Raw genomic sequence first — 115,343 nt, 5'->3', positions numbered from 1 at the left:
ATACCGCTAAAAAATGCCATTTTTTAGTTAACCCTTGAGTAATAATGTACATAGGGCCACCCTGTACATCACCATTTTCATCTTTACCACGATACATAATAGCCAAAGTACAAGTAAAAAACTTGGTCGCCATACCAACAATAGCGCTGATCCACATCCAGAAAATAGCTCCCGGACCACCGACCATAATAGCCACAGCAACACTACCAATATTTCCCATTCCCACGGTACCGGCCATAGCACTGGATAACGCCCCAGCATGGCTGATATGCCCTTCGGCGCCATCATCAGGATATTTACCTCTCACGACATTAATAGCGTGACCTATGTACCTAAAAGGCACAAAACGAGAATAAATAAGGAAGAATAAGCCACCGCCAACGAGTAAAATAAGCATGTGAGGACCCCATGCAAGGTCAGCTAGCTGTTTAGTAATATCAGCAAGATTCATTAAAACCTGTTGTTTTATTGTTAAATAGTAATTAAGAAAATACTGATATTACTCGCACAGCGCAATGAAAAATAAGCGTAAAATAGATGAATAAATTTAATAATTCGGAGTCAAGATGGCAAAAGTAGCATTATTAGTAGGCACAACATTAGGCGGTTCAGAATATGTTGCCGATGAAATGGCAGCTCAACTTGATGAGTTAAACCATCAAACAAAGGTATTTATTGAGCCTAATATAGATGAATTAGCAGATTTTTCAGTGTGGATCCTTGTATGTTCTACTCATGGAGCAGGCGATCTTCCCGACAACATAGTGCCATTTCATAAGCAATTAATGATCGAAATGCCCGATCTTAACCATATAAAGTTCGCTTTATGTGCAATTGGTGACTCTAGTTACGATACTTTCTGCCAAGGGCCAGAAAAAATAACCGCACTACTTTTGCAAAATGGATCTAAAGCCATTGTGGATAAGATCCAAATCGATGTGCAACGAGACCCAATACCAGAAGAACCTGCTCTAGCGTGGTTATTGCAATGGCAACATCTTATCTAAGCATATAGATATCCGATCATTGTCTGCATAAATCGTGATCAACTCACAGATTAGATCATACTTATCCACAATATATTACTTATAAGTATAAGTTTGTGGATAAGCTATTATTTTTAGCGATCATAACTCTGTACTATTCACAGTCCGATCTGCTCAATGATCACCCTTGTGGATAACTACCCGATCTATCCCCATGTTATCTTGAGTTTGATCGCGATCAGATCACAGGTTAGTTTTAACTTTACCGTATGATTTTAAACAGAAATAAAAGTTATCAACAGAAAAGTCCGATCCTAATAATAAACATAATAAAAAGATCTATATAAAGATCTTAAGATCTATTAAGCAAACCGCATCTTGATCAATCAATGAAAAATGATCGTTCACGTTCAGACAAGCAAGTGCTAAAATGATCCAATCGAAAAAAGAATAAATTCGAATTTAACTTTCTTAGCTATCAAAGGTCAGATAATGCATTTTCATGAACGGTTTGATGTAATTGTTGTTGGTGGTGGTCATGCCGGAACTGAAGCAGCACTTGCAGCTGCAAGAATGGGCTCAAAAACATTATTGTTGACCCATAACATCGACACACTTGGCCAAATGTCTTGTAATCCTGCTATAGGCGGGATTGGTAAAGGCCACTTGGTAAAAGAAATTGACGCCTTAGGTGGAGCAATGGCAACCGCCACTGACTTTGCAGGTATTCAATTTAGAACATTAAATTCAAGCAAAGGTCCTGCCGTTCGTGCAACACGTGCCCAGGCAGACAGAGCGCTGTATCGTCAAAAAATCCAACATATATTACAAAACCAACCTAATTTACGTATATTCCAACAGGCTGTTGATGACTTAGTTGTTGAAAGCGATAAAGTTGTTGGTGTAGTAACACAAATGGGTTTAGCTTTCGAAGCACCAGCAATTGTGTTAACAACGGGTACATTCTTAAGTGGTAAAATCCATATTGGTATGCAGAATTACAGTGGTGGTCGCGCAGGTGATCCACCGGCAATTGCATTAGCTAATAGATTACGTGAATTAAATATCCGTGTTGGCCGTTTAAAAACTGGGACACCACCACGTATCGATACTAATACCATTGATTTTACACAAATGACTGAGCAAAAAGGTGACACACCACTGCCAGTAATGTCATTTGTTGGTGATGTTAGTCAGCATCCAAGACAAGTTTCATGTTTTATCACTCATACCAATGAGAAAACCCACGATATTATTCGTGGAGGACTTGATCGTAGCCCTATGTATTCAGGTGTTATAGAAGGGATTGGACCGCGTTATTGTCCGTCTATCGAAGACAAGATCCACCGTTTTGCAGATAAATCATCACATCAGATATTTATTGAGCCTGAAGGCCTAAGCACTAATGAAATTTATCCAAACGGTATCTCAACCAGTTTACCATTTGACGTACAGTTAAATTTAGTCCGTTCAATTAAAGGCATGGAAAACGCTGAAATTATGCGTCCTGGCTATGCTATTGAATATGATTACTTTGATCCACGTGATCTTAAAAACTCATTAGAAACTAAAGCCATCGAAGGACTTTATTTCGCTGGTCAAATTAACGGTACTACTGGTTATGAAGAGGCCGGAGCTCAAGGTTTACTTGCTGGAATGAATGCATCACTGCAAGTTCAAGGCAAAGCAGCTTGGTGTCCTCGTCGTGATGAAGCTTATTTAGGTGTTTTAGTTGACGATTTATCAACCTTAGGTACAAAAGAACCATACCGCATGTTTACCAGCCGTGCGGAATATCGTTTATTACTTCGTGAAGATAATGCCGATTTACGTTTGACTGAAAAAGGCCGTGAATTAGGCTTAGTTGATGATAAGCGATGGGAATCATTTATTGCCAAAAGAGAATCGATCGAATTAGAACTTCAGCGCTTGCGCAGCCAATGGGTTCACCCAAATTCAGCTTTATTAGGGGTACTTAATCCACAATTAAACACCCCTATTTCACGTGAAGCATCATTTGAAGACTTGCTACGCCGTCCTGAAATGGATTATGCAAAGCTTATGTCATTAGAGGGTTTTGGTCCTGGACTTGAAGATCAACAAGCAGCTGAACAAGTACAAATTCAAGTTAAGTACTCTGGTTACATTCAGCGTCAGCAAGATGAAATTGATAAAGCTATCCGTCATGAAAACTCATTATTGCCACTTGATCTGGATTATCAAGAAGTGCCAGGTTTATCAAATGAAGTGATCGCAAAACTCAATAATCATAAACCTGACACAGTTGGACAAGCATCACGGATCTCAGGCATTACTCCTGCAGCGATCTCAATTTTGCTAGTACATTTGAAAAAACGAGGTTTATTGCGAAAAATCGCATAAATATAGTTATTTTTTCAACTCAATACCACAAGGGAAGCCATAAGGCTTCCCTTAGTGCTTTTACGGCTTCATAATAACTGCCGTCTTTATCATGCAACCTACGAGGCTTTCTGTGTTATCTGCCCAACTTAAAACCTATTTAGCTGAAATGAATATGTCGGCCACTGAATTACAACAAAAACAATTAATAGGTTTTGTTGAAATGCTTGATAAATGGAATAAGGCTTATAATCTCACCGCCGTTCGTGATCCTGAGCAAATGTTAATCCGTCATGTTATGGACAGTTTAACCGTTTCTCCTTATCTTGAAGGACAACGTTTTATCGATGTGGGAACTGGCCCTGGTTTACCCGGGATCCCATTAGCGATTATGAATCCAGATAAGCAGTTTGTGTTGTTAGACAGTTTAGGTAAACGGATCCGTTTTCAAAAACAGGTTCAATTTGAATTAAAAATTAATAATATTACCTCGGTAGAAAGCCGTGTTGAAGCTTATAACCCAGAGATTAAATTTGATGGTGTGTTAAGTCGAGCATTTGCATCTATTCAAGATATGCTCAGTTGGTGTCATCATTTACCGACAGAGAAAGGCACTTTTTATGCGTTAAAAGGCCAGTTAAATCAGCAAGAATTACAAGATATGCCAACAGGATTTTTGTTGGTAGAAACCATTGTATTGCATGTACCAACGTTAGATGAACAGCGACATTTATTAAAAATTGCTAAGCAATAACTCGCATTTCTTTCGCTAATTAAGCTAACCGGACATCAATAACTTTAAGACAGGATGACATTGTGGGTAAAATCATTGCCGTAGCCAACCAGAAAGGTGGCGTTGGAAAAACAACAACTTGCGTTAATTTAGCCGCATCACTTGCCGCCACAAAGCGTAAAGTGTTGTTGATCGATTTAGATCCTCAAGGTAATGCGACTATGGGCAGTGGTGTCGATAAATATGAAGTCGATAACACCGCTTATGAATTATTAGTCGAAGAAAAACCCTTTGCCGAAATAGTCATTAAAAATACCATAGGTAAATATGATTTGATCGCGGGTAATGGTGATGTCACTGCTGCTGAAATTAAATTAATGGAATTTTATGCGCGTGAGATCCGTTTACGCAACGCATTAGCACCGATCAAAGATGATTATGACTTTATCTTTATTGACTGCCCTCCATCACTCAATATGTTAACTGTAAATGCCATGTCGGCTGCTGATTCTGTACTTGTGCCAATGCAATGCGAATATTATGCCTTAGAAGGCTTAACGGCGTTAATTGACACTATTACCAAGCTAGGCGCCATGGTTAACCCTACATTAAGCATAGAAGGCATTTTGCGGACTATGTATGATCCGCGTAATCGTTTATCTAATGATGTATCTGATCAACTCAAACAGCATTTTGGTGAGAAAGTGTATCGCACTGTCATACCGCGAAATGTTCGTTTAGCTGAAGCACCTAGTTTTGGTGCACCTGCCATGTATTACGACAAATCAAGTGCCGGAGCCAAAGCCTATTTAGCCCTGGCTGGTGAAATAATCCGTCGTGCAGAACAGCAAACTCAACCAAAACAAGCGTAGGATACAAAAATGACCATAAAAAAACGCGGTTTAGGTAAAGGCTTGGATGCCTTATTAAGCCATAGTAATACTGCTAGTCGTAAAAATGATCAAGTAGAAGAGCAGCAATCTGCAACGTTAAATGACTTACTACACCTTGATCTTGATTTATTACAACCAGGTAAATATCAACCACGTAAAGATATGTCGCCAGAAGCACTAGAAGAGCTAGCTGAATCAATTCGTGCTCAAGGTGTTATACAACCTATTATTATTCGTAAAATATCTGCAACTAATTATGAAATTATTGCCGGTGAACGTCGTTGGCGTGCCGCTCAACTAGCCAAACTTGATAAAGTACCGTGTATTGTAAAGCAAGTAGCTGATGATGCTGCGGTCGCTATCGCGCTAATTGAGAATATTCAACGTGAAGATTTAAATGCAATGGAAGAAGCCATTGCCTTGCAACGATTATTAGAAGAATTTGAATTAACTCATCAACAAGTGGCTGATGCAGTTGGTAAATCCCGTGTTAGTGTTTCTAATTTATTGCGTTTAAATAGCCTTAATGAGCCTGTTAAACGTTTGTTGGAAAATGGTGATATCGACATGGGCCACGCGCGGGCTTTATTGGCGGTAGAAGGCGATGAACAGACTAATTTAGCTCGATTAGTGGCCTCAAAAGAAATGACTGTTCGAGAAACTGAACGATTAGTTAATAAAGCCCTAAATCCGGCTAAAGACGCCGAAACACCAGCTAAAGATCATGATGTTAGTCGTTTAGAACAAGAGTTAATTGAAAGACTCGGTGCCAAGGTTGCCATCAATCATGGCAGTAAAGGTAAAGGCAAAATTGTAATAAATTACCAGAATCTAGCTGAATTAGACGGAATTTTAAGTAAAATCCGCTGAAATGTGCAACAAACCAATTTCATTAGTAAGTTTGTGACATAGCTCTAATTTTAGTTTTTGATTATTTAGCGCTGAATCGTGCGTAAAATCGTTGTTTTACTATCATCAAAGTTGCAAACAAAGCGCGAAAAGGTATACTTTGCAGGCTTTTTGAATCTTAAGGCTAGTTTAATATATTAAATTTAACATTAGGACCGCGAAAGGCAATAATGCGGAGATATGAAGTTGGGTAATGTTTTAGCGCGTCGTGGCAGGTTAACAGCCTATAAATTAGTGCTGGTACAAGCGACAGTCGCGTGTATTATTTCAACACTATTTTTCGTTATGTGGGGAGCACAGTATGGCCTATCTGCGCTAGCAGGTGGCGTAATTGCTGTACTTCCTAATTTTGTATTCGCAACCCTAGCTTTCTCACATAGTGGGGCAAGCTCTGCAGCAAAAGTGATTAAAAGCTTTTACTGGGGGGAAGCGGTAAAGATGCTATTAACCATTGCATTATTTTCGTTAGTGTTTATCAATATAAAAGTTGGATTTATGCCGCTTTTTACCTGTTACTCATTAGTGTTAGTTGTACATTGGATAGCACCTTTATATTTCAAGCAAAGTTAAGTGGGATGAATCATGTCTGCAACTGGTGAAGAAATGACACAGCAGAGCTATATCCAACATCACCTTACCAATCTAACAGTTGGTGAAGGATTTTGGACTTGGAACATTGATTCGTTGCTCTTTTCGGTTGGGCTTGGAATGTTGTTCTTATGGCTGTTTTACCGTGCCGGCAAAAAAGCGACCACAGGCGTTCCTGGCAAATTTCAATGTTTTGTCGAGATGATTGTTGAGTTCGTTGATAGCAGTGTGAAAGAAACTTTTCACGGCCGCAATCCTGTTATTGCGCCTTTAGCTCTGACAATTTTCGTCTGGATTTTCATGATGAACTTCATGGATATGATCCCAGTCGATTGGTTACCTTCACTGGCTTTATTAGCTGGTGTTCCATACCTAAAAGTTGTCCCGACTACAGACGTTAACATTACCTTCAGCTTAGCTCTTGGTGTGTTTGTGCTGATTATTTATTACAGCATTAAAGTCAAAGGTGTTTCAGGTTTTGTTAAAGAACTAACATTTCAGCCTTTTAACCATTGGGCAATGATACCCGTCAACTTATTATTAGAAACAGTAACTTTAGTTGCGAAGCCGATTTCATTGGCTCTACGACTATTTGGTAACTTGTACGCTGGTGAGTTGATATTTATCCTTATTGCATTGATGTACGGTTCTAACGTGGCGTTATCTGCTCTAGGTGTAGGATTACAACTAGGTTGGTTAATTTTCCATATTTTAGTTATTACTTTACAAGCATTTATTTTCATGATGTTGACCATTGTTTATTTAAGCATGGCGCATGAAGATCACTAAGGGTAACCGAAAATTTTTTTGACCTAAATCATTAATAACAACGATTTAGAATATTGGAGATAGATATGGAAACTGTATTAGGAATGACGGCAATTGCTGTTGCTCTACTCATTGGTATGGGTGCATTAGGAACAGCTATTGGTTTCGGCCTTTTAGGTGGAAAGTTTTTAGAAGGTGCAGCTCGTCAGCCAGAAATGGCGCCTATGTTACAAGTTAAAATGTTCATCGTAGCGGGTCTTCTAGATGCCGTAACTATGATTGGTGTAGGTATTGCGCTATTTATGCTATTTACTAACCCATTGGGTGCAATGCTTTAACTAACGCTTCTGTCTTTAATCTAACTAGGAGGCTGTTGTGAATTTCAACGCTACCCTATTCGGTCAGACGGTTGCCTTTATTCTCTTCGTGTGGTTTTGCATGAAGTTTGTATGGCCTCCGTTGATGAATGCCATCGAAGAACGCCAGAAGAAAATTGCTGATGGTCTGGCTGATGCCGGCCGTGCAGCAAAAGATCTAGAGTTAGCACAAATTAAAGCTACTGAGCAACTAAAAGAAGCAAAAGTAACTGCCAACGAAATTATTGAGCAAGCTAATAAGCGTAAGGCTCAAATCGTTGAAGAAGCTAAAGTTGAAGCGCAAACTGAGCGAGCTAAAATTATCGCCCAGGGTCAAGCAGAAATTGAAAACGAACGTAATCGCGTGAAAGATGATTTGCGTAAGCAAGTTGCTCTACTAGCTATCGCTGGTGCAGAGAAAATTCTTGAACGCGTGATAGATCCAGAAGCCCACAGTGACATAGTTAATAAACTTGTTGCTGAAATTTGATTAAGGGAGTTGAGTTATGGCTGAATTAAGCACCATCGCTCGCCCTTACGCAAAGGCAGCTTTTGATTTTGCTGTTGAGCATAAAGCAGTAGAAAGTTGGACAGAAATGTTAACTTTCGCTTCATTGGTAAGTGAAAACGAATCAATAAAGCCACTGCTTAATGGTACTCTCGCGAGTACACAACTTGCCTCACTTTTTATAAAAGTATGCGGTGAGCAAGTCAATGAGCAAGGTCAAAACCTGATAAAGGTAATGGCTGAAAACGGTCGTTTAGGGATACTGTCAACAGTATCGCTACTTTTTGCTGAATACCGTAATGAGTGGGCAAAAGAAGTTGAAGCCGATGTGGTTTCTGCTACTGAGCTAAGCTCTGAGCAACAGCAGCAAATTAGTGTTTCTTTAGAGAAACGTCTCGCACGCAAAGTTAAGCTGAATTGCAGCATCGACGCATCGCTTATTGGCGGTGTAATTATTAAATCAGGCGACCTAGTCATTGATGGCTCGGTAAGCGGTAAGTTATCGCGTTTGTCTGAAAAGCTGCAGTCGTAATTGGGAGTTTGAGCATGCAACTGAATTCCACTGAAATCAGCGATCTGATTAAGCAGCGGATCCAGCAGTTCGACGTCGTTAGTGAAGCTCGCAACGAAGGTACAATCGTTGCAGTAAGTGACGGCATCATTCGCATTAACGGCCTAGCCGATGTAATGCAAGGTGAAATGATCGAACTGCCTGGTGGCTGTTTTGCAATCGCGTTGAATTTAGAACGTGATTCTGTCGGCGCCGTAGTAATGGGGCCTTATGCTAATTTAGCAGAAGGCGATAAAGTAAGAACCACTGGTCGTATTCTTGAAGTACCGGTGGGTCGTGGTCTACTTGGCCGCGTTGTTAACACTCTAGGTGAGCCTATTGACGGAAAAGGACCTATCGACAACGATGGTTTCTCTCCTGTTGAAGTGATTGCCCCAGGTGTTATTGAACGTAAGTCAGTATCACAACCAATTCAAACTGGTTATAAAGCCGTTGATGCCATGATCCCTATTGGTCGTGGTCAACGTGAATTGATTATTGGTGACCGTCAGACTGGTAAAACAGCGATGGCAATCGATGCAATTATCAACCAGAAAGAGTCAGGTATTAAGTGTGTCTATGTAGCTATTGGTCAGAAAGCTTCTACCATCGCTAACGTAGTACGCAAGCTTGAAGAACATGGTGCATTAGCTAACACTATTGTTGTTGTTGCCTCAGCTTCTGAAGCTGCCGCACTACAATATTTAGCGCCATATTCTGGTTGTTCTATGGGTGAATACTTCCGTGACCGCGGTGAAGATTCTTTAATCGTATATGATGATTTGTCTAAGCAAGCAGTTGCTTATCGTCAAATTTCACTACTATTAAAGCGTCCACCAGGACGTGAAGCATACCCAGGTGATGTTTTTTATCTACACTCTCGTTTATTAGAGCGTGCTTCACGCGTAAACGTGAATTATGTAGAAAAGTTCACTAAAGGTGCAGTAACAGGTAAAACCGGTTCGTTAACCGCTTTGCCTATTATTGAAACCCAAGCTGGTGATGTATCAGCGTTCGTACCGACTAACGTAATTTCTATTACAGATGGTCAAATCTTCCTTGAGACTGATTTGTTTAACTCTGGACTACGTCCAGCAGTTAACCCAGGTATTTCAGTTTCTCGTGTTGGTGGTGCTGCGCAGACTAAAATCATCAAGAAACTGTCTGGCGGTATTCGTACTGCACTTGCACAGTATCGAGAGCTTGCTGCGTTCTCACAGTTTGCGTCTGATTTAGATGATGCAACTCGTGCTCAACTTGAGCATGGTGAGCGTGTAACCGAATTAATGAAGCAAAAGCAATATGCTCCTATGAGCGTTGCTGCCCAGTCTGTGTCTATTTTCGCAGCTGAAAAAGGCTACCTTAAAGGTGTTGCTTTAAATGAAATCGGTCGCTTCGAGGCCTCTCTGCTTTCATACATGAACAGTCAACATGCTGACCTAATGAACACCATCAATGCTACTGGCGATTATAACGCTGATATCGAAGGTGAGTTAAAGGCAGGCATGGACAAGTTCATTGAAACCCAAACCTGGTAATAATGAACACGGGGTGTCATTAGGCACCTCAGGTCCCAGATTGGAGAGTAGAGATGGCCAGCGCTAAAGAGATTAAAACCAAGATCGCGAGTGTTAAAAATACTCAGAAGATCACTTCCGCTATGGAAATGGTTGCCGCCAGCAAAATGCGCAGAGCGCAGGAACGCATGGCAGCTAGCCGTCCATATGCAGAAAATATGCGTAAGGTGATCGGTCACGTAGCGCAAGGTACTCTCGAGTATAAACACCCCTATTTAGAGGTGAGAGATGCCAAGCGGGTTGGTTACATTGTTGTAGCAACCGACCGTGGCCTTTGTGGTGGTTTGAACGTCAACCTCTTTAAAAAGGTTGTGTCAGACGTTAAAAAATGGAAAGAACAAGGTGCAGACGTTGAGTTTTGCCCAATTGGTGCCCGTTCTGTTCAGTTTTTTAAAAGCTTTGGTGGTGAAGTTTCCGCCCATGCATCAGGTTTAGGCGATGCGCCAAAACTTGTTGATTTGATTGGCACAGTACGTGTCATGTTAAAAGCTTACAACGAAGGTAAATTGGATCGTCTGTACATTGTGTTTAACAAGTTTGTTAATACAATGACCCAGACTCCGGTGATCGAACAGCTGCTACCTTTACCTAAGTCAGATGAAGAAGTAGCTAGTTATCCTTGGGATTATATTTACGAGCCAGATCCAAAAGAAGTTTTGGACTTATTGTTAACTCGTTATGTAGAGTCTCAAGTATATCAAGGTGTTGTTGAGAATATTGCCTCTGAACAAGCTGCCCGTATGGTAGCTATGAAGGCGGCAACAGACAACGCTGGCGAAATGATCGATGATTTGCAACTCGTCTATAACAAGGCCCGTCAGGCTGCGATTACGCAAGAACTGTCGGAAATTGTATCAGGCGCTGCAGCGGTTTAGGTTTAGGTAACGAAATCAAGTTTAGAGGATTAATCATGAGCACAGGTACTGTTGTCCAAGTAATTGGCGCGGTTGTGGACGTAGAGTTTCCACAAGATTCTGTACCTCGAGTATATGACGCTCTGAAGATCACTGGTGAAGGCGCCTGTAATGGTTTGGTGCTGGAAGTTCAGCAGCAACTAGGTGGTGGTGTTGTTCGTACCATCGCTATGGGTTCTTCTGATGGTCTGCGTCGTGGTCTAGAGGTAGCAAACTCAGGTTCACCAATTACTGTTCCGGTAGGGGTTGCAACCCTTGGCCGTATTATGAACGTATTGGGTGAGCCTATCGATGAAGCGGGTCCTATTGGTGAAGAAGAGCGTTATGTTATTCACCGTGCAGCCCCTTCATACGAAGATCAGTCAAATTCAACTGAGCTATTAGAGACGGGTATCAAGGTTATCGACCTTGTTTGTCCTTTCGCTAAAGGTGGTAAAGTCGGTCTGTTCGGTGGTGCTGGTGTTGGTAAAACAGTCAACATGATGGAACTGATTAACAACATCGCTAAAGCTCACTCTGGTCTTTCTGTTTTCGCTGGTGTTGGTGAGCGTACCCGTGAGGGTAACGACTTCTACTACGAGATGGAAGATTCAGGCGTATTAGACAAAGTAGCCATGGTTTATGGTCAGATGAACGAGCCTCCAGGTAACCGTTTACGCGTAGCGTTAACTGGCCTGAGTATCGCTGAAAAGTTCCGTGACGAAGGTCGTGACGTATTGTTGTTCGTGGACAACATTTACCGTTACACCTTAGCGGGTACTGAAGTATCTGCACTACTAGGTCGTATGCCTTCTGCAGTAGGTTATCAGCCAACACTAGCTGAAGAGATGGGTGTTCTTCAAGAACGTATCACTTCAACTAAGTCTGGTTCGATTACTTCTGTACAAGCAGTATATGTACCTGCGGATGACTTAACTGATCCGTCACCAGCAACAACCTTCGCTCACTTAGATGCGACTGTTGTATTGTCTCGTCAAATTGCATCTTTGGGTATTTACCCAGCGGTTGACCCATTGGATTCGACTTCACGTCAGTTAGATCCACAGGTTGTTGGCCAAGAGCATTATGATGTTGCAAACGGTGTACAAACTGTATTACAGCGTTATAAAGAGCTGAAAGACATTATTGCTATCTTGGGTATGGATGAATTGTCAGATGATGACAAAACCATGGTATTCCGAGCACGTAAGATTGAGCGTTTCTTATCTCAACCTTTCTTCGTAGCAGAAGTCTTCACTGGTTCTCCAGGTAAGTACGTTTCTCTTAAAGACACAATTCGTGGCTTCAAGGGTATCTTGGAAGGTGAGTTCGATCACATCCCAGAGCAAGCGTTCTACATGGTTGGCTCAATCGATGAAGCTGTCGAAAAAGCTAACAAAAAGAAATAACTAGGCCGTAAAGCTTAGTTCTTTAAGGAGAACTTGATGGCAGCCAAAACAGTCCAACTTGATATTGTTAGTGCCGAAAACAGCATCTTCCATGGCCAAGTTAGCTTTTTAGAAGTTAATGGTGCTGAAGGTGAGTTAGGTATTATGCCTAACCATGTTGCGTTACTGACAAAAATCAAGCCTGGTATGGCGCGCTTTATCAAGCAAGATGGCAGTGAAGAAGTGTTGTATTTATCAGGTGGTTTACTTGAAGTACAACCTACTGCAATTTCAGTGCTTGCTGATGTAGCATTACGTGCCGATGATATTGATGAGAAAGCTGCTTTAGAAGCCAAAGAACGTGCAGAGCAAGCAATTGCTAATGCCGGCACTGACTTCAATTATGAAGCTGCTGCAATCGAATTAGCCAAATCTATGGCTCAATTACGTGTTGTTGAATGCATCAAGAAAAATATCACCAGATAATCTGATTATTTGACGCTTAAAAGGCGACTCGTAAGAGTCGCCTTTTTTATTGCCTATTACTGGCTAACTTAGCGCCTTTATTTTCACTTTGGTTCGTATTCCGCTAAAATGTCTGCAAATCTCTATCTGTTCATTAAAGGAATGCTCAATGTCGTTAAATGTTGTGATCTTAGCTGCAGGAAAAGGAACTCGGATGCGCTCAGATCTGCCTAAAGTGCTGCATCCCATTGCCCATAAAAGTATGGTGCAACACGTTATTGATACTGCCAATTCTTTAGGGTCATCGGCTATTCAATTAGTGTATGGCTATGGTGCAGATAAATTACAAGCGGCTTTAGGTGAGCAAGCATTAAATTGGGTATTGCAAGCAGAGCAACTGGGAACTGGCCATGCCGTTGCCCAAGCTAATCCAAATATTAACGACGACGACACGGTATTGATTCTTTATGGTGATGTGCCACTAATTCAACAATCGACCTTAGAAGCTTTATTGGCCGTTCGTCCTGCTAATGGTCTTGCTATCTTAACGGTCTATTTACCTAATCCAACAGGTTACGGTCGTATAGTTCGTGAACAGGGTAAAGTAGTCGGAATTATTGAACAAAAAGATGCTAATGCTGAGCAGTTAGCTATTAACGAAGTGAATACCGGCATTATGGCGGTACCCGGTAAACAGTTAAAAGCATGGTTAAATCGTTTATCTAATAATAATGCTCAAGGCGAATACTATTTAACTGACATTATCGCCATGGCTAATGCCGATGGTGTTGAAATTACTACCTCACAACCACAATCAGCTATTGAAGTTGAAGGTGCTAATAACCGCGTACAACTTGCGCAGTTAGAGCGAGCTTACCAAGCTCGAGCTGCTGAAAAAATGATGCTTGAAGGCGCTAATTTACGCGACCCTGCCCGTATTGATATTCGCGGTAACGTGACTGTTGGTATGGATGTGATGATTGATGTTAACGTTATTTTTCAAGGTCAAGTGACCTTAGGTAATAACGTCACAATTGGTGCTGGTGCTATTTTGATTGATTGCGACATTGCCGATAATGCCGAAATTAAACCTTATACTATCGTTGAAGGCGCTAAGCTTGGACAAGCTGCGAGCGCAGGACCTTTTGCTCGCTTACGCCCAGGGGCAGAGCTTAAAGAAGATGCTCATATAGGCAACTTTGTTGAAATTAAAAAGAGTGTATTAGGTAAAGGTTCAAAAGCAGGCCACTTGGCTTATTTAGGCGATGCACAAATTGGCGCAGGCGTTAATATCGGTGCTGGTACGATTACCTGTAACTATGACGGTGCCAATAAGTTTATTACTACTATTGAGGATGGTGTATTCGTCGGTAGTGATACCCAGTTAGTTGCGCCTGTTACCATAGGCAAAAATGCCACGTTAGGTGCCGGCTCAACTATAACCAAAGATGTTGCTGAAAATGAACTGGTGATTACACGCGTTAAACAGCGTCATATTACCGGTTGGCAACGTCCAGTTAAAATAAAAAAATAAGCTTTAATATTCTAAAATCTAAAAGCCTCTGCATATGTCAGAGGCTTTTTTTGTACTTTTATTTCAATTTTTGAGCGATAAGATCTAGATAAAGTTTCATTTGGTGCTAAAATATCTTTCGTTTCGAAACTTATATGAAAGATAGTTAATTTAAATGACTAAACGTAACACCCAGCAACGTCGCCACTCGATTATTAAATTGGTTAATGAACAAGGCGAAGTCAGTGTCGATGAGCTAGCAAATCTATTTGCCACTTCAGAAGTCACTATTCGCAAAGACTTAGCCATGCTTGAAACTCATGGGCTATTGTTACGACGTTATGGTGGTGCGGTGCCTGTACCTCAAGAAATGACTCAAATTACCAATGAAAAACTGTCTTTAAACAAGCAAGCTATAGCAGCTAAAGCCGCTGAGCTTATTCGTGATCATAACCGAATTATTATTGACAGCGGCAGTACGACTTCAGGTCTTGTGCAACAGCTAAATGACAAGCGCGGCTTGGTGGTGATGACTAATTCATTGCAATTGGCAAACGCCATTCATGAACTTGAAAATGAGCCGACATTATTGATGACCGGTGGCACCTGGGACCCTCACTCAGAGTCTTTTCAGGGCCAAGTGGCAGAGCAAGTATTACGTTCATATAACTTCGACCAACTTTTTATCGGTGCCGACGGCATTGATCTCGATCGTGGCACCACCACATTTAACGAACTAACCGGCTTAAGTAAAGTAATGGCTGAAATGTCTCGTGAAGTCGTGGTGTTATTAGAGTCGACTAAAATTGGCCGACGGATCCCTAATCTAGAATTACCTTGGGATGTGGTTAATGTCTTAGTTACCGACGACAACATCACCCAAGAAGCCGTTAACACTATTTCAGCGCATGGCGTCAGAGTCATACTCGCGCCATACACTAAGTAAACAAAATTAAATTGAAACAGTAAAGGAAACAACTAACATGTGTGGAATCGTAGGCGCAGTGGCGCAAAGGGATGTTGCAGAAATTTTAGTAGAGGGCTTACGTCGTCTAGAATACCGTGGTTATGACTCAGCTGGCATTGCTGTTATCCATCAAGGTGAGTTAAGCCGTACTCGCCGCGTTGGTAAAGTACAAGAGTTGTCGTCTGCACTTGATGCCGCACCGTTAAGTGGCGGCACCGGTATTGCCCATACTCGTTGGGCAACTCATGGTGAGCCAAGCGAACGCAATGCACACCCACATTTATCTGAAGGTGATATTGCCGTTGTTCATAACGGTATTATTGAAAACCACGGTAAATTGCGCCAGATGTTAAAAGGTTTAGGTTATGTATTTTCATCAGACACCGACACCGAAGTTATTTGTCACCTTGTTCATCATGAACTAAAGACAGCAGCGACATTATTAGTGGCAGTACAAGCGACAGTAAAACAGCTTGAAGGTGCCTATGGTACAGTTGTTATCGACCGTCGTGATAGCGAACGTATGGTTGTTGCCCGTAGCGGAAGCCCATTAGTGATTGGTTACGGTTTAGGTGAAAACTTTGTTGCCTCTGATCAACTAGCACTGTTACCTGTAACACGTTCATTTGCCTTTTTAGAAGAAGGTGACGTTGCTGAAATTACGCGCCGTGAAGTTAACATTTTTGACGTTAATGGCAACGCCGTTCAGCGCGAAATGAAAGAGTCTGAAGTGACTCATGATGCCGGTGACAAAGGTGAATACCGTCACTACATGCTGAAAGAGATTTACGAGCAACCAACCGCCATTACACATACTCTAGAGGGTCGTATTGCGGGGGGTAAGGTTTTAGATTCAGCTTTTGGTGAAAATGCTGCTGAATTTTTAAAAGACATTAAACACGTGCAAATTATTGCCTGCGGTACCAGTTATCATGCAGGTATGGCCGCGCGTTACTGGTTAGAAGATTGGGCTGGCGTATCGTGTAATGTTGAAATTGCATCTGAGTTCCGCTACCGCAAATCGCACCTGTTCCCAAATAGCTTGTTAGTGACTATTTCACAGTCTGGTGAAACAGCTGATACTTTAGCGGCAATGCGCCTAGCAAAAGAAATGGGCTACAAAGCCACCTTAACTATTTGTAACTCAGCTGGTTCATCGTTAGTACGTGAATCTGACATGGCTTACATGATGAAAGCTGGCGTAGAAATTGGTGTTGCATCAACTAAAGCCTTTACCGTTCAACTAGCTGGCTTGTTAATGTTAACAACGGTTATTGGCCGTCATAATGGCATGTCTAGCGACATGGAAGCGGCTATTACTCAAAGCTTGTTATCAATGCCAGCAAAAGTGGAACAAGCACTTGGCTTAAATGATGCAATTGCAGAATTAGCAGAAGACTTTGCCGACAAACAACATGCATTATTCTTAGGCCGTGGTGATCAATACCCCATCGCTATGGAAGGTGCATTAAAGCTAAAAGAGATTTCATACATTCACGCAGAAGCTTACGCATCTGGTGAGTTAAAGCACGGTCCATTAGCTTTGATTGATGCCGATATGCCAGTTATCGTGGTTGCGCCAAACAATGAATTACTCGAAAAGCTTAAATCGAACGTTGAAGAAGTGCGTGCTCGTGGCGGACTAATGTATGTGTTTGCCGATGTTGATGCTGAGTTTGAATCAGACGACACCATGAAAGTGATCCAGGTACCACATTGTGATCAGTTCATGGCACCGTTAATTTACACTATTCCATTACAGTTATTGTCATATCATGTGGCATTAATTAAAGGTACTGATGTAGACCAACCTCGCAATTTAGCTAAATCAGTTACAGTTGAGTAAGGTTTTGATTTAATTGTTAATTTTAATAAAAACGGTTTCTTAGGAAGCCGTTTTTATTGGGTGAAATAATATTATAGCGTAATGGGATAATTGACCATTAATAGTCTGGTTGTTAAATCTGTCTATTTCGATAGGGGCATTTTATTCCCGACGAAGATTATCGCCGCCCCAGTTTAAAATGGGGTTTAGCTAATTAAAGATACTATTGGAGTCGTTGAAGGCTATTGAGGATTGTTTAAATATGGTTATTAAGCTGTCTTGGCAGCCAGTTAACTAATTCATAAGTAAGGTATTATCAGTTACTATTGTGTGCTGGCTTAAATCGTTCAGCACAACAGAATCGGGGGCGTGGAATGTATCCTATGCCCCCGACAGTAATTAATTGCTTAGTAATTACTTAGGTAGTAGCACTGTGTCAATCACGTGGATGACACCGTTGCTAGCGTTAACATCTGTCATGATAACTTTTGCATTGTTTACCATCACATTACCGTCTTTTACTTCAATGGTAACTGTTTGTCCTTCAACTGTTGTTGCGCTATCTAGCTTAACTACATCAGCAGCTAACACTTTGCCAGCTACAACATGATAAGTTAATACCGCGACAAGCTTATCTTTGTTCTCTGGTTTTAGTAGCATTTCGACAGTGCCTTCAGGCAACTTTGCAAATGCATCATCTGTTGGTGCAAATACCGTAAATGGACCTTCACCTTTCAGCGTTTCAACAAGTCCTGCTGCTTTAACTGCAGCAACGAGAGTGGTAAACGAGCCATTTTCAACCGCTACATCAACAATGTCTTTTTTCATACCATGATGTTCGGCATAAGAAACAGATGAGAACGCTAAACTAGCTACTACAAGAGTCAGTATCGTAGATATTTTCTTTAACATTTTATCTTCCTTTTAGGTGTGTACCATTTTGAGTTCAGCATTAGTTACGCAGTAGTTAATCAACTAGATCAATTTTGTTTCAATGAACTTGTGAGATGACGTTGTGTGCACTTAGGGGGGCAATATCACTAAAATAAGTCTAATTGCATAAAGCTGACAGGAAGATATAACGATGGTGATATTCATCATGGATGTTTTTACGGGTCGGTATTCTGAATATTGTCTTAGCTGTACTTGGTTTAGATACCATTTCAGCGATAGTGAGTCTTGCGCTATTAGTTCCAAGTCTTAGTATTGCAGCTAGAAGGTTACATGACACAGGCCACTCTGGCTGGTGGCAATTAATACTATTAATCCCAATTATTGGTTTAATTGTTCTGATTGTTTTCTTAGCTCAAGACAGCCATGATGTAAATGATTACGGTGTTAACCCTAAGTTGGGTGTTCCAACATAAAACCGATCAAGATATCGTGATGCGGCTAATACTCATGTTGACTTAAACGCGTTTTGATTGTGTGACTGATATTATCGGCATAAGACTTCGTAGAGCTTACAGCGATTTTACCCAACAAAAAGGGAACAGATACTGTTCCCTTTTTGATTTGGTCAAACTTAGCTATTACCAAACACGAGCGACTAGTCCTTTCAGGTAATAACCTTCTGGGAATGCGCTACTAATTGGGTGATCACTTGCTTGGTGCATGCGTTCAATAAATTGCACTTCACGCTTGGCATCAAGTGCGGCATCGGCAACCACTTTTTGGAATAGGTCTGACTGCATTAAGCCTGAACACGAGAACGTCAGTAATATTCCACCTGGATTAAGTAATTGCATCGCAATCATATTGATGTCTTTATAACCGCGACATGCGCCATCGAGTTGCGACTTATTGTCGGCAAACTTAGGCGGGTCTAAAACAATAACATCAAAGGTTTTACCTTCATCTCGGTACTGGCGTAGTAATTTGAATACGTCAGCTTCGTTATAGCTTACATGGTCATCATTAAGGTTATTAATGGCCATATTATCGCGAGCAGTTTGTAGGGCTAAGGTTGATACATCGACGTTTTCAATACTCGCAGCGCCTGCTTTGGCGGCATATAAGCCAAAAGTACCGGTGTAACAGAAACAGTTAAGTACTGACTTACCTTTGACGAAACGAGCCGCCATAGCACGGTTGTCACGCTGATCCAGATAGAAACCTGTTTTATGACCTTTAACAACATCGACGGCAATCTTAATACCGTTTTCTTCGATGATGACGGGCATAGCAGGTAACTCCCCGTGTAGTAATCCTACAACCGGAGTCAGGCCTTCTTTCTTTCTAGAGTCGACATCTGAGCGCTCATAGACAGCGCAGTCCGGATATTGAAGAACCAGTTGCTCAACGATAGTGTCGCGCCATTTTTCAGCACCAGTGCTTAACAGTTGGCAAACCAATACGTTGGCATAACGGTCTATGGTAATACCGGGTAAACCGTCCGATTCAGCGGCGATTAAGCGATAACCCGTTAGACCTTGTTCGCGAATCAAATCATCACGTCCTGCTTGGGCTCTTTTTATGCGTCGGGCGAAGAAGTCGGCATCGATAGTTTCGTCTTTGTCGAAAGTCCATATCCGCACTTGGATTTGAGATTCTGGCGACCAGGCACCGCGTCCGAGCCAATGCCCGTCGTGCGCCACTACTTCAACAGTGTCACCAGCTTGCGGTTTTCCGCCATTGACGTTGTGAATTCCATTGGAAAATATCCAAGGGTGGCGACGCTCTAATGAACGTTCGCGGCCAGGTTTAAGTTTAATTCTGATAGCCATGGTATTGCCTAATGTAAAGTATAAAAGGGGTAAAAAGAGTTATCGCGCATCTAATAACGATGCCATATAAGCCTAATCGAAATTGAATATAGGCTTGGGGTAATGCCTCAATAATTGAGTGCATTAGCCAGGGGGCGACAAAATGGGATCATAGCCTGTTTTGAGCCTAAAAACCTGACAAATAATTAAATGGTTGGCTTAGTGTGGTGCGGTTAATGTCTATTCTGGCGGTTGAGTCGGTAATTATTGCTTATTCCATCCAGCATTAAAGGTATTTTGTTGCGTTATAGCGAGATTAAACGGTGCTGGTGGTTGATGCACAATCAAATATGCCTACAGACTTGTGATGATGTTTTAGATCGAGTGATTAACGTGATGCTTTTGCTAACCGTCAAACACAACGCCACAAGCATTCGGTAGTAATTATGCCAGGCGTTGCTGAATCCCAGTATTTGAACACACTGATTACTCGTATTCGATAATGGCAATAATACTTGATTAGGTGACGATATTACCACGTGAAAAAACCAGAATGTAGCCTTTAAAGGGTAGAGCTAAATAGTCGGTGTGTATTGGTTTAAAATGGCTGCTGATGAAACCGAACTCAGCTAATTTTACACTGAGTTTATTCTTTCTACCTCTACCGGGGTCTACAATGATGACGTCACATTTTTTACTGGCATGGTTTTTAATAAAATAAGCCAATAACTGCACATGCTCATCTTCATAGAGTAAATCGCTGCCAATGATGACGTCAAAAAGTCCCAGCTTACTGGTGTCATTAGCCCAATCTACTCGCTCAAAAGCAATGTTTTTACCATTGTTGAGTTTTGTATTTCGGTTAAGGAACTGCTCTACTTCTGGGTGATAGTCGGTTGCGGTAATATCGGCATGTTTTTCGTTGAGGAGTAAGCTTGATAATGCGATTCCACAGCCTATTTCTAGAATTCTTTTACCTTCGGTTTTGTAATCCAACATATAGTTTGCCAGCACTAAGCTTGATGGCCATACAATGCCAAAAATAGGCCAGCTTGCAGAGGATATTCCGAGTTTTTCAGCAACACCTGTAGGGTCATAAAATTCTTGACTATTACGTAAGGTGCATAGATGAACATCTATGTCACCAAATTCAACGGTTTGGTAGCTTAAGCGAAGAGCTGTCATTGGGCCGTCTCAAAAATTGAGCGCTCAGCCAGCTATCGAGGACAAATAAATGACAAAACGAAGAGGTTTTAGTTAGGTTATAGCAGTTCGTTAGAAAGGCAACGTATTTAACTAACTGTTAGGTTTTGTTAGACTTAGATCTTTGTTAAAAGCATTATAGTATTGTATTTTTACCTACTCGATGGAACTCAGTTGGATTAATGTTCTGTGCAGATATTAGCTCATCTATAACTGATAATGTCGGCGCGAAAAGTTGGTTTTTACTCACTCCGGCACCAGATTAGCACCTCTATTTGTATTTCAATAAAACCCCGTTTCTACCAATTTATAACATCATTCTGGCCCGTCATCAGTGTTAACTCTTTTTATCAATATTTGTATCTGTTGTGACATTTCACTGTTATTTGTGATTGTTAATAATGTGACATGCGTATCACAAACTTAATGATAATGGTTTGCATTAACATGTTCGTTATGTATAATTCACGAAATTTACATTTACATTGTCTAATCGGGATGAGATATGAAAAAAACGTTAATTGCTGCAACACTATTTAGTCTTTTGGCTAGCAATCAAGCTATGGCTTCTGACGAAACGACTGAACTACGTCAGATTATTGAGCAGCAGCAGAAAGTGCTTAAAGATCTTGAAAAGCGTCTTGAGCAAACTGAAAAGCGTGTAGAAACTACTGCAGATGTAGTAGAAGCGAGCGCATCAAGTAAGTCGGCTACCACTATTGGTGGTTATGGTGAATTACACTATAACAATATTAGCAATAACCAAACCGGTACCGACAAAAAAGAATTCGATTTTCACCGTTTTGTATTGTTTGTGGGTCATGAGTTTAACAGCACCACTCGTTTTTTCTCTGAACTAGAAGTTGAGCACTCAATTGCCGGTGAGAGTCAAAATGGCGAAGTTGAGCTAGAGCAAGCTTATATCGAGCACGATTTTAATGAGATGCTTACCGCTAAAGCGGGTCTATTCTTAATGCCAGTAGGTATTATCAACGAAACTCACGAACCAACGGTATTTTACGGTGTTGAGCGTAACCCGGTAGAAAAAGATATTATTCCTGCAACATGGTGGGAAGGTGGTTTAAACCTTAATATTAAAGCCGCTCCAGGTTTAGCTTTTGACACTGCTGTGACTTCGGGTTTGTATTTGGACGAAAGCTCAGGCTATAAAATCCGTAACGGTCGTCAAAAAGTATCTGAAGCGAAAGGCGAAGATTTAGCTTATACCGGCCGCGTAAAATACACTGCAGTACCGGGTTTAGAATTAGCTGCCACGGTTCAGTATCAGTCTGACTTAACTCAGGGGACTGCTGGTGTTGATAGCGCTTCTGCTACATTGTTAACAGCACACGCTATTTACAGCATTGAAAACTTCACTGTTAAGGCATTATTCGCCCAGTGGGATATTGATGGTAAAGAAGCTGAAGCATTAGGTCGCGATAAGCAAAATGGTTTCTATATTGAGCCTTCTTACCGCATTAATGAACAGTTTGGTGTGTTTGCTCGTTATAACGAGTGGGACAACAATGCGGGTGATAGTGCCGATACTAAGAAAAAACAAACCAACGTGGGTGTTAACTACTGGTTACACGAAAACGTAGTGTTTAAAGCTGATTACGAAAACATTGGTGGCGCTGCAGATTCAGACGGTTTCAACCTAGGTGTTGGTTACCAGTTCTAATTGCTGAGCATTCAGTAAAAGCACGCATCGATGAAACAGATTATCGGTAAAATTTTGGGTGCCAACAGTGTATATTGTCGGCACCCTTATTTTTGTTCTTGGCTAAGGATTGATATGCAGGCAATATTACGATCATATTTGATGTTATTTATGATGGGGTTAGCTGTTTATTTTTCGGCATTTAGCGCTGTAGCAACACAGTATCAGTCAAATGACGCCTTTATTAGCCAAGCATTTAATGGCAATGCTGGCGAGTCTAAAGTGTTGTGGTTAGATGATGATCTCAAACAAGCCGTAGAAGCTATTTTAGCCCATCGTTTTAATAAAATGCGTATGCGTTACTGGCTACACAATGATGAAACCGTTTGGATAATGGACGAAATAGGCAAGGAATCGCCGATTACGGTGGCTATTCATATTAAAGACCATCAAATTATGCGGACTAAAGTGCTAATTTATCGTGAAAGTCGCGGTGACGAGGTTCGTCATGATTTTTTTACAGACCAATTTAAGCTGGCCAAGTTAGATGACCAACATCAGCTTGATAAGCATATAGACGGGATTACTGGTGCAACATTATCAGTAAGAGCGTTAACTAAGTTATCGCGCATTGCATTGTTACTTCATGCGCATGTGGTGCAATAAACCACGTTTCAATTCTAGCGGATCATTTCAAGCAGGTTAGTGTGACAAAAACATCTCGACGTAACCGTTTTAGACTTAAGATTTTGCGAGCCCTTCGTCCTTGGCACCGTCGCTTAGGATTAGCGAGTGCGTTATTTATCTTATTGTTAGTGCTGACTGGCGTAGCGATAAATCACAGTGATGATTTTGGTTTAGACCAAGCACCGGTTACCCAGTCGTGGTTGCTTGATTATTATGGTATTGCTCCTCCTTCTCATGTTGCTCAGTTTGGTGTTGCACCTACTGCATTATATATTACCGATAATCTATTGTGGCAAAACCAACATATGATTTTAGAGTCCAATGCGACCTTAATTAGTGCCAGCTATGTCGGTAACATGCTGGTGGCCATAGATGCACAGCAACTGTATTTATTTAATGATCTTGGTCAGTTACAAGAAACTCAAAATGCCAGCACCGGACTTCCGTCTGGTTTGTTAGCGCTAGCGATTGTTGATGGCCGGGTGTGGTTAAATACTGAAAATGGTGTATTTCAAGCAGATGAGCAACTCATCGATTGGCAAGCTATTGCGCCGTTAACAGCACCTGTTTGGCTGAGTGAAAGTAAATTCGTGGATAAAGAGGTTGTTAATCTTGCGCGCAGCGCTAACTTACATTGGCAACGCGTAATGCTAGATCTGCATAGTGGTCGCTTATTTGGATCATTAACGGTTTGGCTGTGGGACTTATTCGCGCTAGCATTACTAATGGTATCTCTCAGCGGCTTTTGGATTTGGTTAAAACAAAAACCACCGAGATAATCTATTCAATTACCATTTTTAGCGTTCAAACTGATCGACTGTGTCGGTTAGCTTATCGGCTAAATTACTCAACTTATTACCTGCCTCGCTAATTTGATGATTCCCCTCAGATACAGATTCACCTAATAGCGTAAAGTCTTGTACTTTAAGCTTAACGGTATGAGCCTGCTGCTGTGATGCTTGTGCTAGCATGGCTGATTCTTGGCTTACTGTGGCAAGAGACAAAATAAGTTGGCGGCTCTGTTCAAGTGTTACTACTAACTGATTTGCTAATGATACGGAGTGTTGTGCTTTTTGTTGGTTGGATGCCATATTGTCGACCGCAGATTGAATTGAATCAACGATATTGGCGAGCATTTTATTTATTTCTACAGTTGAATTATGTGTGCGTAAGGCTAACGTTCTAACCTCATCTGCAACTACCGCAAAACCTCTTCCTGTTTCACCGGCTCTAGCCGCTTCAATAGCTGCGTTCAATGACAATAAATTAGTTTGTGAGGCGATATCGGCAATGGTTTTTACCACGGTAGCCACTTGTTTACCTGAATTTTGCAGTGTGAGTAGCATGCTGGCAGTCGTTTCAATGTCTTGAGCTAATACGCTAATGCTGTCAGCTGTTTGTTTAACTTCTTTTTGCCCTTCAACCATGCTCTGCGCACCCTGTTGAGCAGAATCTGATGCACTTTGTGAATGTTCGACACTTTGCTCCATTTGCTGCTCAAGTTGCGACATCACATCTACTAAACTCACAATAGTGTGTTGAAGCTCATCCACAGAGGCTGATGATTTACCTGTTGTGTTACTTAACTGGGCAACGGTTTGGCTAATACTGGCGATGGCGTCATGTACTTCATTCATTCCTAAACGGAATACGTTAATTAAGCCATTAACACTGGTGGCCACATTACTAATTTCAACAATGCATTCATCAGACAGTTTGGCTTTTAAATTACGATTTTGCGCAATGCGGGTGAGGTCGTTTGACAGTTGCTGTATAGGAGTGGCTATTTGTTTTTGTGCTGCTAAGTAGGCCCCAACTGCAACAACCAACATGAGTCCAACTAATACAAAAATGAGCATAGTATTGTAGCCAAGTTCGCTTTGAATGTTCATTGCATTTTGGTTGGCTTGAGTCGAAATTTCTTCGGCGAGAATGTCTAGACGATCTTTTAGATCGTTAGCACTATCATTTAATGTACCTAAATGATTGCGGGCATTGTCCCAATCTACCGATGATTTACTCATGGTGTTTTCAAGTGCCGATAACGCCGCGTTAAGCGCGTCAATTTGCGGCATTAATTGGGTAGATGTTACGGTATTTAATTGTTGATACTGCTCGTTAAGACTTTTTTCTAGTTGAACTTTATTCTGGTTAAACTCTGTAACGTCGATGGTTGTACCGTATAAAGAATAACCCATTAATACCAGTTCTTTGGCAAGACTTTGTACCCGTGTAATGCTGTTAAGCGCAGGTAATGTGCCATCGACAAACCCGCCAACTTCTTGTTTTACGGTTTGGTTGCTGTTATTGAGTAAAACAGCCGCCACTAGGGTCATTAATAAAATAGCTGCATAGCCTAGTAGAATACGAGCTTTGATAGTATTAAAAGCGTTAAACATGGGTTAATACCTTAATCGGGTCATTTTTTGATCTCAGTGTAACTAAGACCAGAGACAAGAGAAGTTATATTCATTTTTTTCTAATGCTAATCATATCGGCACAGTACTAACATTCTTGATTAGTAAGGCCTAAATTATCATTAATTTAGATTTTTAGGGTAAAAAAAAAGAGCGAACATTTTGTCAATGTTCGCTCCGGTATCGATGTTACCTACTAAGCCGTTTCTATCTCGTCGCCTTTGGCAAATTGAATCGTGTTGCCAAACACAAAGCGGTTTGAGACTAACGCAAAGGTGATGCAGGCGGCTAATGTGACTGGCATTAAGTGAATGTAGTGCCAGCTTGAATAGAATGGGGAAAATTCAAATGTTAGTGAGGCATATAGCATTACTCCAAATATAACCGCACCGATCCCCGCTCTGGCATCTATATTTTTAAACACTAAGCCTACAATAAATATCGACAGAATAGGCATGCTGAGTAAACCATTTAACTGTTGTAATAAGTTGATGATACTTTCGGCTTGTTGATAAATAGGCACTAATGTAAGAGTTAAAATACTGAGTAATAATGTAACCCAACCGCTTAAGCGCACCACGTTAGGGTCTTTTTTAATATAGGCTTCGTGAATGTCACACACATACAGCGCCGTCGCTGAGTTTAGTAAACTGTTGTATGTCGATAATACTGCCGCAGCCATTGCGGCGGCAAATACACCCGTTAACCACGTTGGCATGAGGTCACCTACAATTCGCCCGTATGCAGCGTCACCAATATCACCATACAGTTTGTATGACACAATCCCAGGAATAACCACGATAGCCGGTACGATTAGAATACGAATACCTGCTGCAGCAAATACGCCTTTTTGAGCTTCTTTTAGTGTGGGTGCGGCCATGGCACGTTGAGTAATGGTTTGGTTGGTACCCCAATAGAACATTTGGATGAAAATCATTCCGGTTAGTAGGGTGTGCCAAGGTAAAGGCGAATCATCACCACCAATGAAGGTGAGTCGTTCTACCGGAATATCAGATAAGTCATAATTAATCGCATTTAGGGCTAGATACACCACAAAAATGGCCATGCCCAGTAATAATACTCCAGAGTAGGTGTCTGATACGGCTACCGCGCGTAACCCTCCGAAGAAAGCATAAACTGCGCCTAGCGTCGCAAATGCAACAGCAATATACATAAGTGGAATGTCGACATTAAACATGGTCTGCATAAACAGAGAGCCTGAATAAATCACTGCTGGCATGTAGATAAAAGCATTACCTAAAAAGAATATAGACCCAATAACGGCTCGTATATGCTTGTTATTATATCTTTTTTCCAACAACTCAGTTGTGGTGGTACAGTTATACTTGTAATAAACGGGTAAGAATAATTTAGCCAGAATAATCAGGCCAATCACAGCAGAGAACTCCCACCATGCTAGCAGTGCCATTTGGTTACCGTTCATGCCCACCAGCTGATCAGTACTTAAATTTGTTAGGGTGATAGACCCTGCCACAAACACCCAACTTAAGCCGCCCCCAGCGAGAAAATATTCTTTATTTTGTGTGCTTTGTTGACGGTTGCTGCCACGACATTTTATGTACGTTAATAACCCAATCATTGCCGTTACAATGGTAAATACGGATATTTGAATAATATTTTCAGACATTATTGTTCCCTTTCCCAAGTTTTTATTGGGTATTGTTATGCCGCAGCTGAATTTTTACTGACTTCTAATTTGATGCTTTTTATTGGGTTCAAGCCTGGGGTTTTATTGTGCTTTTTGATCAGCGCATTGAGTTGAAATAATGACATTAGCATGGCTTGTAATGGCGCAAGATAACCTTTCTGGTGTAGCTCAAAGAGTGCTTCTTGGCTGAGGGCTTGTAGTTTGTCTTCATCAATAGTGAATAAACCCGACAAACTAGGTGTTGAGCCATCTTGATGCTGGATTAAAATACTAATTGGGCGTAGCAGGCCAAGTTGGCTAATATGCTGATTAAATGCTTGGGTCTGGAGATCATTGTTAATGTCAGATTCAAGCAAAGCTTTTACTCTAGATAAATGCAGCGATGCTTTGCCGTTGGTTTCAAAAATGGCTTGTCCTGTTGTGGCAGAAAACACCCCATGTTGTTCGTCAATACCAATGGTGTAACGTTGTGGGTCGTCAGGTAACATCATCAAAAAAAATGGAAAGGTTTGCATGTTAGTTGGCGTGTGTAGCGCGGTCCACTTACCTTGTTCGACAAATAGGTTGCTACCTTGCTCGAAGCTAGTAAATGCCGTTAATACCCATTGACCATTGTTACCATCACGGACATAAACAATTGGCATACTGCAAGCCGTTTGGCTGACTTCAGATACCCGCAGGTTCATGATGTTTTGTTGATGAGCAAATTGGATGGCGCTGTCGTTTGCTAATCGTAAGTTTTGGTGCTGTTGAGGCGTTAATTCTGTTAGTTTTTTCATATTTTTATTCTATTGTTGAGAATGAGTTAACCATTGTTCAATGAAGTCTCGATGAGGCGGCAATGTATTGAGCATCTGCTGCGTAAGCTGAACATTACGGTTAAGTATCTGAGTGGCTTGGGCCTGTTGTTGGTATAAGTGTGCATGTTGAGAATAGTCAGGGCTGAAACCCATACCATAAAGTACATATTGATAACTAGCGGCTGGAAATAACTCATTTGGGCCATTGAAGTCTTTGCTGGTGGGGCCTCGATAAGCCCAAATGCTTAAGTCTTCTTGTAAGCTCTGTGGAATAGAGTCGGGATGACAATGTGCTTGCCAATAGGGTTCGGGTCTTTTCGTCAGCATGTAATGTAGTTTTAAAAAATCAACAATACGTCCCCAGCGATATTCCATTTGTTGGTTAAACCGTTTGGCCGTTAATGCCATGATGGTATCGTTAACCGGTAGGTTGTCGGCAATGTAGCGTGCAGATATTTCGACTAGCATAATCGCAGTGGCTTCTAGTGGCTCAACAAATCCTGCTGCCATGCCAACAGCAACACAATTTTTTTGCCAATAGCGTTCACGATGACCACTTTGATAGCTGATTTTTTTTACGCTTAAACCTTCGGCTTGGGGGCCAATATAACGGCGTAAATTGGCTTCAGCCTGTTCGTCGGTCATATAACGACTTGAATACACATGACCGACACCGCGGCGATGTGTTAAGCCAATATCCCAAATCCAACCTGAGTCCTGCGCTGTGGCGATGGTGTGCGATGCAATCGGGCTATGCTGATCTGTATAGGGCACTTGCATTGCAATGGCGCGGTCGTTAAATAGCACATGATCCAGTTTAACAAACGGCACATTAAGTGTTTTACCCAGTAATAAAGATGCAAAACCGCTGCAATCGATAAATAAATCACCGTCAATTGAACCTTGGTCAGCAAGTGAAATATGACTGATGTTACCTTGGCTATCGACATGGGCTTGTTCTACTGTTCCGATGACATGCTCTACTGCTAGCTTGGCTTTACAATGCTGTTTTAATAAGTCGGCAAAGGCGCCAGCATCAAGATGGTAAGCATAATTGCAGCTGCCTTGATATTCGCCTTCTGCCATGCTGCGAGGAGCAAGGCCTGACTCACAAATAGCATGTTGGAAGTTGGTGTGTTCGGCATAGTCTTTGATGTTGTCGATATAAGGTGCTAAGTCGATACGACCATAACCTAATGGAACCGTAAATGGATGGTAGTAAAAGTCGCCATTTCCATGGACCCAGTTAACAAACTTGCCGCCTTGTTTAAACGTGGCGTGACAAGCCTTAAAGACTTCGCTTTCGCTTAAACCTATTTGTTGTAAGGTATTTTTCATGGTTGGCCAAGTGCCTTCACCAACACCGACCGTGGGAATGTCTGATGATTCCACTAAAATAATTGTTAAGTCATTACCTGTCTGGCTTTTATGGTGCGATGCAATGATAGCTGCGGTTAACCAACCCGCTGTACCTCCACCCACAATGATTATTTTTTTGACTGCTTTTGCCATTGGGTTAACATCCTATTTGCAATGAAATGTGCTTAATTACCGTCGTAGTTAAACACTATCACAAGGTGTGTTTTATATATCATAAACAAAAAAGACAGGTGCTAAGCACCTGTCTTTTATTACTTATAATTTAAAACTTGCCTCTAACGCCTAGAGAATAGCGCGATCCGTTATCTTCAACCGAATAAATTTGGTTGGCGAAACGACCTGTTTGAACGAGCTCTTCTTCAGTGATGTTAATGCCTTCAACAAACACCGATACATGTTCAGTGATGTCATAGCTGGCGCTAATATCCCACTGGCCAAACGTTTCGGTATTGATTGGTTCACCATTAAAACCATTGTCTAGCTGACGTAAGAAGCCTTCGCGGTTGTTAAATGCAACACGGGCTTGGAAGTTATCTTGCTCATAGAACACGATTAAGTTTTGTGAATTACCTAAACCTTCAAGTGCGAAACTTTGAGTGCTGTTAGCATCTACTGTCACATTGCTATCAACCACAGTCGCGTTGGCGGTAACACCAAAGCCGTTGTCGAAGATATGAGTTAAGGCAACTTCATAACCAGTAATACGTGCTGATTCACCGTTACGAGGGCGGGTCACAGTGTACTGTTCTGACTGACCATTTAACTCTTCTGTTGTGCCAACAACTGGGTCAGAACATAAGTCTGAGTTAGCCGTGCTACAGTTAAAGTCTGGGCCAGTTCGGTCAGTCATTTGGTAAGTTTCATCACCCGTTAACGTTACGATAAAGTCGTCAACTTCTTTACTGAAAAATGCAAAGCTGAAGATGCTGGCGTCATCGTAATACCACTCGTAAGAGATATCCCAGTTTTCAGAACGGAACGGTTCAAGTGATGGATTACCACCGCTAGCTGTTAAGTTCTGACGACGTGGCTCGTTAAAGTTAGTCGCTGGAGATAGCTGTGACATGGTTGGACGGGTTAACGAGTCATACATGGCAAAACGTAGCACCATGTCGTCTTGTAGGTCTAACTTCACGTTTACGCTTGGCAACAAGTTTGAGTAAGTTGTGCCTTGAGTAATATTTGTCGCTGGACCGTATATGTTTTGGAACAATGTCGCATCACTGGTTGGTACTACGTCAGAAATATAACTCTGTACGGCACTGACTTCTACATCAGTCGTTGAGTAACGAGCCCCTAAATCAACCGTTAATGGCATATCACCTACGTCATACACAAACGTGAAGTTCATGTATAAGCTGCTGACATCTTCATTAATGGTATAGCGATTGTTTTGCAGTGTTGGGGTGATTGGATAACCTTCAGCGGCTAAATAATCGACCATAGCATCACCATCATAGGTGTAGAAGGTGTCGATTAAACCAGAGAAATAGTTATTCGCAGTATAGGGTCTGAAGTTAATGGCTTCATTGGGTGCAGGAGTACCATAACCACAGAATTGACACTGACTACCAAAAATCTGGTAACTGGATTTTTCACGCTCTTGACGGTATAGACCAAATTTCGCTTTCGTGAACACCAATGAATCAGGTGAATATTCGAAATCAGCTTTAAACTCAGTAATTTCATCTTCGTCAGTAAATTGATTACCTTTTTCGTTATAATGTAAACGAGAAAGGCCGGCATCAGGTAAGTTGCCATTTTCAAAACCACCATGGATAACGGTAGGGGTTCCACCCGAGCCATCAAATTCATAGCTGTTGGTCATACCGACAACGTTGAAACGGTCGCGGCCAGCACGATCGTTTTCAGCATTTGAGTTTGAAACATCAAAGTTAGCTTTTAATTGGTCTGTAATATCCCATTTAACATTTAAGCCGACACCGCTGTTTGTCACGTCGCGAGAGTTGCGAGTGTGCGACACAAAGTCAGTTGCTGGGTCGCCACTGCCTTGATGTAAACCAACATCTTGGCTAAAGGTTAATAAGGTGCCTGTTGCAGGGTCGATAGTGGCATTACCAACGCGGTCTGGCTCAAACCATGATGCTAAATCGGTAACTTCAGAATCCACTTCAAATTTTGAAATAAAACCATCCAAGGTAATGCTGACGTCGTCAGACGGAGCATACTGGAATACTAAGCTACCGTTAGTACGAGTTCGGTCCTGTTGATCAACGATTTGGTCCCAGTTACGTGGAATATAAGCATTGGTAAACAACACGCCATCACGTGAATTGGAAATAGTTTGACCGCCACGCCAACCGGCGGTGTTGATTTGGTTAATTTGAACTTGGCGCTCTTGATGGCTTACGGCAAGTAATACACCCATAGTTTCATCATTGAAGGTGTTACTGATCAAACCTGAGACAGAAGGTGAAACTTCTTCTGAAAGACTTTCATACATTCCTTTCACAGAACCGACAAGTTGGAAGCCTGAATAATCAAACGGACGCGCGGTTGTGACGTCGACCGTACCGCCAATGCCACCTTCTTGCATGCTGGCACTGCTGGTTTTATAGACGTTAGCACCCGTAATTTGGTCAGCGGCTAAGATGTCGAAATTAAACTCACGACCAGCGCTATCTGTCGCTAATTGACGGCCGTTAACCAATACTGTATTGAATTGTGGGCCAAAGCCACGAACCGTTACTGCCTGACCTTCACCACCACTTCGGTCAATCGATACACCAGTAATACGTTGTAATGATTCGGCTACGTTTAAATCTGGAAACTTACCTAAATCTTCGGCTGAAATACCATCCGACACAACCGAAGCAGATTTCTTATCGGCCATTGAATTTTTTAAACTGCTGCGTATCCCCTTTACAGCAATAACTTCTATTGTTTGTTCATTAGCTTGAGTTTCTGCTTCTGCTGCAGAGACGCCGTTAACACTTCCTAATGCCCCAGCAATGGCAAGTGCTATCGTTGTCCTCTTACCAAAAGTTGCGATTCCTTTTGTCGACATTTTTCTTCCCCCAGTTGATGTTGTTGCTTTTTTATAAAATCTTTATTTTTAATTAAAGCTTATTTATCTTATAAATATATTAATTGAGCTTAAATATCAACCTTTTCTTAACAAGTATGGTGTAATTTAATGATGAATTTTTAGACTAATCACTGACATCATGGTGATATACATTGCAATAAATAGTACCAAAACCTAAGGTTGTAAATGAATTTAGTCTTTGTAATTTAAAGATATTACTGTCATCGCTCAATGTTTATTCAGACAGTAATCAGACTGTATTTTTTGTGTTTATTACACTTTGGTATAGTTCATTTCTTGTAAAAAAACATTCTGATAACAATCAAAACAATTTCAAAATGGTTATTTATTGCGGTGCGGATTTCATATCCCATGACATGCCTGTGGCATAGCTGTGGGCAAAACCTTTCCAGGCTGTCGTTGGATTGCCTTGTTGATCTTGCTCATTAGACTGAGCGCTTAATTGTAGGTATGAACACTTATCTTGTTGATTTTTAACATGGCAATCCATCATAGCTAATGCAAAGTGTTTATTGATGGTATTAAGCTGTGTCGTATTCCAGGCGGGTTCAAAATAGTGGCCTAAATCTATTTCATTTTGGTAAGCCACTTTAGGTGCTGGATGTGGGGCAATATTATGGCGAGCATTATGATAGGTGAGCATATAGGTATGTTCACCGCCAGTTTGCTGGTATAGCGATTGAATTCCTTTATAACCAGAAATATCATCAAGATCGCCAGCAACATACAGTGTTGGGACGGTTATTTTTGCTAATGCTACTGGGTCAAATAGTTGATGGTTGCCTCCCCAGGGGGCCATAGCAATCATGGCTTTCCATTTAGGATCAACTGTTACAGGGGCTGTTTGGCCACCAGCACAGGTGTTGAGTAAAGTAATGGCACCATTAATAATATTTTGGTCTTTGCTGCCGGTAAAGGTAGCGGCAGTTTGTGGGTTAAATTGATAACAGCCGCCCACAGTGTTTACCGCACCATAGCCGCCCATTGAATAGCCAATCAAGCCTGATCGTTTCGTGTCGATAATGCGACTGACAAAATTGTCACTGCCGGTAAAATAATCAAGGGCAAATTGTTGATCACGCGAACGGTTTAATAATGTGCTAAAAAAACCGCTAACCGGAGCATTAACCATATCGACATCAGCATTAGTCGAGTCGGTGTGATCCAGTGCCGCAACAATATATCCGTGTGACGCTAGATGCTCAGCTAAGTAAAACATAATGGTGCGATAGCCAGTATAACCATGGGATAACACGATGAGTGGAAATGGCTGATCCGTTAATGCGGCCACTTCTGCGTCACGAGTGGCATTGCCTTGCAGTGAAAATGGTAATCCTAAACGGGTTTCATCATTATAAACGGCATTTAATACTGCCGGTTGGTTTTGCTTGGTCGCGGCAGTTTTGTTACTTGGGTACCACACCTCAATGTTGAGTTTTCGGTCTTCAGCTATTTGGGTTTTGGGATTAAATTGATTTTTATGAATCAAGTTAACAGTTTTAACACCGACTTGATAAAGCCCTGTTTGCGCTAGCTCTGGCAACGCTTCCTTTGGCAGTGTGTTGGGGTAAAGCTGTTCGGCGACTAGAATGGTATTTTTTGTGTCACTGTCTGTTGCGTTTGCGGCAATGGCGCTTGAGTGGGTGCCTAAACATAACAACGCGATAGAAATAAGTGATTTGGTCATCATTAATGCTGTCCTTTTCAGTAATGCATGCTCTTCAGCATCGGCTGTAGTACTTGGTCATTTTTATTATGTAATGTGGGCGGGTCCTCAACCCACATCATTTTTTGTTATCGACTCATTTACAGAGTTACTGCTGAAACGTTTCTACGGTTAATCCTTTGCCTGCGGTGCAAACATAAATGTCCGCTTGCAAATTAAACTGCGCAAAATAGTGTTGCTCAACCGCTTGCTGAATAGCGGCTACGTCTTCATTACGGCATAAACACACTATCGCGCCGCCAAATCCACCACCGGTCATGCGTACGGCGCCTCTGTCTGCTAAAGCTTGTTGGCAAATTTGCACTAAACCATCGGTGGCTGGTACGGTCACTTCAAAGTCATGCTTTAACGATTGATGTGATGCGGTCATTAAAATGCGCAGTTGTTCGATGTTATTACTGGCTAAGGCTTGGGTTGCGGCAATGACGCGGGCATTTTCGGTGATCACATGGTGAGCTCGGGAGAATTCATTTGCGCTCATTTGTGGCTTAGTTTGCATTAACAACGCTAAGTCAGCATCGCGCAGGGTGGTTAAGCCCATTTTACTGGCGGCTTGCTCGCAGTCGATACGGCGTTGGTTGTATTCGCTGTCGACTAACTTTCTAGGGTAGTTAGAGTTAACAATAACAATCGATAAGTCTGTTGGAATGGTCACCGATTTTGTGTGTAAATTTTGGCAATCGATTAATAACGCTTGGTCTTGTTGACCTTTAGCTGAAATTAACTGGTCCATTATGCCGCACTGGCAATCCATAAAATCATTCTCGGCTTGTTGACCGAATAAGGCGATTTGCTCTTCGGTTAAATTTAGGCCGCAAACATGATTAAACATCCCTGCAATAGCCACTTCTAGTGCCGCCGAAGATGACAAACCACTGCCTTGTGGCACATTACTTTCAATTAATAAATCAACACCTTGTAGCTGGTGGCCAGCACGGTTAAGCACAAATGCAACCGCACGGATGTAGTTGCCCCATTGTGACTGACCAGCACTAATTGGTTGATTAACGTCAAAACTTTCTTGTTCATTCGGATACATGGTTGATAGTACATTAACCGTGTTGTCATTTCGTATATGGTAAAAAACTTGAGTGCGGAAAGTGAGTGCGCAAGGTAATACGAAACCTTGATTGTAGTCGGTGAATTCACCAATTAAATTAACCCTACCAGGAGCACTAACTACCCCTTGTGGTAATGATGAAAACTGCTGCTGATAGAATGCCTGTAGCGCGTCGTTATTCATTATTGTTTCCTTGAGAGTAATGGATGTCGCTGGCATTTTGTAAAATTTTTGCAGCTGTTTCTGGACTTAAATCGCGTTGACTTTCGGCGAGCATCTCGTAGCCGACCATGTGTTTTTTTACGGTGGCTGAGCGTAATAGTGGTGGATAAAAATGGCCATGTAAGCGCCAGTGACTATTGTCGTCAAGTTTGCTTGGTGCACTGTGCCAACCCATTGAGTACGGGAAGCTACAATTAAACACATTGTCGTATCGGGTGGTGAGTATCTTAATCGCTTGGGCTAAAGCAGTTGATTGCGCATCGGTTAGCTCACCAAAATGGCGTACATCATCTTTGCATACGAGTAAGGTTTCAAAAGGCCATGCAGCCCAAAATGGTACAACCACAAGCCAGTGGTCATTTTGATAAACAACTCGCTCACCGTCGGCAATTTCATGTTTAACATAATCGCCGAGCAAATTGCCGCCATGATGTTGTTGGTAGTTACGCTGGTTGTCTTCTTCTAATTGTATTTCGGTCGATAAATGATTGTGGGCCCATACTTGTCCGTGGGGATGAGGTTGTGAACACCCCATGACTTCACCTTTGTTTTCAAAAATGTGTACACATGCATACTGAGCAGATAATTCGATGTAGTTCAGTTTCCAGGTATTAACTACATCATTGATCTCAGCCACGGATAATTCTGGTAAGGTTTTATTGTGCTTAGGTGAGAAACAAATCACTCGGCATTCACCCGTAGCCTGCTCTATTTCAAATAATGGATTGTCATGATTGAGCGCGGCGGAATGTTCGGTCACTTGTGACGTTAGTGCGCCAAAGTCGTTAGTAAACACAAAGGTTTTATCATAAGCAGGATTGATACTGTCGTTTGCACGATGATTGCCGGGGCATAAAGGGCATGTGTTATCGTACTCTGGTAAATTCGAAGGGGCATTTTTTTCTGTCGCACCTAACCAAGGACGATTATTTCGATGTGGCGACACTAGCACCCAATTACCTGTTAACGGATTTTTTCGTCTGTGGGTAAATTCAAACTGACTCATGGCAATCCCTTTCATCTATATGTGTCTGGAGCAATAACCAGAAAATGCATATTATTATCTCAATTGTACTGTTGATAAATGCTGCAAATTTAATTTATATGATAAATACTACTATTAAGTATTTTATTTAACAAGATGTAATCAATTTCGACAAGATCTTTCTAATTCAGCTTGTCAATTGACCGTCTGTCACTCTATGATGTTGCTAATATATATTATTTATCATATTTATTTTAGTGGTGGGATACGTAAATGGAAGCCGATAGAGAAATTGTTGATGTTGTCGTGATTGGTGGCGGCATAAACGGTGTTGGAATAGCGGCCGATGCAGTGGGGCGTGGTTTACGTGTCTTGCTGTGTGAACAGAATGACTTAGCGTCTGCAACCTCATCAAATAGCAGTAAACTGATCCATGGTGGACTTCGGTATTTAGAACATTATGAGTTCCGTTTGGTTAAAGAAGCATTAGCAGAGCGTGAAGTGTTGCTTAAAAAAGCACCTCATTTGATCACTCCGTTGACATTTAGGCTTCCCCATCAGTCTCATTTACGTCCAGCGTGGATGATCCGTCTTGGGTTATTTTTATATGACAATTTAGCATCACGCGTCACTCTGAATGCGTCTAAAAAAATTAACTTCACACAAGATAGCCCATTAAAACCTGAAATTACTCAAGGGTTTGAATATTCTGATGCTTGGGTCGATGACTCTCGTTTAGTGGTATTAAATGCCCTTGCAGCGAAAGAGCTAGGGGCACAAATTTGTACTCAAACCCGCTGTATTAGTGCCGAACGCGACAATGGTATCTGGAAGCTCACCTTACAACATCAAGGGGACAAGTCATTACGTCAGGTGTATGCAAAAAGTATTGTTAACGCTTCTGGACCTTGGGTGTCGAGCTTATTTTCAAATGTATTAAAGCAGCCTTCACCACAAAAAATTCGTTTAGTAAAAGGTAGCCATATTGTGGTGCCTAAAATCCATCAACAGCCACACGCTTATATTTTGCAAAATGTCGATCAGCGGATTGTGTTTGTGATCCCATTTGAAGATGACTTTTCTCTGATTGGTACCACTGATGTTGATTTTACCGGCGACCCTAAAGATGTGCGTATCGACCAGCAAGAAATTGATTATCTGATTAGCATTACCAATCACTATTTTAAAAGCACCATTAGCGAACAAGATATTGTGCATACGTTCTCAGGGGTGAGACCATTAATGGATGACGAGTCAGATTCGGCGCAGTCGGTGACCCGTGATTACACCTTTATTGTCGACGCCCCTAAAGATAAGGCGCCGCTATTGTCAGTGTTTGGCGGCAAAATTACGACATATCGAAAACTGGCCGAAGCGGCAGTCAATCGATTAAAACCTTTCCATCCTCAAATGGGTAAACCTTGGACAGCAACTCAAACGCTACCTGGTGGTGATTTTACTGATTTAGGTGATCTTAACCGGATTTATCAGCAACAATATCCTTGGATAAATACACGATCTATTAATCGTTTATTACGAACTTACGGAACCCGTACCCAATCCATTTTAAATGATGCTGCGAGCAGCGAGGCATTGGGGATTGATTTTGGTCATGGTTTATATCAAGCGGAAGTCGATTATGTTATTGCCAATGAATGGGCCAGTTGCAGTGCAGATATTTTATGGCGACGGACTAAGCTAGGTTTGCATTTTACTGAGGAACAACAGCAAGTACTGAGTGATTATGTCGCCAGTAAACAGGAAGTTGCACCGGCAGTTGTTTCTGATGTGAGTTAACCTTAACGTGTTAACACTAGCACCCAAAATGATAAAAAGTTTTTGGGTGTGTTTTATCTGCCATTGCTGTGATTTATGCTTGGTTGATATTGATACGACAAGGTGTGTCGACGATCCCAGTAACGTGATGTAACTGATAAATAAACACGTTACCCGATAATGGATAATCAACGAGTTGCTGTTGAGTCAGTTCAATACGTGATGTTGTCACAATTAACCAATCTAAATTTGGGCCTCCAATGGCGACACTAGAGGGTTGTACAGCAGGTAGAATTAACTTTTCGACGATATGACCATCTGGATGATAACGTACCACGCTATGATCGCCCCATTGGGCATTCCACATAAAGCCATGTGCATCAATAGTTGAACCATCAGGAAATACATGATCTTCGGTGGTCGCAAACAAGGCTTTATCCGTTAATGTTTTGTGAGTTGGGTTATAGCGATATTGATGGATGCAATGTTTTTCAGAGTCTGCGTGATACATAATGTTACCGTCAGGGCTCCAACACAAACCATTAGAGATCAAAATATCTTCAATGGTTTTATGGCATTCACCGTGGTTATCTATCCGGTACAAGTTGCCTTGTTGATGTTGATCATGACGGGTTTCAACCATGGTTCCCGCCCAAAAATGTCCACTGCGATCGGTGCGGCCATCATTAAAACGGTTACCTTTCTGTGCAACTTCAGGTTGGCTAAGCCATGTTAATGCATGTGTATCGAGATGATACAGTGCAAAACCTTGCTCAAAGGCGACAATTAACTGAAATGTTTGCTGTTCTGCTAAAAACGCAAAGCTGCCAATACGATAGGGTAAACTGTATTGATCGTGCAGCTGAGTCTCGACACTATATTTGTGAATTTTTCCTTGTATGATATCGATCCAATAAATGGCTTGTTGTTGTGGGTGCCATAAAGCATTTTCACCCAAATCATTTTGTGATGGGATAACCTGTATAAGATCGCCGATGCTCTGGGTTAGTGTATTATTCATCTGTCGAATGATGTGCGTGTTGGTACACAACATTAAATCCTGCCAATGTCGCGTCTGTAACATCCCATAATGTTGTGTTGATATTACAGTGATGTAACACTTCAACAAAACATTGGCTTAAGTGAGGTGGACCAATAATCGCCACTGATTCTAATTCTGTTAATTGCCACTCTTGGGCGCTGATAGCTGCGCGAACATCACTTCCTATCAATAGTCCTGATAAATACGCATGTGCTTGTTTGGTTGAGAAATCCTCAAAAAGCTGTTTACTGCGGACGCTATATAATCCGTGATAAAAATTATCGTTAGTAGATGACAAGATAAAATCAGCACCTTCAATAAATGCGCCAAAATCAAATTCTAAATCTGATACTTTTTCTTGGATCAATACGCTGTTAGATGACAATAGGTCATACAGTTCACCGGTTAGCGCAGTTTTGAATAAAATGACTTTACCTTCTTCAATTAGCACCCATTTAGTATGGGTTCCAGGCAAGCATACAAGATGTCGACCAACTAGATGCTGTGGAGCCATCGCAAGCCAGCCCAGTAAATGAAATTCTTCTCCACGCATCGAGTCATGGAGTTGGTTATAAAGCTGGCAACTTAATCCTGGGAATATGGTGACTTGATGGCCTTGACTGTCAAAGCGCGTCCCGGCAGAGATCACCTCTTGGGGCGAAATAGGACAAGCAAGATATTGGGTTTCTTTCCAGCCAATGCTTGAACCTATTTGACCTATCATCAATATAGGTAGTTTTCCAAAACGATTAGCCCAAGGTGCAATACTGTCCATTAGTGTGGTTTCAAAATCGGTTTGAATTTTCTTCACGCCGACATTATTGGCTTGTTCAAGCACTATTAATGGTTTACCGACTTCGGCTAAACATAGATAAGCACGTAAATGGCTTGTGCCCCAATCGACAGCAATAAAATGTTGATATTTAGCAAGCAAGCTAAGCTCTCCCACCGTCAATATTGATACACTGACCGGTGATCAATTCACTATTGTTTGAGGCTAAAAACAGGGCGAGTTTGGCAACATCTTGAGGGGTGATTCGGCGTTTTAATGCCATCGCATCAGTCCATTTTTGCTCTTCTTGTTCTGTTAGCCAACTGGCCAGCTGCTTTTCGGTGGCGACCCAACCGGGCAAAATGGCATTGACACGAATACCAGATTCTCCAAACTCACGCGACAATGAGCGTGTCATACCAATTAAGCCTGCTTTTGCTGTCACGTAGCCAGTCATTTGTTGTGAGCCTAATAACGCGGTGATTGAACTGAAATTAATAATGCTACCGGAATGCTGCTGCTTCATTAAAATATAAGCCGCTTGAGATGCAAAAAAAGCAGGGTCTAAATTAATTTGCATGCACTTATGCCAATCATGGGCTGAAATCGTTTCGACATCTTGGCGCGCATCATTAGCGACATTATTTATCAGTACGTCAAAACGGCCAAAGTGTTGACCAACATCTCTAATGGCTTGTTGTAATGATTCGGAATCGGTGGCATCGACAGCGCGAAACCAAATTGATGAAGCATCAATTTTGGCCATTTTGCTAAGTAGATTGGCTGCTGTTTTATGATCGATATCAATAAAAGCCACTTTAGCTTGTTGATGTATGAAGGCTTCGACCATAGATGCGCCAATACCGCTGGCGCCGCCAGTAATAAAGATGACTTTGTCTTTCAAGTCTTGATATTGGGTTAACAAACTCACTTATAACGCTCCAAACCTACTTTTTATGATTATGGTTAACTAGCGGTATTTGTTGGATTTAATGATTAATCCGAAAAATAATGATGATTATTAAGTCTATTTCTAACATTAACACCACTGAAAACAAAGTTATATCGTAATTGCGTTTAAATATGATATAACAGATTTATGTACTGAATATTGGACAGTAAAAGCATGAATAATTCTCCACGTCAAAATTTAACACATCAATTAACTCACGATTTGGGCATTGCCATTGTAAAAGGGGTTTACCCTGTTGGCGAAGGTTTACCCTCTGAAGCTGATTTGTGTATTGAATACGATGTTAGCCGTAGCTCAACGCGTGAAGCGGTAAAAATGCTGTCTGCAAAAGGCCTTATTTCATCTCGGCCTAAACAAGGTATTCGCGTGTTGCCTGAAAGCAATTGGAACATGTTTGATACCGACGTATTAAAATGGATTTTAAGCAGTAAACCGTCATTGTCTTTACTGAAAGAGTTTACTCAAGTGAGGGTTGCGCTAGAACCGCAAGCGGCGGCACTTGCAGCAATGAACGCATCTGATGAGCAATTAGCGTCTATCGAGAAGGCACTCGAACGTATGGTTGAAGCTGAACAAGGTTTAGATGACCCGTTAGAAGCGGATATTGCATTTCATACCAGCATCCTAATCGCCAGTGGTAACCGTTTTTTTGTGCAATTAACCGAGTTTATTGGTACCGCACTCAGGGTGAGCATTCGTTACACCAACAAGATAAAAGGCGTGCCGGGTGCGGATGTGAAAAAGCATGCCGAAATTTTTAATGCGATTAAAGCGCGCAATCCTGAATTATCTAAAGCCGCTGTTTCAATGATTTTAGATGAAGCACTTGAGCTGATTGAGTTGAAGTTGTAGTCGGTCGAAACAATCATAAAAAGAGCACCTAAAGGGTGCTCTTTTGCTTAATGGGGATAAATAATGCGCGCTATAAAGAGGCGCGCGATAAAGTATTATTTCACTTCATTTAACTCAAAAATCAACGACGTTTGTGGGAAGGTAATCGGCAACTGCATGCCAAAGGTCATTAATGCTTCACCACTAAAGGTTTGATCGTCTGTCATGGCTAATACAGACGGTGAGTAGAATGAAAATCCGGCCGGCCAAATTAGTGATAGTTGATAATCTCTGTCGGCATCTAATCCTGCAAAATGATATTTTGGCGGATTAGTTCGTTGGGTCTCTTTGACGCTGTTGTAAGCAAACAAAGCTTGGGTTTGGTTTGTACTAACAATACCAAAGTTGATTGAGTCGCCATCGCTGTTTAATCGTACCAACTTGCCACTGTGAATTAACTGACGATGCTGTTTGTGCAGCTTGATTATCTGCTGTAACTGCTCACGTTCATCATGGGTTAACTCTCGAGGATCCATTTCAATCCCCATGTGGCCAAAGAAAGCGACCGCGGCTCGCATGGCAATATTGATGTGTCGCCCGGTAATGTGGCAATCGCGCGGGCCAACATGCGCCCCCATCACTTCTGCTGGGAAAAAGAATGAACAACCACGTTGAATGGTGAGTCGATCTAATGCGTCATTTGAATCTGAAGTCCATACTCGATCAGTGTGTTGTAATACACCGTAATCAACTCGCGCACCACCAGAGGAACAACTTTCAATTTCAATGTGTGGATGACTATCTTTAAGGCGCTTGATTAAAGCATAAGCGGCTTTAGTTTGTTGATGTACTGCCGGCTTACCCAATAAATTACCTGCATGATTGAGATCGCGGTTCATGTCCCATTTGAGGTAGAGAATTTGTGGGTATTCAACCAAGATATCGTTAATCGCATTAAACAGATATTCAGTCACGTCTGGGTTCGTCATGTCTAGCACTAGCTGTTTTCTAAATTGCAGCTGCTCGTTACCTTGGGTTTGTAGCGCCCATTCAGGGTGGTTGCGATATAAATCGCTGTCTGGATTAACCATTTCAGGTTCAAACCATAAACCAAATTCCATGCCCACGTTATTAACATGATCAATCAGTGGTTGCAGTCCGTCTGGGTAAATTTCACGATCAACAGTCCAGTCACCTAAACCGGCAAAGTCACCACGGCGACCTTTAAACCAGCCGTCATCGAGTACAAATCGTTCTGCGCCAATGTCAGCCGCTTGGGTCGCTAATGATTGTAAAACAGCAACATCATGGTCAAAGTAAATTCCTTCCCAAGTGTTGTAGTGCACTGGGCGTGGCTTTAGGCGTACCTTTTCAGTGATAAGTGATTGACGAACATACTGATGGAAGCAATGAGATAAGCCACTAAAACCGTCATTAGAATAGGCTGTATATAATGTTGGGCTGACATAAGACTCGTTAGGCGCGAGTATCATTTCACCAGGCATTAATAATTCACCTAATTGGGCATAACTGCGGCCTTCTGCAAGTAACTCCGCTCGCATTTTATGGTTGCCACTCCAACCTAAATGAAAACCATAACACTCACCGCCTTGTTCATGGGTGAGTTTGTTGTGCATTACCATGCCCGGGAAATTGTCGTGTGAGGTTTTACCTTTACGGTTTTCACGCACAAAACTGCCTAAGAAGGTATCAAAAGACTTGCGTTGGAATTCGTTCGACCAACGGCCTTCAAACGACATTACTTGGTCAATATGCAGAGGCATCGGAATGGTTGGCGCTGCACACCAATTCACATTAACTGAGGTTTGGCCTAAATTGGTTAATTCTGTTGTCGCACTGAGTACGTCACTGCGTGGGTTAAGCTGTAAGTGATGCTTAACGCTTAGCTGACGTAGGGTATCTACTGACTCGAAATACACTTCGTTTTCATTCGGTTGGTTCACTTGTGTTAGTGCACCACCAATTGACCATGCAATGTTGTTATCAAAAATTTCAATGCCAGGTGCACCGGTAAAACCTTCACCCATTAACGGCGATAATGAAATAGGCGCTTCAACAACAACTGAGCATTTAGCTTCTTGTCTGGTGCTTAACCGTTTCATCATGTCAAAGCTGGTCTTTTCAGATAACTTTTTACCAAAATACAAAATGGCAGGAGTCTTGTTTAAGCAATCAACGATCAAGCTAGTATGTTGGCCATTAAGCAAAACGAACTGGGGATGTGACATGATATTGTCCTTGATTGACGTTTTTGTGTTTATACACACTGATTAAGCATACATATTCGAATGTGTTGGATTGAGCCAGCAACATTCTGCAGTGTGTTAATGATGTATTCGGATTATTTTAAAATACTATATATCATATAAATACTAGGTTAGTATATTGATCGTCATTAAAAATTGGTTAAATAACCCCGTAATTTTGCTTATGACAGTAGGGTAGAACCTTAACAATATCCTATGTTCGAGCCAACGGTTTTACGCACTATATATTGGAGATTAACATGTTAGGAGTTTGCTACTACCCTGAGCATTGGCCTGAATCTATGTGGCAACAAGACGCAAAAGAAATGCGTCAGCTTGGATTACAGTATGTGCGTATTGGCGAGTTTGCGTGGTCTAGAATTGAGACTCGTGATGGCGAGTATTCTTTTGAGTGGCTGGATCGTGCCATTGAAACGTTAGCTAACGAAGGGCTGCAAGTGATTATGTGCACGCCAACGGCTACGCCTCCTAAATGGTTAATCGACAAATACCCAGACATTTTACCTGTCGATATTAAAACAGGTACTACCCGTGGCTTTGGTTCGCGCCGTCATTATGATTTTTCAAGTGATAACTACTTTCGTGAAGCAATGCGTATCTCTACCGTTATTGCACAACGCTATGGTCAACATCCTGGCATCTGTGGCTGGCAAACGGACAACGAGATTGCTTGTCACGATACTACTCATAGTGGCTCATTGGTGGCTAAGTCAGCATTTCAACAGTGGTGCAAAGCCTATTATCACAACGATATTGAAAAGCTCAATACTGCCTGGGGTAATGTTTTCTGGTCGATGGAATATCAAGATTTTGAACAAATCGAATTACCTATTCTAGCGGTAACTGAAACCAATCCTGCTCATCAACTGGCTTACCGTCGTTTTAGTTCTGACCAAGTGGTGAAGTTTCATGATGCAATGGTTGAGATCATTCGTGCTCATGCGCCAAATCGTTTTGTAACCCATAACTTTATCCCGTTAGTCGATACTCAAGCCGATAACTTTGCATTAGCCAAAAACCTCGATTTTGTCAGTTACGACAATTACCCGCTCGGTCGTTCAGATATGTTTTTTAAACATATGCCAGCAGAACAATTTAAACCGTACATGCGTACCGGACACCCTGACTTTTCAAGTTACTCGTTTGACCAAAGCCGTGGTGTGAGTAATAAAAACTTTTGGGTAATGGAGCAGCAACCTGGTCCAGTAAATTGGGCGCATCACAACCCTCGTCCTGAAAAAGGCATGGTTAGACTGTGGTCATGGCAGGCGTTTGCCCATGGTGCAGACTGCGTGTGTTATTTCCGTTGGCGCCAAGTGCCATTTGCGCAAGAGCAAATGCATGCAGGCATTAAACGTAACGATAATTCGAAAGCTGCAGCTTGGGCTGAAGTTGAGCAAATGCGTGACGAGTTGGCCAAAGTCGATTTTACCATTAGCGATCCAGTACAAGCGAAAGTGGCTATCGTGACAGGTGCTAACAGTCAGTGGGTGACCGAGATTGAACGCCAAGGTGACAGTTACAATCATCAACGCGTTGAGTTTGCTTATTACTCGGCATTACGTCAGTTAGGGTTAGCTGTAGATTTTGTCTCTGTAGATCATGATTTGACACAGTATGCTTTAGTTGTCGCACCGTGTTTACCGATTGTGCCGCAAGCCTTTGTTGATAAATGTCAGCAAGCCAACGTACATTTGGTTATCGGTCCTCGCTCAGGTAGTAAAACGGATGAATTGTCATTAGTGCCTACGTTAGCACCGGGAGCATTCCAAGTTTTAGTTCCTGTAAGAGTATTATCAACTGAAACCATTCGTCCAGACTGCAGTGAAGTCTTGCATTTTAATGGGGTTGAGTTTGAAAGCCAGTGCTGGCGAGAGGAGCTAGAACTCGGCGATGGTGTTGATGTGGTGGCGACGTATCATGATGGTAGTCCTGCTGTGGCTCGTCATCAAAATACTAGCTATGTAGCGACATTGACCTGTGATGGATTTTTACTCGAGTACTTTAAAATGCTTGCAGTAGAGTTAGGATTAACCACATTAGCGTTACCTAAAGATATGCGTGTGGTTAAGCGTGGTCAGTATGCTTACTTGTTTAACTACGCCGGTTATTCGCAAACTGTACCAAGTGAGTTACAAGGGCAATACGTTTTAGGCAGTGCAAACCTTGCTGCTTACGATGTTGCTATCATTAAACTCGTATAGTGTAGCAACAAGTATATGTTAGTAAGATTATGGCCATCAATCTGGCCATAATCTTAGCTCACAAGCTGAATTGACTCTGTTGTTATCTCAGCTTGTTGCATCTTTTTCAACTCAATGTTTTTCCACACCTTGTCATGAAAGTAGAACACAACTGTATTAACGGCAGGTTCAAGCAGGGCAATGGTACCACCGATAATAATGCTACCGGTTAATAGGTAGGTAATCGTAAAAGCGACACTGAAGTGTAAAATGGCAAAGCTAATAGTCTTTTTCATGATGAATCCCCTGTTTGATTTATTCAAATGATAACAGTTATCATTATCAAGTAAAGAGGGTTAATTCGATTATTGCAAATGAAAATTTCGATTACGTTTATTATTTTTAATCTTGAAACAAATAAAGACCCTAAGTAGGGTCTTTCATATAATTAATCACATGAATAAATGCAGTCTATAACATCAGGTGTTGAGATTAGTAATGCCAAGGAAAACGTGAAAAGTCTTGATCTCGTTTTTCTAAAAAGGCATCGCGACCTTCTTGAGCTTCTTCACTCGCATAGGCTAAGCGTGTTGCTTCACCAGCAAACAGTTGTTGGCCTACTAAACCATCATCAGCCATATTGAAGCCATATTTAAGCATACGCATTGCAGTGGGGGATTTAGAGTTAATCTCTTTGGCCCAAGCTAAGGCTTCAGTTTCTAGTTCGGCATGTGGAATAGCACGATTTACCATGCCCATGTTAAATGCCTCTTCTGCAGAGTAATTAAACCCAAGAAAGAAGATTTCGCGGGCTCGCTTCTGACCAATCATCTTGGCTAAATAAGCACTGCCATATCCGGAGTCAAAGCTACCTACATCAGGGTCGGTTTGCTTAAAAACAGCGTGTTCTTTTGACGCCAATGTTAAATCACAAACCACATGTAAACTATGTCCACCACCCACAGCCCAGCCAGGTACAACCGCAATGACCACTTTAGGCATGAAGCGGATCATTCGCTGCACTTCTAATATATGTAGGCGCCCCATTCGAGCTACATCAGGAGTACCTTCTTCAGCACCTTCATATTTATAGCCATCTTTACCACGAATACGCTGATCGCCACCTGCGCAAAATGAGTATTGACCTTTTGCTGATGGTCCATTTCCTGTAATAAGTACACAACCTACATCGGACCATTGTCTAGCGTGGTCTAGAGCCATATAGAGTTCATCTACTGTTTTAGGACGAAATGAGTTAAGGCAATCAGGCCTGTTTATTGCGATACGCACCGTGCTTTGGGATTTTGCCCGGTGGTAAGTGATGTCTTCAAAATTGAATCCTTCGACAAGATTCCATAACTCAGGGTCAAAGATGTCAGATACTGATTCAGTTTGTGATGGTGTCATAAAAAAACCTAGCCCCTATTGCAGATATTACACAAAGGCTAGGCTTATTTGATACTTAGGTCAATTCGTTAGCATAAAATCGTTAACGAGCACAAGTTATTAGATTTTATCGCAAATAAATTGCAAATTTTCTGTTGAAAAAACAGGGTGGCGAGCACTACTATGGCAGTATTCGATTTTAAACTCACTAATGGCTTCGTTACTGGTAAATACACCATCTAATTCACGAATTTCAATTGTCGATAAACGCTTATAAATTTCCTCTTTAACTTGTGGAATGTGCTTATCGATTTTAATGATTTTTGTACCCGTCATCGAATCAAGCTTTTTATCTGCCTTAGTAAACATCGTTTTAATGTCATTAATTGGCTTATCAAGCTTGTCTGTTTCTGTCGCGAAATAATAAATAATCCCCGCGATTATTGCTAATCCTATCCAGCCTCTCATCTTTTTATCCAATAATGTGTTATTACCTATATAATAAGCTAGTTATCGTTCAATATTAAAGCAGTAAGGCTGTAACATGACGACAGAATCCAACTCCAAGGACTTTTCCAAACAACAACGTATTAAAATCCATCAACCTGATGCTAGTAAAGCAGACAGCTTCAATCCGCGCAACCGTATTTACGTAAGAGCTGTCGATGGTTTATGGACAACCTTACGACGTTATATGGGTTGGATAGCCATGTTATTTTTCTTACTTCTGCCTTGGTTACCTTGGGGAGACCGTCAAGCCGTGTGGTTTAATCTTGCTGAGCAAAAATTTCACGTCTTTGGTTTAACTATTTGGCCACAAGATCTCACCTTGCTTGCCGCACTCTTTATGATAGCCGCATTTGGGCTGTTTTTCGTTACCACTTATCTCGGTCGAGTGTGGTGTGGCTATACTTGCCCACAAACCGTGTGGACCTTCATCTTTATATGGTTTGAAGAAAAGTTTGAAGGCGCGCGTAATAAACGTATCAAGCTTGACCAAATGCCATGGAGTGTCAATAAACTCTGGCGTAAAACAGCAAAACATACTTCTTGGTTATTAATATCACTATTAACAGCCACTACCTTTGTATCCTACTTTGTTCCAAGTCGTGAGCTTTATATTGACTTCTTTACCCTTAATGCAGGTGGCGGGATATATTTTTGGGTGGTTTTCTTCACAATTGCTACTTACGGTAATGCCGGATGGATGCGTGAGATCATGTGTATTCACATGTGTCCCTATGCCCGCTTCCAAGCTGCCATGTTTGATAAGAATACCTATATTGTAGGCTACGACACTCAACGTGGTGAAACCCGTGGTCCTCGTACACGTAAACAAGATCCTAAAGAGATGGGTTTAGGCGACTGTATTGACTGTGACTTGTGTGTACAAGTGTGTCCAACTGGAATCGATATTCGCAATGGTCTGCAATACGAATGTATTAACTGTGGTGCTTGTATCGATGCATGTGATAACACAATGGAACGCATGGGATACGACAAAGGGTTAATCAGTTACACAACAGAAAACAAACTTGATGGTGTGCAAGAAAAGGTATTACGACCTAAGTTAGTGGGTTACGGTGTGGTACTCACGGTGATGATATTAATATTCATATATGCCAGCGCAACGATTGCACCTGTGCGTATGGATGTCATTAGAGATAGAAACTCACTTTATCGAGAAAACAACCAAGGCAATACAGAGAATACCTTTACGATTAAAATTCTCAATAAAACAGAACAGCCGCAAGAATATGAGCTAAGCGTCGAAGGATTGCCTAATGCCAGATGGATTGGCCCACAGCATGTATCGATAGAAGCGGGTGAAGTATTAACCTTACCAATTAGTATTGCTGTTGATCCTATTGAGTTGAAGAGAAGTATCACCAAAATCGATATCAAAATAACTGCGCAAATAGATGGCAGCCCAATAGAAATAAAACAGGAAACTCGATTCTTTGGTGATTAGAACTGAGTGAAATAGCCGAAAAAGGGACGGATAGTCCCTTTTTTGTTCTTTTCGATTGAAAAAGCACCTCTCGGTCATGTTTTTGCAATATTTAGCCTATTTATGCTTGCACAAATAATTAAGCTCCCTATAATGCGCAACCACTGACACGGCATACGTCGCTGGCAGGTTGTAAGGTTCAAATTGAAGTTTACAACGGCGAAAAGAAAGTTTGAAAAAACACTTGACGCCAACCCGGGAAAGCGTAGAATACGCACCCCAAGCCAACGACCTAGCGTCAACGGCCGCTGAATGAAAAATCGAAAGATGTTCATGTTAGCAACGTTCTTTAACAATCTAAACAAGAAATCTGTGTGGACATTCACAGGTATTGAGTTATTCGAAATTGTCTTCTGTTCTTCGGAATGTTGGCAATCAAAAAATTACAACTCAATGCAACGATGAATGTTCATAGTAATATGTACAAACATTTAATTGATTCTTCCGAGTCTTTTAAATGAAATCAGAATTCATTGAGCCGAAAGCGTCGTTCTTATTTATAAGAGTGGGGTTTTCAAAAGAACTTTAATTGAAGAGTTTGATCATGGCTCAGATTGAACGCTGGCGGCAGGCCTAACACATGCAAGTCGAGCGGTAACACAAGGGAGCTTGCTTCTGAGGTGACGAGCGGCGGACGGGTGAGTAATGCCTAGGGATCTGCCCAGTCGAGGGGGATAACAGTTGGAAACGACTGCTAATACCGCATACGCCCTACGGGGGAAAGGAGGGGACCTTCGGGCCTTCCGCGATTGGATGAACCTAGGTGGGATTAGCTAGTTGGTGAGGTAATGGCTCACCAAGGCGACGATCCCTAGCTGTTCTGAGAGGATGATCAGCCACACTGGGACTGAGACACGGCCCAGACTCCTACGGGAGGCAGCAGTGGGGAATATTGCACAATGGGGGAAACCCTGATGCAGCCATGCCGCGTGTGTGAAGAAGGCCTTCGGGTTGTAAAGCACTTTCAGTAGGGAGGAAAGGTAATAGTTTAATAAACTATTACTGTGACGTTACCTACAGAAGAAGGACCGGCTAACTCCGTGCCAGCAGCCGCGGTAATACGGAGGGTCCGAGCGTTAATCGGAATTACTGGGCGTAAAGCGTGCGCAGGCGGTTTGTTAAGCCAGATGTGAAATCCCCGGGCTCAACCTGGGAATTGCATTTGGAACTGGCGAACTAGAGTCTTGTAGAGGGGGGTAGAATTCCAGGTGTAGCGGTGAAATGCGTAGATATCTGGAGGAATACCGGTGGCGAAGGCGGCCCCCTGGACAAAGACTGACGCTCATGCACGAAAGCGTGGGGAGCAAACAGGATTAGATACCCTGGTAGTCCACGCCGTAAACGATGTCTACTCGGAGTTTGGTGACTTAGTCACTGGGCTCCCAAGCTAACGCATTAAGTAGACCGCCTGGGGAGTACGGCCGCAAGGTTAAAACTCAAATGAATTGACGGGGGCCCGCACAAGCGGTGGAGCATGTGGTTTAATTCGATGCAACGCGAAGAACCTTACCTACTCTTGACATCCACAGAAGAGACCAGAGATGGACTTGTGCCTTCGGGAACTGTGAGACAGGTGCTGCATGGCTGTCGTCAGCTCGTGTTGTGAAATGTTGGGTTAAGTCCCGCAACGAGCGCAACCCCTATCCTTATTTGCCAGCACGTAATGGTGGGAACTCTAGGGAGACTGCCGGTGATAAACCGGAGGAAGGTGGGGACGACGTCAAGTCATCATGGCCCTTACGAGTAGGGCTACACACGTGCTACAATGGCGTATACAGAGGGTTGCAAAGCCGCGAGGTGGAGCTAATCTCACAAAGTACGTCGTAGTCCGGATCGGAGTCTGCAACTCGACTCCGTGAAGTCGGAATCGCTAGTAATCGTGGATCAGAATGCCACGGTGAATACGTTCCCGGGCCTTGTACACACCGCCCGTCACACCATGGGAGTGGGCTGCAAAAGAAGTGGGTAGTTTAACCTTCGGGAGAACGCTCACCACTTTGTGGTTCATGACTGGGGTGAAGTCGTAACAAGGTAGCCCTAGGGGAACCTGGGGCTGGATCACCTCCTTACCTATACGACTAACTCAATACCTAAAGTGCAGCGATGCATGTGAGTGTTCACACAGATTACTTGTTAACTTCTTCGGAAGTAGAGTGAAACACACCGCTTGCCGGTTAAGTGTTGTTCTTTAACAATTTGGAAAGCTGATAGTACTAACTAAAGGCGCATGAATGATGATTCGTTGTCGTTTGTGTGATTACGTTAGTGCGAAAAACGTTAATGCGAAAGCATTAACACTTGAGTTCTCAAAACACTGTTTAAGTGTCTTGAATATTCTAAAAACTAAGGCGAGTCCACTTCCTACCCTGGAGGTGAGACAAGTAAAAACCAGCTGGTCATAATACGACCCTGTTTTTCTTACTTTATTTCGATAAGGTAAGCGCAGTTAATCGAAACGGTGTCTAAGCCGTGAAACGAATGAGAAAGGAGTGTAGCAGCGCTACATGACTGACGAATGAGGTTCACAATAACGACAGCGTGATGAGTAACAAGCGAAAAAAGAAAGTGCTGTTGTACGTGAAGCATCAAAGCGTGTGTTCGACATGCGTCCGTTTGATGTTCAATTACTCGGCGGCATGGTTTTAGACAGCAATCGTATTGCTGAAATGCGAACCGGTGAAGGTAAAACTCTAACGGCAACTTTGCCAGCTTACCTTAACGGCATAACGGGCAAAGGTGTTCACATCATTACTGTGAACGATTACTTAGCTACACGTGATGCTGAGAATAACCGTCCATTATTTGAGTTTTAGGTTTAAGTGTCGGAATTAACATTGCTGGCTTAGGTTCATTCGAAAAGAAAGAAGCCTACAATGCAGATATTACCTACGGTACTAATAATGAATTTGGTTTTGACTACCTTCGCGACAACATGGCGTTTTCTCCACAAGAGCGCGTTCAGCGACCATTGCACTATGCCCTTATTGATGAAGTCGATTCAATTCTAATTGATGAAGCCCGTACACCATTGATTATTTTCTGGTGCGGCAGAAGACAGCTCTGAATTAACGCCAAAATTAATTTATTGATCCCAAGTCTCATCGCTCAAGACAAAGAAGACACCGAAGACTATGTTGGTGAAGGTGACTATAGTATTGACGAAAAGGGTAAACAGGTTCATTTAACTGAACGTGGTCAAGAAAAAGTTGAACAGCTATTAATTGAAAAAGGCATGTTAGCCGAAGGTGACTCGCTCTATTCTGCGACGAACATTTCGTTATTGCATCATGTTCATGCGGCACTTCGCGCCCATACCTTGTTTGAAAAAGATATCGACTATATTGTACAAGACGATGAAGTTATTATTGTCGACGAACATACAGGCCGTACTATGCCTGGTCGTAGATGGTCAGAAGGCTTGCATCAAGCTGTCGAAGCCAAAGAAGGCGCTAAAATCCAGAATGAAAACCAAACTCTGGCTTCTATCACTTTCCAAAATTATTTCAGACAGTATGAAAAGCTTGCCGGTATGACAGGTACAGCAGATACCGAAGCATTCGAATTTCAACATATCTATGGTTTAGATACCGTGTTGTTCCTACAAATCGCCCAATGGTTCGTAAAGATATGGCCGACTTGGTCTATCTTACCGCGCCAGAAAATGCAGCGATTATTAAAGATATCGAAGGTTGTCGTGAACGTGGCCAACCAGTATTAGTGGGTACTGTCTCTATTGAACAATCAGAACTACTTAACTCATTATTGAAAAAAGCTAACATTCCGCATAGCGTGCTCAATGCTAAGTTTCATGAAAAAGAAGCAGAGATTGTTGCTCAAGCCGGTAGTTTAGGTGCTGTGACTATTGCAACTAACATGGCTGGCCGTGGTACAGATATCGTATTAGGCGGTAACTGGAACATGGAAATTGAAGCGCTAGATAATCCAACGGCAGAACAGAAAGCTAAGATTAAAGCTGACTGGAAAATACGTCATGATGAAGTGCTTGCTGCAGGTGGTTTGCATATCCTAGGTACAGAACGTCACGAATCTCGTCGTATCGATAATCAGTTACGCGGTCGTGCTGGTCGTCAAGGTGATGCGGGTTCTTCACGTTTTTACTTGTCGATGGAAGATAGCTTAATGCGTATCTTCGCTTCAGATCGAGTATCTGGCATGATGAAAAAGCTCGGTATGGAAGAGGGTGAGGCTATTGAGCATCCTTGGGTATCACGTGCTATTGAAAACGCTCAACGTAAAGTTGAAGCTCGTAACTTTGATATCCGTAAGCAATTGCTCGAATATGATGATGTCGCTAACGATCAACGTCAAGTTGTCTATGCACAGCGTAACGAGCTAATGGATGCTGAAAGTATTCAAGACACTATCCAGAATATCGAACAAGATGTGATAAGTGGAATTGTCGATCAATATATTCCACCGCAATCACTTGAAGAACTTTGGGATGTACCGGGGCTTGAACAACGCCTTGGTAATGAATTTGGCCTAAAGCTAACAATTCAAGAATGGTTAGATCAAGATGATAATCTGCATGAAGAAACGTTACGCGAACGGATTCTAACGTCATGGAGTGAATTATATAAAGCTAAAGAAGAGATGGTCGGTGCACAAGTATTACGTCAATTTGAAAAGCGGTAATGCTGCAAACACTAGATGGACTCTGGAAAGAGCACTTAGCTGCCATGGATCACTTACGCCAAGGTATTCATTTACGCGGTTATGCACAGAAAAATCCAAAGCAAGAATATAGCGTGAATCGTTTGAATTATTCCAACAATTGCTTGAAACACTGAAAATGACGTGATAAGCGTACTGTCTAAAGTACAAGTTCAAGCGCAGTCAGATGTTGATGAAATGGAGCAGCGTCGCCGGGATGAAGATGCAAAGATTAAACTGGCTTATCAACACGCAGCAGCAGAAGCATTAAGTGATACAGCAGAGCAACAAATAGAGCGCCTAAAACAGTCATCCGTGAAGGTGAGAAAATAGGCCGTAACGATCCGTGCCCATGTGGTTCAGGACAAAAGTACAAACAATGTCACGGTAAACTCAGTTAACTCTCTGTTCACTATTGATGTTAGATAAAAAAGGTAGCGATTATTCGCTACCTTTTTGTTTCTGGGATAATAAAACTGACTGATAAATTCACCCTTTGTGGATAACTTTGGGGTAAATAGTGGGTATCATGTAGTTAAGTGCTCAAATGAATAAAAGATCATAAAAAGATCATTTTTTTGCACAAAAGCGCTTGCACTAAATCTTAAGCTGCCTATAATGCGCATCCACTGACACGGCATACAGCGAAAGCGAAAACCAGTTAGCGTTATTAACAACTACTTAGTAGTGTTGGTAACAGGCGAAAAAGTTTGAAAAAACACTTGACGCAATAAAGGGAATGCGTAGAATACGCAGCCCAAGCCAACGACCTAGCGTCTGACGGCGATGTCTGAAAAATCGACATCAAGCTCTTTAACAATTTATCAAGTAATCTGTGTGGACATTCACAGGTATTGAGTTATTCGAAATTGTCTTCTGTTCTTCGGAATGTTGGCAATCAAAAATTTAAACTCAATGCAACGATGAGTGTTCATAGTAATATGTACAAACATTTAATTGATTCTTCCGAGTCTTTTAAATGAAATCAGAATTCATTGAGCCGAAAGCGTCGTTCTTATTTATAAGAGTGGGGTTTTCAAAAGAACTTTAATTGAAGAGTTGATCATGGCTCAGATTGAACGCTGGCGGCAGGCCTAACACATGCAAGTCGAGCGGTAACACAAGGGAGCTTGCTTCTGAGGTGACGAGCGGCGGACGGGTGAGTAATGCCTAGGGATCTGCCCAGTCGAGGGGGATAACAGTTGGAAACGACTGCTAATACCGCATACGCCCTACGGGGGAAAGGAGGGGACCTTCGGGCCTTCCGCGATTGGATGAACCTAGGTGGGATTAGCTAGTTGGTGAGGTAATGGCTCACCAAGGCGACGATCCCTAGCTGTTCTGAGAGGATGATCAGCCACACTGGGACTGAGACACGGCCCAGACTCCTACGGGAGGCAGCAGTGGGGAATATTGCACAATGGGGGAAACCCTGATGCAGCCATGCCGCGTGTGTGAAGAAGGCCTTCGGGTTGTAAAGCACTTTCAGTAGGGAGGAAAGGTAATAGTTTAATAAACTATTACTGTGACGTTACCTACAGAAGAAGGACCGGCTAACTCCGTGCCAGCAGCCGCGGTAATACGGAGGGTCCGAGCGTTAATCGGAATTACTGGGCGTAAAGCGTGCGCAGGCGGTTTGTTAAGCCAGATGTGAAATCCCCGGGCTCAACCTGGGAATTGCATTTGGAACTGGCGAACTAGAGTCTTGTAGAGGGGGTAGAATTCCAGGTGTAGCGGTGAAATGCGTAGATATCTGGAGGAATACCGGTGGCGAAGGCGGCCCCTGGACAAAGACTGACGCTCATGCACGAAAGCGTGGGGAGCAAACAGGATTAGATACCCTGGTAGTCCACGCCGTAAACGATGTCTACTCGGAGTTTGGTGACTTAGTCACTGGGCTCCCAAGCTAACGCATTAAGTAGACCGCCTGGGGAGTACGGCCGCAAGGTTAAAACTCAAATGAATTGACGGGGGCCCCGCACAAGCGGTGGAGCATGTGGTTTAATTCGATGCAACGCGAAGAACCTTACCTACTCTTGACATCCACAGAAGAGACCAGAGATGGACTTGTGCCTTCGGGAACGTGAGACAGGTGCTGCATGGCTGTCGTCAGCTCGTGTTGTGAAATGTTGGGTTAAGTTCCCGCAACGAGCGCAACCCCTATCCTTATTTGCCAGCACGTAATGGTGGGAACTCTAGGGAGACTGCCGGTGATAAACCGGAGGAAGGTGGGGACGACGTCAAGTCATCATGGCCCTTACGAGTAGGGCTACACACGTGCTACAATGGCGTATACAGAGGGTTGCAAAGCCGCGAGGTGGAGCTAATCTCACAAAGTACGTCGTAGTCCGGATCGGAGTCTGCAACTCGACTCCGTGAAGTCGGAATCGCTAGTAATCGTGGATCAGAATGCCACGGTGAATACGTTCCCGGGCCTTGTACACACCGCCCGTCACACCATGGGAGTGGGCTGCAAAAGAAGTGGGTAGTTTAACCTTCGGGAGAACGCTCACCACTTTGTGGTTCATGACTGGGGTGAAGTCGTAACAAGGTAGCCCTAGGGGAACCTGGGGCTGGATCACCTCCTTACCTATACGACTAACTCAATACCTAAAGTGCAGAGATGCATGTGAGTGTTCACACAGATTACTTGATAGAAGAAAGAGAAATTACGTTGGGTCTGTAGCTCAGCTGGTTAGAGCGCACCCCTGATAAGGGTGAGGTCGGTGGTTCAAGTCCACTCTGACCCACCAATCTTTCCTACTCTGCGTTGGATGATAACCGTTTAGTCAACTAAACGTCGCTATCAACCGCCTTGATTAGAAACGATTGGCAAGCCAATTTTTTTGGTAAGACCTTCATTGAAGGTAAACGTAAAATCTCAACTGCATGTAATGGGGCTATAGCTCAGCTGGGAGAGCGCCTGCCTTGCACGCAGGAGGTCTGCGGTTCGATCCCGCATAGCTCCACCATTTACACTTATCATGACGATAAGCATATGCATAGGTTAGAGATGCCAAAGATAACACGAGATTTTATCTTTGGCTTTTTAAGCCCGCTCTTTAACAATTTGGAAAGCTGATAGTACTAACTAAAGGCGCATGAATGACGATTCGTTGTTATTGGTGTGATGATGTTAGTGCGAAAAACGTTAATGCGAAAGCATTAACACTTGAGTTCTCAAAACACTGTTTAAGTGTCTTGAATATTCTAAAAAACTAAGGCGAGTCCACTTCCTGGTCGGAGGTGAGACAAGTAAAAAACCAGCTGGTCATGATATGGCCCAGATGTTCACGCAAGTGAAACTCATTTGGGTTGTATGGTTAAGTGACCAAGCGTATACGGTGGATGCCTTGGCAGTCCAGAGGCGATGAAGGACGTAATAACTGCGAAAGCGTTGGCGAGCTAGTAATAAGCATTTGAGCTAACGATATCCGAATGGGGAAACCCAGCAGCATAAGCTGTTATCACTACATGAATACATAGTGTAGTGAGGCAAACCCGGGAACTGAAACATCTAAGTACCCGGAGGAAAGAAATCAACCGAGATTTCCCCTAGTAGCGGCGAGCGAACGGGGATTAGCCCTTAAGTCTATGGGGTGTTAGTGGAATGTGTTGGAAAGCACAGCGGCACAGGGTGATAGCCCCGTACATGAAAACTAACCATAGATGAAAACGAGTAAGGCGGGACACGTGACATCCTGTTTGAATATGGGGGGACCATCCTCCAAGGCTAAATACTCCTGACTGACCGATAGTGAACCAGTACCGTGAGGGAAAGGCGAAAAGAACCCCTGTGAGGGGAGTGAAATAGAACCTGAAACCGTATACGTACAAGCAGTGGAGCGGTTCTTGAGACCGTGACATGCGTACCTTTTGTATAATGGGTCAGCGACTTACATTTTGTAGCGAGGTTAAGCGAATAGCGGAGCCGTAGGGAAACCGAGTGTTAACTGCGCGTTTAGTTGCAAGGTGTAGACCCGAAACCGAGTGATCTAGCCATGGGCAGGTTGAAGGTTTGAGTAACATCAACTGGAGGACCGAACCGACTTATGTTGAAAAATGAGCGGATGACTTGTGGCTGGGGGTGAAAGGCCAATCAAACTCGGAGATATCTGGTTCTCCTCGAAAGCTATTTAGGGTAGCGCCTCGAGCGAATACCATTGGGGGTAGAGCACTGTTAAGGCTAGGGGGTCATCCCGACTTACCACCCTTTGCAAACTCCGAATACCAATGAGTACTACTCGGGAGACAGACAGCGGGTGCTAACGTCCGTTGTCAAAAGGGAAACAACCCAGGACCGTCAGCTAAGGTCCCAAAGTGTATGTTAAGTGGGAAACGATGTGGGAAGGCTTAGACAGCTAGGATGTTGGCTTAGAAGCAGCCATCATTTAAAGAAAGCGTAATAGCTCACTAGTCGAGTCGGCCTGCGCGGAAGATTTAACGGGGCTAAACATACCACCGAAGCTACGGGTGCATTTCATTAGAGATGCGCGGTAGAGGAGCGTTCTGTAAGCGGTTGAAGGTGAAGGGGTAACCCACACTGGACGTATCAGAAGTGCGAATGCTGACATGAGTAACGATAAAGGGAGTGAAAAACTCCCTCGCCGGAAGACCAAGGGTTCCTGTCCAACGTTAATCGGGGCAGGGTTGAGTCGACCCCTAAGGTGAGGCCGAAAGGCGTAATCGATGGGAAACAGATTAATATTTCTGTACTTCCGCTAACTGCGATGGAGAGACGGAGAAGGCTAGGCTAGCGCGGCGTTGGTAGTCCGCGTTTAAGGTGGTAGGTTGATTTCTAGGCAAATCCGGGAAATCGTACTTTAATGTACAGGCTGAGAGCTGATGACGAGTCACTAAGGTGATGAAGTAGTTGATGCCATGCTTCCAGGAAAATCTTCTAAGCTTCAGGTTAGCGGGAATCGTACCCCAAACCGACACAGGTGGTCGGGTAGAGAATACCAAGGCGCTTGAGAGAACTCGGCTGAAGGAACTAGGCAAAATGGTACCGTAACTTCGGGAGAAGGTACGCTCTTGTTGGTGATGAGACTTGCTCTCTAAGCTGACGGGAGTCGCAGATACCAGGTGGCTGCAACTGTTTATCAAAAACACAGCACTGTGCAAAATCGCAAGATGACGTATACGGTGTGACGCCTGCCCGGTGCCGGAAGGTTAATTGATTGGGTTATCTTCGGAGAAGCTCATGATCGAAGCCCCGGTAAACGGCGGCCGTAACTATAACGGTCCTAAGGTAGCGAAATTCCTTGTCGGGTAAGTTCCGACCTGCACGAATGGCGTAATGATGGCCACGCTGTCTCCAGCCGAGACTCAGTGAAGTTGAAATTGCGGTGAAGATGCCGTATACCCGCGGCTAGACGGAAAGACCCCGTGAACCTTTACTATAGCTTGGCACTGAACATTGAACCTACATGTGTAGGATAGGTGGGAGACTTTGAAGCTTGGACGCTAGTCTGAGTGGAGTCAATCTTGAAATACCACCCTTGTAGTTTTGATGTTCTAACTCTGGCCCCTTATCGGGGTTGAGGACAGTGCCTGGTGGGTAGTTTGACTGGGGCGGTCTCCTCCCAAAGAGTAACGGAGGAGCACGAAGGTTGGCTAAGTACGGTCGGACATCGTACGGTTAGTGCAATGGCATAAGCCAGCTTAACTGCGAGACATACACGTCGAGCAGGTACGAAAGTAGGTCATAGTGATCCGGTGGTTCTGAATGGAAGGGCCATCGCTCAACGGATAAAAGGTACTCCGGGGATAACAGGCTGATACCGCCCAAGAGTTCATATCGACGGCGGTGTTTGGCACCTCGATGTCGGCTCATCACATCCTGGGGCTGAAGTCGGTCCCAAGGGTATGGCTGTTCGCCATTTAAAGTGGTACGCGAGCTGGGTTCAGAACGTCGTGAGACAGTTCGGTCCCTATCTGCCGTGGGCGTTGGATGATTGAAGGGAGCTGCTCCTAGTACGAGAGGACCGGAGTGGACGAACCGCTGGTGTTCGGGTTGTCATGCCAATGGCATTGCCCGGTAGCTACGTTCGGAATCGATAACCGCTGAAAGCATCTAAGCGGGAAGCGAGCCCTAAGATGAGTCATCCCTAGAGCTTTAAGCTCTCTAAAGGGCCGTAGGAGACTACTACGTTGATAGGCAAGGTGTGTAAGCGTTGTGAGGCGTTGAGCTAACTTGTACTAATGACCCGTGAGGCTTAACCATACAACCCAGATGGGTTTTACTGATACGACTTAGTATTAGAATGAGGCGCTTAAACAGTGGTCATAAAATGCTCAATGCGTTTATGACATCAAGTACATTCGTGTACTTGTTGAACTCAAGACTCTTGATAGAGTAAAAGCAATCAGCTTTCCGAATTATTATTTAATGCATCAAGAATAGTGCGTTAGATAAACAAAATTTGTCTGGAAACCATAGAGCTGTGGCACCACCTGATCCCATTCCGAACTCAGAAGTGAAACACAGTATCGCCGATGGTAGTTTGGGGTCTCCCCATGCGAGAGTAGGTCATTTCCAGGCGCCTAATAAGCTTCAAGTAGTAGCTTTTGCTGATATGGCTCAGTTGGTAGAGCGCATCCTTGGTAAGGATGAGGTTCCCCAGTTCGATTCTGGGTATCAGCACCAAGAATAATCTAGTGTTACGTCCTAGAGAAGAGTTTGTCTGGAAACCATAGAGCTGTGGCACCACCTGATTCCATTCCGAACTCAGAAGTGAAACACAGTATCGCCGATGGTAGTTTGGGGTCTCCCCCATGCGAGAGTAGGTCATTTCCAGGCGCCTAATTGACTTGAGAGAGTCGCGAAACAGCCCGCTATTATGTAGCGGGCTTTTTTTCGTCTGCAATTTATAGTGTAGAGTTTGTTATTGGTCAAAACATGGCAGCAGTTTGTCGAATATGCCCATGTGTGAGTAGGTCATTTCCAGGCGCCTAATAAGCTTCAAGTAGTAGCTTTTGCTGATATGGCTCAGTTGGTAGAGCGCATCCTTGGTAAGGATGAGGTCCCCAGTTCGATTCTGGTATCAGCACCAAGAATAATCTAGTGTTACGTCCTAGAGAAGAGTTTGTCTGGAAACCATAGAGCTGTGGCACCACCTGATCCCATTCCGAACTCAGAAGTGAAACACAGTATCGCCGATGGTAGTTTGGGGTCTCCCCATGCGAGAGTAGGTCATTTCCAGGCGCCTAATTGACTCGAAAGAGTAGTGATAAGCCCGTTACTAACGTAACGGGCTTTTTTACGTTATAATTTATAGTATAGAGTTTGTTATTGGCCAAAACATGACAGCAGTTTGTCGAATATGCCCATGCGTCCCCTTCGGGGATAAAAGAGTAGGTCATTTCCAGGCGCCTAATTGGCTGCAATAGTCGCGAAACAGCCCGCTATTATATAGCGGGCTTTTTTGTATCCAAAATTTGTATCGTGCCGGGAGTTAATTCATCAATCTAGTTCATCCTTAAAACATCAACACTGCAGGCCTTTGAATTTGTGCATATACGTCGTTTACAGATTCATTAAGCTACAATAAAAATCATACTTAGGTATCGATTTTTTTGAGGTTTCCTAAGAAGGGTTCCATTACTGCATTGTGCCAGCAGTTATGTCTTTGACTGATACTCTGTCCTATTTGATACTTTCATGGCTTTCATATTGGCTCAAATCAAATGGGGATTTTGTCTTTCACAACAGGCAACTTACCAATGTCTCACATATAAATTTATTACCACAGCTAAATAGGTCCATTTTGTTCTAGGCCAGATACGTTATAAAATCAGACCAGGTTATCGCGCCAACATTACACTCTTGTTGTAACAAACTAGGCGTAACTGTAGGTTCATCATTGGCTATCTTGTAGTGATTTTTTCTCTACTGATTAGTTGGTTACCTCTTAATAATTATCGAACTCCCTTTCTAAGTAACAATAAACGTGAATATTCTCATCGATAATACGGTCTAACTTTCATCCATCAATATCGGCAGATGCGGTTATTAGGTTATTAGGTTATTAGGTTATTAGGTTATTAGGTTATTAGGTTATTAGGTTATTAGGTGCCACTTGCCGTTAATTGATGTCATGACGCAATTCTCTAGGGTTTATGTTGGATTGATAACACCAAAGTGTATCAGTACTCATTATTAGCTCGATTATATGATTGGCCAAACGTGATTTATCTACTTTTGGGCAGCATAGAGCACAAATGCAAAGCTCATCATCAAAATCGATAATATGCTTGCCCATCTGACCAGGGGTAAAATATGAATTTAGTTATCCATGATTGTGGGTAAGTCTGTGGGTAAGGTGTGCCTAAGGTGGTGTTAAGTCGAGTATAAGAATTAATTGATAAATATGCTAAAAAGGCCTTGCGCAAAACCGTGTGGTGCCTATAATGCGCAATCCACTGACACGGCAGACAGCGCAAGCGGTTTACCGAGTCAGGTTGAATTAAGTGCTTCAAACACAGAGTTCAAGGCGAAAAGAAAGTTTGAAAAAACACTTGACGCCAACCCGGGAAAGCGTAGAATACGCACCCCAAGCCAACGACCTAGCGTCAACGGCCGCTGAATGAAAAATCGAAAGATGTTCATGTTAGCAACGTTCTTTAACAATCTAAACAAGAAATCTGTGTGGACATTCACAGGTATTGAGTTATTCGAAATTGTCTTCTGTTCTTCGGAATGTTGGCAATCAAAAAATTACAACTCAATGCAACGATGAATGTTCATAGTAATATGTACAAACATTTAATTGATTCTTCCGAGTCTTTTAAATGAAATCAGAATTCATTGAGCCGAAAGCGTCGTTCTTATTTATAAGAGTGGGGTTTTCAAAAGAACTTTAATTGAAGAGTTTGATCATGGCTCAGATTGAACGCTGGCGGCAGGCCTAACACATGCAAGTCGAGCGGTAACACAAGGGAGCTTGCTTCTGAGGTGACGAGCGGCGGACGGGTGAGTAATGCCTAGGGATCTGCCCAGTCGAGGGGGATAACAGTTGGAAACGACTGCTAATACCGCATACGCCCTACGGGGGAAAGGAGGGGACCTTCGGGCCTTCCGCGATTGGATGAACCTAGGTGGGATTAGCTAGTTGGTGAGGTAATGGCTCACCAAGGCGACGATCCCTAGCTGTTCTGAGAGGATGATCAGCCACACTGGGACTGAGACACGGCCCAGACTCCTACGGGAGGCAGCAGTGGGGAATATTGCACAATGGGGGAAACCCTGATGCAGCCATGCCGCGTGTGTGAAGAAGGCCTTCGGGTTGTAAAGCACTTTCAGTAGGGAGGAAAGGTAATAGTTTAATAAACTATTACTGTGACGTTACCTACAGAAGAAGGACCGGCTAACTCCGTGCCAGCAGCCGCGGTAATACGGAGGGTCCGAGCGTTAATCGGAATTACTGGGCGTAAAGCGTGCGCAGGCGGTTTGTTAAGCCAGATGTGAAATCCCCGGGCTCAACCTGGGAATTGCATTTGGAACTGGCGAACTAGAGTCTTGTAGAGGGGGGTAGAATTCCAGGTGTAGCGGTGAAATGCGTAGATATCTGGAGGAATACCGGTGGCGAAGGCGGCCCCCTGGACAAAGACTGACGCTCATGCACGAAAGCGTGGGGAGCAAACAGGATTAGATACCCTGGTAGTCCACGCCGTAAACGATGTCTACTCGGAGTTTGGTGACTTAGTCACTGGGCTCCCAAGCTAACGCATTAAGTAGACCGCCTGGGGAGTACGGCCGCAAGGTTAAAACTCAAATGAATTGACGGGGGCCCGCACAAGCGGTGGAGCATGTGGTTTAATTCGATGCAACGCGAAGAACCTTACCTACTCTTGACATCCACAGAAGAGACCAGAGATGGACTTGTGCCTTCGGGAACTGTGAGACAGGTGCTGCATGGCTGTCGTCAGCTCGTGTTGTGAAATGTTGGGTTAAGTCCCGCAACGAGCGCAACCCCTATCCTTATTTGCCAGCACGTAATGGTGGGAACTCTAGGGAGACTGCCGGTGATAAACCGGAGGAAGGTGGGGACGACGTCAAGTCATCATGGCCCTTACGAGTAGGGCTACACACGTGCTACAATGGCGTATACAGAGGGTTGCAAAGCCGCGAGGTGGAGCTAATCTCACAAAGTACGTCGTAGTCCGGATCGGAGTCTGCAACTCGACTCCGTGAAGTCGGAATCGCTAGTAATCGTGGATCAGAATGCCACGGTGAATACGTTCCCGGGCCTTGTACACACCGCCCGTCACACCATGGGAGTGGGCTGCAAAAGAAGTGGGTAGTTTAACCTTCGGGAGAACGCTCACCACTTTGTGGTTCATGACTGGGGTGAAGTCGTAACAAGGTAGCCCTAGGGGAACCTGGGGCTGGATCACCTCCTTACCTATACGACTAACTCAATACCTAAAGTGCAGCGATGCATGTGAGTGTTCACACAGATTACTTGTTAACTTCTTCGGAAGTAGAGTGAAACACACCGCTTGCCGGTTAAGTGTTGTTCTTTAACAATTTGGAAAGCTGATAGTACTAACTAAAGGCGCATGAATGATGATTCGTTGTCGTTTGTGTGATTACGTTAGTGCGAAAAACGTTAATGCGAAAGCATTAACACTTGAGTTCTCAAAACACTGTTTAAGTGTCTTGAATATTCTAAAAACTAAGGCGAGTCCACTTCCTACCCTGGAGGTGAGACAAGTAAAAACCAGCTGGTCATAATACGACCCTGTTTTTCTTACTTTATTTCGATAAGGTAAGCGCAGTTAATCGAAACGGTGTCTAAGCCGTGAAACGAATGAGAAAGGAGTGTAGCAGCGCTACATGACTGACGAATGAGGTTCACAATAACGACAGCGTGATGAGTAACAAGCGAAAAAAGAAAGACTCATTTGGGTTGTATGGTTAAGTGACCAAGCGTATACGGTGGATGCCTTGGCAGTCAGAGGCGATGAAGGACGTAATAACTTGCGAAAAGCGTTGGCGAGCTAGTAATAAGCATTTGAGCTAACGATATCCGAATGGGGAAACCCAGCAGCATAAGCTGTTATCACTACATGAATACATAGTGTAGTGAGGCAAACCCGGGGAACTGAAACATCTAAGTACCCGGAGGAAAAGAAATCAACCGAGATTCCCCTAGTAGCGGCGAGCGAACGGGGATTAGCCCTTAAGTCTATGGGGTGTTAGTGGAATGTGTTGGAAAGCACAGCGGCACAGGGTGATAGCCCCGTACATGAAAACTAACCATAGATGAAAACGAGTAAGGCGGGACACGTGACATCCTGTTTGAATATGGGGGGACCATCCTCCAAGGCTAAATACTCCTGACTGACCGATAGTGAACCAGTACCGTGAGGGAAAGGCGAAAAGAACCCCTGTGAGGGGAGTGAAATAGAACCTGAAACCGTATACGTACAAGCAGTGGGAGCGGTTCTTGAGACCGTGACTGCGTACCTTTTGTATAATGGGTCAGCGACTTACATTTTGTAGCGAGGTTAAGCGAATAGCGGAGCCGTAGGGAAACCGAGTGTTAACTGCGCGTTTAGTTGCAAGGTGTAGACCCGAAACCGAGTGATCTAGCCATGGGCAGGTTGAAGGTTGAGTAACATCAACTGGAGGACCGAACCGACTTATGTTGAAAAATGAGCGGATGACTTGTGGCTGGGGGTGAAAGGCCAATCAAACTCGGAGATATCTGGTTCTCCTCGAAAGCTATTTAGGTAGCGCCTCGAGCGAATACCATTGGGGGTAGAGCACTGTTAAGGCTAGGGGGTCATCCCGACTTACCAACCCTTTGCAAACTCCGAATACCAATGAGTACTACTCGGGAGACAGACAGCGGGTGCTAACGTCCGTTGTCAAAAGGGAAACAACCCAGACCGTCAGCTAAGGTCCCAAAGTGTATGTTAAGTGGGAAACGATGTGGGAAGGCTTAGACAGCTAGGATGTTGGCTTAGAAGCAGCCATCATTTAAAGAAAGCGTAATAGCTCACTAGTCGAGTCGGCCTGCGCGGAAGATTTAACGGGGCTAAACATACCACCGAAGCTACGGGTGCATTTCATTAGAGATGCGCGGTAGAGGAGCGTTCTGTAAGCGGTTGAAGGTGAAGGGGTAACCCACACTGGACGTATCAGAAGTGCGAATGCTGACATGAGTAACGATAAAGGGAGTGAAAAACTCCCTCGCCGGAAGACCAAGGGTTCCTGTCCAACGTTAATCGGGGCAGGGTGAGTCGACCCCTAAGGTGAGGCCGAAAGGCGTAATCGATGGGAAACAGATTAATATTTCTGTACTTCCGCTAACTGCGATGGAGAGACGGAGAAGGCTAGGCTAGCGCGGCGTTGGTAGTCCGCGTTTAAGGTGGTAGGTTGATTTCTTAGGCAAATCCGGGAAATCGTACTTTAATGTACAGGCTGAGAGCTGATGACGAGTCACTAAGGTGATGAAGTAGTTGATGCCATGCTTCCAGGAAAATCTTCTAAGCTTCAGGTTAGCGGGAATCGTACCCCAAACCGACACAGGTGGTCGGGTAGAGAATACCAAGGCGCTTGAGAGAACTCGGCTGAAGGAACTAGGCAAAATGGTACCGTAACTTCGGGAGAAGGTACGCTCTTGTTGGTGATGAGACTTGCTCTCTAAGCTGACGGGAGTCGCAGATACCAGGTGGCTGCAACTGTTTATCAAAAACACAGCACTGTGCAAAATCGCAAGATGACGTATACGGTGTGACGCCTGCCCGGTGCCGGAAGGTTAATTGATTGGGTTATCTTCGGAGAAGCTCATGATCGAAGCCCCGGTAAACGGCGGCCGTAACTATAACGGTCCTAAGGTAGCGAAATTCCTTGTCGGGTAAGTTCCGACCTGCACGAATGGCGTAATGATGGCCACGCTGTCTCCAGCCGAGACTCAGTGAAGTTGAAATTGCGGTGAAGATGCCGTATACCCGCGGCTAGACGGAAAGACCCCGTGAACCTTTACTATAGCTTGGCACTGAACATTGAACCTACATGTGTAGGATAGGTGGGAGACTTTGAAGCTTGGACGCTAGTCTGAGTGGAGTCAATCTTGAAATACCACCCTTGTAGTTTTGATGTTCTAACTCTGGCCCTTTATCGGGGTTGAGGACAGTGCCTGGTGGGTAGTTTGACTGGGGCGGTCTCCTCCCAAAGAGTAACGGAGGAGCACGAAGGTTGGCTAAGTACGGTCGGACATCGTACGGTTAGTGCAATGGCATAAGCCAGCTTAACTGCGAGACATACACGTCGAGCAGGTACGAAAGTAGGTCATAGTGATCCGGTGGTTCTGAATGGAAGGGCCATCGCTCAACGGATAAAAGGTACTCCGGGGATAACAGGCTGATACCGCCCAAGAGTTCATATCGACGGCGGTGTTTGGCACCTCGATGTCGGCTCATCACATCCTGGGGCTGAAGTCGGTCCCAAGGGTATGGCTGTTCGCCATTTAAAGTGGTACGCGAGCTGGGTTCAGAACGTCGTGAGACAGTTCGGTCCCTATCTGCCGTGGGCGTTGGATGATTGAAGGGAGCTGCTCCTAGTACGAGAGGACCGGAGTGGACGAACCGCTGGTGTTCGGGTTGTCATGCCAATGGCATTGCCCGGTAGCTACGTTCGGAATCGATAACCGCTGAAAGCATCTAAGCGGGAAGCGAGCCCTAAGATGAGTCATCCCTAGAGCTTTAAGCTCTCTAAAGGGCCGTAGGAGACTACTACGTTGATAGGCAAGGTGTGTAAGCGTTGTGAGGCGTTGAGCTAACTTGTACTAATGACCCGTGAGGCTTAACCATACAACCCAGATGGGTTTTACTGATACGACTTAGTATTAGAATGAGGCGCTTAAACAGTGGTCATAAAATGCTCCATGCATTGATGACATCAAGTACATCCGTGTACTTGTGGAACTCAAGACTCTTGATAAGAGTAAAAGCAATCAGCTTTCCGAATTATTATTTAATGCATCAAGAATAGTGCGTTAGATAAACAAAATTTGTCTGGAAACCATAGAGCTGTGGCACCACCTGATCCCATTCCGAACTCAGAAGTGAAACACAGTATCGCCGATGGTAGTTTGGGGTCTCCCCATGCGAGAGTAGGTCATTTCCAGGCGCCTAATTACTCGAAAGAGTAGCTTCACTATGAAGCGAGTCTCCTAACCATGACACGTTAGCGACTTAAAAAGCATTTAGCATCGTGCGTAAGCAATTTGCTAAAGGAGCGGTAGTTCAGTTGGTTAGAATACCGGCCTGTCACGCCGGGGGTCGCGGGTTCGAGTCCCGTCCGCTCCGCCAATTACATAGAAGCCTCGTCTAACGACGAGGCTTTTTTGTATCTGAAGCTTACCCATTTTTCCCGAACAGATATCAACAGCCACAAGCGCTGCATTAATTTAGTTGGTCCAACAACGTTCCCGGTATTGCTTTGCATTCATCCAATCTATTTGGACGGTTGACTCTCAATCAATAGAAAGTGACCAGTCACGCCGGGGATTTAGGTCCACTCTTATTATCATTGTCTGCTTTGTCATGATATCAAAGTCTCGTCTAACGACGAGGCTTTTTTTGTATCTGAAATTTACGTGTTATACCAATCTCATTAAATATCTGGTCAGTTCAGCGTCTCTCAGGTTTTTCAATTCAAGGCGCATTGATGTAGAAATGGTTGTTGCCTTTTTAATCGATGTAACACAGAAGTGGAATAACTGAGAGACTCCATTCTGGCGGGTTTCAAAGTCCTTTATGCTTTGTTAGATGTTTCAAAATACGACGGCATGGTATATTTTTTTCCATAAAAAATAAGACATCCCCACCATCCATGGCGGTCAGATGCTGGAGGTAGAGTAACGCAGGAGCTTATTACCGAGAATCACTATTCGATTCAATCATCTGCCTTGCCTACAGCACTTTGAACTCCCGCTGAAAGATCACATATTTAATAGGATTGGTATTAACTCCAAATTGATATACATAGCAAAAAGCTGAGTGTTAGTTAAGTTAGATTAAAAGTTTATCGAGATTGTGTACCATTTATTATTGGGTGTGGATTATAGAGATAATAAAATAGCCTTTGTCGTATGGGCCGCTGGTTCATTGTTTATTGCTGTAGTTAGTTTTAGGGAATACTAATTGTTAACTAATTAAGCAGAGGAAAATGGTTGAATATAGACACTTGCTCGGTATTGGTACTGCAGATAACGAATATGATATTAATAGTTATCCGCAGTTATTGCCATGCAGGTTACTTTTATCTGCATGGCATGAGTTTGTTAGTAATCGCTTAGACGTTCTACGATAAAGTCGACAAAACCTGTTCGGTTAATATTAAACAGTACTTTTGCATTGTGCGGTTTACCGGTTAATTGATAGCGATCAACCACTGTCATTCCCTGTGTATATTCACCTTTCGTTTCAACACCCACCCAACAATCAACCGTAGTAAACAGCGATGGATTAAGTAACCATGCGATGGTGCAAGGATCATGTAGTGGTGCGCCGGTGAATCCCCATTTGGGGTCGCGGTGATAAATCATAAAAAAGTCGAGTAATTCCGCAACACATTGCGCGATAGGATTTTTAATGGCTCTAATTCGCTCAATATCCTCATCCATAATCTGGGCTTCGTGAGTCACATCTAGTCCGCACATTACGATTGGCAAGCCAGATTTGAATACCATATCTGCAGCTTCTGGATCGACAAAAATATTAAATTCAGCAGCTGGTGTCCAATTGCCCACACCTGCAGCGCCACCCATCAGAACGATACTATCTATGTTGTGATGTAACTCAGGATGAGCAGCTAGAAACAGCGCAATATTAGTTAACGGTCCAGTTGGAACAAGTGTGACGGGTTGCTTACTGTTACGCACTTTTTCGGCCATCAGTTCAATAGCCGTTTGTTCTACAGGTGCAAAGGCTGGATCGGGCAATTTGGGTCCATCCAGACCACTCTCGCCGTGAACATTATCTGCAATGATCAGATCACGAGCTAATGGCTTAGGGGCGCCACTTGCAACGGGTATATCATGACGACCCAATAGTGTTAGTACACGTAAAGCATTGTTTAAGGTTTTGTCTGGTGTTTGGTTGCCTGCACTGGTGGTGACAGCTAATACATCAAGCTTTGCAGAGCTAAGCGCTAAAATAAGTGAGATGGCATCGTCATGACCGGGATCACAGTCGAGAATTACAGGACGTTTCATGGGTAATTTCCTTATTCTATAAGAGGGTATAATGTACCACTATGACTGTTGTGTGCTTAATGCTTAAGAACTAAAAATGTGATCTAATATACAATGGCATAGTGGTTGAAGAAATGCTCGAGAGTAACTTGCCTTAGCTCGGCGACTATTTCAATTATTCTCGATACCAATAATGTAATTAAACATGTCGTTAAGAGTACATTCTTGTAAAATACAGTGCTTTTTATTTAGTGGGTAAAGTTATGGATTGTCGTTTGGGTTGTGGTGCCTGCTGCATTGCGCCTTCTATCACTAGTGCAATACCAGGCATGCCAATGGGGAAACCTGCTGGGGTGCGTTGTATTCAATTAAATGCCGATAATCTGTGTATGATTTTTGGTCAACCAGAACGTCCAGATGTTTGTGCTGAGTTTAGTGCAAGTATTGATGTGTGCGGCACCACAAATGAACAAGCTTTATGGTTGATCACTGATTTAGAGTCTTCAACATGCTAATCTGCGTTTATTACTTACCTTGGATATTTTAGATCATGCAATTAACCCGATATACAGATTTTGGTATTCGCATTTTGATGTATCTTGCGGTGCAATCTGAACGCGAAAGTTTGTTTCGAATAGCTGAAGTGACTAGTGTGTTTGACCTTTCTTCAAACCATGTAGCCAAGATTATCCATCAATTGGGAAAAAAGGGATATTTGCAGACGGTCAGAGGTAAAAGTGGTGGTTTTAGATTAGCAAAAGCTGCTGATGAGGTGTTAATTGGGCAATTGGTCCGTGATTTAGAGCATTCACTATCACCTATTGATTGTGACTCACCTTATTGCCGATTTACGCCAATATGCCAATTAAAAGGCGTGTTGGGTCAGGCTGTTACAGCTTATCTGGCGGTACTTGATCAATATACCTTAGCTGATATTGTATCCAATAAAACGGAAATTTTATCTACACTACCTGACTTATCTATTTCAGTGTTGCAGTTGGATTAGGCAGACTTGCTGTCGTGACATTCATATCATCAAATAATTGAGATGTTGGTACTAATGTGATGCCATTATCGTTCAAACGAGCTAAATTAGCGTTTAAAAATCGAATGGTCTCTGGGTAAGGATGTGCAATAACAACCAGCTTATCTTGCCGTTTGGATTGCGTAATCATCTGCTGAAACTGACGTTCAAGCGCACGTTCACTAATGTCGTTATCTAAAAATATGTGTCTTCTCAGTGATGGTACTCCAAGCTGCATCGCTTTGTTGCTGGCTTTGGTATATTTAGTGGTAAAACTATCGACAAAAAACAACTGCTGCTGTTTTAAACTCTGCATTACCCATAACATCGGTTCATCCATTTGAGTCAGTAAACTCCCCATATGATTATTAGCCCCTTTAGCAAACGGGATATTAGAGAACGCACTTTGTAACTGTTGTTTAATTTGTGTCTCATTCATATCATTGGTTAGCCCTCCAGGTCCTAAAGCTTTGCCATTTAAGGCTTGCATTGGTAGGTGTAACATTATTTCATGACCTTTATGATAACCATCTTGCGCAAGTTTTTGTCCTAGCGGAGTATGGGGCAACACCGATAAAGTGATCGAAGTGGGTAATGACAATGCTGCTTCGTCAGTTAGGCGATAACCAATATCGTCAATGATAATGGCTAATTTAGTCGCTGTAGCGGGCATGATGCTACATAAGCATAGTAGGAGTAATAGTAGGTTTCGCACGAATTTAGCTTATCTGGTTGTGTGAGTTTTATTGTTCAATGATATCTATATAACGGCGTGATTATAGACACAGTTATGGCCATTGATATAGTGCTAATTGCTAGGGAGGTTTACCGCTTCCTTTTGCAAGGCATCATTCGATATTGAGTAATAAGTTCAATGATTGAATATTAGCAGTACGTGTTTTGCTATTAACGACAATAATAGGCTGGGTCGACAGCCTTACCTTTATTACGGATTTCGAAATATAACCCTGGTTCGCTTTGCCCACCTGAACGGCCAACAAGCGCAATAGACTCGCCAGTTTTCACCATATCTCCAGGTTGTCTTAATAGTGTTTGGGCGTGACCGTATAGGCTCATATAACCCTTACCATGATCAATAACTAACACCATACCAAAACCACGTAACCAGTCGGCATAAATAACTTTTCCTGATGCCACTGCATTGATATTTTGTCCTTCAGGTGCGGCAAGTACAGTCCCTTTCCAAACAATTTGTCCAGAACGGTTGCTACCAAATCGTTTACTCACTCTGCCGTTAGTTGGCCATTTTAATTTGGCTTTTTGACTGACTAATCCATCCATGGTTGGATTGGCTTTTGCGGCAAGCATTGCTTGTTGCACTATACGTTTTAAACTTGCCTCTTCTATTTGCAGTTGCTCTAATTCCGCACCTTTACTGGATAAGGTTCTTTGTAGTTGAGTCAATGTTTGTTGGCGTTGGCCTTGCTCTTTGGTTAATTGCAGCGCTTGTTGCTTTTGATCTATCACTAAAGCATTGAGTTTTTGCTTTGCTGTTACTTGCTGTTGCTTAACTTTATTAAGATCAATGCTAGTTTGCTTGAGTTGTTGAATAGCTTTTATGCGGGCATTGTTGAGAAATTGATAATACGCCAGCATGCGCTCAACTGTGGCCGGATTTTGCTGATTCAGCATCATCTTAGTGTAATCATGATTACCTGCCAAATAAGCGCTAGATAACTGTTTTGATAAGGTGTCTTGCTGACTTTTTTTAAGCTTGGCTAAATCTATCTGCTGTTTATCCAAGTTGCTAAGTTTGGCGTTAACTTCAGTCAACGAATTTTGTGATTGATTGACTTTTTTAGCTGCTTTTGCAATCGCTTGCTCGTCACTTTTTAGTAACGCAATAAGCTTCTCGCGTTGCCTTGAGGTGTCTTTGAGTGAATTTTGTTGTTGGTTTATTTGTGCTTGAATAGACTTCAAAGCCGACTGGCGTGAAGACAAATCAGCACTATTTGCCGTAAATGAAAAGATTAGAAAGCCAGCAACAATGCTGGCTTTAATAAATAAACGAGTTATCACGAGTTAATGTTTACTCTTTAAGGTCAATGATACAGCGTCCACTCATTTCTTTCGGGATGCTTTGGCCCATTAAGGTTAACATAGTTGGCGCAATATCGCTCAAGCGTCCACCATCTTTTATCACGGCATCACGACCGACATAAACGAACGGTACCAAGTTACTGGTGTGAGCTGTAAATGCTTGTCCGTTAGAAGGATCTTTCATTTTTTCGGCATTACCATGATCGGCAGTAATCAAGCATTCGCCATCAACTTTAGCTAACGCTTCGACGACACGACCAATACATGCATCAACCGCTTCACACGCTTTAACTGCGGCATCAAAGTTACCGCTATGGCCGACCATATCACCATTTGGATAGTTACAAATGATGACATCATATTTTGTAGATTCTATCGCGGCGACCAATTTATCGGTTAATTCTGTCGAGCTCATTTCAGGTTGCAGATCATACGTTGCGACCTTAGGTGACTGAATTAAAATACGATCTTCACCTTCGAATGGCTCTTCTTTACCACCATTGAAAAAGAAAGTCACATGAGCATATTTTTCAGTTTCCGAAATACGCAGCTGGGTCTTACCCTGGTTTTGCAGGGTTTCGCCTAAAGTATTGACTAAATCACTCGATGGATAGGCTACCGGAGCATTAATGTCTGCAGCGTAGTCAGTTAACATCACAAAGTTGATTTTTGGTGTTTTATTACGTTTAAACCCGTCAAAATCTGGATTCACGAAAGTGCGGGTGATTTGGCGAGCACGATCTGCACGGAAATTCATAAATATCAGTGAATCATTATCGCTTAATTCGGCAGCTTCGCCTTGCGCATCAACAATGGCAGATGCTGCAACAAACTCATCGTTTTCATCACGAGCATATGCCGCTTCAAGCGCTTCTGGTGCCGAAGCATAAGCGAACTTACCTTTAGCTTCGGTGATTAATTCGTAGGCTTGCGATACGCGATCCCAACGATTATCACGATCCATGGCAAAATATCGACCAATAATTGAGGCTGTACGGCCATGACCTAATTCAGCAAATAGCTCATCAAAATGGACCAAGCTATTTTTTGCGCTACGAGGTGGCGTATCACGGCCATCTAAAAAGGCATGTAAGTACACTTTTGTTGCGCCGCGTTCAACAGCCATACGGCACATAGCTTCAATGTGCTCTTCATGGCTGTGTACACCACCGGCAGACAATAGCCCCATAATGTGCACCGCACCATTTGCGGCAATGGCTTTGTCTACTGCATCGCAAAGTGCTGCGTTTTGTTCAAACTCATGGTCTACAATTGCTTTACTGATGCGGGTGAGTTCTTGATAAACAATTCGGCCAGAACCAATATTGATATGGCCAACTTCAGAGTTACCCATTTGACCATCGGGTAATCCGACGTCAATACCAGAACCTGAAATAAGACTGTGAGGGTATTGTGCATTGAGCTTATCTAAGACAGGAGTGTTTGCATGAAAAACCGCGTTATCTTGCGTGTCTTCACTGTAACCCCAACCATCAAGGATAAGTAATGCGAGTGGACGTTTTTTAGCCATTTGCAAGTACCTTATTAAGTTAAAATAGAAGTGTTATAAAATTTCAATTGTATGAATATTACTACTTATCGATAGTGTGCAAAAGGCATATAGGTTTGAAGATATAACTAAAGCAGCTGATAACGAGGGGCGAGTCACGAATAACTCGGCTTAAACCGTTTATTTTAGGTGTTTCTTTAATGAAAACTGCCGAGCAAAACGATATACTCGAGGCCATCTCATCTTAGTCATCGTCAGAGAAATCAGTAATTATGCAAGAATATATGGAATTTTTTAAAGCGAATCCAATGTTAAGCTTAGCGTGGGTCGGCTTGTTTGTAGCACTTGTTGTTAGTGTCATTAAATCTGGTACATCAAAAGTGAAAAATGTCAGTCATCAAGAGCTAACACTCATGGTGAATAAGCAAGATGCCAAACTCGTTGATGTGCGTGGCAAAGAAGAATTTAAGAAAGGCCATATTGTTGATTCACTCAATGTGACCTTATCAGAAATTAAAAATAATCAAGTCACTAGCCTTGAAAAGTTTAAAACTAGCCCCATTATATTAGTATGTAACTCAGGTATGACATCGTCACAAGCAGCTCAACTTCTTACTAAACAAGGATTTGAAAACGTGTTTAACCTTAAAGGTGGCATGGGCGAATGGCAAGGTGCTAATTTACCAGTAGTGAAAAGCAAGCGTTAATATGGTTGCTTAATGGTATTCAGTGTTAACGAATTTGGGTATGAGTTAACACGGTTTATTATCAAGATCTTGTTCGTTATCATTTATCGAGCTGGATCAACTTTACGGGATAGCACTAATGTTAGATTAATTCTTTATGCATTGAGTGTGAAAGCCCAACACAATTAGCTTCACAGAAAAGCTAAATAACATTGATAGGTAGGAAATTATGGCTGAAGTAGCAAACAACGAAGCACAAGCACCACAGTTCAACATTCAGCGTATTTATACAAAGGATTTGTCTTTTGAAACGCCAAACAGCCCTGCTGTTTTCCAGAAAGAATGGAACCCAGAAGTAAAATTAGATTTAGATACTCGCAGCAACAAATTGTCTGACGACACATACGAAGTGATTTTATCACTGACTGTTACAGCTAAAAATGGCGAAGACACCGCATTTTTATGTGAAGTTCAGCAAGCGGGTATTTTCTCGATTGTGGGTTTAACTGAGCAACAACTTGCCCATTCTTTAGGTGCATATTGCCCTAACGTATTGTTCCCATACGCACGTGAATTAGTTGGCAACTTAGTTGGCCGTGGTACTTTCCCACAACTAAACCTTGCTCCAGTGAATTTTGATGCTCTATTTGCTCAGTACGTTCAACAGCGTCAAGCTGCTGCAACTGAAGAAACAACTGCGTAATTTATGAATAACGCTGCCGAAATTACGGTATTAGGGGCGGGGTCTTATGGCACCGCCCTTGCTATTTCTTTAGCCAGCAATGGCCATAAGACATTGCTTTGGGGTCACGATCCTAAAAGCATGCAAGTATTAGCGGAAAGCCGCAGTAATGAACGTTTTTTGCCTGGCATTCAGTTTCCTGATTGTTTATCCATCGAAGCTGATTTAGGCAAAGCCTTAGCCGCCAGCAAGAATATTTTGGTTGTTGTACCAAGCCATGTATTTGGTGACGTGCTTAAGCAAGCAAAACCATTATTGCGTGACGACGCACGTATTGTGTGGGCGACCAAGGGCTTAGAGCCTGAAACTGGCCGTTTATTACAAGATGTTGCTCGTGAGCAATTAGGTGAACATTATCCACTTGCAGTGTTATCTGGGCCTACCTTTGCCAAAGAATTAGCCGCTGGTTTACCTACCGCTATTTCGGTTGCGGGTACTTGCCCACAGTTTACCCATGACTTAGTCGAATTGCTTCATAGTCCAAAACGCTTGCGTGTATACGCAAATGACGATTTTATCGGCATACAATTAGGCGGAGCGGTTAAAAACGTGATTGCCATTGGTGCAGGTATGTCCGACGGTATTGGCTTTGGTGCAAATGCGCGTACCGCACTCATTACTCGTGGTTTAGTTGAACTGAGCCGTTTAGGTGAAGCTATCGGCGCCGATGCATCAACCTTCATGGGTATGGCGGGTTTAGGTGACTTAGTATTAACTTGTACCGATAATCAGTCTCGTAATCGTCGTTTTGGTTTGGCTTTAGGTCAAGGCAAAGACGTTATCACCGCGCAAGAAGAAATCGGTCAAGTAGTCGAAGGTTATCGAAACACTAAAGAAGTGTTTACCTTAGCCAAGCGCCTAGGGGTAGAAATGCCGATCACCGAGCAAATTTACCAAGTCTTATACCAAGGTAAAGCACCGGTTGAAGCAGCAAAAGAGTTACTTAGTCGAGACAAGAAATCTGAAACGCTGAAAAAATAGTGCAACAGAGCGGCTAAGTTAACCGTGAATAGATACTAAAAAGGATGCTAAAATAGCATCCTTTTTTGCATTTAATATTTATCAATTAAATACAAAACAACCCATTTAAAGTGTGGAGTAAAACGTGAAACATCATGACGTAATTATTATCGGCGCCGGCGCGGCAGGATTAATGTGTGCTGCTACTGCGGGCTATCGAGGTCGTGATGTATTGGTGCTAGACAATGCCAAACAAGCTGGTAAAAAAATTCTTATCAGTGGTGGCGGGCGTTGTAACTTTACCAACCAAAAAGTTGAGCCACATCAGTTTATTTGTGGCAACCCACACTTTGTCAAATCGGCATTAGCTCGCTATCGTTCAAGTGATTTTATTGAGTTGGTTGAGCGTCATGGTATTGAATACCATGAACGTGAGCATGGGCAGTTATTTTGTAATGACTCAGCCAAAGAGATCGTTACCATGTTAATGACTGAATGCGAGTGGGCCGGCGTTAAGGTAAAGCTGCGTACTGAAATGCTATCTGTTACTAAAACGGATACAGGATTTAATTTAACTACCTCAAATGGTGATTTTAGCTGCGAGTCATTAGTGATAGCGACTGGCGGTTTATCCATGCCCAAATTAGGTGCTACGCCTTATGGCTATAAGCTGGCAGAGCAATTTGGTTTAACGGTGTTATCAACCAGTGCTGGTTTAGTTCCATTTACGTGGCATGCCGAACAAAAAGTGCGCTTTGAGCCGTTATCGGGTATTGCCGTGCCAACAACCATTACCGCCCAAGACGGCACTCAATTTAGCGAGGCCTTGTTGTTTACTCATCGTGGTCTATCAGGCCCAGCAGTACTGCAAATTTCTAATTATTGGCAACCAGGTGAAGCTATTTCTATCAATTTATTACCGGGTGAAAACGCGTTAGATAAAATTGAATTTGCACTGAAACATCATCCAAAGCAAAGCCTACGCAACACCTTAAGCCAGTGGTTACCTAAACGCTTGGTTGAAACACTATTTGACGAGTCTCAACTGGATAAAGCATTAAACCAACTCGGCCACGGCGAGCGAGAAAAACTCGCTAACGACTTAAACGACTGGTCTATTACCATGAATGGCACCGAAGGTTACCGCACCGCAGAAGTCACTTTAGGTGGCGTTGACACCATTGAATTGTCATCTAAAACCATGCAAGCGAATAAGGTCTCTGGATTGTACTTTATTGGTGAAGTAATGGACGTAAGTGGTTGGTTAGGCGGGTTTAATTTTCAGTGGGCTTGGAGCTCAGGTGTTGCTGCAGGATTGGCAGTTTAATTGTGTAGAGACAATAAAGTTTGCCCGTAAGCACTAAAGTTTGCCCGTAAGTGCAAATGACCCGTAGTGGCCAACTCATTTTTTAATGATGCTACATGCTGAATTCAGGACGACGTTAAACGAAAAGCTGATTAAAGGGTTTCCTTATGGGTAAACTCTTTTGTCATTATTTCGATCACTAATATTTTTTATTGTTCTGCACAAGATCTACCGCTCAAAAATTACTTAATATCTTATCCTGTAACATACTTTTTCAACTTAATCGTGTAAGTTAATCGTGTAAATTAATTGTGAACTTTTTATTCTTTAGTCAGTAAACTCTCACAATTGTCGTTAGCTTAATAAGGGAATTGTTGAAAATGTTAAAGTTGAACCTTGTTTCTTATTCCGTGCTATTAGCCTTTTTGGCTAGTTACAGTGCAATTGCCAACGAATCAAACTCTCTCGATCTTAGTCTGCAAGAGTTACTGAATGTCGAAGTCACTTCGGTATCAAAACAAAAGCAGCCTTTATCGAATTCACCTGCTGCAATCTATGTCATCACAAGCGAACATATACGTAATTCTGGTGCTACTTCTATCCCGCAAGTACTTCGAGATGTGCCAGGGCTGCATGTAGGGCAGATTGACTCTCAAAAGTGGGCTATCAGCAGCCGTGGTTTTAATGGGCGCTACAACAACAAATTACTGGTATTGATGGATGGCCGAACCCTTTATTCTCCAATATTTTCAGGTGTCTACTGGGAGGTTCAGGATACGCTGATGGCCGATATTGAACGCATAGAAGTTATACGTGGGCCTAGCGCGGCAATGTGGGGCGCCAATGCAGTAAACGGTGTGATTAATATTATTACCAAACACAGTGCAGATACATCTGGTGGTTATGCAGAATTGGGGGCTGGCGATTATGAGCAAGGATTTGCAGGTTTTCGTTATGGTTCCACATTATCAGATAATGCAACATCAAGAGTGTATGTAAAAGGCCATAGCAGAGACTCGCTTGAGTATAATTCGCAAGATCTCGATAGCGGTCTTGCGGAGCAATTAGCCACTGTTGATAAAGACAACGATTGGATGCATCTTCAAGTGGGAGGCCGCGTTGATATGGAGCTTGATACGGGCACAAGCCTTATGTTGAGCAGTGATGTGTACCGCACTGAAATGCAGCAGACCTCTTATTACCCTTCATTAGTTGGTCCGTCATATCGTGATTTTAATAGTAATGACATCAGCAGCGATGGCTTTAATTTATTATCAAAACTCACCAAAGCGTTATCTCCAACCTCTCAATACAGCCTTCAAGCCTACTACGATTATGCAAAAAGAGATGATGATTGGTATGGTTTTAGTAGTGAAACGGTTGATGTTGATTTTCAGCATCAGCTACTTGTTGGACAAAATCATAATATTATCTGGGGACTCGGTTACCGCTTTATTCAAGATGATTTCGACCAAAGCACTATTATTGTAAGTAGCGAGTCAGAATCAACTCGAACCAATTTGTGGAGCGCATTTATTCGTGATGAAATTACGTTAGTTGATGATGAGTTGTGGTTGACGTTAGCATCACGTTTCGAACACTATGACTACACAGGCTTTGAGGTTCAACCGAATGCTCGCCTGATGTGGCAGTTGAATAAAAAAAATAATCTGTGGGCCTCTGTTGCACGCGCAATCAGAACTCCGTCGCGGATAGAAAATAATCTATCGGTGAACTCACAAATCATACCGCCTTCAGTTCAGTCACCATTGGTTAGTATATGGGTGGCTGGTAACGAGGATTATAAATCTGAAGTCATCATTTCGTATGAGGTAGGTTATCGATTTACGCCCGCTAAAAAATGGTCATTTGATTCAACAATTTTTTATAACGATTATGACCAATTGCGCAATGCTCCAGCCGGTGCAACAGATTTCAGCACATTTCCCAATTACATTTCGCAATACTTAACATTCAGTAATGATCTTGATGGATATAACTATGGATTCGAGCTCTCATCTCAGTGGGCTGCAACTGATACTATCCAATTCAAAGTAAATTATAGTTTTACTCAAAATGAATTTGGTGCCAGTCAAAGTCAAAATACTGATGCCCCAGAGCATATGATATCGACAATGATGGATTGGAGCATTAGCGATAATGTTGATTTTAATCTAGTTTGGCGTGTTATTGATGAAGCTTACGTATTGAATATCAATGACCTTAGTACTAAGGAAATTGATAGCTATAGCGGAGTTGATTTAGGACTGCACTGGAAGGTTAAGCCTGATGTCATGTTATCAGCATTCGGGAAAAATTTACTTCATCCTGCAAACCTTGAGTTTGAAGGAGAAAGTTACCAACTCCCTTATCGTGTGGGACCAAGTTATTATATTAAAGCTACTTTGACCTTTTAGGGTAGCAACATTGAAAAACTCAAATTTAAGTCGACAGTTACTGTATTCATTATTGGTCGTGGGAGCTATTTTGCTTCCGCGAGTCTCTATGGCGCAGAACGCATTCGAGTTAAAAGCGGCATTAACCTATAACTTTGCTAAGTTTACTCAGTGGCCTGAAGCGCGTCTTAATACCTCATCTGCATGGAAAATATGTTTTTTCGGAAATCAATATCACGACAGTTTCATGGGACTTTCCGATAAAACGCTGGGAACTCAGTCTGTGATGGCCATTGAGTTATCTGGAATAAGCCAAATCGATCAGTGCGATGTTGTATTTGTAGACACTAACTCTAGGGAGTTAACCCATAGATTGTTAGTGGCTGTCGATAATAAGCCTATTTTAACGGTTTCGGATATCACAGGTTTTGCAATGCAAGGCGGGATGATTGAAATCGTCGAGCAAGATAAGCGATTGTATTTTAAAGTTAATATGCAGGTGGTAGCAAAATCTGGATTAACTATCAGCTCTCAAGTATTGAAATTGGCACTTGAGGTTAAGCGATGAAAGTAATGAATTTGTCATCGAAGTTTATCGTTTAACATAATGCTTAGCGATATTATCGCGAGCAATAGTCTATCAGCAATTATGTTTAATCCTTTCGAGGTAGTCAAAAGAGGTTAACTTGCTAATGATATTACTGGATTGGCCGATAGTCATATTTATGTCATCAAAAATTAACAGAAGATCAAAATTGAGATATTTGACGATTCATTTTTGGTAGGTTGTTGATAAAATGTTAATGGATTTGCCATTGAACATACTTTAAACTTAATCGAATAAGTTGTTTGTGTGATTTAATTTTTTGAAAAATAAATTGGCATTGTTGTCTTTGGCTTGGTGAAGGAATTATTGAAAATGTTAAAGCTGAAAATGACTTTTTATTCTGCATTATTTGTTTTTTCTGCGAGTTCTACAGCTATAGCCGCTGATTCAGACTCTTTAGATCTCAGTCTACAAGAGTTAATGAATGTTGAAGTGACTTCTGTATCAAAACAAAAGCAGCTTTTATCTAATTCACCCGCTGCAATTTATGTCGTCACCAGCGAAAGTATTCGTCGCTCTGGGGCAACCTCAATCCCACAAGCACTTCGCGATGTGCCAGGGCTGCATGTTGCGCAGATTGATTCACAAAAATGGGCCATCGGTAGCCGTGGTTTTAACGGCCGCTACAATAACAAACTATTGGTATTGATGGATGGTAGAACCCTTTATTCTCCAGCTTTCTCCGGTGTTTATTGGGAAGTACAAGACACACTCATGGCAGATATTGAACGTATCGAAGTCATCCGTGGTCCAAGTGCTGCTTTGTGGGGCGCCAATGCGGTTAATGGTGTGATTAACATTATTACCAAACACAGTGCCGACACATTAGGAGGCTATGCAGAGCTAGGTGCCGGAGATTATGAACAAGGTTTTGCTGGTTTTCGTTATGGTTCGACATTGTCTGACAAGGTCACGTCGAGAGTATATTTAAAAGGCCATGAAAGAGATTCGTTTGAGCTTGACCCAAATGATCTTGAGAGTGATTTACTGGTACCATTTGCTGATGCTGGCAAAGATAATAGCTGGCAGCATCTGCAATTAGGTGGGCGCATTGATATTCAGCTTGAGACAGACACAAGCCTCACGTTAAGCAGCGACTTTTATACGTCGAAGATGCAGCAAGCACCTAATATTGCATCAACAGACGCGCCGCTATACCGAGAGTATTATACTGACGAAGTCAAAAGTGATGGCTTTAATCTGTTATCAAAGTACACCAAAGCATTATCGGCAACCTCTGAATATAGCGTACAAACCTATTACGATTATGCAAATAGAGATGAAAATTTATATGGTTTAAGCAGTGAAACATTTGATGTTGATTTTCAACATCAGTTAATTGTTGGACAAAATCATAATGTTGTTTGGGGATTAGGATATCGTTATATACAAGATGATCTCGGCTCCAGCCCTATTCTAGAAAGTAGTGAGGCTTTCTCGACAAATACTGATTTGTGGAGTGCATTCATCAGTGACGATATTATGTTAGTTAAAGACGAGTTGTGGCTTACTCTGGCTTCGCGCTTTGAACGTAATGATTACACTGGTTTTGAAGTTCAACCCAATATTCGTCTTAGATGGCAGTTAGATGCAAAAAACAGTGTATGGACTTCTATTGCTCGAGCAGTGCGAACCCCGTCAAGATTAGAAAATAATATATCTGTAAATGGCCTGAATATACCGCCTTCTGACGAGGCCCCACTGGTTAAGGTATGGGTGTCGGGTAACGACAACTTTGAATCCGAAGAAATTATCTCATACGAGATGGGGTATCGTTTTATTCCGGCAAGCCAATGGTCTTTTGATACTACCGTGTTTTATAACGATTATGACAAACTGCGCAGTACTTCAATAGCTGCAACAGATTTCAGTACATTTCCTAATTACATTTCGCAACATTACCTATTTGGAAATAGCTTGGACGGATATAACTATGGGGCTGAGTTATCTTCGTTATGGGCTGCAACGGATGCGCTTCAGTTTAGAGTCAATTACAGCTTTATCCAAAGCGAATTTGGTGACAGTTTAAATCAGAATACCGACGCACCAGAGCATATGTTGTCGACCATAATTGATTGGAATATTACCGATGATGTTGATGTTAACTTCGTATGGCGTTTTGTCGATAGCACTAACTTAATAAGCCAAAACGGCACAAGTATAAAGACAATTTCTAGCTATCATAGTGTTGATATTGGAGTGAGTTGGGACATCACGCCTGAGGCTACACTATCGGCCTACGGGAAAAATTTACTTCACCCAGCCCACCTTGAATATGAAGGAGAAAGCTTACAATTCCCTTATCGGGTAGGGCCAAGTTACTTTGTTAAAATGACTTTAACTTTTTAAGGTCGCGACAATGAAAAAAGCTAATTTGAGTCGACAGATATTGTATTCATTATTGATTGTATTTGTGCTGCTTCCGCGTTCATCAATAGCCCAGGACTCGTTTGATTTAAAAGCGGCGTTTACCTATAACTTTGCTAAATTTACTCAGTGGCCTGAATCGCGTCTCCATGAAAAATCGGCGTGGAAAATATGTTTTTTTGGTAATCAATATCGTGACAGTTTTATTGAATTGGCTAATAAAAAACTGGCCGGTCAATCCATTGCAGTCATTCAACTTTCAGAAACAAGTGCTATCGCACAATGTGATGTGGTCTTCATTGATACCAACTCAAGAGATTTAACCCGTCGTTTGTTTTTGGCTGTCGATAATAAACCTATTTTAACGGTTTCGGATATCTCGGGGTTTGCAGTGCAAGGAGGCATGATTGAAATCATCGAGCAGGATAAACGATTATATTTCAATATTAATAGTAAGGTGTTAGAGGCATCAGGCTTAAACATCAGTTCACAGGTATTGAAATTAGCACTTGAGGTAAAGCGATGAAAATAATAAATTTTGCATCAATCCGAACAAAGTTGATTTTTTCAATGCTAGCGATCGCTATTATTGTCATTGTTATTATTTCTTCATCATTAATCACTAAACAATATGCCGTGACAAAAGAGAAGGCCGAACAAGGCTTGGCGGTGTTAAGTGATATTGTTGCGAGCAATAGCCTGTCAGCGGTTATTTTTAATGACCCAACATCAGCAGAAAAAACCTTATCTGCACTTATTGCTCAACCAGATATTATGCATGCGGCAATATATAACCCTACTGGGAGTCTATTTGCTACTTATCAGGGCAATAAGGCTTATCAAAGTAGTATTGATCAGCAAACGTTATTAAATATTATTTCTTCCAAGAAAAAACTGACGCAGTTTAATCAAGATGGCGTGCATTCATATACCCCACTAGTATTTGAAGGTGAGGTGGTGGGATTACTGCATATTACCGATAATATGAACGAATTCACCAAGCAACTAGACGACTATTTAGTACTTGTTTTATCCACCAGCATTTTTGCCATTTTTGCCAGCTTGTTGGTGATGTTTTGGTTGCAATCGTTATTCACCAAGCCACTTAATACCCTGTTAGAAGTGATAGAACATATCTCAAATAATAAAGACTATACGCAACGCGTAAACCTCAAGTCTAATGATGAATTCTCTCAGTTGGCGCACAGCTTTAATGTGATGATCGGCGAGGTTGATGCCCGAGGTAGACAATTAGAAACCATTAACCATGAATTAGAAAATCGAGTATCAGAGCGCACGTTTGAATTACAACAAACCCTTGAGATTGCCAAAAAAGCCAGCCAGGCCAAATCTGAGTTTTTAGCGGTAATGAGCCATGAAATTAGAACGCCACTCAATGGCATTGTTGGTTTTTCAGATCTACTGACCTCTTTTAAATTAAATAAAAATGTGTCCAACACGGTTCAAATGATCAACGACTCAGCACAAACATTGCTGGTGCTGTTGAATGAAGTGCTCGATTTCTCGAAAGCAGACGCCAATAAAATGGATTTAGACATTAAAGAATTTAATTTGCCCGATCTTGTCACTTCTGCATGCCATTCTCATAAAGTGTCGGCAGAGAAAAAGGGCCTTAATTTTGACGTGTTCATATCGCCATTGATCCACGAAAACTATTTGGGTGACTCCGTCAGAGTGCGACAAATTATTAATAACTTTGTCTCAAACGCTATAAAGTTTACACACCAAGGCGCTATTTCGGTACAGATAAGCGAGCACATGGAGGCTTCAGATACCTTTATTACGTTTACAGTTAAAGATACCGGTATTGGCATTGCGACAGCTAAACTAGAGAGTATTTTTACCCCCTTTATGCAGGCTGATAACTCTATTACCCGCGAGTTTGGCGGAACCGGCCTTGGTTTAGCCATTTGCCAACAACTCGTCGTATTGATGAATGGCCGTTACGGTGTAGAAAGCACCTTAAATGAAGGCAGCAACTTCTGGTTTAGCATTCCACTTGTACCACAAGACAACTCATTCATCGCTTCTCCTGCAGTAGTTGAACCGGATAAGAGTGTTCAGGCAACGTATCGATCAACAACCGTGCTTGTTGCTGAAGATAATGTGGTCAATCAGCTGGTGGTAAAGAGTCTGCTAGCGTCTTTGGGGCATCAGTGTGAAATTGTTAATAATGGCCAAGAAGCCATTGTCCGAGCGAGCGAGAAAAAGTTTGATTTAATCTTTATGGATTACCATATGCCAATAGCTGATGGAATAGTTGCAACTAAAGCAATCACTGAGTTAGGTCAGAATGGTATTAATAATGAAACCCCTATCATCGCACTTACTGCAGATATCCAACCAAGTGTTAAAAGGCTATTCCGTAATGCTGGCGCTAAAGACACGTTGTTAAAACCTTTTACCCGCCAGAACCTATCTGAATGTATGAATAAATGGGTGTTTGAACCTGCGAGTCTTTCCGAGGTTGTCGAAGATACTCAGGACGAGGCGTCGTTAGTATTTGTTGATGGACCGCTTGATGACATTCAACAAATTTCGCCAGATGACTCGTACGATCTTGTTAACAGCATAGTGGATTTGTACTTACAAAATGCACCTGAGTTAATTAAAAATATTATAGAAGGCGTAGTCGACAATAATGCCGACCAAGTCTTTAAATCTGCACACTCTTTAAAGTCCAGTTCGGCCAATGTCGGGGCGATAAAAATTCAAATGTTAGCGAGCCAAATAGAGTTGTTTGCACGTTGTGGTGACTTGAGCGATGCCAATCATCTCGCAGACACATTATTGCCCGTGTTTGAACAAACGAAAGAGGCAATATTGCTAAAGTTAGCGAGGTTTGTTTAATGTTATTAAATACACTTCAAGATGTGGTGCTAATCGTTGATGATGACCCTGTCATTCGGATTCTGATGCGTCGAGCATTAAACCAGTCAGTGGGTAGTATTATTGAGGCGAGTAGTGGTGAAGAGGCGATACAGCTTTTTTCTGAGCACTCTCCAGATTTAATATTACTCGATGTGTCGATGGATAACATGGATGGTTTTGAATGCTGTTCAATGATCCGTTCATTACCTGAAGGGGATAATGTCGCCATTATTATGGTGACAGCACTAGATCAGCCGCAAGATATTCAAAAGGCCTTTGATGTAGGTGCAACAGACTTCATGACTAAACCGGTTAAGTGGCCGCTGCTGAGTCACCGCATTCACTATGTGCTGAAAGCTAATAAAACAATCAAAGAGTTAACTAAGAGTAAAAACAAACTCGCCAGAGCACAAAGTATTGCGCACTTGGGCTCGTGGGAATGGGACTTCAAATCCAGTAAGTTAGACTGCTCTGATGAGGTGTATCGCATGCTGGGTATGCTACCTCAAGAGATTGATATTACGTTCTCCAAATTGTTAGAAATCATCCACCCAGATGACCGAGAATTCTTAAAGCTAACCGTTAAAACAGCCTTAAAAACCAGGCAGTCGTATGATATTGAATATCGTGTGTTACATGGTAGTGGAGAGGTGATTACCCTGCATGATAGAACCGATATCACTTACGATTTTGGTGAACCACGGATTAATGGCACTTTGCATGATATTTCTAGTCGGAAAAAGTCAGAGCAAGAAATCGCGTATTATGCCTATTACGATACCTTAACGGACCTGCCGAACAGACGTAAGTTTTTGTTGCAGTTGGACTCTGCGATTGCTCTAGCTAAGCGTCACACAACCAAATTAGCATTGTTGTTCATTGATTTAGATCATTTCAAAAGAATAAACGATACGTTGGGGCATAAAGCGGGAGATGAATTGTTATGCGAAGCAGCCACACGTATTAAAAACTCGGTACGCATGTCAGATGAGCTCAGTGTGGGGAGTCGGGGAGATTATGAAAATGAACACCTTGCCCGTTTGGGCGGGGACGAATTCACCCTACTTTTATGTGAACTAGAAGTGTTCGATAATGTAGCGGTTATTGCTCAGCGAGTGCTAGATGCACTCTCTAAGCCCTATATTATTCAGGGACAGCAAACGTTTATTTCGGCCAGCATAGGTATTTCGTTTTATCCTGATGACGGCGCTACCGGCGATATTTTGTTGCAGCATGCAGACACAGCCATGTACGAAGTGAAAAATAACGGCAAAAACGGTTATCAATTGTTTTCTCATGATATGCATAAGTCGTTAATGGATCGGCTTCAAATAGAAGCTGAACTACGTGAAGCGGTAAGATTAGGCAATCAACTTATGTTGTATTATCAGCCACAAGTTGACTCTGTGAATGGCAATATTATTGGGTACGAAGCATTGCTACGTTGGAATCATCCAACAAGAGGCTTGTTAGCGCCGATAGATTTTCTCGCGATTGCTGAAAGTAGCGGCTTGATTATCCCTATTGGAGAATGGGCTTTGCTTGAAGCTTGTAACAAAGCGAAGAAAATACACATTGCAGATGCGAATTTTCAGCGCATGGCTGTTAATCTATCGGCATTGCAATTCAACCATGCAAATATTTTTGACCACGTTAAAAGTGCACTTGTTGAAACCGGTTTACCACCAAGCTTACTCGAGCTTGAAATTACAGAATCAGCCATCATCAGTAACGTCGATGAGGCGATTGCCTTGCTGTTTATGTTAAAAAAACTAGGTGTGAAGTTAGCCATTGATGATTTTGGAACCGGCTACTCTTCATTAAATTACTTAAAGAGCTTTCCCATTGATACATTGAAAATAGATAAATCGTTTGTAGATGGCATTGTGAGTAATCAAAAAGATGCCGCTATTGCTCGCACAATTGTGCAGTTAGCACTTAATTTAGAACTCAGTACGATAGCTGAAGGAGTCGAATTCATAGAGCAGCATGAGTTACTTAAGGCTATGGGGTGTACTAATTTACAAGGTTATTTGTATAGTAAACCCTTACCTTCGGAAATGGTTTGATTGTTATGTAATAGGCTCTCCAAATTGACCATTAACGTAAATTGGTGGCAGCAAAAAGGGCATATTTAAATGAGCGCGCCAAGACGCTTTTAATATCATTAATCCTTTAAGCCGATCAATTCATATTGAGTCGGTTTTTTTGTATCTCTACTTGTATATATAAATAATCATATATACACTTGGTCGTATATTTTTAATTCTTGTTTATCCGTTATGAAAAAGAAAACTGTGTTGTTTCTATGTACTGGCAATTCGGCGCGTTCGCAAATGGCTGAGGCGTTGTTACGCAATAAAGCGGCTGATCAATTTGATGTGTTCAGTGCCGGAACATCGCCAGAACAAGTCGATGTTCGAACTATTGAGGCTATTACTCACTTTGGTATTGATGCGGGTGATTTAGTGTCTAAGCACTTGCAGACTTTTGCTGGCAAAGACTTCGATTATGTTATTACCCTTTGCGAAAAAGCTAATAATGAATGTCGTAGTTACCCTGGTGCAGGTAAACAATTGGCATGGGATTTCCCTGATCCTAAAACCCGTACAGGTAATCATCCATTTTCAAGCACCATGACCGAGCTTAACAATCGTTTGTCGATGTTTTTGCGGGTGGAAAATAAAGTCACTTCCAAGGCCTCGAATGAGATTATCATCGAGACAAAAATCGAAGATCGCAATCAATCTGCCCCAGAACGATTAATCGATTTCGATCCCATTACATTTTATAAATGCCTTACCGATGACATTCGCCTAAAAAGCTTAATGCTGACCCATTACCACGGTGAATTGTGTGTGTGCGAGCTGATGGAAGCGCTGAATGAAGAAAGCCAACCAAAAGTATCGCGCAATTTAGCCTTGTTAAAAAAGGCTGCGATTATTAGCGACAGAAAACACGGTCAGTGGGTGTTTTATCGCATCAATCCTAACTTACCTCAATGGGCTAAATCAGTAATAGCAGAAACCACTGAAAACAACCTTGGGTTGATTATGTCGCCATTAGAGCGGTTAGACATTATGCAAAATAGACCGAACAAGGTGAGTTTTTGTCGTTAATGCTGTGTTGTAAAAAATATTATTAATATTTTTGTGTTGTACCCTCATTGTTTGGAGTCTTGTTATGGGCATGTTTGAACGGTTTTTATCGGTATGGGTTGGTTTAAGTATGTTGGCCGGAGTGTTGTTAGGTTTATGGCAGCCAGATATCTTTCAAGCTATAGCAAACCTTGAAATCGCCCACGTTAACTTGGTTGTTGCGGTATTTATTTGGGTGATGATTTACCCCATGATGGTGCAAATTGACTTTTCGGCAATGAAAGATGTGGGTAAAAATCCCAAAGGATTATTGCTGACCGTGGTTATTAATTGGTTAATTAAACCCTTTACCATGGCGGCATTAGGATGGCTGTTTTTTAAGGTGTTGTTTGCCGATTTGGTCGACCCTGCATCTGCACAAGAGTATATAGCAGGGATGATTTTATTAGGTGTTGCGCCATGTACAGCGATGGTTTTTGTGTGGTCACAACTAACCAAAGGAGATGCGAATTACACCTTGGTGCAAGTGTCGGTTAATGATGTGATTATGATTTTTGCCTTTGCGCCAATTACCGCATTATTACTGGGCGTGAGCGATATTCAGGTGCCATGGGAAACCTTGCTTATTTCGGTACTACTGTATGTGTTGTTACCGCTATTGGCCGGAGTGACAACACGTTACTTGCTTAATCGCCGCCATGGATTAGCCGCAGTTAACTCATTTTTGGCCACCTTAAAACCATGGTCGATTATCGGCTTACTGGCTACTGTGGTGTTGTTATTTGGTTTTCAAGCTGAAGTCATTGTGTCTGATCCGCAAACCATTGGCTTGATAGCTGTGCCTTTGATTATTCAAACTTACGGTATTTTTATTATTGCGTATATAGCAGCTAAATGGCTTAAATTATCCCATAACATTGCCGCTCCAGCTTGTTTAATTGGCACCTCTAACTTTTTTGAACTGGCGGTGGCCGTGGCGATATCGCTATTTGGGCTACATTCTGGAGCCGCGTTGGCTACAGTGGTTGGGGTATTAGTTGAAGTGCCGGTGATGTTATCGCTAGTAGCCATTATTAATCGAACTCAACATTGGTTTAATCACTGATTTAGTCGCCTTGTGAGTTCAGTTTTATGAGCCAATTTGTTGAAAGCGTTTTTTAAGTTACTTTTTGGAGTTAACCATGCAACCTCATCCTTATGATGTTTTAACGTTAGATAATGGCGCCAAACTGATTTTTACTCCGTGCCCTGGTACCAAAGATGAAGCTGTATCTGCGTCAGTTGCTACATTGAAGGCGGCAGGTACAAAAATGCTAGTCACCTTGATGTTCGATGATGAAATCGTACGCAATGCAGCAGAATATTTACCTGCAGAATGTACCAAACAAACCATTACCTGGGTGCAATTGCCCATTGCTGATGATGCCGCGCCAGGGCAAGAGTTTGAAACCCAGTGGTTAGCCCATAAAACCCAGATTATTGAATTGTTAAATAACCAAGGCATTATTGCAGTGCATTGCAAAGGCGGTTCGGGCCGCACTGGATTGGTGATTGGTCTGATATTAGTCAGCTTAGGCTGGCCTAAAGATAAAGTCATTAATGCAGTACAAGCATTGCGGCCCAAGGCGCTAGTTCATCCGGTTCAGCGTGAATATTTTGATGCATTTAATGGTTAGCATGTAGTGATGAACCTTTGAAACGATAACTTAACAATGAGAGCAAGCTCAGGACACCATTATGACGATAAAAATAGGTATTAACGGTTTTGGCCGTATGGGACGTTTATCAATGCGCGCGGCATATGATTGGGACGATGTTGAAATTGTGCATATTAACGATCCTGCTGGTGATGCAGCCACGCTGGCGCACTTAATGACCTTTGATTCAGTCCATGGTCGTTGGCATCATGAGGCGACCCATAATGGTGATGCCATTGTGATTAACGGTAAAGCTATTCCTTGCAGCCATAATGTAGCCACCCCAGACACTGACTGGTCAAAATGCGATGTGGTGATTGAGGCCTCTGGCAAGATAAAAACCAAAGCCTTGCTACAAGCTTACTTAGATCAAGGTGTAAAACGGGTTGTGGTGACTGCGCCAGTAAAAGAAGACGGCGTGCTCAATATTGTGATGGGCGTTAACGATGATTTATACGACAAAGCCATCCATCCCATCGTTACGGCAGCATCGTGTACCACCAACTGTTTAGCGCCAGTGGTAAAAGTGATTCATGAAAAGATAGGTATTAAGCATGGCTCAATGACTACGATCCACGATATTACCAATACTCAAACTATTCTAGATGCCCCCCACAAAGACTTACGTCGTGCCCGTGCGTGTGGCATTAGTTTGATACCCACTACGACGGGTTCGGCTACCGCAATTACTCATATATTCCCAGAGCTAAAAGGTAAGTTAAATGGTCATGCGATACGGGTACCGTTAGCCAATGCGTCACTCACCGATTGCGTATTTGAAGTGACTCGTGGAACAACGGTTGAAGAAGTAAACCAACTATTGAAGCAAGCAGCTGATACTGAACTGCAGGGCATCATGGGTTATGAAGAACGCCCATTAGTGTCGGTAGATTATAAAACCGACCCACGCTCAAGCATTATCGATGCGTTGTCGACCATGGTGGTGAATGATACCCAAGTGAAACTGTATGTGTGGTACGACAACGAGTGGGGATACGCTAATCGTACCGCTGAGCTCGCCCGCAAAGTCGGCTTAGCAGACAAGGAATAAGCTTCATGGGGCTGGATACATTGCGTACCTTATCACCATCGATAAAACAGTACTTATTGATTACCGGTAATTACTGGGCATTTACCTTAACCGATGGCGCTTTGCGTATGCTGGTGGTGTTGTATTTCCACCAATTGGGTTACAGCCCGTTAAATATTGCGATGTTGTTTTTGTTTTATGAGATTTTTGGTGTCGTGACTAATCTTGTTGGTGGTTGGTTAGGCGCACGGCTTGGCCTAAATAACACTATGAATATTGGCTTAGGCCTACAAATAGTGGCACTAGTTATGCTAACTGTACCTGCTGACATGCTAACCGTCATGTACGTTATGGCTGCTCAGGCGCTGTCGGGCATCGCCAAAGATTTGAATAAAATGAGCGCCAAAAGCGCCATTAAAACCTTAGTGCCCGCAGATGCAGAAGGTAAGCTTTACCAATGGGTTGCGTTGTTAACGGGCTCTAAAAATGCCTTAAAAGGAGTGGGATTCTTTTTAGGTGGTGTGTTACTCACAAGCCTAGGGTTTAGAGGCGCCATTATTTTAATGGCCACGTTATTAGGCATTGTATGGTTATGTAGTTTAGTGACCTTAAAAGATGATTTAGGCAAAGCGAAAAACAAACCCAAATTCAAAGACATTTTTTCTAAAAGTCAGGCAATTAATTTATTGTCGGCGGCGCGGATGTTTTTGTTTGGCGCAAGAGATGTATGGTTTGTGGTGGCATTACCGGTATTTTTAGCCACAACTTTTGGCTGGGATCATTGGTGGGTTGGTAGCTTTATGGCTAGCTGGGTGATTGGTTATGGTGTGGTGCAATCCATTGCACCTTATTTCACCGGTAAACGACAGGGAAAAGTGCCGAGCGGCCGAGCTGCTTTTACATGGGCAACTTATTTACTACTCATTCCTGCCGCGATTGCAGTCGCACTACATGCCGATTTTTATGTGCTAGAAAGTGTCGTCATCGGTTTATTAATGTTTGGCGCGGTGTTTGCGATTAACTCATCACTGCATAGCTACTTAATTGTTAGCTATGCTGGCAGTGATGGCGTGTCACTGGATGTGGGCTTTTACTATATGGCCAATGCCATGGGAAGGTTGATTGGAACGATACTGTCAGGTTGGGTCTATCAAGCCTATGGCTTAGAAGTTTGTTTATGGATATCGAGTGGTTTTATAGCTCTTGCTGCCTTAATTTCACTTAAGTTGCCTCATAAAAGGTAAACCATTACTACCACTAAATGCATTTTTGTTTACATATCGATATTTTGTTATCTAACCGTGATAGCCTGAAACTCTTACCGTATCATCGGTAAAAATTGCCTGTTCGCCTATGGCTTCTTCATTATTTTTTTTCTTACCTTAAATTTAAAACGTCTGTAAATCATGGTTTTATAGTTTTTTGTTGAAGTTGGCATGATGCTAGCTTTAACTAATACATAGTCGTGGTGTGAATCGTTAATTTTTACGATAGAGATAAGATATTTGTTTCAATCGTCAGCGTAAATTCAACGCACATCACAATGTAAACCGTACACCAAGGAGGTTTTTATGTTGGGCTGGACATTAATGTTTTTAGTGATAGCCGTTATAGCGGGTCTATTGGGGTTTACTGGTATTGCTGGTGCAGCAGCAGGTATCGCGAAAATTATTTTCTTTATTTTTATTGTGTTGCTAGTGATTTCGTTAGTAGCCAATGCGATTAGAGGCAAAGCTCCCCGAGGATAGTATTAACCCCTTACCTTAATCTAAGTTGAGGCTGCTTAAACAAGTTTATACGATTACAACCATCATCTAGGAGATGAATATGAATTTATTAAAACTACTGACAATGGCAAGTTTAATGGTGTTGTTAACGGCCGGTTTATCAGCATGTTCAGATAACAAAGCTGAAAATGCAGGTGAGAAAGTGGATGAAATGATCCAAGATGCCGGTAATGCAGTTGAAGATACATGTGAAGATGTTAAAGAAGGTATGAAAGCAGAAGATCCAGACTGCTAAGCATTATACCAATCACATTAACTATTTTATTTGTTTAAGTCGTTAAGTTTTACAACTCAAAATGCATTGTTCTAGGTAGAGTAACTCCATTTAAACCAATGTAAGTCGAAGTTGAATGTTTGACTGACAGCGACGTAATGACCAGATAGTTATTAAGATAAGTATTAGCCTAAGCAGCACACATGTGCTGCTTTTTTTACAACAGGAGGACCACAATGCTAACCCGTATTCATATTAAATATTACTATACTGTTGGCGCATTATTGGCTTTGTGCTTATGTGTGGCGCTTCCTTATGTGTTACTTAAGGTTATTTTTGCTTGGATTGCATTATCTTTAGGGCTGGTGAGTTCAGCTTATTGGTTTAATAGCGCAGGCATTTTCCGAAAAAGCCAAGATGGCAGCATTCCTTGGTATATCAGTTGGAGTTTTGTTCCCTTTTTAATGGGGTGCCAGCTGTATAACGCCTGGGCAAGAAAGCACGACAAAGTGCCCGTAATCCAAAAAATAGATAAGCAGTTGTATTTAGCCTGCCGATTGTTTCCCAGTGATATTGACCGACTTAAGCATGAAAAAATTGATGCAATTTTGGATGTTACTGCCGAATTTGACGCATTAGAGTGGACCTTGTTTGATGAAAATATTGGCTATTTAAATATTCCCATATTAGATCACAGCGTACCGACTGTCGCGCAGTTAAATCAAGCCATTAATTGGTTACACACTCAAGTCAGTAATGGTAAAAATGTAGTAGTGCATTGCGCGCTAGGCCGGGGGCGTTCGGTGTTGGTATTAGCGGCTTATTTAGTCTGTCGTGAGAGAAATCGTAATGTTAATGATGTGCTTAAATCCATCAATAGTATCCGCCAAACGGCACGGTTAAATAAATGGCAGTTGGCCGCTATAGAAAAAATGCATAGTCGGCAACAAATTAATATTCACAAACGTGCTTGGTTGATTGTTAACCCAGTGTCTGGTGGTGGTAAATGGCATGATGAAGCAGACCATATTACCCAAACCTTGACGGATTACTTTCAGCTTGAAGTGCTGTATACCGCCAAAGATAAGTCTGCAGTGCAATTAGCCAAACAAGCTAAACAAAAGGGCGCAGATATTATAGTTGCCTGTGGTGGCGATGGTACGGTTAACGAGGTGGCATCAGTGATTGTTGATACCGATATTTTCTTAGGTATTATTCCGATGGGAACCACCAATGCACTAAGTCATACTTTGTTTGGCGCCGCCAGTAAATTGGTGCCGGTATCGCAAGCGCTTGATATTTTGATTCAAGGTTATTCACAACGTGTTGATACTGCTACATGTAATGATGAGTTGATGTTGTTGCTGGTGGGGCTAGGCTTTGAACAAAAAATGATAGCGAAGGCTGACCGTGACCAAAAAGATGCCCTAGGACAATTAGCCTACCTTAATGGTTTGTGGGAGGCGGTAGGCGAAAACCAGCCATTGTCGATAAGAGTGCAGATCGATGGTGGCGATATTAAAGTGATTAACACCACTAGCCTAGTGATAGCCAATGCTGCGCCATTTACTAGCTTGTTAGCGCTAGGTAATGGCGAGCCCAATATTACCGATGGCTTGTTAGATATTACCTGGATTGAATCGAGTGAGACATCGCCACAACAGTTATTGAGTATGACCGAGTTGCTATTTGCAGGCTTAACTGGAGAACGTGAAGATAATCAACAGAGTCAAATTCATCATGAGCAAGCAAAAAAAATCTACTTAAACACAGATTCGTCTTGCCAATATGTGATCGATGGTGAGTTATTTGAATCAGAAGATTTGTGTATTAAAGTCAAACCCAGGTCATTAAATGTGCTTGTGCCAGAAGCGAGCAAACACGTTTAATGAATGGGCGTTTAATGACGCTATGGTTCGTCTGAACCGGTTTGGTCTTCGTATTTACTGAGTTTGTTGTAAAGGGTTTTGACGCTAATACCTAGCTGTTTGGCAGTATCATTTTTATTGCCCAATGAGTTGTCGAGCGCTTGATAAATAGCTACTTTTTCAAGTTCATCTAAGCGCATACCAGCAGGTATTTGTACGTCGTCAGCTAAAGGCTCAGTTGATGGTTCCAGAGGTGTCACCGTGATATGACTCGGTAAAATAGTATCTTCTGCCAAAATATATGCACGTTCTATTGCGTGTTTTAGTTCGCGAACATTTCCGGGCCATTTTTGTTGTTGGATAAGTTTAATCGCATCATCTGAAAAGGTTTTAGTCAGTTTTTCAGCAGTATTTCGGTAGGCTAAAAAATGTTGTGCTAGGCCACTGATGTCATTGCTACGATCGCGTAATGGTGGCACTAGGATAGGGAAATGCGCTAAACGAAAATATAAATCTTCGCGGAAACGCCCAGCATCAATAGCGTCAGCTGGATCGCGATTGGTGGCAGCAACAATGCGAACATTGGCTTTTTTAAGCTGTTGTGAGCCGACAGAGCGATATTCATTGTTTTCGAGTACGCGTAACAATTTTACTTGATGTTCTAGCGGCATTTCGGTGACTTCATCAAGAAATAAGGTACCGCCTTCTGCTTGCTCGAATACACCACGGTGATCACGATGAGCACCGGTAAAAGCGCCTTTTACATGGCCAAACAGCTCACTGTCGACCAGTTCAGGGCTTAATGCACCACAGTTAATGGCGATAAATGGTTGGTTGATTCGGTGACTGGCCAGGTGAATGGTGTTGGCTACAAGCTCTTTACCCGCACCGCTTTCACCGACAATAAGTACGTTGCTTTCGGTTACGGCAACTTTACGAATAGTACGATACAACTTGTGCATTGCCCGCGATGAGCCAACCAACAAACCGTATTGGTCTAGTTCACTAGAAAATGGCTGTTGTTGTTTTGTCGATTGTGACTGCAAGTCTTGGGCAAAGTCTTCTAAGGTGTCGTTGATTGCGTCGGCATCGTAAGGCTGACGAAAATGATAACCAGCGCTTTTTGACATTAAGTAATCTAAGTTAGGATTCGGTTTACCTTCGCTTAAGAAGATGAACTCAATATCAGACATTAACGCACTGTCAGTTAACTCTGCGTATTCTAGTTGGCTTAATTGCGATAATTCAATAATAGCAACGTCTATCGAGTTACTGTGCAGTTGGTCTAACCAGGGCTGGTCAACTGAACTAGCAATCTTATTAAAGTGCTGGCAACTCGGTAAGGCAAGGAGTCGTGCTTCACCTTCTTGACGACGGTGTAGATGATAAAAAAGTGTTGGACGTGGCATGCCGATTCACTCCCTGTGGTATTAAGTCCAATGTTTGCTTTGGGTGCCTTGTGACTACCACAAACAATCATTCAGTGTTGTTAGGCCATTAACGTATAACTAATACTATAATAACACTAATAATCAAATGGTTAATTAAATATTGTCCATGTGTACGACGTGTTTATGTTTAGGCTTTGCTTACATCAGATGTGCTGGGGCTCTATAGGTTATACAACCTATAGAGCAAAGTGTCAGTTAAATTATCCAATGCAGGAGGATTTACGTTGAAATCATTTACTCGAGACGAACAGGTTGAGTCCGATGTATGGCTATTACATGAGGCAATTGATTTATGCCAAGAAGGACAGCAATTTTATACCCAAGCTACATTAGGAGCCGACGATTACAACATCAAACGGATTTTTATCCGCATGGCCGACATTAGAAAATGCATGCTGGATCGTTTAACTCCTTTGTTTAGCGTGGTGCGAACAAGCCAAGCAAGGCCAATAGACAGTCAAACTTACCATCAACAATCCTCACATCGACACTATGCTAAGGCTGAGCAGGTTATACAGCATAAGCCGTTACCCCAAGCGATAGCGGTATTGGTTGAAACCGAACAACAGGTCTTGGCTCATTTAAAGCAAACGGCTAGAAAAACTAAAAACCAGCGTGTTGCTAGCCAACTTGCCGAAGGTATTGCTTGGCTGCAAATGAGCTGTGACACCATGAAAAATCTCTCCGTTGCTCATACCTAGTCATATGCACGCACTAAAAAAGCGCATGATAATCAATATTGTCATGCGCTTTTTTATTGTTCGGGGTGTTGTTAATTATTGGCTAACGCGTGTTTTTCTGACTGGTAACATAATGGTTTTGTATCTATTGAATTAGCCATAGTCTCAATATCTAGAGAGTTTATTGAATGAGAGATCAGGTTGATTTTGGCTAATCTACATTGAGATCCATTAACACCCATTGCGACGATGAAAAATTTACCTAGCGTCGGTAAAAAAGTCCGATATCGTTGTCCATAAAGTTTATTAAAATAAACACTAAAACCAGTTATTGTTAACTTTAACAGTTGGTTATGAAAGTTGGCATGGTTCACGCATTGTATTCCTTGAGATTAACAACGGAGGAAAACTTTATGAACAAGACCACATTATCTGTAGTAATGAGCATTATGTTAGGTTCAATGGCATTCGGTGCAAATGCAGCACAAGATTGGCAAGATGATGCAAAAGATGCGTGGATCGATGGTAAAGCTGAAACCACACTTTTGTTAAATGCAAATCTGAACTCATTTGATATTAATACCGACGTGCATGATGGTAACGTGACCCTAACAGGTAAAGTTAACAGCAGTGTTGATAAGTCACTTGCTGGAGAGTTAATTAGAAGCTTAGATGGCGTGAAAGACGTTAACAATGAGCTTTCGGTGATGAAGCAGTACAGTGATGAAAACAGCAAGGATTTAAGTGACTCACTCACAGATTCGAAAGTTGCTACCGTAGTGAAAACCCGATTATTATTCTCTGCTGACGTGTCAGGTTCCGATATTAACGTCGATGTCGCTAATGGCGTAGTGACATTAAAAGGCACAGTGTCGAGTGATGCAGAACGTGATTTAGCCTTAGCCATCGCTAAAAACACCGATGACGTAAAAGATGTAGTCGATGAGTTACGTGTAACAGGATAATCTATTCGGTTATACTCAAACCAGCCTTTGGGCTGGTTTTTTTATGCCTAAAAAGCATGTGTAGCACTTAATACCAATCTCATTAAATATCTGATCAGTTCAGAGTCTCTCAGGTTTTTTAATTCAAGGCGCATTGATGTAGAAATGGCTGTTCCCTTTTAAATCGATGCAACACAGAAGTGGAATACCTGAGAGACTCCATTCTGGCGGGTTTCAAAGTACTTTATGCTGCGTTAGATGTTTTCAAAATACGACGGCATGGATGCTGGAGGTAGAGTAACGCAGGAGCTTGTTACCGAGAATCACTATTCGCTTCAATCATCTGCCTTGCCTACAGTACTTTGAACTCCCGCTGAAAGATCACATATTTAATAGGATTGGTATAACTTATGGATGCATTTTTCTGTGACAAACCATGTGATAAAACTGCTGTTAAATGTCATGCCGTGGTTGGCTTTGGCTAGTGTTACTGCTATCTGGCTGTGGCAATGTGTTGTGCCAAGCGCAAACCGATAAACAAGTGGATTCCCTCAAGCAATATGAAGCCCAAAAGCGTTGTGAACAGTTGGTAGATAAGCATATGGACAATAGCTATCGTGATGGACGTGATGACAATATGCCGTTATTACAAGAGTCGATAGCCAATAATACCCATAGTGATTAATGCTGTTTCATTCAGAATGGTTCAAGCAATTTCTTACCTATCTATTGACGGTCTTATTCGTTCTACTTTGCGTAGGCTTTTTTCTTATCAGAAACCTGACTGATGTTAATTACCTTTATGTTGAACACCTCTGTGGAGAAAGCTGGGTTTAACGCAGCCGTATTAATAGGTAATTGTTTGTTTCAAGGTCCGCTTACTGAGCTTAAGTTTTGTCGGAAACATGTTTAGGTTGTGTATATAGATGATGGGTTGATACGGAAGTTGATCATTAAATAATTAATTTAGTAGAACAATTTATAGATAAAAGCACATGTTTTTGTTTGTTAACAACTAAAGTTAGCCGACTGGTCTATTCTTAGTTATCCTATCACTAAAAAAGGGAGGCTAAATGAATAAAAGTGCAGCGAGTAGACAGTCAATATGCGTCGTAGGTGAAAAGCTTTTTGCGTTACACGGTTATAGTGCAGTGGGGATTAAATTGATTCTCGACGAAGTGGGTATTCCTAAAGGTTCTTTTTATCATTACTTTGCCAGTAAAGAAGCATTTGCCGCAGCCGTGGCCGAACATTATTTCCAGCAACGTATTCAACCTATCGCTATCGATTCAAGCGTAAACTTTAAAACTAATTTATCTACTGTGCTAAATGGATATCATCAACTCATTGACGAGCTGTTTAGTGGCAGTGAACCACGCGGCTGCTTGATGGGTAACTTGATGGTAGAGGTCAGTAGTCAGTCGCCGCAACTGCATCAAACCTTGAATCAGCTTTATGATCAATGGATCGGCCTATTGAGCGCACTTATTCAACAAGGGCAGCAACAAGGGCATATTCGTGCGGACTTACCGGCATCAACGTTAGCGAGTGTTTTTTGGTCAAATTGGCAAGGAACTATGCTACGCTGCCAAATTAAAATCGATAAAATGGCAGCTAAACGGGCTTTAGTGCAGTGCATACAAATGATGACTCGTTAACGCTAAGCGGTGCAGCGGTTATTTTTATTGTGTATTGCGGCAAAAATATTTATATTTCGGATGATTTTTCGGGGTTTGGAGTGGGTTGAATTGGCTAAAAGATTATTGTTTAGTTGTTTAGTGCTGTTGTTATCTGCATGTGCGTCTTCGCCTGCTGTGGTTATCGCGTCTAAGCCCGTGGTGGTTCCTCCCATGCTTAAGCCAGAACCACCTAAGTGGAGTGAGTCGAACCTACTGAGTTTTCATAATCAATGGAAAGGCACTCCATATCGTTTAGGTGGCCTGAGTAGAAATGGCGTAGATTGTTCAGGGTTTGTGTATTTGGCCTACTTGAATATTGTTGGCGACAAGTTACCTCGTACAGTGAACTCGCAACGTATTTTAGGTAAAGAAATACCGCGTAATCAGTTAAAAACTGGCGATCTCGTTTTTTTCAAAACCACCCGAACCGTTCGTCATGTCGGTATTTACATGGGCAATGACCGTTTTCTACATGCCTCGACTAAAAAAGGGGTAAAAATTTCGAGTTTGAATAATATCTATTGGAAACCTCGTTTTTGGTTTGCAAAACGCTTAAAAAACCCAACTGCTGAGCAAAATATGTCGATCGCTAGTCTTGTTGATCATGTTCAACAGCAAGACGATTTATAATTTGGCAGCAGTTTAACTAGCTGGTGCCGTTTTTCGCTTAAACGCTAGGCCAGTATCTGAAATTCAGATTTGATGTTCTACCGCCTAGCGTCAGTATATTCATGTTATTTATAGCTATTTTAGGCTAACGCCACGACATAAACGGACCCACTATGCCAGACTCCAAGCATTGGACCTTAAAAAGTATTGCCAAAGAATTAGGTGTGTCGAATGCGACGGTATCTAATGCGTTTAATCGTCCAGATCAGTTGTCGGAAAAACGTCGAATAGACATTCTAGCTGCCTGTAACGAGCTCGGATATTTTGGACCGAATAAAGCAGCGCAATCTTTAAGGCGTGGCAAATTTGATACGGTAGCATTAGTGTTGTCGGACAGTATTGAATACATGGTGTCTGATCCCGTGGCCAGTAAGTTTATGAAAGGCGTTGCGGCAGTTTTTGAGCAACATAAAATTAATTTACTGTTGTTTTCCGGCAGTTCTGACAATGTGAATGGCGTAAATGATTTTGTCGATGGTTTTATTTGTTATGGCCGTCCTCGCAACCGTTTATTGGCCGAGCAATTAAAAAAAATCCGTAAAAAAGTAGTCACTGTCGACTTTAATATTCATCGTAGTGCTTCGGTGAGTATCGATAATAAAGCCGGTGCCTATGAAGTGGCTAAATTGGCAATTCAATCTGAGCAAGATCAGGTCGCAATTCTTGGATTACGCTTGCTCGACACTCACTTAACCTGCCGCGTGTATGATATTCATTCTATGGAAATCGACACTTCAGTAGCACATCAGCGTTTGCAAGGCTATTTGGATGCCATTGGTGATACTGGGGTTAAGCTTGGTGATGATCGCATTTGGAATATTCCTGAAAGTAATGCCGACTTTGCTGCTATAGCAGCCAAAGAAGCGCTTAATTGTGTACCGCGTCCGAATGTATTTTTGTGCATGAGTGACCTCATTGCCTTGAGTTTAATGCGCGAGGCAATCCAACAAGGTTTGCGGATCCCTGAAGATATTCGTGTGGTGGGTTTTGATGGTATTGATGAAGGCTCACGAGCTATCCCGCCGCTGACAACCGTGTTCCAGCATTCAGAACAAAAAGGCCGTAAAGCCGCAGAAATGTTTATTGCTGATGCCCATCATGCTGAAGTGTTAGGTTATGAACTTTCTCGTGGTGGTAGTTGTTGATGTAATATTGATGACCGGACGATTCTTGATACAAACAGTTTGATACAAACAGTTCGATACAAATATATCGAGACAATCAGATCTAGACAATCATATCGAGACCAACAAGGCGCCTAATTAGGCGCCTTGTTTACGTTTAAGCTTAAAACACACGTAGATTATTCGCGGTGTTTAGCCAGTAAATCAGTCAGTACAATGTGAGTCGATTGCTGGGCTTCAACGATGTTGATATGGGCTTCTTTGCTGGCAAAATTAACGCTTAACTTGGCTGAACTGTCGCCATGCACCCAACAAAGATCTAACTGATTAGCCTGGTTTGTCATGGTGAACTCACCATTAAAGGCATCGACGTTATTACGTAGAGTAATCAGCTCACATAGCGCTTTAACAACCGGTTTTTGCATGGCAGTTTGAATGTCGCTTACCTGTAGATAAGGGCGGTTAATGTCGCGACCTACTTGAGTTTGATTCAGTAACTCCATGGCATTAGGCACTGCCAGTAAACCGGTGTAATACACCTGCGGAATACCTGGAGCAAAAAATTGCACGCTTCGAGCGATTAAATAATCAATGTCATTTTGGCCAAGTGCATCGTAGTAGGTGCAATTAACTTGGTATAGGTCGACATTGCTGGCTGCCGCGCCCGTTGCTTGTAAGCTTTCACCTTTGCTATTGCTATGGATGCGGTTAACTAAGTTATCAATTTCTGCCGCTGTTAATAAACCTGCTTTATTGCCGACCGGGCCAGCGTCAATAATGCCAATGCCGTCATGAGTATCTAATACCGTGACACAGTTGCGTGGGGCAATGGATAGCCAATGGCTTAATGCACTGGCATCTTGGCTAAATAAACTGTGGAGAATCAATGGCGGCAGCGCAAAGTCGTACACCATGTCTACGCGCTTAGCGATATCGAGCTGGGTCATGTAATGCGAGTGAATTTCGGCAAGGGTGGTCATGCCTAGGCTGTTGGCTTTTTTGGCTAACTCATCGACAAATTCAAATGATTCTTCAATCATAAAACAGCTAGTGCCTGGTTTTTTAATGGCATAACCCGCAGCGTCAAGACGAATAAGATCGACTTTGCTTTCATGAAAACGCGTTAGCACCTTGTTTAAATGTGCCTGACCTGCAGCGGTATGCACATTAATATCAATTTGATTTGAGGTAAAAGTCGTCCAAAACTCGGCTTGTGTACCGTCGGCGAGTTTATAGGTGGTGAAACAACTCCCCGGACGTGGGCGATAAATTTTAGCTTGGTTTTCTGCGCTTAAACCGTCTGGAAATACGCTATCTTTGGTTAAAAATAAATCCCAATAAACAGAGTTTTTGCCGTTGGCAAGCACGTCTTGAAACTCGGTAGATTCTGCTGACATGTGGTTAACGATTAAGTCGGCCATGATGTCGTATTGTTGGCCAATCTGCTTTACGTCATTCCAATCACCAAGACGTTCATCTACTTTTGCATGGTCTATAGGGTCAAAGCCAGCATCGCTGCCGTCAATCGGATAATAAAAAGGTAACAGATGTACGCCACCAAAGAGATCATGCAGTTCTGTGTCGAGAACCTGTTTGAGTCCTTTTAAGTCTGAGTGCGCTATACGATCTACGTAAGTGATCAGCTGAACATTATTTTTCATGTTGGTGACTCTTAAAGTAAGTATTTAAAAAAACTTAATCGATTAAGTTGTATATTTAACCAATATGAAACATTATTCAAGGGCTTTGTTTAAATATTGAATTCGTTTTCTGTGGGAGAAGACGAATGTGTCGCCATAAATAGACTGTGTGACCACAAAGAAAACATATAACAATAAGGTGAAAAGTATGGTTAACCATATGAAGGGTAATGAGAATAGTGGTAACACTAGGATAAGAATACTAACATATTTAATGTTTTTTATGTTCGCGATGACTTCTGATGCGGTGGGAGTGATTATTCCTGAGCTGATTAACACATTTGATTTATCGATGTCTCAAGCGAGTGCATTTCATTACATGCCAATGCTATTTATCGCATTAAGTGGGCTATTTTTGGGTTTTCTGGCGGATAAGTTAGGCCGGAAAATAACAATTTTAATTGGCTTACTGCTGTTTGCGCTAGCCAGTTTTATGTTCGCATTAGGTGAGTCATTTTATTATTTTCTATGTTTATTGGCGTTAGTCGGTATTGCTATTGGGGTGTTCAAAACGGGTGCGCTAGGATTAATTGGTGATATTTCAACTAACTCAAAACAACACTCAAGTACCATGAATACCGTCGAAGGCTTTTTCGGTGTGGGCGCCATGGTCGGCCCGGCGATTGTCAGCTATTTATTGATAACAGGGGTGTCGTGGAAGTATCTGTATTTTGGTGCTGGGGTGTTTTGTTTAATATTATGTTGGTTAGCTTATAAGGCTGAATACCCGCAACTTAAGCGCTCATCTACTCAAGATATTAATCTAGCCAGTACGTTTAGCATGATGAGAAACCCTTATGCATTGGGCTACTCTTTAGCGATTGGGCTTTATGTTGCTACTGAAGTGGCCATTTATGTATGGATGCCGACGCTATTACTCAACTATGAAGGTGAGTTGGCATTAATCGCGACGTATGCATTAACAATCTTTTTCACATTACGGGCACTGGGACGTTTCTTAGGTGGCTGGATCCTCAATCGATACAGTTGGCAGCAAGTGATGTTTTGGTTCAGCCTAGCAATTAGCCTATGTTATTTAGGTGCAATGATGTATGGCATTTCTGCGGCGGTTATTTTATTGCCTTTATCAGGCTTGTTTATGTCAATGATGTATCCGACATTAAACTCCAAAGGGATCAGTTGTTTCCCGGTTGACCAACATGGTTCGGTTGCTGGGGTTATTTTATTCTTTACTGCGCTTTCTGCTGCATTAGGTCCATTGTTGATGGGAGTGGTAGGCGACATATTTGGTCATGTTAAATACGGGTTTTATTTAGCAACTGGCTTTGCATTTATGTTGTGCTTATTAGCAGCCTACAATCTGCTTCGTGATCCGTCAGGACATTTATTGACCGCTGACGCTAAATAATGAACCTCTGCGATTATAAATATTTAATCTAATAAACATCTACTTAGACGATTTTTTAATCCTGTTAACGATAATTGAACATAAATTGTACTTGCAATTTACTGTTTAGTTGCTAACTTGTAACTTAATCGATTAAGTAAAGGCTTGGATTTAATTTTAACCTTAACCTTTTGACTCGCTACTGAGCTAGTTTGGGGGCTTAGTTCGATTGATGAATATATTACTGATGTTGTTATGGGGAGATAAGACAACATCAATACACTCTATGTGGGGACATAAAAATGATAATAAGCACATCTAAAAAACTTGTATTGAGTACGCTAGCGGTGATGGTCAGTTCGAGCTTGTGGGCTGCTGAAGCAGATACTGCGGAAACCAAGAAAGACGCCATTGGCCTTGAGCGCATTGTGGTAACGGGTGTCGCACGTGGTACACGTGTAATGGACTCGAGCGTGTCAGTGAGCAGTGTGTCGCCAGAAGATTTAGCCATTAGCTCACCTCGTTCATCAGCCGAAGCGTTCCGTATTATTCCGGGCATGAAGGTTGAATCGACTGGTGGTGAAGGTAACGCCAACATTGCGGTACGTGGTTTACCTGTTGCCTCAGGTGGAGCTAAATTCTTGCAAATTCAAGAAGATGGCTTACCTATTTTACAGTTTGGTGATATTGCATTTGGTAATGCGGATATTTTCTTACGTATTGATTCTACGACACAAACTATTGAATCAATCCGTGGCGGTTCAGCATCAACAGCTGCCAGTAATGCACCAGGCGGTATTATTAACGTCATCAGTAAAACCGGTACCAGTGATGCTGGCAGTATTTCATCTACTGTGGGTCTAGATTACGATACTTTGCGTACTGATTTTGAATACGGCACCAGCATTAATGACTCGATGCGTTTTCACATCGGTGGCTTTGTGCGCACCGGTGATGGTCCGCGAGACCCTGGTTACACCGCAAACAAGGGTGGCCAAATTAAAGCTAACTTAACCAAAGAGTTTGATTCTGGTTATGTGCGTCTATATGTAAAGCACTTAAATGATAAAAGCATTGGTTATTTGCCAATGCCAATGTATTCCGATGGCAGCTCAATACCCGGATTTGATGCTCAAGCTGATACGGTTCATTCAGCTAACATGTTATCAACCCTGCGCTTAGATGCTGACGGCAATATTAGCCGTGGTGATATGCGTGATGGTATGAATCCGATTGTTAACTCGGTGGGACTAGAAGCCTCATTTGATTTAGGTGACGATTGGTTAGTAGAAAACCGTTTCCGTATCTCGGATGTGAGCGGTAATTTTATGTCGTTAATGCCTGCCGAAGTGGCTAACAGTTCAAGTATTGCTAGCAGTATTGGCGGCGCAGGCTCGACACTTATTTATGCTAACGGTGCTAAAGCAGGCCAAGCCTTTGACAGTGACTTAGCAATGCGGGTGCACAGTTTTGATGTGACCATGAATGACTTTGGTTCTATCGTCAATGACATGAAATTAACCAAGACCTTTGACGATTCTAACGTCACTTTTGGTTTTTATACTGCCACTCAAAATATCAATATGACGTGGATGTGGAACTCTTACTTAATGGAAGTGCAAGGCGATAATGCCGCACTTTTAGATGTGGTTGCCGCAGATAGTACGTCTTACTCTGATAATGGTTTATATGCTTATGGCGTGCCTTATTGGGGCAATTGTTGCCAACGTAATTATGATTCAGACTACACCATTAAAGCACCGTATATTGCTGCGTCATCTAAGTTTGGCGATTTATCGTTAGACGGTAGCGTGCGCTATGACTCTGGCGATGCCAGTGGTTACTATGCGGGTAATGTGCAATCACAAGTGGACATGAACCGTGATGGGGTGATTTCTCAGCCTGAGTTAAGTGTGTCGTCAATTGATAATGCTAACCCACAGTTAGTGAATTATGACTGGGGATACTTATCTTACTCATTAGGTGCTAACTACCAAGTGTCTGAAGATTTGGCTGCATTTGGTCGTATCAGCCATGGTGGCCGTGCTAATGCTGACCGTTTATTGTTTGGTAAGGTGAGTCCTGATGGTTCAGTTTCTGACGAAGACTCAGTGGATGAAGTAGACCAGTACGAAGTGGGTGTGAAGTATCGTTACGATAATATGTCGGTATTTGCGACAGCATTTTACTCTGAAACCGAAGAGCAAAACTTTGAAGCCACGAGCCAAATATTCTTTGACCGTAAATATGAAGCCAAAGGGATTGAGCTAGAAGGTGCTTACTACGTTGGCGATTTCGACTTCCGCGGTAACGTAACCTGGACCGATGCTGAAATTGTTAAAGATGCCCTTAACCCAAGCGTAATTGGCAACACACCACGTCGCCAAGCAGATTTTATTTACTCTCTAATGGGCCGTTATAACTTTGATAAAGGCTCTGTTGGGGTCAATTTGATTGGTACCACTGAGTCTTATGCTCAAGATAACAATGACCTAAGTTTTGATGGTTACACTCAAGTCAATGCGTTTGCGTCGTACCAGCTAACCGATATGTTATCGGTCGCGCTTAACGTCAATAACTTGTTTGATACTGTCGGTATTACCGAAGCTGAAGAAGGTTCGGTACCCGATAACAATATTATTCGTGCCAGAACCATTAACGGCCGTACAACCAGCGCTACTGTTAAGTACGAGTTTTAATCGTTTATTGTCATTGCCTTAGTTGTAATCAGCTAGTTTTAGTCAGCTAGTTGTAGTCATCTTATTTGCAATGGTATTGGTTGCATTAGTTTTTAGAAATCCCTGTTAACAAGCCCATGCAAATGGGCTTTTTTTTGGACATTTTATATGAGTACATTATTGAGTTTTGGTGAAGTATTAATTGATCTATTGCCAGTGGGCCATTCTGGTTTAGTGCACGAGCCGATCCCTGGCGGCGCGCCAGCCAATGTGGCCGTGGGGTACGCAAAATTAGGCGGCAAGAGTTTTTTTGCTGGTGGCATTAGTGCTGACCATTATGGCGTGATGTTGCAAGATGCCTTGGCAGCACAAGGTGTGGATGTCAGTTGTTTAACAGTAGTGCCAGATGCTGCTACTGCCACCGTGTTAGTCAGTTTAGATGCTCAAGGGGAACGGTCGTTTAGCTTTAATCGGCAAAACACTGCCGACATGCTATACCGTGAAGCTGATTTTGATGCTATCGATTGGTCTCAAATTGATATTTTTCATCTTTGTTCAAATACATTTACTGAAAAGGCCATTTTCACTGCGAGTCTCTATGGAGCTAAAAAAGCGCATAAAGAACAAACGTTAGTCAGTTTTGATGTCAATTTGCGCTTGTCACTATGGCAAGACACTCGGTTGCTATCAGCTCGAGTAGAGCAATGTTTTGGTTACACACACCTGTTGAAAATGAGTAAAGAAGAAGCACTCTATTTGGCTCTGGAGCGTGGGGTATCATTTGACGATTATTTAGCATTCTGTATTGCGCAAGAGGTGAGGTTAATTTTGGTCACCAATGGTGCTGAGTCCGTTTTATGCCACAGTGCTGAGTTTTCCTTTGAGTTGCCGGTGCCTAAAATTGTGGCCATAGATACTACTGCCGCCGGAGATAGCTTTGTTGCGGGGTTCTTATTTGAACTCGGCCGTGATGAAGGATATTTTACTCCTGGGCCTTTAGTACAAAAATTGCTTAATCGAGTGAACGTTCAAACTGCTGCCGAGTTTGCAATTAAGTGTGGTGCGATAACGTGTACGACAAAAGGCGCTTTTCCTGCGCTGCCCGTTTTGGCGCAAGTGCAATCGTGAATCAAATTTGTGTAAATGAGTTATTGAGCAATAAAAAAGAGGTCACCTTAGGTGACCTCTTTTTTTGTTATCATTGAATCAATAACGCGGTTAATCGTGTGTTATGGCCGATTCGGCTAACTCGGTTTTATTTTTGCCTCGTTTTGCGAGGGCATAATAAAACAGTGGCGTTAAGATAAGGCCAAAAATAGTCACCCCAATCATGCCTGAGAATACTGCAACACCCATTGCTTGACGCATTTCTGAACCAGGTCCGCTAGAAAACACCATAGGTACCACACCCATAATGAAGGCTATCGAAGTCATTAAAATAGGCCGTAAACGTAAGCGACCGGCTTCAAGTATGGCCTCTAATGGTTCCATGCCATCATCTTGTAACTCTTTAGCAAACTCAACAATTAGAATGGCATTTTTGGTTGCCAGCCCCACCAGTACAATTAACCCAATCTGGGTAAAGATATTGTTATCTCCACCGTAAATTAGTACCCCTGTTAATGCCGATAACAGCGTCATTGGGATAATCAGAATAATGGCTATTGGTAAGCTTAAACTTTCATATTGCGCGGCTAATACCATAAACACTAACAAGATAATTAATGGGTAAATATAGGCGCCCGCATTGCCTGCCAAAATTTGTTGGTAGGTGATCTCAGTCCACTCGTAGGTCATACCGTTAGGTAAGGTTTCAGCTAAAATCTTTTCAATTGCAGCTTGCGCCTCACCGCTACTAAATCCAGGTGCAGCACCACCATTTAATTCCGCAGTGGTAAAACCGTTGTAATGCATGACTCGGTCTGGACCAGATGAATTGGTGACATTAATAAATGATCCAATAGGCACCATTTCACCTTGGTTGTTACGTACTTTTAGTTGGGCGATTTGTTCAGGCGTTTGTCTAAACTGTTCATCTGCCTGTACGTTCACTTGATAAGTACGGCCAAACTGGTTGAAGTCGTTGGCGTAAACCGAACCCATGTATCCCTGCAGGGTGGAGAACAATTCGTCTAACGACACCGATTGTTGTTTGGCTTTAGTGCGATCGATGTTCACTTCAAGTTGTGGCACATTGACTTGATAACTCGAGAATACTCCCGCTAGCTCTGGCGTTGCCCATGCTTTTTGCATCACTTGCATGGTCACTTTATACAACTCTTCGTAACCGTAATTAGCACGATCTTGAATTTGTAATCTAAAGCCACCAATGGTGCCTAAGCCTTGCACTGGCGGTGGCGGGAAAATCGCAATAAATGCGCCATTAATCGAGGCAAATTTTTGATTTAACGCAGCAGCAATAGCACCTGCTGATAATGATGGATCTTTGCGATCGGTAAAGTCATCCAGCGGGGTAAACAAAATGGCGCTGTTAGTACTATTGGTAAAGCCATTAATGCTTAAACCAGGGAAGGCTACAGCATGGGCTACACCCGGTTGATCTAGTGCAATACGTGACATTTCTTTCACGATAGCTTCAGTGCGATCTAATGATGCAGCATCAGGTAGTTGGGCAAAGGCAATAAGATATTGTTTATCTTGCCCAGGCACATAACCTGTTGGGGTATTGGCAAACTGTAAGCCTGTTAAGCCGACTAAACCGATATACAAAATACCAATGACAGCACCAAAACGAATGATTTTCTTCACTAACCAGCCGTAACCGTTAGACATACGCGCAAACATGCGGTTAAACGGATTAAATAACCAGCCTCCGAGCAGCTTATCCATACCACGGGTCAGCATATCTTTTTTCTCGTGATGACCTTTAAGCAATAATGCCGATAATGCAGGGCTAAGGGTTAACGAGTTAATCGCCGAAATAAAGGTGGAGATGGTAATGGTTAACGCGAACTGCTTATAAAATTGTCCGGTTAAGCCTGACATAAATGCCGTTGGAATAAATACCGCCGCCAGTACCAAGGTGGTGGCAATAATCGGACCGGTCACTTCTTTCATTGCCTTTTGAGTGGCAGCAACGGGCGATAATCCGTCTGAGATATTTCGCTCAACGTTTTCAACCACAACAATCGCATCATCGACCACGATACCAATCGCGAGCACTAAGCCAAACAGTGATAAGGCATTCAGCGAAAAGCCCATTAGGTGCATAAAGGCGAATGTACCCACAAGTGATACTGGAACCGCCACTAATGGAATAATGGATGCGCGCCACGTTTGTAAAAACAGCACTACCACTAATACAACCAGCAATAATGCTTCAACCAGTGTTTGTACCACAGCTTTAATTGAGCCACGCACGAACACGGTAGGATCATAGACGATGTCGTAGGTTAAGCCTTCTGGAAATGACTTAGACAACTCAACCATTTTAGAACGAACATCATCAGATATTTGAATCGCGTTAGAGCCCGAGGCCTGGAACACAGGTAATGCAGCCGCGTCTTTATTGTCTAACATTGAGCGTAGGGCGTAAGTCGATGCACCTAATTCAACCCGGGCAACATCTTTTAAACGAGTGATCTGACCTTGATCACCCACTTTAACAATAATGTCTTCGAACTCTTCAACGTTGGATAAACGGCCTTTAACATTAATCAGTAATTGGAAATCACTGTCGCCGCTAGGCTGCGCGCCTAAACTGCCGGCTGCGGCTTGTTGGTTTTGCTCACGAATAGCGGCAACTATATTGCTCGGTGATAATCCGATTGCCGCTACTTTGTTAGGGTCTAGCCACACACGCATGCTGTAATCGCCAGCGCCAAACACACGCACAGCACCCACACCGGTAATACGGGCTAATTCATCTTTTACTTTTAATACCGCATAGTTAGACAGATACAACATGTCATAACGATCGTCGGGCGAGGTTAAATGCACCACCATGGTTAAGCTAGGTGATGACTTTTCTGTGACTATGCCTAAGCGTTGTACTTCTTCTGGTAAACGAGGTTTTGCCCGTTCTACCCGGCTTTGGACTTGGGTTTGAGCTAAATCAACATCAGTACCAATCGCAAAGGTGATGGTTAGCGTCATGCGCCCATCGGACGTGGCTTGCGAAGACATGTACAACATGTTTTCTACGCCGTTAATCTCTTGCTCTAGCGGTGATGCAACGGTTTCAGCAATGATTTTAGGGTTAGCACCTGGGTAGTTTGCCGTCACCACTACCGTTGGCGGTACGACCTCTGGATACTCGGTAATCGGTAATTGCCATACTGCGATCGCGCCTGAAATAAAGAACAGTAGCGACAGCACCGCGGCAAAAATAGGTCTTTTAATAAAGAATTGAGACAACATTATGTGGTTTCCTTAACCCTGACTTGCATCATCAGCAACGCGTGCTGTCAATGGCTGGTTATCGAGGAGGCGTTGCGCTTGATGTAATGCTTCTAATTTGTCGCTATCGGCCATGTCGGTGAGATTTGGCTCAATAGTGACGTTAGGGCGTACTTTCTGCAGACTGTTTACCACGATGGTATCGTTAGGGGATAAACCGGCAGTAATAATACGTAAACCGTGAAGCTTCTCACCTAGGCTAACGCTACGATACTCAAGGGTGTTTTTGTCATTTACTACCAGAACAAACTTGTTATTTAAGTCAGTAAAAATGGCTTTGTCGTCAATTAAAATGCTGTCGTATGACTCGCTACCAGCAATGCTGATGCGGGCAAATAAGCCGGGTAATAATTGATTATCTTGGTTGGCAAAGTTTGCTCGAACGCGGATAGTACCTGTTTGTTGATCAACCGAATTATCGACAAAGTCGATCACACCCTGGTGGTTAAAACTGGTTTCATTTGCCAGAGCCATCACCACAGCATTGTTGCCCAAACGTGGATTTTGACGTTTGTTCTCGAACGATAACGCGGAATATTTTAAATACGTTTGCTCATCGATATCAAAATAAGCGTACATATGCGACGTAGAGACTAAGCTGGTGAGATGTGTTTGTCCGGCGGTGACATAGTTACCTGCCGTTTCATTGGCATACGATACACGACCCGTAATTGGGGCGGTAACATGGGTATATTCAACGTTAAGTTGGGCGCTAGTTAATGCTGCTTTAACTGATGCTACAGCAGCGGCAGTTTGATGCATATTAGAGCGACGAGTATCAATAAGCTCTTCTGAAACCGCTTTTTGATGGAACAGCTTATTGGCTCGTTCATAATCATTTTCAGCAAGTTGGTTAGCTGATATTGCACTGGTTAATTCTGCTTTAAGGCGTTCATATTCAGCAGTAAATACACTCGAGTCGATGGTAAATAACACATCGCCTTTTTGCACTAGCGCGCCTTCTTTAAAGTTAATCGATTCAATATAACCTGACACGCGAGGTACCAAAGTAACCTTTTCTGGTGCTTGTAAGCGTCCAGTAAATTGATCCCACTCGGTAATGCGTTCATAAAGTACGTTAGCAACATCCACCTTAGGCGCTGCGGGTGTATTCGCTTGTTGTGCTGGTTGCTTTCCGCACGCCACTAATAGTAATGCCGTTAGGCTTACTAACAAAGTGATTTTAATTGATTTTAACGTCTTCATGGTGCTGTCCTCTAATCCATAGCATTTACGTTATTTAACAAGCTATTGGGTGCGTTACTTTTGTCTTTGGCTATGTTTTTATACCAATCGGTATAAATTGTTCTGTACCGCACGGTAATATATAGATTAAAATACAACTGTCAATTAGTTTTGTACCGATTGGTATTAAATTATTATAACAAGGTGATT

The 115,343-nt window shown here is 42.5% G+C and carries 81 protein-coding genes, 5 tRNA genes, 9 rRNA genes and 1 pseudogene (1 of these 96 cut by a window edge); 69 read left to right on the top strand and 27 right to left on the bottom strand.

Going from position 1 to position 115,343, the window contains the following annotated elements; translation table 11 throughout:
* Positions 1-397: the 5' portion of a sodium:alanine symporter family protein gene (locus tag GUY17_RS21030; RefSeq protein WP_254439842.1), read on the bottom strand. Its footprint begins 917 nt before the window's first position; the window shows 397 of its 1,314 coding nt (coding positions 1-397); the start codon lies at positions 395-397; its stop codon lies off the left edge, out of view.
* A gap of 169 nt (positions 398-566) precedes the next feature.
* Between GUY17_RS21030 and mioC the strand changes: the two genes are divergently transcribed.
* The 17 genes from mioC (at position 567) to glmS (ending at position 17,301) form a co-directional block, all read left to right on the top strand.
* Positions 567-1,007, top strand: a complete 441-nt coding sequence (gene mioC, locus GUY17_RS21025) for an FMN-binding protein MioC (RefSeq protein WP_162024240.1) — start codon at positions 567-569, stop codon at positions 1,005-1,007.
* A gap of 471 nt (positions 1,008-1,478) precedes the next feature.
* A complete protein-coding gene (mnmG, locus tag GUY17_RS21020; RefSeq protein ID WP_162024239.1) occupies positions 1,479-3,368 on the top strand; it encodes a tRNA uridine-5-carboxymethylaminomethyl(34) synthesis enzyme MnmG in 1,890 nt (629 codons plus the stop codon).
* Between the two features lie 112 nt (positions 3,369-3,480).
* Complete coding sequence (rsmG, locus tag GUY17_RS21015) at positions 3,481-4,101, top strand: 16S rRNA (guanine(527)-N(7))-methyltransferase RsmG (protein WP_101087354.1); 621 nt, start codon at positions 3,481-3,483, stop codon at positions 4,099-4,101.
* Positions 4,102-4,163: 62 nt separating this feature from the next.
* On the top strand, positions 4,164-4,952 hold the full coding sequence (locus GUY17_RS21010) for a ParA family protein (protein ID WP_101087353.1): 789 nt from the start codon (positions 4,164-4,166) through the stop codon (positions 4,950-4,952).
* Positions 4,953-4,961: 9 nt separating this feature from the next.
* Positions 4,962-5,843: a ParB/RepB/Spo0J family partition protein gene (locus GUY17_RS21005; RefSeq protein ID WP_101087352.1), complete on the top strand. Its 882-nt coding sequence runs from the start codon at positions 4,962-4,964 to the stop codon at positions 5,841-5,843.
* Positions 5,844-6,068: 225 nt separating this feature from the next.
* A complete protein-coding gene (locus tag GUY17_RS21000) occupies positions 6,069-6,452 on the top strand; it encodes an ATP synthase subunit I (protein WP_162024436.1) in 384 nt (127 codons plus the stop codon).
* Positions 6,453-6,464: 12 nt separating this feature from the next.
* Positions 6,465-7,259 (top strand): F0F1 ATP synthase subunit A, encoded by a 795-nt coding sequence (gene atpB, locus GUY17_RS20995; RefSeq protein ID WP_101087351.1) that lies wholly within the window; start codon positions 6,465-6,467, stop codon positions 7,257-7,259.
* 65 nt (positions 7,260-7,324) lie between these two features.
* The gene (atpE, locus tag GUY17_RS20990; protein WP_011639455.1) at positions 7,325-7,576 is read left to right on the top strand and encodes a F0F1 ATP synthase subunit C; all 252 of its coding nucleotides are present in this window, start codon (positions 7,325-7,327) and stop codon (positions 7,574-7,576) included.
* Positions 7,577-7,613: 37 nt separating this feature from the next.
* Positions 7,614-8,084 (top strand): F0F1 ATP synthase subunit B, encoded by a 471-nt coding sequence (gene atpF / locus GUY17_RS20985; RefSeq protein ID WP_101087350.1) that lies wholly within the window; start codon positions 7,614-7,616, stop codon positions 8,082-8,084.
* A 16-nt stretch (positions 8,085-8,100) separates the two neighbouring features.
* Positions 8,101-8,634, top strand: coding sequence for a F0F1 ATP synthase subunit delta (gene atpH / locus GUY17_RS20980; protein WP_101087349.1), 534 nt, complete (start codon positions 8,101-8,103; stop codon positions 8,632-8,634).
* Positions 8,635-8,648: 14 nt separating this feature from the next.
* Positions 8,649-10,190 (top strand): F0F1 ATP synthase subunit alpha, encoded by a 1,542-nt coding sequence (atpA, locus tag GUY17_RS20975; protein ID WP_101087348.1) that lies wholly within the window; start codon positions 8,649-8,651, stop codon positions 10,188-10,190.
* A gap of 53 nt (positions 10,191-10,243) precedes the next feature.
* A complete protein-coding gene (atpG, locus tag GUY17_RS20970; RefSeq protein ID WP_101087347.1) occupies positions 10,244-11,104 on the top strand; it encodes a F0F1 ATP synthase subunit gamma in 861 nt (286 codons plus the stop codon).
* A 35-nt stretch (positions 11,105-11,139) separates the two neighbouring features.
* Positions 11,140-12,531, top strand: coding sequence for a F0F1 ATP synthase subunit beta (gene atpD, locus GUY17_RS20965; RefSeq protein ID WP_101087346.1), 1,392 nt, complete (start codon positions 11,140-11,142; stop codon positions 12,529-12,531).
* 36 nt (positions 12,532-12,567) lie between these two features.
* Positions 12,568-12,996 carry a F0F1 ATP synthase subunit epsilon gene (locus tag GUY17_RS20960; RefSeq protein ID WP_101087345.1) on the top strand — a complete coding sequence of 143 codons (429 nt, stop codon included), beginning with the start codon at positions 12,568-12,570 and terminating at the stop codon, positions 12,994-12,996.
* 148 nt (positions 12,997-13,144) lie between these two features.
* Entirely contained in the window at positions 13,145-14,509 is a 1,365-nt protein-coding gene (glmU, locus tag GUY17_RS20955) for a bifunctional UDP-N-acetylglucosamine diphosphorylase/glucosamine-1-phosphate N-acetyltransferase GlmU (RefSeq protein ID WP_162024238.1), read from the top strand.
* Between the two features lie 154 nt (positions 14,510-14,663).
* Entirely contained in the window at positions 14,664-15,434 is a 771-nt protein-coding gene (locus tag GUY17_RS20950) for a DeoR/GlpR family DNA-binding transcription regulator (protein ID WP_101087343.1), read from the top strand.
* 37 nt (positions 15,435-15,471) lie between these two features.
* On the top strand, positions 15,472-17,301 hold the full coding sequence (gene glmS, locus GUY17_RS20945; RefSeq protein WP_162024237.1) for a glutamine--fructose-6-phosphate transaminase (isomerizing): 1,830 nt from the start codon (positions 15,472-15,474) through the stop codon (positions 17,299-17,301).
* Between the two features lie 393 nt (positions 17,302-17,694).
* On the opposite strand, the gene GUY17_RS20940 is transcribed toward glmS, so the two are convergent.
* Positions 17,695-18,192 carry a fasciclin domain-containing protein gene (locus GUY17_RS20940; protein ID WP_162024236.1) on the bottom strand — a complete coding sequence of 166 codons (498 nt, stop codon included), beginning with the start codon at positions 18,190-18,192 and terminating at the stop codon, positions 17,695-17,697.
* Between the two features lie 191 nt (positions 18,193-18,383).
* On the opposite strand from GUY17_RS20940, the gene GUY17_RS20935 reads away from it, so the two are divergent.
* The gene (locus GUY17_RS20935) at positions 18,384-18,647 is read left to right on the top strand and encodes a DUF805 domain-containing protein (RefSeq protein ID WP_162024235.1); all 264 of its coding nucleotides are present in this window, start codon (positions 18,384-18,386) and stop codon (positions 18,645-18,647) included.
* 165 nt (positions 18,648-18,812) lie between these two features.
* Here the strand turns inward: GUY17_RS20935 and GUY17_RS20930 are convergent, their stop codons facing one another.
* A complete protein-coding gene (locus tag GUY17_RS20930; RefSeq protein ID WP_101087339.1) occupies positions 18,813-20,006 on the bottom strand; it encodes a class I SAM-dependent rRNA methyltransferase in 1,194 nt (397 codons plus the stop codon).
* A gap of 498 nt (positions 20,007-20,504) precedes the next feature.
* A complete protein-coding gene (locus GUY17_RS20925) occupies positions 20,505-21,170 on the bottom strand; it encodes a methyltransferase (RefSeq protein WP_162024234.1) in 666 nt (221 codons plus the stop codon).
* A 523-nt stretch (positions 21,171-21,693) separates the two neighbouring features.
* Here GUY17_RS20925 and GUY17_RS20920 point away from each other — a divergent pair.
* The 3 genes from GUY17_RS20920 (at position 21,694) to GUY17_RS20910 (ending at position 24,314) form a co-directional block, all read left to right on the top strand.
* The gene (locus GUY17_RS20920; protein WP_101087337.1) at positions 21,694-22,869 is read left to right on the top strand and encodes a porin; all 1,176 of its coding nucleotides are present in this window, start codon (positions 21,694-21,696) and stop codon (positions 22,867-22,869) included.
* Between the two features lie 114 nt (positions 22,870-22,983).
* Positions 22,984-23,514 carry an FMN-binding protein gene (locus GUY17_RS20915; protein WP_101087336.1) on the top strand — a complete coding sequence of 177 codons (531 nt, stop codon included), beginning with the start codon at positions 22,984-22,986 and terminating at the stop codon, positions 23,512-23,514.
* Complete coding sequence (locus tag GUY17_RS20910) at positions 23,472-24,314, top strand: PepSY-associated TM helix domain-containing protein (RefSeq protein WP_368039264.1); 843 nt, start codon at positions 23,472-23,474, stop codon at positions 24,312-24,314. Before GUY17_RS20915 ends, GUY17_RS20910 begins: the two co-directional genes overlap by 43 nt.
* Positions 24,315-24,332: 18 nt before the next feature.
* Here GUY17_RS20910 and GUY17_RS20905 read toward each other — a convergent pair whose 3' ends face one another.
* The 8 genes from GUY17_RS20905 to GUY17_RS20870 all read right to left on the bottom strand — a co-directional run bounded on the left by GUY17_RS20905 (position 24,333) and on the right by GUY17_RS20870 (position 36,885).
* The gene (locus GUY17_RS20905) at positions 24,333-25,934 is read right to left on the bottom strand and encodes a methyl-accepting chemotaxis protein (RefSeq protein ID WP_162024233.1); all 1,602 of its coding nucleotides are present in this window, start codon (positions 25,932-25,934) and stop codon (positions 24,333-24,335) included.
* A gap of 214 nt (positions 25,935-26,148) precedes the next feature.
* Complete coding sequence (locus GUY17_RS20900; protein WP_162024232.1) at positions 26,149-27,600, bottom strand: SLC5 family protein; 1,452 nt, start codon at positions 27,598-27,600, stop codon at positions 26,149-26,151.
* A gap of 35 nt (positions 27,601-27,635) precedes the next feature.
* A complete protein-coding gene (locus GUY17_RS20895; RefSeq protein ID WP_162024231.1) occupies positions 27,636-28,400 on the bottom strand; it encodes a SapC family protein in 765 nt (254 codons plus the stop codon).
* Between the two features lie 9 nt (positions 28,401-28,409).
* Positions 28,410-29,933, bottom strand: a complete 1,524-nt coding sequence (locus GUY17_RS20890) for a tryptophan halogenase family protein (RefSeq protein ID WP_162024230.1) — start codon at positions 29,931-29,933, stop codon at positions 28,410-28,412.
* A gap of 130 nt (positions 29,934-30,063) precedes the next feature.
* Positions 30,064-32,829, bottom strand: coding sequence for a TonB-dependent receptor (locus GUY17_RS20885; RefSeq protein WP_162024229.1), 2,766 nt, complete (start codon positions 32,827-32,829; stop codon positions 30,064-30,066).
* Between the two features lie 367 nt (positions 32,830-33,196).
* Positions 33,197-34,561, bottom strand: a complete 1,365-nt coding sequence (locus GUY17_RS20880; RefSeq protein WP_162024228.1) for an acetylhydrolase — start codon at positions 34,559-34,561, stop codon at positions 33,197-33,199.
* A 124-nt stretch (positions 34,562-34,685) separates the two neighbouring features.
* On the bottom strand, positions 34,686-35,840 hold the full coding sequence (gene galK / locus GUY17_RS20875) for a galactokinase (protein WP_101087328.1): 1,155 nt from the start codon (positions 35,838-35,840) through the stop codon (positions 34,686-34,688).
* Positions 35,833-36,885 carry a UDP-glucose--hexose-1-phosphate uridylyltransferase gene (locus GUY17_RS20870; RefSeq protein WP_162024227.1) on the bottom strand — a complete coding sequence of 351 codons (1,053 nt, stop codon included), beginning with the start codon at positions 36,883-36,885 and terminating at the stop codon, positions 35,833-35,835. Before GUY17_RS20870 ends, galK begins: the two co-directional genes overlap by 8 nt.
* 252 nt (positions 36,886-37,137) lie before the next feature.
* On the opposite strand from GUY17_RS20870, the gene glpD reads away from it, so the two are divergent.
* On the top strand, positions 37,138-38,661 hold the full coding sequence (glpD, locus tag GUY17_RS20865) for a glycerol-3-phosphate dehydrogenase (protein WP_162024226.1): 1,524 nt from the start codon (positions 37,138-37,140) through the stop codon (positions 38,659-38,661).
* Positions 38,662-38,734: 73 nt separating this feature from the next.
* Here the strand turns inward: glpD and GUY17_RS20860 are convergent, their stop codons facing one another.
* The 3 genes from GUY17_RS20860 to GUY17_RS20850 are packed head-to-tail and all read right to left on the bottom strand — an operon-like array spanning position 38,735 to position 41,385.
* Positions 38,735-39,661: an SMP-30/gluconolactonase/LRE family protein gene (locus GUY17_RS20860; protein ID WP_162024225.1), complete on the bottom strand. Its 927-nt coding sequence runs from the start codon at positions 39,659-39,661 to the stop codon at positions 38,735-38,737.
* Positions 39,654-40,616, bottom strand: coding sequence for a 2-dehydro-3-deoxygalactonokinase (locus GUY17_RS20855; RefSeq protein WP_162024224.1), 963 nt, complete (start codon positions 40,614-40,616; stop codon positions 39,654-39,656). The genes GUY17_RS20860 and GUY17_RS20855 overlap by 8 nt, the downstream gene beginning before the upstream one ends.
* 1 nt (position 40,617) lies before the next feature.
* On the bottom strand, positions 40,618-41,385 hold the full coding sequence (locus GUY17_RS20850) for an SDR family NAD(P)-dependent oxidoreductase (RefSeq protein ID WP_254439841.1): 768 nt from the start codon (positions 41,383-41,385) through the stop codon (positions 40,618-40,620).
* A gap of 195 nt (positions 41,386-41,580) precedes the next feature.
* Here GUY17_RS20850 and GUY17_RS20845 point away from each other — a divergent pair, with 195 nt between their 5' ends.
* The gene (locus tag GUY17_RS20845) at positions 41,581-42,279 is read left to right on the top strand and encodes a FadR/GntR family transcriptional regulator (RefSeq protein ID WP_101087323.1); all 699 of its coding nucleotides are present in this window, start codon (positions 41,581-41,583) and stop codon (positions 42,277-42,279) included.
* A 95-nt stretch (positions 42,280-42,374) separates the two neighbouring features.
* Here the strand turns inward: GUY17_RS20845 and GUY17_RS20840 are convergent, their stop codons facing one another.
* Positions 42,375-44,507 carry an alpha-galactosidase gene (locus GUY17_RS20840; RefSeq protein ID WP_162024223.1) on the bottom strand — a complete coding sequence of 711 codons (2,133 nt, stop codon included), beginning with the start codon at positions 44,505-44,507 and terminating at the stop codon, positions 42,375-42,377.
* Between the two features lie 278 nt (positions 44,508-44,785).
* Between GUY17_RS20840 and GUY17_RS20835 the strand changes: the two genes are divergently transcribed.
* Positions 44,786-46,750, top strand: a complete 1,965-nt coding sequence (locus GUY17_RS20835) for a beta-galactosidase (protein ID WP_162024222.1) — start codon at positions 44,786-44,788, stop codon at positions 46,748-46,750.
* A 53-nt stretch (positions 46,751-46,803) separates the two neighbouring features.
* Here the strand turns inward: GUY17_RS20835 and GUY17_RS20830 are convergent, their stop codons facing one another.
* From GUY17_RS20830 to GUY17_RS20820, 3 genes are all read right to left on the bottom strand, one after another.
* Positions 46,804-47,025, bottom strand: coding sequence for a DUF2061 domain-containing protein (locus GUY17_RS20830; RefSeq protein ID WP_101087320.1), 222 nt, complete (start codon positions 47,023-47,025; stop codon positions 46,804-46,806).
* Between the two features lie 196 nt (positions 47,026-47,221).
* Positions 47,222-48,136, bottom strand: a complete 915-nt coding sequence (locus tag GUY17_RS20825; protein ID WP_162024221.1) for a 1,4-dihydroxy-2-naphthoyl-CoA synthase — start codon at positions 48,134-48,136, stop codon at positions 47,222-47,224.
* A 99-nt stretch (positions 48,137-48,235) separates the two neighbouring features.
* Positions 48,236-48,583, bottom strand: coding sequence for a hypothetical protein (locus GUY17_RS20820; RefSeq protein ID WP_101087318.1), 348 nt, complete (start codon positions 48,581-48,583; stop codon positions 48,236-48,238).
* A gap of 76 nt (positions 48,584-48,659) precedes the next feature.
* On the opposite strand from GUY17_RS20820, the gene ccoG reads away from it, so the two are divergent.
* The 16 genes and pseudogenes from ccoG to GUY17_RS20740 all read left to right on the top strand — a co-directional run bounded on the left by ccoG (position 48,660) and on the right by GUY17_RS20740 (position 69,125).
* Positions 48,660-50,087, top strand: coding sequence for a cytochrome c oxidase accessory protein CcoG (gene ccoG, locus GUY17_RS20815; protein ID WP_162024220.1), 1,428 nt, complete (start codon positions 48,660-48,662; stop codon positions 50,085-50,087).
* Between the two features lie 565 nt (positions 50,088-50,652).
* Positions 50,653-52,195, top strand: a 16S ribosomal RNA gene (locus GUY17_RS20810).
* 498 nt (positions 52,196-52,693) lie between these two features.
* A pseudogene (gene secA, locus GUY17_RS20805) lies at positions 52,694-55,201 on the top strand (preprotein translocase subunit SecA); the annotation flags it as partial.
* 647 nt (positions 55,202-55,848) lie between these two features.
* A 16S ribosomal RNA gene (locus GUY17_RS20800) occupies positions 55,849-57,389 on the top strand.
* Positions 57,390-57,476: 87 nt separating this feature from the next.
* Positions 57,477-57,553 (top strand) — tRNA-Ile (locus GUY17_RS20795).
* Between the two features lie 143 nt (positions 57,554-57,696).
* Positions 57,697-57,772: transfer RNA gene (locus tag GUY17_RS20790), tRNA-Ala, on the top strand.
* A 349-nt stretch (positions 57,773-58,121) separates the two neighbouring features.
* Positions 58,122-61,026 (top strand): 23S ribosomal RNA (locus tag GUY17_RS20785).
* A 202-nt stretch (positions 61,027-61,228) separates the two neighbouring features.
* Positions 61,229-61,344: ribosomal RNA gene (gene rrf / locus GUY17_RS20780) — 5S ribosomal RNA — on the top strand.
* A gap of 28 nt (positions 61,345-61,372) precedes the next feature.
* Positions 61,373-61,449 (top strand) — tRNA-Thr (locus GUY17_RS20775).
* A gap of 36 nt (positions 61,450-61,485) precedes the next feature.
* Positions 61,486-61,602: ribosomal RNA gene (gene rrf / locus GUY17_RS20770) — 5S ribosomal RNA — on the top strand.
* 178 nt (positions 61,603-61,780) lie between these two features.
* Positions 61,781-61,855, top strand: a tRNA-Thr gene (locus GUY17_RS20765).
* Positions 61,856-61,891: 36 nt separating this feature from the next.
* Positions 61,892-62,007, top strand: a 5S ribosomal RNA gene (gene rrf, locus GUY17_RS20760).
* A 1,655-nt stretch (positions 62,008-63,662) separates the two neighbouring features.
* Positions 63,663-65,205 (top strand): 16S ribosomal RNA (locus GUY17_RS20755).
* Positions 65,206-65,719: 514 nt separating this feature from the next.
* Positions 65,720-68,624 (top strand): 23S ribosomal RNA (locus GUY17_RS20750).
* Between the two features lie 203 nt (positions 68,625-68,827).
* Positions 68,828-68,943 (top strand): 5S ribosomal RNA (rrf, locus tag GUY17_RS20745).
* Together the 16S, 23S and 5S rRNA genes with 5 tRNA genes alongside form the textbook arrangement of a ribosomal RNA operon.
* 105 nt (positions 68,944-69,048) lie before the next feature.
* Positions 69,049-69,125 (top strand) — tRNA-Asp (locus tag GUY17_RS20740).
* Between the two features lie 974 nt (positions 69,126-70,099).
* Here the strand turns inward: GUY17_RS20740 and rihA are convergent.
* Entirely contained in the window at positions 70,100-71,032 is a 933-nt protein-coding gene (gene rihA, locus GUY17_RS20735) for a pyrimidine-specific ribonucleoside hydrolase RihA (RefSeq protein WP_162024219.1), read from the bottom strand.
* 242 nt (positions 71,033-71,274) lie between these two features.
* Here rihA and GUY17_RS20730 point away from each other — a divergent pair, with 242 nt between their 5' ends.
* Both GUY17_RS20730 and GUY17_RS20725 read left to right on the top strand, forming a co-directional pair.
* Complete coding sequence (locus GUY17_RS20730; RefSeq protein WP_011639430.1) at positions 71,275-71,526, top strand: YkgJ family cysteine cluster protein; 252 nt, start codon at positions 71,275-71,277, stop codon at positions 71,524-71,526.
* A gap of 35 nt (positions 71,527-71,561) precedes the next feature.
* On the top strand, positions 71,562-72,017 hold the full coding sequence (locus GUY17_RS20725) for an Rrf2 family transcriptional regulator (RefSeq protein ID WP_101088681.1): 456 nt from the start codon (positions 71,562-71,564) through the stop codon (positions 72,015-72,017).
* Here the strand turns inward: GUY17_RS20725 and GUY17_RS20720 are convergent.
* From GUY17_RS20720 to gpmM, 3 genes are all read right to left on the bottom strand, one after another.
* Positions 71,992-72,708, bottom strand: coding sequence for a divergent polysaccharide deacetylase family protein (locus tag GUY17_RS20720; protein ID WP_162024218.1), 717 nt, complete (start codon positions 72,706-72,708; stop codon positions 71,992-71,994). The two genes, GUY17_RS20725 and GUY17_RS20720, sit on opposite strands and share 26 nt — an antisense overlap.
* 233 nt (positions 72,709-72,941) lie before the next feature.
* Entirely contained in the window at positions 72,942-74,075 is a 1,134-nt protein-coding gene (locus GUY17_RS20715; protein WP_101088679.1) for a murein hydrolase activator EnvC, read from the bottom strand.
* A gap of 10 nt (positions 74,076-74,085) precedes the next feature.
* Positions 74,086-75,627 carry a 2,3-bisphosphoglycerate-independent phosphoglycerate mutase gene (gene gpmM / locus GUY17_RS20710; RefSeq protein WP_162024217.1) on the bottom strand — a complete coding sequence of 514 codons (1,542 nt, stop codon included), beginning with the start codon at positions 75,625-75,627 and terminating at the stop codon, positions 74,086-74,088.
* Between the two features lie 251 nt (positions 75,628-75,878).
* Here gpmM and GUY17_RS20705 point away from each other — a divergent pair, with 251 nt between their 5' ends.
* From GUY17_RS20705 to GUY17_RS20620, 18 genes are all read left to right on the top strand, one after another.
* The gene (locus tag GUY17_RS20705; RefSeq protein WP_101088677.1) at positions 75,879-76,313 is read left to right on the top strand and encodes a rhodanese-like domain-containing protein; all 435 of its coding nucleotides are present in this window, start codon (positions 75,879-75,881) and stop codon (positions 76,311-76,313) included.
* Positions 76,314-76,521: 208 nt separating this feature from the next.
* Positions 76,522-76,995, top strand: a complete 474-nt coding sequence (gene secB, locus GUY17_RS20700; RefSeq protein WP_162024216.1) for a protein-export chaperone SecB — start codon at positions 76,522-76,524, stop codon at positions 76,993-76,995.
* A 3-nt stretch (positions 76,996-76,998) separates the two neighbouring features.
* The gene (gpsA, locus tag GUY17_RS20695; RefSeq protein ID WP_162024215.1) at positions 76,999-78,015 is read left to right on the top strand and encodes an NAD(P)H-dependent glycerol-3-phosphate dehydrogenase; all 1,017 of its coding nucleotides are present in this window, start codon (positions 76,999-77,001) and stop codon (positions 78,013-78,015) included.
* A 124-nt stretch (positions 78,016-78,139) separates the two neighbouring features.
* Positions 78,140-79,321 (top strand): NAD(P)/FAD-dependent oxidoreductase, encoded by a 1,182-nt coding sequence (locus GUY17_RS20690; RefSeq protein ID WP_162024214.1) that lies wholly within the window; start codon positions 78,140-78,142, stop codon positions 79,319-79,321.
* Between the two features lie 359 nt (positions 79,322-79,680).
* The gene (locus tag GUY17_RS20685; protein WP_162024213.1) at positions 79,681-81,717 is read left to right on the top strand and encodes a TonB-dependent siderophore receptor; all 2,037 of its coding nucleotides are present in this window, start codon (positions 79,681-79,683) and stop codon (positions 81,715-81,717) included.
* 10 nt (positions 81,718-81,727) lie between these two features.
* A complete protein-coding gene (locus GUY17_RS20680) occupies positions 81,728-82,264 on the top strand; it encodes a YfiR family protein (protein ID WP_102035687.1) in 537 nt (178 codons plus the stop codon).
* A 351-nt stretch (positions 82,265-82,615) separates the two neighbouring features.
* Complete coding sequence (locus GUY17_RS20675; RefSeq protein WP_162024212.1) at positions 82,616-84,652, top strand: TonB-dependent siderophore receptor; 2,037 nt, start codon at positions 82,616-82,618, stop codon at positions 84,650-84,652.
* A gap of 10 nt (positions 84,653-84,662) precedes the next feature.
* Positions 84,663-85,196: a YfiR family protein gene (locus GUY17_RS20670; RefSeq protein WP_101088672.1), complete on the top strand. Its 534-nt coding sequence runs from the start codon at positions 84,663-84,665 to the stop codon at positions 85,194-85,196.
* Positions 85,193-87,541, top strand: a complete 2,349-nt coding sequence (locus GUY17_RS20665) for an ATP-binding protein (protein WP_162024211.1) — start codon at positions 85,193-85,195, stop codon at positions 87,539-87,541. The genes GUY17_RS20670 and GUY17_RS20665 overlap by 4 nt, the downstream gene beginning before the upstream one ends.
* Positions 87,541-89,631 carry an EAL domain-containing protein gene (locus GUY17_RS20660; protein WP_162024210.1) on the top strand — a complete coding sequence of 697 codons (2,091 nt, stop codon included), beginning with the start codon at positions 87,541-87,543 and terminating at the stop codon, positions 89,629-89,631. The genes GUY17_RS20665 and GUY17_RS20660 overlap by 1 nt, the downstream gene beginning before the upstream one ends.
* Before the next feature lie 213 nt (positions 89,632-89,844).
* Positions 89,845-90,681: a metalloregulator ArsR/SmtB family transcription factor gene (locus GUY17_RS20655; protein WP_162024209.1), complete on the top strand. Its 837-nt coding sequence runs from the start codon at positions 89,845-89,847 to the stop codon at positions 90,679-90,681.
* A gap of 64 nt (positions 90,682-90,745) precedes the next feature.
* Positions 90,746-91,765 carry an ACR3 family arsenite efflux transporter gene (arsB, locus tag GUY17_RS20650; protein ID WP_162024208.1) on the top strand — a complete coding sequence of 340 codons (1,020 nt, stop codon included), beginning with the start codon at positions 90,746-90,748 and terminating at the stop codon, positions 91,763-91,765.
* Between the two features lie 76 nt (positions 91,766-91,841).
* Positions 91,842-92,336 (top strand): tyrosine-protein phosphatase, encoded by a 495-nt coding sequence (locus tag GUY17_RS20645; protein WP_162024207.1) that lies wholly within the window; start codon positions 91,842-91,844, stop codon positions 92,334-92,336.
* 61 nt (positions 92,337-92,397) lie between these two features.
* Complete coding sequence (locus GUY17_RS20640; protein ID WP_162024206.1) at positions 92,398-93,408, top strand: ArsJ-associated glyceraldehyde-3-phosphate dehydrogenase; 1,011 nt, start codon at positions 92,398-92,400, stop codon at positions 93,406-93,408.
* 5 nt (positions 93,409-93,413) lie between these two features.
* Positions 93,414-94,631: an organoarsenical effux MFS transporter ArsJ gene (gene arsJ, locus GUY17_RS20635; protein WP_162024205.1), complete on the top strand. Its 1,218-nt coding sequence runs from the start codon at positions 93,414-93,416 to the stop codon at positions 94,629-94,631.
* 327 nt (positions 94,632-94,958) lie between these two features.
* The gene (locus tag GUY17_RS20630) at positions 94,959-95,135 is read left to right on the top strand and encodes a DUF1328 family protein (RefSeq protein ID WP_101088664.1); all 177 of its coding nucleotides are present in this window, start codon (positions 94,959-94,961) and stop codon (positions 95,133-95,135) included.
* Between the two features lie 79 nt (positions 95,136-95,214).
* Positions 95,215-95,409, top strand: coding sequence for a hypothetical protein (locus GUY17_RS20625; protein ID WP_101088663.1), 195 nt, complete (start codon positions 95,215-95,217; stop codon positions 95,407-95,409).
* 215 nt (positions 95,410-95,624) lie between these two features.
* Positions 95,625-97,277, top strand: coding sequence for a diacylglycerol kinase family protein (locus GUY17_RS20620; RefSeq protein ID WP_162024204.1), 1,653 nt, complete (start codon positions 95,625-95,627; stop codon positions 97,275-97,277).
* Positions 97,278-97,297: 20 nt separating this feature from the next.
* On the opposite strand, the gene GUY17_RS20615 is transcribed toward GUY17_RS20620, so the two are convergent.
* Positions 97,298-98,665 (bottom strand): sigma-54-dependent Fis family transcriptional regulator, encoded by a 1,368-nt coding sequence (locus GUY17_RS20615; RefSeq protein WP_101088661.1) that lies wholly within the window; start codon positions 98,663-98,665, stop codon positions 97,298-97,300.
* A 266-nt stretch (positions 98,666-98,931) separates the two neighbouring features.
* Between GUY17_RS20615 and GUY17_RS20610 the strand changes: the two genes are divergently transcribed.
* From GUY17_RS20610 to GUY17_RS20585, 6 genes are all read left to right on the top strand, one after another.
* Positions 98,932-99,408 carry a glutamyl-tRNA reductase gene (locus GUY17_RS20610; protein ID WP_162024203.1) on the top strand — a complete coding sequence of 159 codons (477 nt, stop codon included), beginning with the start codon at positions 98,932-98,934 and terminating at the stop codon, positions 99,406-99,408.
* A gap of 392 nt (positions 99,409-99,800) precedes the next feature.
* On the top strand, positions 99,801-100,352 hold the full coding sequence (locus GUY17_RS20605) for a BON domain-containing protein (RefSeq protein ID WP_162024202.1): 552 nt from the start codon (positions 99,801-99,803) through the stop codon (positions 100,350-100,352).
* 463 nt (positions 100,353-100,815) lie between these two features.
* On the top strand, positions 100,816-101,016 hold the full coding sequence (locus tag GUY17_RS20600) for a hypothetical protein (protein ID WP_162024201.1): 201 nt from the start codon (positions 100,816-100,818) through the stop codon (positions 101,014-101,016).
* 388 nt (positions 101,017-101,404) lie between these two features.
* Positions 101,405-101,989: a TetR/AcrR family transcriptional regulator gene (locus GUY17_RS20595; protein ID WP_162024200.1), complete on the top strand. Its 585-nt coding sequence runs from the start codon at positions 101,405-101,407 to the stop codon at positions 101,987-101,989.
* Positions 101,990-102,049: 60 nt separating this feature from the next.
* Positions 102,050-102,640 carry a C40 family peptidase gene (locus tag GUY17_RS20590; RefSeq protein ID WP_162024433.1) on the top strand — a complete coding sequence of 197 codons (591 nt, stop codon included), beginning with the start codon at positions 102,050-102,052 and terminating at the stop codon, positions 102,638-102,640.
* 152 nt (positions 102,641-102,792) lie between these two features.
* Complete coding sequence (locus tag GUY17_RS20585) at positions 102,793-103,824, top strand: LacI family DNA-binding transcriptional regulator (protein ID WP_101088655.1); 1,032 nt, start codon at positions 102,793-102,795, stop codon at positions 103,822-103,824.
* Between the two features lie 158 nt (positions 103,825-103,982).
* Here GUY17_RS20585 and gtfA read toward each other — a convergent pair whose 3' ends face one another.
* Positions 103,983-105,464 (bottom strand): sucrose phosphorylase, encoded by a 1,482-nt coding sequence (gtfA, locus tag GUY17_RS20580; RefSeq protein WP_162024199.1) that lies wholly within the window; start codon positions 105,462-105,464, stop codon positions 103,983-103,985.
* Between the two features lie 187 nt (positions 105,465-105,651).
* On the opposite strand from gtfA, the gene GUY17_RS20575 reads away from it, so the two are divergent.
* The 3 genes from GUY17_RS20575 to GUY17_RS20565 all read left to right on the top strand — a co-directional run bounded on the left by GUY17_RS20575 (position 105,652) and on the right by GUY17_RS20565 (position 110,657).
* Positions 105,652-106,872: a sugar MFS transporter gene (locus GUY17_RS20575; protein WP_162024198.1), complete on the top strand. Its 1,221-nt coding sequence runs from the start codon at positions 105,652-105,654 to the stop codon at positions 106,870-106,872.
* Between the two features lie 281 nt (positions 106,873-107,153).
* Entirely contained in the window at positions 107,154-109,550 is a 2,397-nt protein-coding gene (locus GUY17_RS20570; protein ID WP_162024197.1) for a TonB-dependent siderophore receptor, read from the top strand.
* A gap of 147 nt (positions 109,551-109,697) precedes the next feature.
* Positions 109,698-110,657, top strand: coding sequence for a carbohydrate kinase (locus tag GUY17_RS20565; protein ID WP_162024196.1), 960 nt, complete (start codon positions 109,698-109,700; stop codon positions 110,655-110,657).
* Positions 110,658-110,747: 90 nt separating this feature from the next.
* On the opposite strand, the gene GUY17_RS20560 is transcribed toward GUY17_RS20565, so the two are convergent.
* Positions 110,748-113,909, bottom strand: a complete 3,162-nt coding sequence (locus GUY17_RS20560; RefSeq protein WP_162024195.1) for an efflux RND transporter permease subunit — start codon at positions 113,907-113,909, stop codon at positions 110,748-110,750.
* 12 nt (positions 113,910-113,921) lie between these two features.
* Positions 113,922-115,154: an efflux RND transporter periplasmic adaptor subunit gene (locus GUY17_RS20555; protein WP_162024194.1), complete on the bottom strand. Its 1,233-nt coding sequence runs from the start codon at positions 115,152-115,154 to the stop codon at positions 113,922-113,924.
* Between the last annotated feature and the right edge of the window lie 189 nt (positions 115,155-115,343).

Origin of the sequence: Shewanella sp. Arc9-LZ, assembly GCF_010092445.1 — a bacterium.
Taxonomy (GTDB): Bacteria; Pseudomonadota; Gammaproteobacteria; order Enterobacterales; family Shewanellaceae; genus Shewanella.
Note: the sequence above shows the minus strand (reverse complement) of the source record. Positions and strands in the feature narration are given on the sequence as shown.

What these genes read in the sequence shown, in the direction of transcription:
- GUY17_RS20820 (WP_101087318.1), bottom strand. Translation starts at nt 48,583, where the DNA reads ATGAGAGGCTGGATAGGATTAGCAATAATCGCGGGGATTATTTATTAT.
- GUY17_RS20585 (WP_101088655.1), top strand. Translation starts at nt 102,793, where the DNA reads ATGCCAGACTCCAAGCATTGGACCTTAAAAAGTATTGCCAAAGAATTA.
- arsJ (WP_162024205.1), top strand. Translation starts at nt 93,414, where the DNA reads ATGGGGCTGGATACATTGCGTACCTTATCACCATCGATAAAACAGTAC.
- atpE (WP_011639455.1), top strand. Translation starts at nt 7,325, where the DNA reads ATGGAAACTGTATTAGGAATGACGGCAATTGCTGTTGCTCTACTCATT.
- galK (WP_101087328.1), bottom strand. Translation starts at nt 35,840, where the DNA reads ATGAATAACGACGCGCTACAGGCATTCTATCAGCAGCAGTTTTCATCA.
- GUY17_RS20620 (WP_162024204.1), top strand. Translation starts at nt 95,625, where the DNA reads ATGCTAACCCGTATTCATATTAAATATTACTATACTGTTGGCGCATTA.
- GUY17_RS20940 (WP_162024236.1), bottom strand. Translation starts at nt 18,192, where the DNA reads ATGTTAAAGAAAATATCTACGATACTGACTCTTGTAGTAGCTAGTTTA.
- GUY17_RS20730 (WP_011639430.1), top strand. Translation starts at nt 71,275, where the DNA reads ATGGATTGTCGTTTGGGTTGTGGTGCCTGCTGCATTGCGCCTTCTATC.
- GUY17_RS20720 (WP_162024218.1), bottom strand. Translation starts at nt 72,708, where the DNA reads ATGCCCGCTACAGCGACTAAATTAGCCATTATCATTGACGATATTGGT.
- GUY17_RS20590 (WP_162024433.1), top strand. Translation starts at nt 102,050, where the DNA reads ATGATTTTTCGGGGTTTGGAGTGGGTTGAATTGGCTAAAAGATTATTG.
- GUY17_RS20595 (WP_162024200.1), top strand. Translation starts at nt 101,405, where the DNA reads ATGAATAAAAGTGCAGCGAGTAGACAGTCAATATGCGTCGTAGGTGAA.
- GUY17_RS21005 (WP_101087352.1), top strand. Translation starts at nt 4,962, where the DNA reads ATGACCATAAAAAAACGCGGTTTAGGTAAAGGCTTGGATGCCTTATTA.
- GUY17_RS20645 (WP_162024207.1), top strand. Translation starts at nt 91,842, where the DNA reads ATGCAACCTCATCCTTATGATGTTTTAACGTTAGATAATGGCGCCAAA.
- GUY17_RS20630 (WP_101088664.1), top strand. Translation starts at nt 94,959, where the DNA reads ATGTTGGGCTGGACATTAATGTTTTTAGTGATAGCCGTTATAGCGGGT.
- atpD (WP_101087346.1), top strand. Translation starts at nt 11,140, where the DNA reads ATGAGCACAGGTACTGTTGTCCAAGTAATTGGCGCGGTTGTGGACGTA.
- GUY17_RS20640 (WP_162024206.1), top strand. Translation starts at nt 92,398, where the DNA reads ATGACGATAAAAATAGGTATTAACGGTTTTGGCCGTATGGGACGTTTA.
- GUY17_RS20950 (WP_101087343.1), top strand. Translation starts at nt 14,664, where the DNA reads ATGACTAAACGTAACACCCAGCAACGTCGCCACTCGATTATTAAATTG.
- GUY17_RS20830 (WP_101087320.1), bottom strand. Translation starts at nt 47,025, where the DNA reads ATGAAAAAGACTATTAGCTTTGCCATTTTACACTTCAGTGTCGCTTTT.
- glmS (WP_162024237.1), top strand. Translation starts at nt 15,472, where the DNA reads ATGTGTGGAATCGTAGGCGCAGTGGCGCAAAGGGATGTTGCAGAAATT.
- GUY17_RS20895 (WP_162024231.1), bottom strand. Translation starts at nt 28,400, where the DNA reads ATGAAAAAACTAACAGAATTAACGCCTCAACAGCACCAAAACTTACGA.
- atpH (WP_101087349.1), top strand. Translation starts at nt 8,101, where the DNA reads ATGGCTGAATTAAGCACCATCGCTCGCCCTTACGCAAAGGCAGCTTTT.
- atpA (WP_101087348.1), top strand. Translation starts at nt 8,649, where the DNA reads ATGCAACTGAATTCCACTGAAATCAGCGATCTGATTAAGCAGCGGATC.
- GUY17_RS20845 (WP_101087323.1), top strand. Translation starts at nt 41,581, where the DNA reads ATGAATAATTCTCCACGTCAAAATTTAACACATCAATTAACTCACGAT.
- GUY17_RS20890 (WP_162024230.1), bottom strand. Translation starts at nt 29,933, where the DNA reads ATGGCAAAAGCAGTCAAAAAAATAATCATTGTGGGTGGAGGTACAGCG.
- GUY17_RS20615 (WP_101088661.1), bottom strand. Translation starts at nt 98,665, where the DNA reads ATGCCACGTCCAACACTTTTTTATCATCTACACCGTCGTCAAGAAGGT.
- GUY17_RS20870 (WP_162024227.1), bottom strand. Translation starts at nt 36,885, where the DNA reads ATGAGTCAGTTTGAATTTACCCACAGACGAAAAAATCCGTTAACAGGT.
- GUY17_RS20555 (WP_162024194.1), bottom strand. Translation starts at nt 115,154, where the DNA reads ATGAAGACGTTAAAATCAATTAAAATCACTTTGTTAGTAAGCCTAACG.
- GUY17_RS20575 (WP_162024198.1), top strand. Translation starts at nt 105,652, where the DNA reads ATGGTTAACCATATGAAGGGTAATGAGAATAGTGGTAACACTAGGATA.
- glpD (WP_162024226.1), top strand. Translation starts at nt 37,138, where the DNA reads ATGGAAGCCGATAGAGAAATTGTTGATGTTGTCGTGATTGGTGGCGGC.
- GUY17_RS20605 (WP_162024202.1), top strand. Translation starts at nt 99,801, where the DNA reads ATGAACAAGACCACATTATCTGTAGTAATGAGCATTATGTTAGGTTCA.
- GUY17_RS20670 (WP_101088672.1), top strand. Translation starts at nt 84,663, where the DNA reads ATGAAAAAAGCTAATTTGAGTCGACAGATATTGTATTCATTATTGATT.
- GUY17_RS20935 (WP_162024235.1), top strand. Translation starts at nt 18,384, where the DNA reads ATGTTTTTACGGGTCGGTATTCTGAATATTGTCTTAGCTGTACTTGGT.
- GUY17_RS20570 (WP_162024197.1), top strand. Translation starts at nt 107,154, where the DNA reads ATGATAATAAGCACATCTAAAAAACTTGTATTGAGTACGCTAGCGGTG.
- GUY17_RS20685 (WP_162024213.1), top strand. Translation starts at nt 79,681, where the DNA reads ATGTTAAAGTTGAACCTTGTTTCTTATTCCGTGCTATTAGCCTTTTTG.
- GUY17_RS20565 (WP_162024196.1), top strand. Translation starts at nt 109,698, where the DNA reads ATGAGTACATTATTGAGTTTTGGTGAAGTATTAATTGATCTATTGCCA.
- atpB (WP_101087351.1), top strand. Translation starts at nt 6,465, where the DNA reads ATGTCTGCAACTGGTGAAGAAATGACACAGCAGAGCTATATCCAACAT.
- arsB (WP_162024208.1), top strand. Translation starts at nt 90,746, where the DNA reads ATGGGCATGTTTGAACGGTTTTTATCGGTATGGGTTGGTTTAAGTATG.
- mioC (WP_162024240.1), top strand. Translation starts at nt 567, where the DNA reads ATGGCAAAAGTAGCATTATTAGTAGGCACAACATTAGGCGGTTCAGAA.
- GUY17_RS20825 (WP_162024221.1), bottom strand. Translation starts at nt 48,136, where the DNA reads ATGACACCATCACAAACTGAATCAGTATCTGACATCTTTGACCCTGAG.
- gtfA (WP_162024199.1), bottom strand. Translation starts at nt 105,464, where the DNA reads ATGAAAAATAATGTTCAGCTGATCACTTACGTAGATCGTATAGCGCAC.
- GUY17_RS20625 (WP_101088663.1), top strand. Translation starts at nt 95,215, where the DNA reads ATGAATTTATTAAAACTACTGACAATGGCAAGTTTAATGGTGTTGTTA.
- GUY17_RS20930 (WP_101087339.1), bottom strand. Translation starts at nt 20,006, where the DNA reads ATGGCTATCAGAATTAAACTTAAACCTGGCCGCGAACGTTCATTAGAG.
- mnmG (WP_162024239.1), top strand. Translation starts at nt 1,479, where the DNA reads ATGCATTTTCATGAACGGTTTGATGTAATTGTTGTTGGTGGTGGTCAT.
- GUY17_RS20660 (WP_162024210.1), top strand. Translation starts at nt 87,541, where the DNA reads ATGTTATTAAATACACTTCAAGATGTGGTGCTAATCGTTGATGATGAC.
- GUY17_RS20960 (WP_101087345.1), top strand. Translation starts at nt 12,568, where the DNA reads ATGGCAGCCAAAACAGTCCAACTTGATATTGTTAGTGCCGAAAACAGC.
- rihA (WP_162024219.1), bottom strand. Translation starts at nt 71,032, where the DNA reads ATGAAACGTCCTGTAATTCTCGACTGTGATCCCGGTCATGACGATGCC.
- ccoG (WP_162024220.1), top strand. Translation starts at nt 48,660, where the DNA reads ATGACGACAGAATCCAACTCCAAGGACTTTTCCAAACAACAACGTATT.
- GUY17_RS20675 (WP_162024212.1), top strand. Translation starts at nt 82,616, where the DNA reads ATGTTAAAGCTGAAAATGACTTTTTATTCTGCATTATTTGTTTTTTCT.
- GUY17_RS20560 (WP_162024195.1), bottom strand. Translation starts at nt 113,909, where the DNA reads ATGTTGTCTCAATTCTTTATTAAAAGACCTATTTTTGCCGCGGTGCTG.
- atpG (WP_101087347.1), top strand. Translation starts at nt 10,244, where the DNA reads ATGGCCAGCGCTAAAGAGATTAAAACCAAGATCGCGAGTGTTAAAAAT.
- GUY17_RS20860 (WP_162024225.1), bottom strand. Translation starts at nt 39,661, where the DNA reads ATGAATAATACACTAACCCAGAGCATCGGCGATCTTATACAGGTTATC.
- GUY17_RS20880 (WP_162024228.1), bottom strand. Translation starts at nt 34,561, where the DNA reads ATGATGACCAAATCACTTATTTCTATCGCGTTGTTATGTTTAGGCACC.
- GUY17_RS20725 (WP_101088681.1), top strand. Translation starts at nt 71,562, where the DNA reads ATGCAATTAACCCGATATACAGATTTTGGTATTCGCATTTTGATGTAT.
- gpsA (WP_162024215.1), top strand. Translation starts at nt 76,999, where the DNA reads ATGAATAACGCTGCCGAAATTACGGTATTAGGGGCGGGGTCTTATGGC.
- GUY17_RS20925 (WP_162024234.1), bottom strand. Translation starts at nt 21,170, where the DNA reads ATGACAGCTCTTCGCTTAAGCTACCAAACCGTTGAATTTGGTGACATA.
- GUY17_RS20885 (WP_162024229.1), bottom strand. Translation starts at nt 32,829, where the DNA reads ATGTCGACAAAAGGAATCGCAACTTTTGGTAAGAGGACAACGATAGCA.
- GUY17_RS20655 (WP_162024209.1), top strand. Translation starts at nt 89,845, where the DNA reads ATGAAAAAGAAAACTGTGTTGTTTCTATGTACTGGCAATTCGGCGCGT.
- secB (WP_162024216.1), top strand. Translation starts at nt 76,522, where the DNA reads ATGGCTGAAGTAGCAAACAACGAAGCACAAGCACCACAGTTCAACATT.
- GUY17_RS20900 (WP_162024232.1), bottom strand. Translation starts at nt 27,600, where the DNA reads ATGTCTGAAAATATTATTCAAATATCCGTATTTACCATTGTAACGGCA.
- gpmM (WP_162024217.1), bottom strand. Translation starts at nt 75,627, where the DNA reads ATGGCTAAAAAACGTCCACTCGCATTACTTATCCTTGATGGTTGGGGT.
- glmU (WP_162024238.1), top strand. Translation starts at nt 13,145, where the DNA reads ATGTCGTTAAATGTTGTGATCTTAGCTGCAGGAAAAGGAACTCGGATG.
- GUY17_RS20905 (WP_162024233.1), bottom strand. Translation starts at nt 25,934, where the DNA reads ATGTTTAACGCTTTTAATACTATCAAAGCTCGTATTCTACTAGGCTAT.
- GUY17_RS20665 (WP_162024211.1), top strand. Translation starts at nt 85,193, where the DNA reads ATGAAAATAATAAATTTTGCATCAATCCGAACAAAGTTGATTTTTTCA.
- GUY17_RS20705 (WP_101088677.1), top strand. Translation starts at nt 75,879, where the DNA reads ATGCAAGAATATATGGAATTTTTTAAAGCGAATCCAATGTTAAGCTTA.
- GUY17_RS20915 (WP_101087336.1), top strand. Translation starts at nt 22,984, where the DNA reads ATGCAGGCAATATTACGATCATATTTGATGTTATTTATGATGGGGTTA.
- GUY17_RS20840 (WP_162024223.1), bottom strand. Translation starts at nt 44,507, where the DNA reads ATGTCACATCCCCAGTTCGTTTTGCTTAATGGCCAACATACTAGCTTG.
- GUY17_RS20835 (WP_162024222.1), top strand. Translation starts at nt 44,786, where the DNA reads ATGTTAGGAGTTTGCTACTACCCTGAGCATTGGCCTGAATCTATGTGG.
- GUY17_RS20920 (WP_101087337.1), top strand. Translation starts at nt 21,694, where the DNA reads ATGAAAAAAACGTTAATTGCTGCAACACTATTTAGTCTTTTGGCTAGC.